We start from the raw sequence: 115343 nt of genomic DNA on the forward strand, positions 1-115343 counted from the left end.
AGTCGGCTGCTCCAGCTGCTGAACACATTCGGGAAATCCTGCTCGTCTTTAAACCCTAATTCTTTACGGAACTGGGGTGACCACCAAAATTCGTTATTTGGATTAACCACATCTCCAGCCACAACGGTCATATCCCACGGTGCCTCCACCAAGGCGCGGTTAACCAGATCATATCGGGTGACGAGTGCTTCTAACTCATCAGACTTGCTCTTCTCCTCATGAATATCAAACATGATGCCCAGAAGTTTGACTGGAACTCCAGCCTGATTTCGGATGACTTGTCCAAGGCATCGGAACCAGCGAATTTCTCCACTTTTTGTAATCATACGGCTGATGACGTTATAGGCAGTTGTTGCTTTTGTGTCATTCACATGTTTCATAATCTCCTGCACCAGGTGGGGTCTGTCATCCGGATATATCGATTTCGCCCAGCTTGCAAATGAATCGGGATAATCCTTGGCATTATGGAATCCTAACATTTGGCGGAATTCATTCGAAAATGCGACGATATTATTGTTATCCAGTGGATCACCAGCAACAATTTCAGATTCCCATAATCCCACATTCATCGCCTGATTCAGCATTCTAAGGCGCATTTCCACGGCTTCGTTTTGTGCTTTCATCATATGTACTGCTTTTTTGATATTACTAGCTATTTCATCGGTATCCTGAAACTCAATGCCATCTTCGATCCATGCGTCATAGTCGCCCTTTTCTGCGTTTGCTACCAGTTTACGACTATACTCCAGTAAATTCTGATGCGCATCTATACGAAGGTGTTTGGTCGAGTCAGTACGTTTACGAAACATGCTCATTTCTCCTCTTAGCTCATATGATATATATTTCGACATTATCAGACATTAAGTGTAGAGCAATGGTCTTAATTTTGTATAAAAACAAGAACCAGCGCTGAATCAGCACTGGTTCTTATATTAATTGCCTTTATTTTTATGGAAATAAATCTTAAATGACTGCCTCTTACCAGCTACCAGCCAAAATTCAGTGTTTTCCCCGTCTCCACCCAAGTTTTGATGCTGCTTAGAATCATCCACCAGCTACTCTGTGCATTCGCAATGGAAGGATGGTTATCTGTAAATTGATCATTGATCAGCGTCAGCTTCGTACACTCACCTACAGTTTCCAACTGGAAGACCACTCTGGATTGAAGCTCGGCATGATTCGCATGGTACGACGGTCCAGGATGCTCCTGATAACTAAGTCTGGATAACGGTTCAAATTCTAATATATCTCCATACACATGGACAGTCTCTGCACCATCATTACCTGGCCCTACATAAGCAAACGGCTGGCCTGGTTGGAAATTGGTACGAAGTTCGCTGCCGAAAAAGCTGTTCCGTGTGCCGTCTGGTGATATTAGAGCATTCCATACCTCCTCCAGTCCTGCATTGATATAGAATTCATATTTCAGTTCCATGGACTCACTCCCTTTATGTATTGGATACGCGATCTGCCAAGCTCGCACTCCTATCCTATCGTTATACCCCAAAGGCCGTATTGTAAAAACGCGACAACAGGTAAAATATAAGCTCTTTATGTTTTCGGGAATGTTATACCATGATCCAAACGGATTGCGCCCATATAGTGCTTTCCCAGAAGATCAGATATACTAAACTGGAATGAAATAACAGGACTGTTCAAGGTAATGCGACTAATTTAGAAAGGAAATGAGATATGAGCCAATCAACAAATATTATGGGTATCCCTTTTCCCAATGTAACGATGAATCAAACGGTTGCAATCCTTGGTGAAGTTGTAGATCAGGAAAGCAATGAACTGTTCCATGTCATTACAGGTAACCCCGAGATTGTTATGTCCTGTCAAAAGAATGCCTCTCTTCGCAAAGTCGTCGATCAAGCCGGGTTGGTCACGGCTGACGGTGCTGGCATTGTGATGGTATCCCGTTTTCGGGGCGGACAATTAACTGAACGGGTAACGGGTTGTGATCTGCTGTTTCGTTTATTAGAGGAAGGCGATCAAAAACACTGGTCATTCTACATGCTGGGAGCAGAGGAAATCGTAAGTGAACAGGCCGTGAAAGTTATTGCGCAACGTTATCCGGGAGTTGTTGTAAAAGGCAGACACCATGGTTATTTCCAGGTAGATGAGGAACAACAGATTGTGGAAAAAATTTGTACTGCTCAACCAGACTTTCTTATCGTGGCTCTTGGCGCACCCCATGCGGAACACTGGATTAACAAGTATCGTCACCAGTTGAACGCTCGTGTAGCCATAGGTGTTGGAGGCAGTCTCGATATCGTGGCTGGCAAAACCAAACGTGCCCCTGCGATATGGCAGAAGCTTAACCTGGAATGGCTCTATCGCCTCCTCAGTCAACCTTCGAGATGGCGCAGGCAACTCATTTTACCCCGTTTTGCTGTGCGGGCATTGTTGTTCAGAGAACCTAAATAATGTGAGATGAGCAGGAGGGATGATTCGGATGAAACAGGTAGAACAAGGAGACAGACCAAGTATGGGCCTGTTGAATCTGAATGAAGGTGACCATAAATATCAACTGACACGCCATGCTCCTTCCGAAGCACTTCGGCCTTTTGTTAAACATTACTGGATCGTATCGTGGGATCTGACTGGACTTGAACCGTATCCCCAACATGTCGTGCCTAACCCTTGTGTCAATCTGATTGTGGAACGGAACAATACGTTTTTCTTCGGACCATCGGGACGTAAATTCTCCTATCTTGTGAGCGGGAAAGGTCGTGTATTTGGCGTGAAGTTCAACCCAGGAGGGTTTTATCCCTTCCTTCGGGTTCCTGTCTCTTCATTGTACGGACAACCGATGAATGTATCCAATATTCTTGACGTCACAGCGGAGTCCTTGGAAGATCGGCTTCTTGGGGCGGGGGATGATGCGGATAAAACCAGTTACATCGACCAGCTATTGTGTGCACACCTTCCTGCTGAAGATGCTCAAGCGAGAATGGTTAATGATATTGTGCAACAGATTGAACAGAACCGAGAGATGCTGAGAGTGGATGATCTGTCTTCTTATTGGAATATGCATACCCGAAAGCTTCAACGCCTGTTCAATCAGTATGTGGGCATCGGACCCAAGACGGTAATCAAGTTGTATCGTCTGCAAAATGCTGCAGAATGGATGGACCGCGGTCTTCACTGTGACCTGATTAAGCTATCTCAGGAGCTTGGATATCATGATCAATCCCATTTCATCCGAGATTTCAAGTCCATTATTGGCAGTACACCAGAGGAGTACTTACACTCTAGACATCCGCATGGTGAGCGCCGAGGGCTGATCAATTAGAAACCTGTCCTGAAAATCAGGACAGGTGAATGACTTCTATGGTATCCCCCGTATGGATTACACCCTCCCGTTCAACCGAGCACACAATCCCACGTTTTTTGCGCGCCGCAGGCACGAATTTTTTGCGCAAACCGTCCTGTTCGTAGAATTGCTCAATCATTTTCCCCGGATGTACACAGGGAAGGTTCTCCCCTTCGCATATTAACCCTGTCCCGTTTGGAAATAGGAGCCGCGTTCCAGCAGGCAGTTCCGTCAATCGATCAATGCCACGGACCAGTATATTGGCACCAAGCCACTCTGGACGCACTTCAGGAATGTTCATTTTCTCAGCAATAAGAGTACATTCTTCCTCAGAAACAATACTGATCTGGCGGCGATTCGCAATCGGTGTGCCACGCTTGTAGATTTTCTGACGTGAGTCCGCCGGACGAAGCAGACCATAATGACGGTCACCCGGAATTCCTGCAAGCTCAATGTCGATAAAAGGTACAACTCGGGTCACAAATGTGGATGGATCATCAGCCATCATGACGAATTGAACTGTTCCCATAATAATCTCCTCCCTTTCCTGAGCAATATTACTTCTTTATTGTTCATTATTACCCAATGAATGGATTGTCGACAATCGGCGTATGCTTACCTTTGTATCCATTTTTTAAGTTCAACATCATAACTCAACTGGAAAACGATAAATAATTTTAATAATACGCAATTAAATTGTTACAAATTAAATTTGCTCTTTCCGTTCTTGTTGCAAACATTTATACTAGGATGGACAAGTAAATAAATTACATATCAGAAAGCAAGGTGTTTCCTTTGATTAGTATCATTTTTGTAGCTCTTGTAGCTGTCGAACACTTCTATATCATGGTGATGGAGATGTTTATGTGGACTCGTCCACGCACAATGAAAACCTTTAATCTCACGCCGGAATTCGCCAAATCCACCAAATCTCTCGCGGCCAATCAAGGTCTTTACAATGGATTCCTTGCGGCAGGTCTGATCTGGGGACTCGTATATCCGGATGCTGCCGTTGGACAGCATATTCAGATTTTCTTCCTGGCGTGTGTGATTATTGCGGCTCTTTATGGAGGAGCAACTTCTTCACGGTCGATCATTATCAAACAAGGTTTGCCTGCGATCATTGCGTTGTTGCTAGTTCTGTTCCTGTAATTTCTGTCGAATGGTGCATGCTTCGATTCATGTTAACTCCTTTATGGTAAGGTAGTGAATAGATAGCAGTGTACAATGACCAGAATCGTTCTGGAATTGGAAGGAGAACATGTCATGGGATTGTTTGACAAGCTTCGGCGGCGCAAAAAGGAGAAAGTACCTGCAGGTGGTGCTGTCGAATCGACGAATTACAGTGAAACCATCGTGGGTTTTGTCCTGCTGGAGCGTGACGATTGTGATTTTGACCTCTTCATCAGGAACATGAAGAACGAATGGGATATCGAGAATGAAGAACGCCCGGAGGAGGGCAATCTCTTTTTCGAAGTGAATGGAATGCAGGTGGTATGTGCCCACATTGCCGCGCCTGTACCCGACCGTGAAGTTGAGGAGAATGCCAAACTCAACATCCTTTGGCGAGAAGCGGAGCAAGTTACCTCACGGCACCAGTCTCAGATTATTGTCTCTGTTCTGAACGCAACAAATGCTATTGATGGACATGTTCTGTTCACTCAAACAGCAAGTGCCTTATTACAGTTGGATCACGCGCTGGCCATATACATGGCTCCGCTTGTCGTTGAAGCCAGTCAATATCTCGAAACCAGCCGTGGGATCAAACATGATGAGTTGCCAGTCTCGCTCTGGATTTTCATCGGACTATTCCAAAATGCCGAAGGCGCTTCAGCTTACACTTACGGACTACGTAACTTTGGTAAAGAAGAGATGGAGATTATGCAATCGTCTGAATCCTTAAGCGATGTATTTGAGATGATGTTCATGACTACAACGTATGTGGTTGAAAACGACGTCACACTGCATGATGGGGAAACACTTGGTTTCTCGGCAGAACAAAAGCTGAGCATTTCCCTTTCCAAAGGTGTAGCAACGGAAGGTAACAGTTTGAAGATTGGCTTCTAACTTACGTAGGATTTTTACTTTATCGTGTCACCGTTGTAGAAGCCGTCTGGAGTTCATACTCTGGGCGGCTTTTAGCTATTTAACCTTCCTCCCAATGACGATATGATAACAATCCCTGAATTTAACTCCCCTAGGAAAAAGTAGTCCATAAGAACCACTATATTGTGAATTCAGTTTTCATTCTCGCTATAAAAAGGTATAATTAATAGGCTTATAGTCTCATATATTACATATTATTTTATTATCGAGGAGTTGCCTACATGTCTGTTAGACGTTTGGATTCAACTAAACCTATTATTGAAATTATCTGGGAAGGTATTGTTTCTCCTGAACATGTCGAACAAACGAATACAGAAATCCAGAGAATAGCTGAACAATTGGGAAATTCGTTTGATGTGCTAGTAGATATGCGGAACATGAAGGCTTTCCCTCAGGACACCAAAGAAAAAATTGTGGAACACCAGAAACTACTGACACAGTGGGGGATGAAGCGAGCTAGTGTAGCCGTAGGTGGTGCGATCGCCAAAATGCAATTGAATCGGATCTCCAAAGAATCGGCGCACCAGACTGAATTCCAATGGGAAACGTATGATGAGGCTTTGGCATTTTTGTTGAAATAAAATTGAAGTGATACGGAGTAAGTATAAGAGAGCTACCTATGCTGTACCTTGCACGCAGAAAGAGGCGTTCCCCATGAGGAAGCGCCTTTTCTTTTGCAGTTCCACTTTGCTTACTCAGTTTTGCCAGTGATCCGACCGCTCATCATTTAAGATTCAAGTTTACTTACACGCACCATCGTTACCGATGTACCATTTAGGCACTCCTCCACAAATCCTAACCGCCTATATAAGCGAATCGCTTGGTTATCCGGGTCAACACTGAGCGAGACTGCTTCAATTCCCCGCCGTTCAACCTCATCTAATGCGGTCTGAAGCAGTAAAGTACCTACTCCTTTTCCACGTGCATCTTCCGTTACAGCCATCCCCATCTCTGGCGTAGCTGCATTCACATAACCGTATCCCGCATTCTGATCCGTATAGAATCTTAATGTTATTGAACCTAATCTCTTGCCTTGCTGGTCAACTGCAACATACCCGAAGTCCCCTTCTCTTCCCCAATCTTCAACGTATTTGGACAGTCCGGGAGTATGAATACTTTCGATTGGAAAAGGTTCATCGCCTTCTCTTCTATGCAGGGATGCGTATAACATCTCCCACAGGAAAGGAATATCCTGTTCTTCAATAGGGCGTACATAATAGTTGGATATTATGGTCATGTTTGCTCCTCCTTCAGCTTTTCAAAAAGGCGGTCCATCTCATTCAGATTAAACTCATTGGTAATCTCGTAGTCTTCAAGTTCGTCTCTCGTTTTCGCCTCATTGTAGATGGAGATGGACTTTTCATTATAAAACGTCAGTCCAAATCCATCGGTAAAGCGACCTTCTTTATTAATAGTAAGTCGCCACTCATAGTAATGCGGATTCCTTTCAGAAACGTCGAATTCCCGTACTCTTTTGAGATCAACATCCTTTAATAACTTCAGCATGTCTCTAATCTCTTTGGGATCTGTAATCGTTATTTCATCATCTTCATTATACGGTTCATTGTCGGAAATTTTCCTAATCGTCAGTCGATCCAATGTATCCAGCATCGTCATATGATCGGTAACCTCTGCTCGAAACGTCGTATGTTTGCTGGGGATATACATAGTATATTGACCAGAGGTATACATACGCACTGCAATAGCTAAAAAAACAATAATCATGGCGATACCCATAATCATCTTGATTCGTTTAATCATCCCAATCCCCTCTCTATATCTACATAAAACATATAAATTGGTAATTATTGATATATTCCAGTATAACATCTCACTCCTTCTGTTCCAATGTCATTTCTTATCTCTGGTCTCTCAATTACGATGACGTTTTGGGCTACACTAAATTAAAGATTTAAACAAACAAGCCGCGTTCTCCCATAGGGTGAGCGCGGCTTGTTTGTTTACTTTGTTATATTGTTTTATTAGCTATTCAGAACGTGGTAAGACACTAACCCTTATCCCGAGCATGAATATACACACGTAGACTTGGCCTCACGTCTGTTCAGCGTACGCCGAAAACTATTTGTTTTCAGCCCAATACACGGCCTGCTGATTCTCGGATAACCAGCTCGGGCTTCAGGACAATCTTCTGCGGTTCTTTTCGCTTATCCTTTAACTCTTCAATCAACAGATCTACAGCACGATGTCCCAGTTCTTCAATTGGCTGGGCAACGGTCGTAAGCGGTGGACTGGTCACCGAAGCCAGAATGGTGTTATCAAACCCTATGATGGACACATCCTCTGGAACGCGTAGCCCCAGCTCCTTGGCTGCCTGAAGAGCACCGATGGCCTGAATGTCATTACAACAGAACAAACCTGTCGGGTGATCCTTCTCACCGAGCAGCAGTAAGGCCTCTTTTTTGGCCGAGCTCAGATCAGCTGCCGATTCTCGGATCTGATTCGGTTCCAGCGTATGACCTGCCTTAATCAGTGTTTCACGGAATCCACGTACACGTTCCTGACTGCTGCTGACTTTGGACGGTTCCGACAGAACCGCTACACGGGTGTGCCCAAGTTCAAGCAGATGATCTGCTGCGAGTGCTCCGCCAAGTATGTCGTCAATAGTGACCGTATGTACCGACAGGGATGGCATATGACGGGCAATCAGAGCAACAGGGATGGACTGCTGCAAGAGGGGTGACAAAATTTCGGCATTATCGATCCCGGTTCCGATCATCATGCCATCTACCCTTTTTTGCTGGAGCAAATTCAGGTAACGCTCTACCCGCTCGTCCTTATTATCCGTACTGCAGATGACCACGCTATAACCCAATTGACGGCTACGATCCTCGACAGCTCTGGCGAGTTCTGCGAAATACGGGTTTGAGATGTCCGGTACGAGCAGCCCCAATGTATACGTCTGCTTCCCTGTAAGTGCAGCTGCGATCGCACTGGGTTGATAATGAAGGCGTTCCATGATCTCCATAATCTCAGCGCGCCGCTTCTCGCTGATCTTGCCTTTGCCATTAATGACCTGCGAGACGGTTGCAATGGATACACCCGCCTCGCGTGCTATATCGTATATGGTTGCTTTCATTGTTTTTTTCCCCATTTGTGCTATATATAAATTTCGTTATACATAGATAATTGTTCTCTTCTTCTCATTATGCAGGGGGAAGTCTGCATACGCAACTTGAAGCCAACACAATGTGCGTAGCATGAACTGTTTTACTTTTTCATTAACCACTCATGGTCAGGATCGTTATGGAATTTCCAAGTCCGAGTAGGCCCGGCCATCACGTTCAGATAGTAGACCTCATACCCCGGAGGAGCGCCTACCGGATGATATCCGTCCGGAACAAGCACCACTTCACCGTTTTTCACTGCTAGCGTCTCGTCCACAGAACGATCATCCGAGTATATGCGCTGAATGGCAAATCCCTGCTCAGGCTGCACACGGAAATAATACGTTTCTTCCAGCAAAGATTCATCCGGGAGTGCGTCCCGATCATGCTTATGTGGCGGGTAACTGGACCAATGCCCATCTGGTGTGAATACCTCAACAACGAGCAAACTGTCCGCTTCCTTTTGTTCCGGCAAAATGTTGTGAATCTGGCGTTCCAGATTACCATACCCTCGCGCCTCTACCCCTACATCTTCGGGTGTAATGAGACGAGCCGGGTACGTGCCTTTACCGGGTGCAACACATATAGCGATTTCCAGTTCGGTACGTGCTGTGATCTGTACTTGATCGGAAGTTGAGACGTAGACCGAATACGGCGGAATTTTCTCGAACACACTCATTCTTTTTCCGATATTATCCCATGTGTGCTCCCGGGTACTTACATTGGCGAAACCACTGAGAAGCACCACACAGAGTTCCTGATCACCGCTCTCACGGGTTAGCGTCTCCCCCTCCGCCAGCTTCGCTACCTGAAAGCCAACATATTCCCACCCTGCCGACTCCGGTGTTACGTTTATAAGTGTACCGTCTCCCTCCGGGTTGACCACGGGTTTCACAATACGTTCTGACATCTTGCCATCCACTCCTTTCTGTAGTCGTCCACAACAACCTGATACTTATAAAAACAAAAACCTGGACTATTCATGCCCTCTATTAGAAAAAAGTGACTTTAGTCATCCACTATGGCGTTGCCGTTTGCGATTCCAGTGACATCCCAGGAACTTCACTCAGCTTCACAGGTCTTCCCCGCTCCATGGACAGTTTTGCTGCCAGCGCAATTCGTTCTGCCTGTACTGCATCGTGGCCATCTACGATAACCGGTGTATCATGGATGATTGCATCGATAAAGAGGACTGTCTCCTGTACATATGCTTCATTGTAGCGTTCCAGGAAAAAGTGTAACGGTTTGTCGCGCATGAGCCCGGCCGCTGTACTGATCTCAGCCGTATTCGGATGATCATTCGCCGCTGCGGCGCTGCCCATTGAGCCAAATACTTCAACACGCTGGTCATACCCGTATACAGCCTGACGGCTGTTATCAATAACACCAATCGCCCCGTTGGCAAACGTCATCGTTACAATCGCTGTATCCACGTCGCCATGTTCCGCAAAGACCGGATTGATCAGCACGTTGCCCTGAGCGTACACTTCTTCCACTTCACTCCCGGAGAGATACCGGGCCATGTCAAAATCGTGGATCATCATGTCCATGAAAATCCCGCCAGACACCCGGATATACTCCGCAGGCGGTGGACTCGGGTCGCGAGAAGTAATTTTGATAATATGCGGATCACCAATCGTACCATCCTGCACATGCGCACGTATCCGTCTGAAGTTGTGATCGAAGCGGCGGTTAAATCCGATTTGCAGCTTCACGCCAGCCTTCTGAACTGCCGCTACAGCTGCTTGAGTCTGTGCCAGATCCATGCTGACCGGCTTCTCGCAGAAGATATGTTTGCCCGCCTGAGCGGCCTGTTCGATCAGCGGCACATGTGTATCGGTTGAAGAACAGATCAGCACCGCGTCTACATTAGGCATCGAGATCAACTGGCTGCTATCCGTTGTTACAACAGGGATGCCACGACTGGAGGCCCAAGCCTCCAATTCAGGACCTGCAAACAAGTCACTGATTCCCACAATCTCGGCATGCGGGTTGCGCAGGAGATTGTCTGCATGAATTTTGCCGATCCGTCCAGCACCGATGATGCCAATTCTCACTTTGTCCTTGCCCATTCCGTTATCCTCCCTATGTGCGTCCATATGGGCTAGGCGTTCCCTTAGCCCGAGTGATGCTCTGGTTGTTACCAGCGCGCCGTTACCATCTTCTTGCGAGTGTAGAATTCAACACCATCCGTGCCATTAGCGTGCAGATCACCATAGAAGGACTTTTTCCAACCGGAAAACGGGAAAAATGCCATTGGTGCAGGTACGCCCAGGTTAATACCCAACATGCCCGCATCAATCGTTTCACGGAATTGACGCATACTCGCTCCGCTGCGGGTGAACAGACACGCCCCGTTGGCAAAGTCGGAACGGTTCGCCAGCTCAACAGCTTCCTCCAGCGTAGACACTCTTGCCACCGAGAGTACTGGAGCAAAGATCTCATCCTGCCAAATTTTCATATTGCTATCAACTTGGTCAAATACCGTAGGCCCTACAAAATAACCGGATTCACCTGTCGCCTGATCCTTACGCCCATCCCGAATCAATGCCGCGCCTTCCTGCTCTCCGGCTTCAATGTAACTAAGTGTACGCTCTTTATGTGGTCCACGGATGACAGGACCGAGGAACACGCCCTCATCCATACCGTTACCAATGGTAATGCGGTCTGCCGCTTCCACCAGCTTTTGTACCAGTTCGTCAGCCACATCACCCACAGCCACAACAACCGCACATGCCATGCAACGCTCCCCTGCTGAACCAAAAGCTGCACTGGTAATCTCTTTCACGGTTAGATCCAGATCGGCGTCCGGCATAACGATGGAGTGGTTTTTGGCACCAGCCAGTGCCTGTACCCGTTTGCCATGCTTGGATGCAGTGGTGTAGACGTATTCAGCTACAGGTTGTGATCCGACAAAGGAGATCGCTTGAACATCCTTATGTTCCAGCAACCCGTTCACGACATCATGCGCACCGTGAACGATGTTGAGCACGCCGTCCGGAAGCCCTGCTTCCTTGAACAGCTCTGCCAGGCGGCCTGCCAGTAGCGGTGTGCGCTCGGACGGCTTCAGGACAAAGGTGTTACCGCACGCAATAGCCAGCGGGAACATCCAGCACGGTACCATCATCGGGAAATTGAATGGGGTAATTCCCCCAATAACACCGATCGGGTAGCGGTACATGCCCGACTCCAGTCCTGTCGCGATGTCAGGCAGTTGTTTGCCCATCATCAAATTCGGGGCACCTGCCGCGAACTCGACGCATTCAATGCCACGCAATACCTCGCCGTACGCTTCGGCATAACTTTTACCGTTCTCCAGCGTCACCAGGCGAGCCAGCTCTTCCCAATGTTCAACCAGCAGTTGCTGGTAGCGGAACAGAATACGTGCACGGCGCGGAACCGGTGTGCTGCTCCAGGATTTGAACGCTTCTCGTGCTGTCTGAACCGCCAGATCCACGTCCGCTTGTTCAGACAGTGGCACATGTGCAATAACTTCTTCCGTGGCCGGATTCACAACCGGCTCCGTACGAGTTGACGCCGGGGTTACCCAGGCACCTCCGATCCAGTTTTGTACCATTGTCGCTGTTGCAGACGCTTCAGAAATTCCTTTTCCCATAGCCCTGTCTCCCTTCGCTTATGTGTGAACCCTTATGTTCAACATGTTCATTGTTATAGATCTGTATGAGTACGTTGTTCAAAGTATTGCAACGTGCTTCAGGACACGGTGATCTCGCCCCGATTGCAACGTTCGATGTAATCATTCACCTGTTCCACCGTTGGCATCGCATTCGAACAGCTGTGGCTTGAAATGACGATACTTGCTGCGCCACTGCCATATGCCATGCTGCGCTCAATCGTCCAACCCTGCATCAATCCATACAGGAACCCGGCTGCGTAGGAGTCGCCTGCCCCGAACGTTTTGACCACTTTTGCCGGATAGCTGTCAGCACGGTGAGAAAGCCCTTCACGCGTATAAGCAATGGACCCTTCCTTGCCGTGTTTGATTACTACAATATTCGCTGAGAAATCAAACCATTTCTGTGCAGTTACCTGATCGCTATGATCCGGATTGTGGTCGAATGTCTCCATCATGTCGAACTCTTCACGTGTGCCGAGGATGATATCGCATTTCTCGGCTGCGAGGTTATAATAGACCGCTGTCTCTTCGTTCGATGTCCATGTGTATGGGCGATAGTCCAGATCAAACACAATAACTGTGCCATGTTTTTTCGCATACGTTAGTGCCTGTAATACGGCTTCACGGGATGGGCTCTGCGCGAGGGCTGTGCCTGAGATTAGCAGCACTTTGGAGTCAGCAATCAACTGCTCCTGCACCTCTTGCGCTTGTAATAACAGATCAGCCACATTGTCCCGGTACATCAGGATACTGCAATTGGTTGGGCTTTTGATTTCGGTAAAAGCAAGCCCTGTCACTGCTCCGGTGTCATCTGTAACTACATTTGATGTGTCGATGCCGTTCTTCTCCAAATAACTCTGGATGAATCTGCCCATCTGGTCACCCGCGATTTTACCGATAAAAGCCGTCTCCATACCCAGTCTGGACATGCCAATCGTAATATTGGCCGGAGAGCCGCCAACATACTTCGTAAACGTCATCGTCTCTTCCATCGGGCGATTGATCTCATTGGCGTTCAAGTCGATGCACAAGCGGCCAATCGCGGTGAAATCCTTCTTCCTGGATACCGGAAAGGATACGTAAGTCATTGCATGTGAGCCCCTTTCTGTAGTGGGATTTTCCATGTTGTATATCGATATCTAGACTAGTTACTCATTCCATCGTGAGGACTCGTAAACGGCTAGAGTAGGTCAATTTTATTTTCCAATCGTAATTGCAATGCTGAACGATTCAGCTATGTTGGTATAACGACTCCATATAGTTCAAAGATCGCTTCGCATACTCATACGGGTTATGAATTGCTGGGTCCTGTTCTCCTTCAAGCATCGCCCAACCATCGTACCCTCGTGTAATCAGTTCCTGAAGAATGGGAGCAAAATCAATGCATCCATCTCCTGGTACGGTGAACACTCCTCTACGAATACAGCCGACAAAATCAGACTGCTCCGCGCGTGCTTCATCCAGCACATGCGGGCGGATATCTTTCAGATGAATATAGGCGATCCGATCATAATGTTTGCGCAGCAGTTCAAGCGGATCGGCTCCGCCATAGTAGGCATGACCTGTGTCATAGAGCAGATACACGAGAGAAGGGTCCGTCAACTCCATCAGTCGATCAATCTCATCCGGTTGCTCTACCACTGTGCCTCCATGATGATGGTACGTAAGCTTCAACCCATGTTCGCGGGCAATAGCTCCTGCTTCGTTCAACCCTTCAGCGAGGATATGCCATTCAGATTGGTTGAGTCTGAGCACTTCTTTTTCATTCGGTGTCCGTCTTGGATCAAAATGAAGTGACCCACCTACCTCCGCCGTACTGATCACCTTACTGCCCATGGATTGCAGAAATTCCGCATGTCTCCGATAACTGTCCAGCTCCGACTGACGATACGCCGGATCAGAGAACAGTACCGATTTCCACTGGGAGACCAGATTGATATTTCTCTTACTCAGTTCTTCACGCAATATAGCAGGGTCGGTCGGATATTTACGTCCCATCTCTGTACCTGTCAGCCCAAGACGCTGAATGTCATCCAGAATCTGTGCACACGTTGTCGCATCACCATGCTCCTTCACATCTTCACCGACCCAATTGATCGGATGAATCCCAAGCTGGAATGGCAGCTTGCTCATTGCTCCACGTCTCCTTTGTCGTTCAACATTATGGTTCACTATATTTACACTGCACAATCCGATGACAGAACAACCTTCCGATACAGCTTCCTTTCAGAAAGCTTTTAGCTCCGCTTCTTCAGGCTCCTTTTTTAGAAGGAATATCGGATTAAAAAGGTCTTGCTTTGGCACGGTTGGCTTGCATGGTGTGATGTGCATGAACTACCTTTTCCTCGGCAGATACTTCTGGCACACCTACATTCCACCACGACTCGTATCCACCTGCGTTGGTTCCAGGCACGACCGGGATCTCAATCAACGTACTCACCGTTTCGTTCTTCGCATCTCGGATTGCTTGTTCCAGCTGTTCTGCCGTTTCCGCTCTATAGGATTTGGCTCCCATGCTTCGGGCGTGAGCTGCGAAGTCCATTGGCATGTAGTCCCCGGTCAATCGTCCGCTTTCTGACTCCCGATAACGGAACTCATTGCCGAACCCGTCACTACCGTGTTCCCGCTGCAAATTATGAATACACTGGAATCCATTGTTGTTGAATAAGAGGACAGTCATCTTCTTCTGTTCCTGCAAACTGGTCACAAACTCCGAATGCAGCATCAGATAACTGCCATCACCGACCATGGCGTACACTTCACGATCCGGCTCCGCAAGTGCTGCTCCGAACGCTCCACTTACCTCGTACCCCATACAGGAGAATCCATACTCCATGTGGTATGTCTTTGGTTCAGACGCACGCCACAGACGATGCAGATCGCCTGGCAGACTGCCTGCCGCACACACAATGACGGAGGATGGATCAATGGTCCGATTAACTATGCCGACTGCTGTAGTCTGCGCGAGTCCTGCTTCGTGTTGTGCTCCATACAGCCGATCCACTTCTGCATTCCACTCAGCGCGGAGATCAGCGATTTCGGATGCACCATATGCACTGCGGTATTGTCTTTCCTGCAATTCCTTTTGCAAAGCCTGCAGTCCTTCGCGTGCATCTGCCAGAATGGCTTCCCCGCCTAACTTGGCAGCATCCATGCCGTTCAGGTTAATGTTGATGAATGAAGCTTCCGGATGTTGAAAAGCAGAGCGGGATGCCGTCGTAAAATCGGAGAAACGAGTACCGACGCCGATCACCACATCCGCTTCTCTCGCCAGCCTGTTGGCTGCTAGAGAACCTGTAACCCCGATGGCCCCCACATTCAGTGGGTGGTCCCAAGAGACTGCGCTCTTGCCCGCCTGCGTCTCGGCGATCGGAATACCAAATGCCTCGGCGAATTCCACGAGCTGGACGGATGCCTCAGAGTACAACACACCGCCACCTGCAACGAGCAGCGGCTTTCTGCCTCGGGCAATCTGCTCCGTTGCCCGCTCAATGGCTGCCTGTACCGGGGGGCGACGATCCAGATAATGTACTTTGCGGGCAAAGAACGATTCTGGATAATCGTATGCCTCTGCCTGTACATCCTGCGGCAGTGCGAGCGTTACTGCTCCTGTCTCTGCTGGATCGGTTAGCACACGCATCGCCTGTGTAACAGCAATCATCAACTGTTCGGGACGAACAATGCGATCCCAGTACTTGCTGACGGCTTTGAATGGATCAGTGGCTGAGATCGTATAGTCACTGCTCACTTCTAACTGCTGAAGTACCGGGTCCGGTTCCCGTGTAGCAAAGTTATCTCCTGGAAGCAATAAAACCGGAATCCGGTTCACCGTTGCAGTAGCTGCCGCTGTAATCATATTCAAAGCACCAGGTCCAATGGATGTAGTACATGCATAGATCTGTCTACGGTTCTTCTGCTTGGCATAAGCCGCTGCCGTATGCACCATGCCTTGTTCGTTCTTGCCTTGCATATACGTCAGGCTTCCCGGACTGCGCTCCAGCGCTTCTCCAATGCCTGTTACATTGCCATGTCCAAAAATACCGATGATTCCCTTCACAAACTTGGTTTCCACCCCGTCAACCGAGATATATTGCTGATCCAGGTATCGAAGCAGTGCCTGAGCCATCGTTAGTCGAATTGTTTTCATGAATTGATCGCCGTCCTTTCCTTTACGAGTTAAGCGCTTAATCTACGTTAAGTTTAAGCGCCTTACCCCTAAAGGTTAAGCGCTTAATTGATATGGTATTACAGGTTAATGATTTACGCAAGCTATTTTTGTAAGCGTTTTTATGAAATGTGGTAAAGAAAAGATATTCTTGTGTTCGAACATGTGTTAGACCTTCTCTATTTGAACACTTCCACAATGACTAAGAACAGACTTAAATGAGGGGGAATTCATGGTGAGGATGGGATACATGCTAAAGCCAAATAATCCGTAATCTTCGTATACTACAATCGCCCATATACCTATGAAAGCAAAAAAAGAAAGAGACGGTGAGTACCGTCTCTTTCTTTTGCAATATATAAGCGGGTGATGGGAATCGAACCCACGCTATTAGCTTGGAAGGCTAAAGTTCTACCATTGAACTACACCCGCATAACAACAATCGGGATGACACGATTTGAACATGCGACCCCCTGGTCCCAAACCAGGTGCTCTACCAAGCTGAGCTACATCCCGTTATCTATACCGGCGAGAGGACTCGAACCTCCACGGTTTCCCACTCGATTTTGAGTCGAGCGCGTCTGCCATTCCGCCACGCCGGCAAAATATGAAGTTATAATGGCGCGCCCTGAGAGATTCGAACTCCCGGCCTTTTGATTCGTAGTCAAACGCTCTATCCAGCTGAGCTAAGGGCGCAAATATTGGAGCGGAAGACGGGAATCGAACCCGCGACCCTCGCCTTGGCAAGGCGATGCTCTACCGCTGAGCCACTTCCGCAAATAAAGAATGCGCGTGGAGGGACTTGAACCCCCACGTCAAAGACGCTAGATCCTAAGTCTAGTGCGTCTGCCAATTCCGCCACACGCGCATATAATGGTGAGTCATGAAGGGCTCGAACCTTCGACACCCTGATTAAAAGTCAGGTGCTCTACCAACTGAGCTAATGACTCATAGAAAAACTGGTGGAGGATGATGGATTCGAACCACCGAACCCGTACGGGAGCAGATTTACAGTCTGATGCGTTTGGCCGCTTCGCTAATCCTCCAGGATTACATGGTGCCGGCGAGAGGACTTGAACCCCCAACCTACTGATTACAAGTCAGTTGCTCTACCAGTTGAGCTACACCGGCGTATTACATGGTGTTATAAATGGTGGCTCGGGACGGAATCGAACCGCCGACACGAGGATTTTCAGTCCTCTGCTCTACCGACTGAGCTACCGAGCCTTACTACATTAAAAAAAATGGCGGAACCGACGGGATTCGAACCCGCGATCTCCTGCGTGACAGGCAGGCATGTTAGGCCAACTACACCACGGTTCCAGATCACTTTCTCAAGGAAAGTATAATTGCGGGGGCAGGATTTGAACCTGCGGCCTTCGGGTTATGAGCCCGACGAGCTACCGGGCTGCTCCACCCCGCGTCGTTATAAAGTTATATGGTGGAGGCTGAGGGGATCGAACCCCCGACCCTCTGCTTGTAAGGCAGATGCTCTCCCAGCTGAGCTAAGCCTCCATATTATGACCCGTAGGGGATTCGAACCCCTGTTACCTCCGTGAAAGGGAGGTGTCTTAACCCCTTGACCAACGGGCCTTACTGGCTCCCCGAACAGGGCTCGAACCTGTGACAACTCGATTAACAGTCGAGTGCTCTACCAACTGAGCTATCAGGGAATGGTGGAGCCAAGCGGGATCGAACCGCTGACCTCCTGCTTGCAAGGCAGGCGCTCTCCCAGCTGAGCTATGGCCCCATACTCTGGTGTATTTCATTGTTGTGGTCTTGCTATGGGCCCTGGTGGACTCGAACCACCGGCCTCACCCTTATCAGAGGTGCGCTCTAACCAACTGAGCTAAGGGCCCTTATCAATTTTCGAAAAAAAATACCCCAATGGGGTTTCGCTTGGCGGCGTCCTACTCTCCCAGGACCCTGCGGTCCAAGTACCATCGGCGCTAGAGGGCTTAACGGTCGTGTTCGGGATGGGTACGTGTGGAACCCCTCCGCCATCGCCACCAAACGCATAGCTTACATTTCAGAGTTGTTGTTCTCTGAAAACTAGATTCGAAACGAAACATGCGAATTACAACTTGCTATTGGATAAGCCCTCGACCGATTAGTACTGGTCAGCTCCATGCATTGCTGCACTTCCACCCCCAGCCTATCTACCTCGTCGTCTTCAAGGGGTCTTACATACTGGGAAATCTCATCTTGAGGGGGGCTTCACGCTTAGATGCTTTCAGCGTTTATCCCGTCCGTACATAGCTACCCAGCGGTGCTCCTGGCGGAACAACTGGTACACCAGCGGTACGTCCATCCCGGTCCTCTCGTACTAAGGACAGCTCCTCTCAAATTTCCTACGCCCACGACAGATAGGGACCGAACTGTCTCACGACGTTCTGAACCCAGCTCGCGTACCGCTTTAATGGGCGAACAGCCCAACCCTTGGGACCTACTTCAGCCCCAGGATGCGATGAGCCGACATCGAGGTGCCAAACCTCCCCGTCGATGTGGACTCTTGGGGGAGATAAGCCTGTTATCCCCAGGGTAGCTTTTATCCGTTGAGCGATGGCCCTTCCATGCGGTACCACCGGATCACTAAGCCCGACTTTCGTCCCTGCTCGACTTGTAGGTCTCGCAGTCAAGCTCCCTTATGCCTTTGCACTCTTCGAATGATTTCCAACCATTCTGAGGGAACCTTTGGGCGCCTCCGTTACTCTTTAGGAGGCGACCGCCCCAGTCAAACTGCCCACCTGACACTGTCCCCGCACCGGATTACGGTACCAGGTTAGAACCTAGATACGATCAGGGTGGTATCCCAACGTTGCCTCCACACAAGCTGGCGCTCATGCTTCAAAGGCTCCCACCTATCCTGTACAGATCGTACCCAAATTCAATATCAAGCTGCAGTAAAGCTCCATGGGGTCTTTCCGTCTTGTCGCGGGTAACCTGCATCTTCACAGGTATTAAAATTTCACCGGATCTCTCGTTGAGACAGCGCCCAAGTCGTTACGCCATTCGTGCGGGTCAGAATTTACCTGACAAGGAATTTCGCTACCTTAGGACCGTTATAGTTACGGCCGCCGTTTACTGGGGCTTCGGTTCACAGCTTCGGGATTGCTCCCTAACCACTCCCCTTAACCTTCCAGCACCGGGCAGGCGTCAGCCCGTATACTTCGCCTTACGGCTTCGCACAGACCTGTGTTTTTGCTAAACAGTCGCTTGGGCCTTTTCACTGCGGCCCCCTCGTGCTATTCACACTACCGGGGCACCCCTTCTCCCGAAGTTACGGGGTCATTTTGCCGAGTTCCTTAACGAGAGTTCTTCCGCGCGCCTTAGAATACTCTTCTCGCCTACCTGTGTCGGTTTGCGGTACGGGCACCATCACCTGGCTAGAGGCTTTTCTTGGCAGTGTGAGATCATGACCTTCGCTACTATAATTTTCGCTCCCCATCACAGCTTAGCCTTACAATGTGCGGATTTGCCTACACATCAGCCTCACTGCTTAGACGGACATCCATCAGTCCGCGTCACTACCCTACTGCGTCCCCCCATTGCTCATAACGGCTTACGGTGGTACAGGAATTTCGACCTGTTGTCCTTCGACTACGCCTTTCGGCCTCGCCTTAGGTCCCGACTTACCCTGAGCGGACGAGCCTTCCTCAGGAACCCTTAGGCTTTCGGCGGATCAGATTCTCACTGATCTTTTCGTTACTCATACCGGCATTCTCACTTGTATAATGTCCAGCGCTCCTTACGGTACACCTTCAACCCTTATACAACGCTCCCCTACCCCTGATGCAAAGCATCAAGCCATAGCTTCGGTGGTGTGTTTAGCCCCGTTACATTTTCGGCGCAGAGTCACTCGACCAGTGAGCTATTACGCACTCTTTCAATGGTGGCTGCTTCTAAGCCAACATCCTGGTTGTCTGTGCAACTCCACATCCTTTCCCACTTAACACACACTTGGGGACCTTAGCTGATGGTCTGGGCTGTTTCCCTTTTGACAATGGATCTTAGCACTCACTGTCTGACTCCCGGAAGTAAGTCTATGGCATTCGGAGTTTGACTGAGCTTGGTAACCCTTGCGGGCCCCGCACCCAATCAGTGCTCTACCTCCACGACTCTGTTTTCCGAGGCTAGCCCTAAAGCTATTTCGGGGAGAACCAGCTATCTCCGAGTTCGATTGGAATTTCTCCGCTACCCCCACCTCATCCCCGCATTTTTCAACATGCGTGGGTTCGGGCCTCCAGTGCGTGTTACCGCACCTTCACCCTGGACAGGGGTAGATCACCCGGTTTCGGGTCTACGTCCACGTACTAAGTCGCCCTATTCAGACTCGCTTTCGCTGCGGCTCCGGCTCTTCACCTTAACCTTGCACGGGAACGTAACTCGCCGGTTCATTCTACAAAAGGCACGCCATCACCCCTAAAACGGGCTCTGACTTTTTGTAAGCACACGGTTTCAGGTTCTATTTCACTCCCCTTCCGGGGTGCTTTTCACCTTTCCCTCACGGTACTGCTTCACTATCGGTCGCTAGGAAGTATTTAGCCTTGGCAGATGGTCCTGCCGGATTCATACGGGGTTTCACGTGCCCCGCACTACTCGGGATCCGTCTCGGAGGGAACAGACTTTCAATTACAGGGCTTTTACCTTCTTTGGCGGGCCTTTCCAGACCTCTTCGTTTAACCGGTTCCTTTGTAACTCCATGTGAGACGTCCCACAACCCCAAAGAGCAAGCTCTCTGGTTTGGGCTTCTCCGCGTTCGCTCGCCGCTACTGACGGAATCACTATTGTTTTCTCTTCCTCAGGGTACTTAGATGTTTCAGTTCCCCTGGTATGCCTCTGCACAACCTATGTATTCAGTTATGAGTAACTGGAAATTACCCCAGCTGGGTTTCCCCATTCGGACACCCCCGGATCAAAGCTTGCTTACAGCTCCCCGAGGCAGTTTCGTTGTTCGCCACGTCCTTCATCGGCTCCTAGCGCCTAGGCATCCTCCGTGTGCTCTTAGTAGCTTAACCATATCGCTCGTGTTCGAGCTGTCACTCCGCTTGGTTTGCTTGCGCAAATCCAAAAGTTGTTCCATTTCGATCACTCGCTCATGCAATCTACCGTTTTTATTGAAACTTGTTTAACACAAGTTCAGCTAAAAAGGAATGTTCTAATTCGCGTTTGTTTCGTTTCGATATCTAGTTTTCAAAGAACAAGCTCCATGCAAAAGCAAGCTGTTTGAGAGTTTGAGCTCTCAAAACTGAGCAACGAGTGAGTGTTTTGCAGCTAAGCTGCATATTTGAATGTTTCCGTTGCAGGAAACGATTCTCCATAGAAAGGAGGTGATCCAGCCGCACCTTCCGATACGGCTACCTTGTTACGACTTCACCCCAATCATCTATCCCACCTTCGGCGGCTGGCTCCTTGCGGTTACCCCACCGACTTCGGGTGTTATAAACTCTCGTGGTGTGACGGGCGGTGTGTACAAGACCCGGGAACGTATTCACCGCGGCATGCTGATCCGCGATTACTAGCAATTCCGACTTCATGCAGGCGAGTTGCAGCCTGCAATCCGAACTGAGACCGGCTTTGTTGGGATTGGCTCCATCTCGCGATTTCGCAGCCCGTTGTACCGGCCATTGTAGTACGTGTGTAGCCCAGGTCATAAGGGGCATGATGATTTGACGTCATCCCCACCTTCCTCCGGTTTGTCACCGGCAGTCTATCTAGAGTGCCCACCCGAAGTGCTGGCAACTAAATATAAGGGTTGCGCTCGTTGCGGGACTTAACCCAACATCTCACGACACGAGCTGACGACAACCATGCACCACCTGTCTCCTCTGTCCCGAAGGAAAGGTACATCTCTGTACCGGTCAGAGGGATGTCAAGACCTGGTAAGGTTCTTCGCGTTGCTTCGAATTAAACCACATACTCCACTGCTTGTGCGGGTCCCCGTCAATTCCTTTGAGTTTCAGTCTTGCGACCGTACTCCCCAGGCGGAGTGCTTAATGTGTTAACTTCGGCACCAAGGGTATCGAAACCCCTAACACCTAGCACTCATCGTTTACGGCGTGGACTACCAGGGTATCTAATCCTGTTTGCTCCCCACGCTTTCGCGCCTCAGCGTCAGTTACAGCCCAGAGAGTCGCCTTCGCCACTGGTGTTCCTCCACATATCTACGCATTTCACCGCTACACGTGGAATTCCACTCTCCTCTTCTGCACTCAAGTCACCCAGTTTCCAGTGCGATCCGGGGTTGAGCCCCGGGATTAAACACCAGACTTAAATGACCGCCTGCGCGCGCTTTACGCCCAATAATTCCGGACAACGCTTGCCCCCTACGTATTACCGCGGCTGCTGGCACGTAGTTAGCCGGGGCTTTCTTCTCAGGTACCGTCACCTTGAGAGCAGTTACTCTCTCAAGCGTTCTTCCCTGGCAACAGAGCTTTACGATCCGAAAACCTTCATCACTCACGCGGCATTGCTCCGTCAGGCTTTCGCCCATTGCGGAAGATTCCCTACTGCTGCCTCCCGTAGGAGTCTGGGCCGTGTCTCAGTCCCAGTGTGGCCGATCACCCTCTCAGGTCGGCTACGCATCGTCGCCTTGGTGAGCCGTTACCTCACCAACTAGCTAATGCGCCGCAGGCCCATCCCCAAGTGACAGATTGCTCCGTCTTTCCAGTTTCCTTCAGGCGAAGAAAACAATTATTCGGTATTAGCTACCGTTTCCGGTAGTTGTCCCAAACTTGAGGGCAGGTTGCCTACGTGTTACTCACCCGTCCGCCGCTAAGTATCAAGGAAGCAAGCTTCCTATCAACTCCGCTCGACTTGCATGTATTAGGCATGCCGCCAGCGTTCGTCCTGAGCCAGGATCAAACTCTCCAATAAAGTATTGAAAAGAGCGATAAGCTCATTTTGAATCTGACGAGATTAAAAATCTCATTTGTGCTCCAGCCGATTCAAGCCAAGGCTTGTCTCAAACTTTCGCGTTTCATTCTGCAAGCAGAATGTTTACTCACTCGTTGTTCAGTTTTCAAAGATCAAACTTATTTTGCTACCGAGCATTGTTCTCCTCAGCAACTTTTATATCATAACACTTCCGAACCAACTTAGCAAGCTCTTTTTTTTAAGTTTCTTTCGAAGCTTATTTGTTTTGCCTGCGGCACTTTGTTTCTCGTGTTTTTTTTGGCCGGAAATAGAATATATCATATACACAACACAATTACTACTTGTAAAATATCCCATCTGAAAACTTATTATATATTTGATTCAATCTCTTCATAATCTCTTTTTCCAATGGCAATATCCTCTTACTATATCCTATATACACTCACCGGTCTAATCTATCTCAATATAGGTTGTGAACAGACCCATTCAATATCATTACATTCGTTCTATAAAATAAGAAACATAATACCTCTACTCAATAACGCTGCTATCTGTTATGTGGATTTCGAATCTAATAACTGAACTCCATAAGCTGTGGGCTTATATAGATTGTGCTTTTCACTTTTTATACTATTAGTTTCTGAACCTGCCCATCACTATCGTGTCGTGATACTGTCCATCCGTGTGTCGCCGATCCTTTTTCAAAATACCTTCGATCTCGAAGCCAATCTTTTGGTATAACTCGATTGCCTTTTCATTGGATGCCAACACGTTCAACGTCATCTTCTCTACACCACTCTGGTCTGCCCATTCTATCGACTTCTCTAACAAGTTCTTGCCAATCCCATGCCCCCAGAACTCTCTGGCTACACACACGCCGAACTCAACTTTATGGCAAAAGCGCTTCAGCTCTGTACCTTCACATCGGGAGTATCCCACAATCTCCCCTGCCACTACAGCAACAAGGAATAGATTCCGTGACTTCTCAGTGTCTAAATTGATGATCCGCCTAAACCCGGCTGCGTCGATATACGCCTCTCCCTCTTCACGATCCATGTTCTCGGTTTCCCCATCGATTTGTACACGTAGTGAAGACAAGGCCTCAGCATCCTTTTCCTCTGCCGATCTAATGGAGTAAGATAAGCCTTTAATGTAATATTCCTGCTGATCGATCATCATAAGAACCATACCTCCTCTTCCACTTTATTTAATTACTGTACCTGTATCGTTCTACCCCACCTCAGACGGACTCTTGCCCGTAAGCATTTTGAACACCTGGCTAAAATACGTTGCATTACGGAACCCCGTCATCTCGCTCACCTCATATACCATGTAATGTCCCGACTGCAACAGTTCCAACGCCCTCTGAATCCGGTACCCGTTCAAATAACTCACGAAATTCTCACCGGTCACCCTTTTGAACAGTTGACTCAGATACTTCGGATGTACGAACAGCCCCTTGGCTATCGCTTCAAAACTAATCTCTTCGGCGTAATGAAGCTCTACATACTGTTTCACCTGCTCGATAAGTTTATTGCTTTTCTTCTCGCCCATTTCCTTACGTATCTGTTCCAGCCAGTCGCAGATAATACGATCCATCCAGTTTACCAGATCATGCAAAGCATATTTCGATTGAATTTCACGCAAAAAATCACTCATCGCCAGCGGCGGCGTTAACATAGGATGAAGTCGGTTCCAGCTATGCATCAACGTGTCAAACAGACTGACGGCCACAACCTGTACATCCTGTATCCCAACACATTTCCCCTCTTTCAGCAAAAGGCAAATATGATGCCATACCTCTTCCGCCAGGTCAGGTCGAATATCCGCCCAAGCCTCGTTCCATTGACGAAGCAATAATGAATAATCGGTCACACTTGGTTCTGTTTCCTCTGATATTTCATAGTGGTAGATACGACTTCCACCTTGAAACTCTGCTTTTTCCACCGCTTCCCTGCTCTCGAGATAGGAATCTATCACCTCACATGGGTGACTCTTGGATCTTCCGATTCCAGCACTCACTTCAATTTTCAGATACGTAAAGATCTGATCGATCATCCTCTCCACGAATGGCAGGCATTCTTCCAGATGATCTTTATCTCCTAATAGAAGCAACACAAATACCTGTTCCGAATAATCAACAATCTCTACCTGACCATTCATGCGCGCCGCTTGCTCCTTCACCGTCTCCTGAATAATATCGGCTGCCCCATAGCGGAGAAGCTGCCAATCCCGTTCTTTCATTCGTGTCAAAAATACGGGGCGATTCAGTTGCAGACTAATGGCGCGTGTCTGGGAGGACATATGAATGCCTATATAGTCCATGCGTTCTTTGGGCAGCTCGTCTGCCCGATATCGCGTAGTCAGCAGTTCGTGAAGAAATTGTTTGCGCAAATACGGAAGTACCCGTCCAACCTCCTGCTTGTACGTCTGCTCCAGCCGCTCATGCCGCTCTCGCACATCTTGTTCCAGTAGCACCTCCCGCAGCACAGACTCAATCTCCTCAACCTCTGCCGGCTTCAGCAAAAAGTGATTCACCCCCCAGCGCATGGCTGCCCGGGCGTTCTCGAATTCGTCATATCCACTAAGGATGATAATCGGCAGATGGGGATGATCACGCCGCAGCGCCTGTGTAATCTCAAGCCCCGTCATCCCCGGTAGATAGACGTCGGTCATGACGAGATCTGGATGCATGTGGTGGAACAACTCCAGCGCATCCAAGCCATTGGAAGCTGTACCTGCAATGCTTAGGCCCAGGGAAGGCCAATCGATATGATCTGTTAATGCCTTTACAATATGAGGATCGTCATCAACAAGCATAATGGTCTTCATCATTTTTCACCGTCCAGCCAAAGATTTAATTTCTCGTCGGTCTCAATACGCGGCAGCGTAATGGTCACTTCTACGCCACCTGACTCTCTATCGCTCAGTTGAACGCCATACCTCTTCCCACAATAAAGCTGGATGCGCTGATGTACATTCCGTACACCGATGCCACACGTCTCTTCGAGTCTCCACCCCTCCGGCAAACCCCGCCCATTATCCGTGATACGAATGACGATATCCTGATGCGGGCCAACCTCTTCGTGCATATGCACCTGAATTCGAAGTGTGCCTTCTTCAGGGTGCCCGTGCATAACGGCATTTTCGATAAAGGGCTGCAAAATGATCTTGGGAATGTAACAACCGCGAATATGCGGATCGATCTGCTCCTGATATTGAATGGAGAACGGCAGCCGCTCTGACTGGATGTTAACGTAGCAACGGGCATGTTCCAACTCATCACGAACCCGTATAAACAATCTCCCTCCACTCAGTCCGATCCGTAACAGCTTACTGAGTTGTACAATCATGCGACTGATATCCTTGGCTTCATAATCAAGTGCGCGCCAGTGGATCATGTCGAGGGTGTTGTATAGAAAATGGGGTTTGATCTGGGCCTCAAGCAAGCCCGTCTGGGCTTCACGCTTAGCCCGGCTCTCATCCTTCACCTGTTCCATCAGCATCGTGAGCTGTGAAGCCATGTGATTGAAGCCATAAGCCAAGTGGGCATATTCCTCCGTAAACGAAAGTTGGACCCTGGTATCGAAGTCCCCTTTCTCCAGTTGTCTCATTCGCTTGATCAATTGTCGCAAAGGCCGGATGATCTGCATTACAAACAGGTACGCCAGCACAGCAGAGCATAATAGTCCCAGCACGGCGATTCCGAGGATCTGCCAGCCCGCTTGTCTGAGCGGAGATAACAGTGTATATACCGGAATAGTCTGTACGAGGCGCCACTGAAGCATCGCTGGCCTGGAGTACAGCACCAATTGAGCACCTCCGGGTTGGCCCGAAACTACTTCGTACCCGTCTGCACCTGGTTGGACATGTTCCTGAATCCATGCACTATCTATAATAGAAGAAGATGAATTTACAGCTTCACCCGTTTCTTGAATTGTACTTGCTTCATTTCTTCTATCCACTCGTTCCTTCTCCCCTGCTGGATCAACTCTCCCCATCTGCATTACGACATTACCAGCCGTATCTACCAACAGGACTTTTCCATCAAGCACCATGGGTACATCAGCAAACCTGCGTACGATGTCCGCTCTACTCAATCGAATGAGCACATAGGCAACCGTTCCGCCACGACTGTCGAAAATCCGTTGGGCGTATCCGACCAGGGATTGGCCCGATTCGTTCTCACGCAGCGGAACCCAAGCAGCATCAGCCTTTTCCAGCGTAGCAAACCAAGAGTCATGTGCGATGGTGTCCACCGGAAATATGCGATCAGCCATAGTCACTGTCACTTCATTGAAGACATCCGTATACAGTTCTATGGAAGTGATGCCTTCACTCACGACCATGGTATGATCCAGGATTCGAGAGACCTCTCTCCGCTGGTGAATCTGTGCAAGCCTGCCCGTATCAGCCGTTTCGAGCAGAGTGGACAGTTCCCGATTGCTTGCCAAAGCATAGGCGGTTCCTGTTACCCCTGTGATGAAATCAAATCCCCGACGTGTGCTTTCGTTCAGAAGAGCCAGACGTGCTTTGCTAATCTCGGCAAATGTGACCGCAGAGAAAGACTGATATGCCAACCAGACAACAACCGAGACAAGCAACAGGTTAAACGCAATAAAGCAAGTCACCATCAACGTGGAGAGCTTGCTTTGTTGCAGCTTTTGATTAATGAATGAAGACCATCTTCCTTTCCCCATGGAAAAATCAACTCGTTTCGTCTTGGAATTACCCTTTGAGCCCAGAAGTCGCGATTCCTTCCACGAAGTACTTTTGACACACGATAAATACAATAAAACATGGCACCAGCGACAATACCGACATGGCAAACATCGGACCCCAATCGGATTGAGAGCTGGAATCAAGGAACAGACGCAGACCCAGCGGCACGGTGTATTTGCTCACGTCACTCAGGTAGATCAACTGACTGAAGAAGTCATCCCATGTCCACAAGAACGTAAAGATCATCGTGGTCACCAATGCTGGGAAAGCCAGTGGAATGATGATTTTGGTGTATATTTTCACAGGACCGCATCCATCGATGGTGGCTGCCTCATCCAACTCTTTAGGCAATCCCCGGAAGAACTGCACCATAAGAAAAATGAAGAATGCGTCAGTCGCCAGCCATTTTGGCACCACAAGCGGCAGATACGTATTCACCCACTCCAGGTGGTTGAAGAGAATATACTGCGGGATCAGCGTCACATGATGGGGCAGCATGATCGTCATAAGCATCAGGCCAAAGCAGATGGCTTTGAAACGAAAATTCAGTCGGGCGAAGGCATATGCCGCCATAGAGCAGGAGATGACATTGCCCAGCACGGCGCCAAGCGATAGGATGACAGAGTTGGTCAGAAAGCGGGAGAACGGATTGCCCTGAATTCCCGACCAGCCATTCATGTAATTTTGCCAGTTCCATTCCTGTGGCCAAAACCAGGTCTCTGTAAAGATCATATGTCCCGGTTTGAACGAGCTGCCCAGCATCCAGAGAATTGGATAGAGCATGACAAAGGCGATGCCTGAGATCAACACATGTTTGCTGACGACCCATGCTGTAGAGTTCCGTTGTCCAATCATGATTTCCCACCATCCTCATAGTGCACCCACAGCTTGCTGCTGCGGAATACGAGCAATGTAAATACGCCAATCAGGATGACCAGCACCCAGGCCATCGCAGAAGCATAGCCCATCTGAAAGAATGAGAATCCTTTTTTGTACAGATACAGCGAATACATTAAGGTTGAGTTCACTGGCCCTCCGCTACCATTACTGATTACAAAAGCCTGCGTGAACGATTGAAAGGACGTAATCAGTTGCATCACGAGATTGAAGAAGATAACGGGTGACAGAATCGGCAACGTTATATAGAAGAATCTCCGCAGAGGACCTGCACCATCTACCGCTGAGGCTTCATCATACTCGGGTGGAATCTGCTTCAGGCCTGCCAGGAAAATAATCATCGACGATCCGAACTGCCACACGGATAACAGGACGATGGAGTACAGAGCATATTTCGGATTCGCTACCCAATCGGGCGCTTTAATGCCTACCATGGCAAGAACACTATTGAGTAGCCCGTCCCCACCCAGCATTTTACGCCACAACATTGCAATCGCCACGCTACCTCCAAGCAATGTCGGGATGTAATACACTGTCCGATAAATACCTAGTCCTCGAATCCCTTTGTTGAGCAACATCGCTACAAGCAACGCGAAAATCAATTTGACCGGTACGGATACAGCGACATACGTGAAGGTGACTTTGAGCGACTGGGTGAACAGTTTATCCGATGTAAACATCGTTGTGTAGTTATCCAGACCGACCCAGGAAGGGGCGGCCAGGATACTGTAATCGGTGAACGAAATGTATAACGATACCAACATTGGACCCAGGGTTAGAAATAACAATCCGACAAGCCATGGGGCGAGAAACAGAAGTGCGGCTCCATTATGCGCATATCTCCGTTTGACCCGCCGGGTAGTTACACGCTCGATTCGGGCTTGACTGACCTGTGATGTCGTCATCTTCGCAACCTCCCCGCAGAATTAGAAGTCTGAGACAGTTTCAATTATTATTGACTCGATCCAAGCGTAGCCTTAGCTCCTTCAATAAACTGGGCAATGACATCTGGGGTATTGCCTTGACCGAAGGCGATCTGCTCGCTTGCGCTCTTGAAACTTGTGTCCACTTCAGCAAATCCTTGCGGATATGGCGGGTCAATCTCGCTGGAGTTCTTCGATACCGTATCGATAAATTGGAAAATGACTTGCTCCGCTTCCGGCAGCGTTGGCTGCATCTGCTCACGAATGCTTGAGTTAACCGGCACACCACGTTCAGAACCAAGAATAGCGGTTGCTTCTGGATCATTGACCATGAAATCAATGAACATGGCAACTTCCTTTGGATGTTTGGTTTTGCCATAACCGGAGAGGAACTGGCCTGGTTTCAGATATTCACCGATTTGCTTTTCACCTACACCATGTGGAAGCACTTGTATGCCAAGCTTATGATCCTGGTTTTTGTTCACCTGCTGGAATGTCAGCAATTGATTGGACCATGCAAAGTCCATGGCGGCTGTGCCCAGTGAGATCGGACGTGTCTCCAGCGCATTGGTTGTGGATGCCGTTATCTCCGCTGTGGTCACTCCACCATTCTCGCGTAGTGCGCTCCACATATCGAACCATTGCTGAAGCTCCTCGCTGGTAGCTGTCATTGTGCCACCATCAAACAATCCTTTCCCGGATTGCCGAATAAACACTTCAAACATGTTCGTTGTACCGGAAATGTCTGCTGATCCATAGAACCCCTCACCTTTGGCTGCGGCAATCTTGGTTGCCATATCCCCAAAATCCTTCCATGTCCAGCTCTCTTGTGGTTCTTCGATACCTAATTCCTGAAATACGGTGGCGTCATAGATGACACCTGGTGCGTTTACTCCGAGGGTAATCGCATATAATTTATCGTCAATCGAACCGGCTGTAATCATGCTCTGATCATGATCCTCTGTCCGCAGCTCTTTGCTCTCTGCAAACGGAGTCAAGTCAAGCAAGGCACCACGCCGGGCAAAGTCAGTCAAAAAGGCGTAATCCATCTGGATGATATCTGGTGCATTTGAACCGGCTACCTGTGTGGTCAACTTGTCAAAGTAACCGTCCCAACCGGAATATTCAGGTTTAATGGTGATTCCCGGATGTTTCTCTTCAAACAATTGGATCACTTTGGTCGTCAGATCATGTCTGGTCTGTGATCCCCACCAGGTCATGCGCAGTTCAATCTTGCCTGATGAATCTCCTTCACTTCCACTTGCTTCCCCAGAAGAAGAAGATGTATCGGTGGCCCCTCCAGAACAGGCTGTAGCGAACAATAACAGGGACAGACAGAACAGGGTTACCCACTTTTTTGTAATCATCATAAATGAATTTCCTCCCCTTCTTGCATTTATGGAATCGCTTACAAAACCTATTGTATCGGTCTATTACTGTACATGACATAAACAAAAGTAAGCTTTCCTGTCAAAAAAGTAAGGAGTTACAGGAATCAAAAACCACCAGGAATGATATTCCCGGCGGTGATGATCCCTTATCGGTATGATTACGGGTATACATGCATGATACGTTGAGAAGAAGATAGCGGGTTGATATCGAACGAAAGTATGAACATCAAATCACGGCATTTCTTTCTACGGGCTATTGAATTGTTCGAAAAGCTCGATGTTCAGCTATAAAAATGTGTTTCCTGCGAGTCTGTCAGGAATGTGAGACGGCAGGTGAAGACACCCTGTGCTCAGCCAGATGTTTCTTCATTTTTGCCACTTCGGTTCCTGCCAGCATCATAATGCCTATTCCGTGATTGTCATTGGTGACGGTACGCAAGTCCTGATCATAATACTCTGCCGTAAACGCATATCTCGAACCGCTGCACACACCATGCACATTCCCTTGACGATCGATTGCTTTGCAGATGAGTCCCTTCCAAGCCCGCTCGGCAGCTGTGACGTAAACTTCAGGGTCTTTGAACCAGCCAAAACGCACACCTCTAGCAAAACCATAGGCAAACATCGCCGTGCAGGAGGCTTCTTCATACGTCTGCGGAACATTCAACACCTGATGCCACAAGCCGCTTTCCCCTTGAAGCGCTGCGTACCCTTCACACAGCTCATTGAAGAAATCAATTAAGGCTGGGCGCTCGGGATGCTCTGCCGGCAAAGCTTCCAATACCTCCGTCAAGGAAAACAGTGTCCAGCCATTTCCCCGTCCCCATGGAATCTGCGTTGCCTGTCCGTATTTGAAATCATACACATGGGACATGATCTTGAACTCAGGCATAAACAGATACTTCCGATACAGTGAAAATTGTCTGGCGGCTTCATCCAATGCGGCCGAGTTGCCTGTCACCCGTGCATAACGAACGAGAAACGGCGTGCTCATGTAGAGATCATCTGCCCACATGGTATTCTCTGCATACTCCCCTACGCATGTGCGATAAAATGCCCCATCCTCCTGTCGTTCCAAACGGGAAAGCATGAAATCCGCAATCCGTTCAGCAATCGGAAGAAACGTTGGTTCATGGCACTCGGAGTACGCTTCCAGCATGGCTGAACCAAAAGAACCGCAGTTATCCAGCATTTTTAGCATGACCAATTGTTGATTGACTGCCGGGAAACCATACTGCTCCCGATCCCATAAAGAGTACTCATACATCTGGGTACATGCCTGCACATGCTCAGCCGCATAACGTGTAATGTCTGGTCTCTGCAAATAACGCCCAGTTCGTAATAGACCATATACAGTGACACCCAATGGATAATCCCAGCGACCATAATTAGTCACACTGCCCACTGTCCATTTGTTGCTTAACATGGCATTTTCATAATAGGGTCTGATCCAGGCATCCGGTCGATCCAAGCGCCAATATGTCTGTTCTAATCCTGTTTGGTACACTCGATCCGTTCGGGTCAGATCCTGCAAATCCGGTTCAACCCCCGATTCAAAAGGGCCGACATACAACCAAGACTCTCCAGTAGCACCGTGCACACGCTGAGGAAGTTCCAGTGAAAGTGGCTTACCCGAAACGGATGCGTTCAAATTAAAATGCCACGGTCCCGCCGTATCGTTGCATTCACTTCGGACAATCAGGTCACTCCGTCCAAAGGAGACTGGTATATCCACTTCGAACGAACCCGGCTCCTTCACTTGCGCCACAAGCTTGCCGCTAATCCAAATACTCAGAGAACCCGAAGATTGTCCTGACAATCGCACTGGACTCCCGGTTGAATCATTATTGTTCAAATGGGACCAGGCATAAGCATGCTTTCCAGGAAGATTTCCGTATATTCTTTCGAAAGCTGGCTTGGTTTTATCTTCATCAGACCAGTCTGTCTCAGGCAGCCAGTTCAAGCTATAGTCGGATTCTTTTCCAAGCAGGTCCAGTTGCTTACTCGCAGCCCGGTTCGGTTGGGAGAACACCCACCCCGCTTGCCCCTGTCTCTCCTGGAATGGAGCAAATACATTCAAAATGCGCACTTTTCCTTCATCTGACCCAAATTGGCAGCCAAATCCTGCAGGAGTGTTTTTCATTTCCAGCCAAATGGTGTTCCAACCAGGCTTGATATCGATGCTGAGCTTCACCATTGCGTCTGGACTAATCTCATCCATTACGGTAGAGCGATAGACCAACTGCTCATTGAAATAGAAACGAACAGGTCCATAACAGCGGACCAATACGTCCAGATTCCGGTCCTCGTCCCCCCATACCAGTGCAGCTGCGTAGGATATATGGTCTTTCGGTGCATCAGGAAAGCGTTTACCTAAATTCAGATCATAAAGCCCTTTTTCATTTTGCAAAATACCAGACTTCTGGAATACCCGATATACAAAATCAGCCTGCGCATTGGCTCCAATATACCTCTCGGCCAGTACTTTCAACACCTGATCCTGATCTTCTCCAAATCGGTAATACATGCTCTGTGGTTCACTGAAATAGGTCGTCATCGATGGCACACATCCTTCTCCCGTTGAAATAAAGTCTTATATCATAGCATTCATACCATCCACACTGGAGCACCAAACTAATATGCAGTAATAAAGTATAGCGCTTAACCTAGGTGGGTAATCCCCTTACCGGGAAATAGGTATGTCCCTTGGTTATCTTCTGAATAGCCGAATAATAATCCCAGTATAACTGACATGTTCGGTGGTGGCTACAGATTTTTGATTACGCTTACAAAAAAATCAGAAAATTTAGTTTTTCCTTCGTCAATTACAACCTTCATTGGAACATTAATTCAAAAAAACGGAAAATGTTACCGATATAGAGACTATATAAGTTGAACTAACATTTACACAGAAACGTAGAGGACAGAAAAAACCTGAAAAAGCGAAGCGTTCGCCTTTATCACCGGATTTTTTCCTTGAGAAAAGGGAATCAAAAAAATCTGGAGATAACAGCGATTGGAAGGTTATTCTGTCATCGGAGTGTACGTGTGAATATATCCTTAGTTCAACTTATATAGATTGAAAAATTCCACTTTTTGTATCGGGAAGGAAAGATGCACATTGAATACTCTTGAATCTCTGGTAAATGCTATGCCTTTTGTTAGCCAAATGTTCCGTGATGACATATCCATATCCATTAATGATCATGAGAAAGTATTGTATTTTTCCGAAGCAAAAAGTCTGGAGATTGGCGTGAAGGTTGGGGATGAGCTGCATGATGATTATAAACATTTCAAAATGCTGACTAACAGAGATTCCCGTACCGTGGCACGCATGCCTGGTGATCTCCAGGGCAGACCTTTTGATGCCATTCTAATCCCTATTAAAGAGAACGATCAGGTCGTGGGTATATTGGGTGTGAACTACGCACTGGATAGTCACATGACACTGGAAACGCTGATCCGTGAAAATGAAACAACCATTAATGCGCTCGTCGGCGGCATTCAGCAGATTGCTGCACATTCCGAGGAACTCTCCGCGACATCGGAAGAGATTCTGCGCAACTCCAAAAAAGCTTCAGAGAACTCGGTCAGTGTAAGTAAAGTAACAAACGTCATTCGTGAAGTATCGGAACAAACCAACCTGCTTGGACTCAACGCCATGATTGAGGCAGCTCGTGTTGGCGATCAGGGGGCCGGATTCGGTGTGGTTGCCAGTGAAGTACGTAAGCTGTCAGATCATACGAAGCAAGCAGCAGCTGATATCGAATCATCCCTAGGCAGCGTGCAAGATTCCATGAAACATATGGAGCAGGAGATCGGTCAGATTACAACCGCAACAGTGGATCAGGCCAAGCTTGTTACCGAGTTCATGGAAAGTATCGAACAGCTTAGCGAGACAAGCGCGAATCTGAAAAAGTTTGTACATCAGATGCTGGCGCTCGAGTAACAGTCCAGTTCCACAGCAGAAAGAAAGAATGATATGAAATGTACATAGACATAGAAAATGATTTAGAATGTGAAAAGCCTCCAGCAACTTCCCTTAACAGGAAGTCAGCGGAGGCTTTGTTTCGTATATGCGGTGATGTCACCTTTATGGTTTGTGGTCACAAGGCTGTTATATCTCTACAGCGACGCCAAAATGGTCAGACACGACCGGCCCGTTTTTACCGTTCAAGACCACGGTGGAAGATTTAGCCTGAATCGGACGATTGGAGAAAATATAGTCGATCCGCAGATCGCGTTTGTTATCTGCCCAGCCGGCAATGGCCTTGACCACGGTTGCTCCTTCATCCTTTTGCAATGCTGTGGTGTACAGGTCATTCCATCCTTTGCTCATCATATAATCGTAGCCTTCATCACGCACTTCCGCGACATTATTGAAATCACCCATTAGATATAACGGCTGGTCCATGTAGGGGGCAAGCTTGCTCTCCGTCAACTCCCACTGTCCCTTGAAAGGTTCCTGCGCATCATCCCACCAGTTATAGTGTCCGTTCACAAACCAGGTTACTTCACCTTGGACGACTGTCTGGATTCCCACAATTTTGCGTGTACGATAGTTGTTATAATCCCGCATGTGGGACACGTATTCCCCAAAAGCCTGCTTAATCGGCGTCCGGCTAAGGATCGCCAGTCCTTCATCGTATTTTTGAAACCCGACATGCGCGGGAATCCACGTCCAGTAATATTGCTCTGTCAGCTGCTGAAGCAGGACGTAGGCATAGTTGTCTTTTTTAATCACAGCGTCGGATTCAGTAGCATAATACATCTTCAGCTCTTCTTCAGAAAGCGCCGCTTCCTGCATGGATTGGTTGACCTCCTGCATGGAGATCACATCAAATTGATGTGTATTAATAAAATCAGCCAGTTGACTGATCTTGTTCAGTTGATCCTCTTCGGCCCAAGCGTGTGTGTTTAACGTAAGTATTTTCATATGCTCTCTCCTGTTGTGTGTAATATGGCCGTTTCCCCGGCCTGCATCGATCCTGATAGGAATACATACCATAAGCATACACAATATGGTGCATTCTTGCATGTCGGCCGCCAGCAGAACCGACGTGTTCATCCTGATTCCTGTTGGTCTAAAATAACTTCAAATTCTTCATAACCCATGCACGGATTGGCTCATAACTGATATGATGGATACAACAAATTTACAACATCACGTTATAGACGTGGTGATTACTGAACCTATGTTTACCCCAGGAGATGGAATGATGAACATACCAAATAACATGAGGATGGATGATGCGCAGTGGCAACAATTAATTCGGGAAGTTGCAGAGCATTTTAACAACCTGACGATCATGCGCGGATTCCAATATTATAAACAGAAACGTGTCGGACCATTAACCTATTCCGAACAACAAGGGATTTCGGCCGTTGTACAAGGATCGGAAGAGTACGAGGTCACACTAAGCTTGCAGTCCCTGACTACAAGTCATTGTACCTGCCCGGTGAGTTCCGTATGCAAACATATGACGGCTGTATTAATGAGTTATGCCGAGCAACTGGAGCGACCTGTGCATGCGGTTGTAAATGCACACTCCAGTACTGCGCTCAAACAAACGACCAAACCTGTCGGGGCCATGTCCGCAGGACTATCCAGCTACACAGAAGCCGATGAACAGCAGGATATGGATATTCCAGACAACCAATACAGCCAGATCAAGGAGCGTGCAACAGAACTTGCCGATCTCGAAATCTCGGAATGGCACGAACTATTCCACTCCTGTCTGAGACGGCTGGGTACTGGCACAGCAAGCACATCCTACGTACAGGAAGCAACGGACGAGCTGTATGCCATTAAGCCAAGGCTGACCGCTGCGATGGACCAACTTTTTGAACTACATGTGCAGCTGCACCTCATCCGATTCTGTGTGCCTCCGGCCCGTAACTCCATCACGCATACCCCCGTATACTTGAGCTACCCTGCCCAGCTCGCGGTGGATGCACTTCAGAAAGACATTGAACGGATCTTTAACCATCCGCTAGACCTGTCAGGTCTAAAGGGAAACAAGCTTGAACAACTTTGGAGCAGACTGGCCGAAAGCTCAGCTTATTTACGTAAACAGATGATGCCTGAGACAGCCAGCATGATGTTCTTCACTCCGATCTATCGACAACTGTGGTTGAACTGGATTGTACCTGAGCTGCAAGGGTCGCGGGACATGTTAGTGTCGGAACAGGCCATCTTAGATGATATAGAACGCAATATAACCGCCGCTGCGCCACCTTCCCAGTCAGGTGGGAGTGTCTTGGGTAGCGCTCAGAGTAATGAAAGTGGTATTGATAGACCAAGCAAAGCAGTGACACTGCCCTTACCACTCGTACTCGCGCAGAGCTGGATGTACTTCCATGTAGGGCAAGATGATCAGGCATGGCAGCGACTCATCCATGGAAGCTCAGCCTACGGTTTCCCGCCAGAACATCTGTTGCATTTTCTCCATGTACTCGCAGATTCGGCTGAATGGAAGCGGCTTGGGGATTGGTTGGTACAACTTGGTCCCTTGCTGTCGAATCGGCGTAATACGCCTTTGAATGATTACATGCATCTGTGGGAAACGGCCATTCAACATCTGCCCGATACAGAGAACCGCATGTGGGACACGCTTGTCAGTATGCTTCCCCACTCCCGCCCCGCCTACGAGGATGCTATGCATTCGCGTGGACAGTGGCGCAGGTGGATTGATTTTCAGCTGAGTACAGGGACGGAGCCTCTCGAATTTCGCGTAGCGGTGCTGCAACCGATTGAAAAAGATGCACCTGAACTGCTGCTCCCCTTCTATCATCAGGCGGTGGAGCGTTATATCGGACACAAAAACAGAGACGGATACAAAGCGGCGGTGAAGCTGCTGAAACGTCTGTCCAAAATCTATAAAAAGTTGAAGCAAGAAGCGTACTGGGAGCAATTCATCACCACACTTGCCGTTCGTAACAGTCGGCTGCGCGCCCTGCAGGAAGAGCTTCGGAAAGGTAAACTGATCTCATGAGCTTAATTCATCCTTACACTGAAACGATTGAGGTTCACGTCGCTTTAACCGGATATGGCGATGCTTTGTTTTACGGAGCACTCAACACACACCACTTTGTATCAGGACAGTCGCTGAAGCAGCGATTGTTCGCTTGGCATGCGCCTTCCTTCTACGGTACCGAACTGGAAGTTCGGCAGATTGAGGAGATTGAGCTGGTTGTTCTGCCTGCGGAAGAAGTGATTCCCTTCTTTGCCGAGATGCATACCCTGCTTCATATTGAATGGAAGTGGGACGAGCAAGCGGAACATCTGATTCGACTAGCTCCCGCACTCGCAGCATCTATCGAAAAACGCAAATACGTACCTAGCTTCGAGGCCTACCGTGCAGGACAGCTTCAGTGGACCTGGGACCCGGATAGCTTGAAAAAGCAGGATCGAGCATCGCTTACCAAGGCGATTCAACAGACCGACGAGAGTTATGCCGAGGGACTTGGGGCGGCCTATTCCGCCTTCGTATTCCAGCGCTGGTACAGTTCGGAGGAAGCCGCAACCGATCTGCGGCGTGAATTCCCGCAGTTGTTCCCAGAGCGCGGCACTCTACCCAAGACAGCCGGGATGGATGCTCAGTCCTGGCTCGTATCCATCGGCTGGAAAGCAGATGCCGCACCATTCAGACCCATGCTGCAATTGCAGGAGCCGGACGAGGATGAGCCATCTTGGCGGCTGCGACTGGTATTGCAGAATAAGCTGGATGCAGCCGTATTGGTGCCCGTCATGCTGGATTCACGGGGCCGGCTTGAAGGGGAATGGCCAGAGGTATGGACACCATTCATTCTGGATCGCTCCGCCGGATGGCTGGATCAGCTGCGTGCCCATCTGCCGCGTCTCGGAAGCTCCATTAGCGGTAGACGCGATGTGCTGAGTGATCCTTTGGGAGATCAGGAAGCCTGGCAGTTCCTCACACAGGATAGCGGCAGGTTGCTCGCAGCGGGCTGGCAAGTTCTGCTGCCTGGTTGGTGGGAAGCAGCCCGTAAGAAGAAGCCAAAGCTGCGTGCTAAGGTGCAGCCGGAGGAAGGCAGTGAGCGGGGACAATCGTTCTTTGGACTGGACTCGATTATTCATTTTGACTGGCGCATTGCGATTGGTGACACGGATCTTAGCGAAGATGAATTCGCCGACCTTGTTGCCCGTAATGAACGATTGGTCCGCTTCCGCGGAGAATGGGTTCCACTCGACCCCGACCTGCTGGAACAGATACGTCGTGCCATGGGCGGTGTAGATCGGGAACAGGGACTCTCATTCCAGGATATTCTGCACCTGCATCTGCTGCACAATGAGCAACGGGAATATCGCAACCAGAAATGGAAGGAAGGACAACAAACCGAGGAAGAGCAGCAACCACAGGATGATCAGAACATTCGGCTGGAAGTAGAACTGAATGAGCACCTGAACCGGGTTATTGCACAACTCGGGGGCGGACAAGGCGGCGCACCTTCCCTGCCCATTCCGACAGGGCTTCATGCCGAGCTGCGATCGTATCAGAAGGAAGGTTTTGCATGGCTTGGTTTCCTGCGCAGATTCGGACTTGGGGCATGTCTTGCCGATGATATGGGTCTCGGGAAAACCATTCAGTTCATCACATATCTGTTACACATCAAGGATCATGAACCACGTAAGCCGGGACAAGCCCCGGTACTTCTGATCTGCCCAACCTCCGTACTGGGCAACTGGCAAAAGGAAATTAGCCGCTTCGCGCCCTCCATTCATGTCAGTCTGCATTATGGCGCACGCCGATTAAGTGGAGAAGAATTCCGGGAGCAGACCGAGCAGGTGGATATTATTATCACGTCCTTTGCTACGGCTACACTGGATCAGGAGATGTTACAAACCTATACCTGGGCATGCATCTGTCTCGATGAAGCACAGAATATCAAAAATGCCCAGACTAAACAGTCTCTGGCTGTCCGCAGTTTCCCGGCGAAACACCGCATCGCCATGACGGGTACGCCGATCGAGAATCGGTTGTCCGAGCTGTGGTCGATCTATGACTTTATCAATCCAGGATATCTGGGCAACGCCCGGGCATTCCAGACTCGCTTCATCAGTGCCATAGAGAAAGACAAGGACGAGCAACGGATGCAGGATCTGCAGCAATTGGTGAAACCATTCATGCTGCGCCGTAAGAAAAAAGATCCCAATATCCAGCTTGATCTGCCGGACAAAAACGAGATGAAAACCTATATTCACCTCACGGGCGAACAAAGTGCATTGTATGACCAATCCGTGCAGGCCCTGATGGATAAAATGAAAGAACTGGAAGGCATCAAGCGCAAAGGTGCAATTCTATCGGCGTTAACCCAGCTCAAGCAGCTGTGTGACCACCCTCTGCTGTTGACCAAAGAGGCTTTGCCTGAGGAACTGCCTGAAGACGGCGCATTAACATCTGCTTATGACGTGTACAGTCCGCAAGATATGGCGATGCTGATTAGTCGCTCCGCGAAGCTGGAACGACTGATGGAGCTTGTCCGCGAATTAAGGGACGAGGGCGAGCGATGCCTGATTTTCACCCAATACATCGGTATGGGACAGATGCTGCAACAGGTACTACGTCAGGAGTTGCAGGAGCCTGTGCTATACCTGCACGGGGGTACGTCCAAAACGGCAAGGGATCGTATGATTGAGGAATTCCAATCCCGTACATTGCCTGAGGACAAGCAACCGTCCGTCTTTATTCTGTCCATCAAGGCTGGCGGTGTGGGATTGAATCTGACCGCAGCCAATCATGTCTTCCATTTTGACCGCTGGTGGAACCCGGCTGTTGAGAATCAAGCTACCGACCGGGCTTATCGGATGGGTCAGACCAAGGATGTTCAGGTGCATAAGTTCATCTCTCTTGGCACATTGGAGGAGCGAATCGACGAGATGTTGGAGAGCAAACAGCAGCTCAGCGATAACATCATCACAAGCTCTGAGAACTGGATTACCGAATTGTCGACGGATGAGTTGCAGGATCTGTTCACTCGGCGTCGTGACTGGTCGGGCTAACTTGAATTGAAGAGAAATACAAAAGAGCGAAGTTTCGGAATTTGAATTCCGGCTTCGCTCATTTTGTATTGTTGCAGTTAATCATCCGTTCTTAACGCATGTTACCGATGATGGATGATCTTGAATCCTGCATTTTTTTGATAAAGTTTGTCATGACATCAAACGCTTCATTGCGCTTGTTGGACATGGATTGCAGACGAAGCATGTCCATCTGTTGGGAATTGCTTGCAGCATCAATTTGGCCTTTCAGCTTTTGAATAGCTGCTTCATCCCCGTTTTGCTGGGCTATCTGCAATTGAGAGTTCAAATCCGCGATCTGTTGATTACGGTTCTGTACCTCCTGAATTTGCGTTTGCAATTGCGCATCCAGCAATTTGACGCGTTCGCTCTGAACCATCATCAAAGCCGTTTCCATATCCATACTGCTAATGTTGACAGGTGTTACGCCAGAGATGTTGGAGAATGAAACTGTGCTCGCTGAAGCTGAAGAGACGATGGATACTGCAGCAACAGCAGCAACTACTGTTGAAGCGAAAAATTTGCCAGAACGTTTCATGAATGTTCCTCCAAGTATATATGTAATTTGTACCAGTTTCTCGTTGGCATCTTCCGCCATTCTAAATCAAAAGAACTAGTTGTTCAATCAAATTAACTTCAAATTTGAATTAATCTCGATTCCCCTTACACACGCCTACCTCCGCTTACAATTTGAGTAAATTAAGCAGGGCATAATAAGTAAAAGTGCATTCTTACGGGCATATTTACTACGACTGGATTGTTCTTTACTCCAACGCTTGAAAGTCACATTGGAGATCGACGATACGTTCATGATTTTACTTTAGAAAATGGTTATGTTATATTTAATAATATATTTTACACAATTTAATTTTGTATTATTTAATATAAATTGATGTTATATATTTTACGGGAGGTTTTTATATGAAAAAGATACTGGTTGTTCTAACAAATGTAGATAAGTACGCAACGAAGGATGAGCCTACCGGCTTGTGGCTGAGCGAAGCAACTCACTTTATTGAAGAGTTTGACCATAATGACAATGTTCAGATCGATCTGGTTAGCCCTAAAGGTGGGAACGTACCTCTTGATCCGAAAAGTCTTGGCGACTCTCTGGATGAAAGCACCAAAGCCTATTTCGAGAACGAAATGTTCATGAACCAATTGAAAAATACGTTGAAACCTAGCGAAGTAAACGCGAGTGACTACGATGCAATCTACTTCACAGGAGGTCACGGTACAATGTGGGATTTCCCGGACAATGCCGAACTTCAAGAGCTTTCTCGTGATATCTATGAAAAAGGTGGCGTTGTATCCGGCGTGTGCCACGGGGTTACAGCACTGTTGAATGTGAAGCTGTCCAACGGCCTGCTTTTGATCAACGACAAAACCGTTTCCGGCTTCACGAATGAAGAAGAAACATTGGCTCAACAAACCGAGTATGTTCCTTTCCTGTTGGAAGATGCATTGAGAGAACGCGCTGCACAATACGATAAAGCTGCTGCATTCAGCTCCTATGTCACAACAGACGGCCGCGTGGTCACAGGACAGAATCCGCAATCCAGCAAAGCTGTAGCTGAAAGTGTTAAACAACTGCTGGGTCTGTAAAATAAACCGATCGAGCCCTCTCCTCCCCCAGGAGATCATATAGATGTACAAAGCAAAACAGCACGTGATCCGTCATAATATGACAGAACACGCGCTGTTTTTTTCTAGTGATTTGTCGAAGCAGAAGCTTCCGTCGCTGTTCCTCCAGCCAAACACTTCACGATATAAGGCACGGTCACCGACGTCAGGATCACGGCAAACGCAATCTGAGCGATAGCTGTATCCACATAAGGCGCATACGCCGGATTGAATTCGGCAGCCATCGATGGCACCACCATGGACAGTCCAGCAACCGAGCATGTCGCAGCCGCTGCGTAACCGGGACGTCTTAGTATCGTGCGATCGATTCCAATGAGCGGCATCATGCAGATCAGCAAAAATAATACCGTGACCAGCAAACCGGACAGACTGGACTGAAATGCTATACGCAGATCAATATTGGACCCAAAGCTTGTGCCCAGGAAAGGCAGCAGAATCAGTGTCCCCGGAGCGAACATCTTCTGTATATTACTGTCCAGATTACCAAGCAGTATGCCGATGAAGAAAGGCACCAGCGTAGCAATTACACTGAGGTAATCGATACCGACGCCGCTTGCCGAATTCAATATCATGACCGGAATAACCGGTACAGCGATCAGATTCAGAATGCCAAACGCAGCACGATCCACATCATCTCCATACGTGTTCATCAAGGCCAGATATAATCCCGGATTACAACTGGTCAGAACGGCAATGAAAGCTACCGCTGACACTCCTCCAACCCCACTGATACCGAAAAAGTGTACAAACGCCCAGCCGAACAGGCAGCTGATGAGGATGCGTGAAATACAGAGCACTCCTGCTCTCTTCAATGTCACCAGAAGCTGTGACAAGTTAAGCTGTGTTCCTGATATCAGTAAAATCATACCGATCAGCACCATGGTACCTTTCGATGTGAACAGCGCTGTCGTTGGATCTCCGATCTGAAAAAACGATGGAAACACCGTGTTGATGACCGCGGCGGCCAGCATAGGAACAATCAGCAAGCCGCCGGGTATTTTTTTGATACGACCCAAAATGTTCATGGTGCGTTACAGTTCTGCTCCGTTGGTACGGATCACATTCTGATACCAGAAGAAGGAATCCTTACGATATCTTTCGAGCGTACCATTGCCATAGTCGTCCTGATCGACGTAGATAAATCCGTACCGTTTGCTCATCTCGGAGGTCCCTGAACTGATCATGTCGATTGGTCCCCACATCGTGTATCCCAACACCTCGACCCCATCCGCAATGGCGAGTCCCATCTGTTCGATATGTTTGCTCAGGAAATCAATCCGGTAAGGATCGTTGATCGTTCCATCTTCATTCAGTTTATCGTAGAAACCTGAGCTGTTCTCCAGAATGAAAACTGGTTTTTGATACCGATCATAGACGAGATTAAGCGTATACCGCAGGCCAATCGGATCAATCTGCCAACCCCACTCGTTAGCGGGCAGATGCGGGTTTTTATATACACTGTGTACATTACCTGCCGTTAGTTCGAGCTGCTCCGTATCACTGCTGGAAATCATGGAGTTGTAATACGACATTCCTACGAAGTCAGCCGTATGTGCTTGAATGCTATCTAGATCGCCGTCCTCGATGTTCAACTGGATTTCCTTGTTTTTGAAATACGTTTTACTATAGTAAGGGTACTCGCCTTTATTGAGCACATCGAGATAAAATTGGTTTTTCATCTGATCATCCTGCTGCATCTGAAGTGCGTCCTCCGGCTTGCAAGTGTAAGGATACGTTGTAAAATAAGCCACCATACTTCCGATCTGGTTATTCGGATCAATCTCATGGGCCATCTTGGTTGCTCTGGACGCAGCTACAAATTGATGATGCAACCCCTGAAACAGCATTTCTTCATAATTTGGAGCATCATAATCAATAATTCCCAGTGTCTTGGCCGATGCTTTCACGCTCATATTGATTTCGTTGAACGTCACCCAATATTTCACTTTGCCCTTGTAGCGATTAAACAACACATCACAATAGTTCACATATAGATCGATCAGCTTGCGGTTATACCATCCTCCGAACTTGTCCATCAGTACAATTGGTGTATCAAAGTGACTGATGGTGATCAGGGGCTCCATACCCTGTTTAAGACATTCATCAATAACCTGATCATAGAACTCTAGTGCCTTTTCGTTCGGAGCGGCATCGTCGCCACCTGGAAATACTCTGGCCCATGAAATGGAATAACGGAATACTTTGAAGCCCATTTCAGCAAACAAGGCGATATCCTCACGGAAGTTATGATAAAAATCGATCCCCCGGCGCTTCGGATACTTCACGGTATCCGGGTCATTCCTGGCCTCTTCAATCATCTCCCAATTAACCCTGATCTGCTTGGTCACTTTGCGGTCGTTCTTCTCGTTAAATTTCATCACTTCTGGGATGGTCAGACTCTTGCCGTCCACATTATAAGCTCCCTCGGCCTGACAGGCAGACAGTGCACCGCCCCACAAAAAATCTTTTGGAAAATTGGAATTTGTCATTTTAGTTTCCTCCTGTTATTACGTGTTATTAGAGTCTTATTACAAGTTTTATGGGATCAGCTTCATTAGCGCTTCGCTCTCCCGGATTGGGCCGCTCGTCGCTGTAGTCAGCACATCTCCGTACTGTTGCATGTTGGTAACGACAATGGACGTAATCGTGTTATAGCCTGCTGACGTAATGCCTTCTGGATCAAACTCCACTAATAAATCGCCAGCCTTGATTGTCTGTCCCTGTTCGATATGGGCGTTAAAATATTTCCCTTTCAGACTAACGGTATCCACCCCGATATGAATCAGGATCTCGACACCATTCGCAGCTTTCAATCCGATGGCATGCTTGGTGCGATAAAGTGCTTCGACTACTCCGTCAAATGGAGCATATACCTTGCCATCTGTCGGAACGATTGCAATGCCTTTACCCATCAACTCTTGGGCAAATGCCTGATCTTCTACCTCAGAGATCGGTTTGATCTCCCCTGTCATTGGACTAACGATAAGCATGTCAGAAGATGTGGATGTCTGTGATGATACGGACGCTGGAGTTACCTCTGTGGCAACGACTGTCTGATTGCTATTTACTTTATTCGTAGCTTGCTGCTTCGATTTATTTCCATCTATCTCTTCCTTGATGCCAGCCAACAGCGTGAAGACAAACCCGAGTACAACTGCGGCAATACAACCAATAACGACATACATGTAACGATCAGATGTATACGTGCCAATGGCCAATACACCTGGAAGTGAAATTGCATTCGCTGTTGTATGCACCAAGCTGTAGAATCCACCGACTAATCCACCTGCCAGGCAACCTGCGAAAAAGGGACGTTTGTATTTTAGCGTTACACCATAGATCGCCGGCTCGGTAATCCCGAACAACGCGGTGAATCCACTCGAAGCTGCCGCTGATTTCATCGTTTTACTCTTCGTTAGGACAAACACACCGAAGGCTGCTCCAGCCTGAGCCAAATTAGCCGCCAGTGCCGTTGGTAACAGTACGGTTGCACCCAATGTAGCCACTTGTTGAACCTGAATCGGCATGATCGCATAGTGCATACCAAACATGACCATAATCGGTTTAAAAAATCCAAGAATCGCACCAGCAAGAACACCTGCGGTTGAGAACAATGAGTTAATGCCATTGGTCAACCAGTCACCGATATATGAACCTACTGGACCAAGCACGATTAATTCCACTGGAATCATAATGAACAAAACAATCATTGGGGTAAGCAGGACCTGCAGAAACTTGGGAATCACTCGATTGACGATTGGATACACATAACTCATGATCCATACCGCCAGAATGATAGGAATGACGGAAGATGAATATTTCATCAACAGGATCGGCATGCCGAGAAAATCAATACTATTTACACCCGTCTCAGCAATCTGAGCCGCAGCGTTTAAAATAGTTGGATGCATTAATCCCGCAGCAAGAGCTACCGCCAAGTAGGGATTGGTTTTGAAACGGTTTGCTGCACTAACAGCCAGGAAGAATGGCATGAAGTAGAAAATACAGTCCCCGATCATGTTAATGATCGTCAGAAAGCCTGAACCCTCCAGATAGCCCATTGCAGCTATAACGGTGGCCAAACATTTGATCATCCCGCAACCAACAAGTGCTGGCAGAACAGGCGTAAATATACCTGCAATGGTTTCAAGTACTACATTGACAGGGTTGCGTCTCTTTTTCGGTCCACGATCTGTGGACTCCGCAAGTTCGCCAATCTTGTCAGAAGTTAGATTCTTCACTTCACTGTATACCGCGTCCACTTTGGCACCGATAACAACTTGAATCTGTCCTCCGGAATTTTGTGCCTTAAGCACGCCTTCGAGCTGATCCAGTGCCTTGAGGTCTGCTTTGTTATCATCCTTCAATACGAATCTCAAACGGGTTGCACAGTGTGTCAGACCCGATATATTTTGCTCGCCGCCAACAAGCTCAAGTACGTTTTTAGCCAAGTCTTTGTTGTTCATGACCTTTCTCCTCTACATCAACTGAAATGGTTATATAAAAAATGACCAAGCCGGGGAATCGTCATTCCCTACGCTTGGTCATGCCTGATCGAATCAGTAACAGTCCATAATGGTTATGCAATTGGTTAGTTCGAGATTAATCGTTGGATATGCAGAATCAGATATAACTTTTCATCATCAGAACAGGTCCAGCCGTAATTATTTTTCAGAAAATCAGCAATCTTCTCCACACAAGCCAGTTCCTTCGGAAACTTCTCTTTAACCATCAGGAAAAGCGATTCATTCTCATCCTTGAGCGATGTACCGCTCATCTGTCGCATGATGAAATATCTGATATGTGTCGCAAATCGCATAAAGTGAATGGAGTCTTCCTGAAAATCAATTTTGAGAGCATATTTGATCACGGATAGGATCTCGCCCGTAACTGTGGTTACCTTAGTGGTATCCGTCATCTCTCCCGAGCCAACCTGCGCATTAACAAAATGCAGAGCAATCAGTGTTGTTTCGGCTGTCGGCAGAGCAATATCCATTTTTTCCTGAATCAGCTTCAGCGCAGCCTCCCCCACCCGGGTCTCGTCCGGATAGAGTGTCCGCACTTCCCATTCCAGCGGATTATTGATACGGATGCCTTCTCTGGTTCGGGTTAATGCAAAACTGATATGGTCAGACAGGGTGAGAAGCAGATTCGGGTTAAATGTTTTATTCAGGATCTGACTGCCCAGCTTGATGACTTCCTCCGCAAGATAAATATCCTCAATTGGAATACTGTTCAGCAGGTCATACATCCGGATGTTCTTTGGTGCCACAAAAATTTTCTCCACCAAGTCCGTCTCCGTCAGCTCATAAGGCGTTTTCAGAAATCCTACACCCTTGCCTACGACAAAAACCTCTTCGTTATGTTCATTAATAGCGATGGCTACGTTATTGTTTACTTTCTTGATAACCTTCAATGTTCTCACCCCCCAACAAAAATAAAAAAAGACCGAAAGCGATTACAGTAAAGCAATCGAATTCGGTCATGCCTGGTTTCCCCAGTAACAGTCCGTGTTATGAATATAAGTTTATTATAGTGCTGTTTTTGAAAAAGTCAATCATCCAATCTTAGGGAAAAATCAGCCTCTCTTATCATTGAAGGGAACGTAGAGACCCGATACGTCATATATAACAACGCCCTTTTTTATAACTATAAAAAGAAAATGTGACCAGATGCCCTACCCGCCAGTCTAATTCATATAAAAACCAGCCAAGTGCTGGCTTCATCCCTCCAATACGAAAGGAGCTGTTATCCATGGGTTCAACCGATCTCGTTAACCAGGCCATCCAAGGAGATCGTGAAGCCTTTATCCGGCTTATTCGAGACATTGAAAACTCTTTGTACAATACGGCAAAATCCATGCTGCGAAAAGAGGAGGACGTGGCCGATGCCATTCAGGAGACAATCCTGAACGCATATAAATCGGTGCACACGCTCCGGGAACCCCGGTATTTCAAAACTTGGCTGTTTCGCATCCTCATCAATGAATGCAACACGATGCTGTCCCGCCGCTCTCTCTCCACCGCTTATGCGGAAGTACCTTCAGAAAAGCGGGAGCATTCCAGTCCCTATGATGAGGTCGATATGCGAGAAGCGGTAGACCGTCTAGAGGAATCGAAACGAATTGTTGTCGTTTTGCATTATTTTGAAGACCTATCCCTCCGTCAAGTCGCCGATGCCCTCAATATTTCCGAAAGTGCAGTGAAAATGAGACTTACTCGGGCAAGGCAGGAGTTATATCAGAAATTCAAAAATTTTCGGGAGGTAACCTTACATGTCAAACCCGTTTAATATCGATCAGGAATTAAAGAACCAAGCGAAGGAGCGTCCCCTGATGTCTGAACTCGTTCGTAACCGGATTGATGCCACACTGGAATCTCTGCCGGTGTCGCCAGACACATTGAAAACTGAACAGACTTTGCGCTCCAGTCGCCAAAACAAGCGATGGCACAGGGCTGCAGCTGCGACGATCGCAGCCGGAGTATTGGGCGTGACCGTATTTGCATCCGGCTTTGTATCACCGGCCATGGCTGCCTCCTTGCGCAATATCCCACTCGTAGGCAGCCTCTTCAGCTCGATAGAAGCTGATATGGGTCTGCGAACGGCGGGCAACGAAGGCTTGACTACCCCTGTTAACAGCAAGGTCGCTTACCAGGATGTGAAGCTCGAAGTGCTTGAAGCGGTATATGATGGTACCCGTGCTGCATTTCTGGTTCATTTCACTGCACCTAATCTGAATCAAGGCGAATATGACAATGGCAAGGACATCGTGAAACTGAGCAGCGGAATTGAGGATGTCTTTTTCAAAGTCGACGGGACCCGTCCGAATAGCGGACTGTTCTATAGTTCGGTAGGAGAAACGCAGCCAGATACACTGCTCTTTGAGCAGGTCATTTCCTCCGATCAGGGAACGGCACATTGGCCGGATCAGTTTGACGCCAAAGTTCAATTGACATTGCAGGGTATTGATCATGAGTTCGAGCTGACGGTTCCATTTACCAAATCAACAGAAAACATTCATCAGGTTCTGCCTAACACAGCCATGACCAACGATCTGTATACGGCCGCTGTTACGGAAGCTGAGGTTACCCCTGTCACCACTCGCCTAACTACTGTTATCAGTTTGAATGATAAGCATACTCTTACGGCAAAAGAGCAGGAACAGCTGAGTCACATCGGATTTGCCGTCTATGATGATCAAGGGCGGCAACTGACCTCACTTAGCGGCGAGGGCATCTATGAGGGAAACCAAATAACATCCGAGCGCATGTATGCTACGACTTCCAAAGATGTGAAGTACCTTATTGTGAAACCTTTTGAGATCAAGGATGACTTCGCTGAAGAGGTTAAAGACACACAATTCATCAAGGGAATGGAAATGAAGATTCAGCTTCAATAGCTGATCTCATTTCCTTATGAAGGAGCCATTCCATGTCCATCCAATATTCAATCTCATCTCCCATCGTACTTGGTCCGTTATTCGTTCTGGTCCTGCTCGCCCTCATGCTCCATGCCAGGGTGAGCAAAACCAGGTACACGGTTAGGCAGTATGTGTCGATGCTCGCATTTGCCATATATATGTTGGGCGTTATGCATTTTGTATTTTTCCCTATCGACGTGAACATCGGAATCTATGCCAATCAGACCCCATGGTATCAAAGCATTCAATGGATTCCGCTTCTGACCGCGGATGCACCAAGCTTCCTCCTCAACATTGTGCTGTTTATGCCACTGGGGTTCATGCTTCCTTTCATAAAGCCTTGGATTCATTCGATGCAAACAGCAGCATTAGCGGGATTGGCTCTAAGTTTCCTCATTGAAATAACACAGCTCATGCTTCGAGTAACCCTCGGCAACGGTCGCAGTACCGATCTGAACGATATAATAGCCAATACAACGGGAAGTGTACTTGGTTTTATCACCTTGAATCTGTTCACCAAAAGTTCCATCGGACAGCGCCTAATGGCCCTATGGGAGTCACCACGAAGAGTATCATCCAAAGATATGCAGTAAAATGAATATGAGCAAGCATAACGCCACCGAAGGCAAAACATGGTCCATACACCAAGATGAAAAAAGTCGTCTGCTATGGTACAATGAAAGAATTGTGTATTCAGAGACAGACATGTGGATAAAGGTGCTGAACGAAGGATTTCTGATGCGCTTTTATCCATTCATCATGCTGCCATTCTAGGGAGGCTTATGGAACAACCATGCTCATTATTGGTATCGCCGGAGGAACCGGCTCCGGTAAAACGACGGTAGCTCGCTCCGTCATAGACCGTCTGGGATCAGGTAAGGTTACGTTTATATCCCAAGACAATTATTACAAAGACCAGTCGCAGCTCACACCTGAGCAACGCCGACTCACCAATTACGATCACCCGTTTGCATTCGATAATGATCTGTTGATTGAGCATCTCACCCTGTTGAAAAAAGGCCAAGCGGCGTATGCTCCCGTATATGACTTCACCATAGATAACCGTGCTGCCAATGAGACGGTTGAACTGGCACCGAACCATATTGTCATTGTAGAAGGATTGCATGTGCTGATCGACGAACATCTTCGCAGTCTGATGGACATCAAGGTATTTGTTGATACCGATTCCGATGTGCGGATTTTGCGGAGAGTACTGCGGGACATTGAAGAACGCGGACGCACGATCCAATCCGTGTACAAACAATATCTCGAAACGGTAAAACCAATGCACGATGCTTTTATCGAGCCATCCAAAAAGTATGCCGATATCATTATTCCAGAAGGCGGACATAATGAAGTAGGTATTCAGATGTTATCCATCCTCACCGAGAAATACCTCACCGGAGAGAATTGGAACGGCGCTTAATTTGTTTCAAAGCAACACAACAGAAATCCAGGTTACGATACAGCGTAATCTGGATTATTTGTTGATTTTTCATTTATAATAGTCCCCAATAGTTGAAAGGAGATCTACCCCTATGGCTACTTTTGAAGAGTTCATGCAGCATGACATCCGGGTTGGTACCGTGGTGGAAGCCGAACCCTTCCCCAAGGCTCGCATACCCGCTATTAAAATGACGATCGACTTCGGACCACTTGGTCTTAAGCGCTCTAGTGCTCAGATTACTCAGCGATACACGCCTGACATGATCATCGGCAAACAGGTTGTTGCTGTAGTTAATTTTCCACCTCGGCGGATTGCCGGTTTTGTCTCTGAAGTACTTGTGCTGGGGGGCGTGCCTGGTGAAGGCGATGTTGTCTTGCTTACACCGGATAGCCCATTGCCTAACGGAACACCGATAGCCTGACTTTATTTTGAGTAAGAATAATATGGGCTTTTCAAATGTTTGGAAATCGAGTATTCTTGATTTATTGATTATTGATGGAACTACATATGTTGGAGACCTTAAAGCATAAGGCTATGAATCTGCGGATTCGTGGCCTTTTTTTGTGTTTTTTGAGGAACTATAGGTCTGGAGCATTAGTGAAAGTTCTATGCAGAGGGGGAATTTTGTTGATAAATCATACCAACAGCCTAGTTATACATGGTAGAATATTGATTATTATCACAAATTTAGTATCTAGTAGCCTGAAAAGTACATATCAAGGAGAGAAATTCACAATTGAGAGGAGTAAAATTCATGAGAAAAATGATGATTTCCGGCGTAACGGCATTGGCTTTATTAACAGGGGGTATCGTAGGTTTTGGAAGCGTTGGGAGTTCTGTAGAAGCCGCACAAGCTACAACTAAATTCAAGGACGTTCCTTCTACACACTGGGCATCTTCAGCAATTAATTCGGCCGTGGAACAAGGGTATTTCAAGGGGTATGCCGACGGGACATTTAAACCAAGTTCACCGGTCACCAAAGCTGAAATGGCAAGTATCCTGGGACGTCTATCCGACCAGCCTAATGCATCAACACAAGAACAAAACAATTTCACGGACATCCCCGAGTGGGCAAAAAGTGGTGTCTCTACTGCTATCGCAAAAGGTTTTATCACCCCTTCTAATTACAAGGGAAAACTGGATGCACAAGGCGCTCTTCAACGAGGCGAAATGGCTACATGGCTGACGCAAGGGCTAACCGTGGTTGATCCTGATTACAAACAAGCACTCTCTGATGTGACCAACACCGTTGTGCCTGCAAAGGAATATTTCACTGGTAAACTCGCAAGCGCTCAAAAAAATGCAGTAGCCGTTGCCCTGGGAACAGGATTAATGAGTGTAGCAAACGATAAAACATTTGGCGTTGATCGTACCACCACTCGGGCGGAAGTAGCTGTATTGATGGCCCGTTATGCAGCAGTTGCCAAGACAAAACCTGCCGATTTTCAGGGTTTAAATGAGCTGCGGGCGGTGGGTATGACGGGGACGAATTTGAATATTATTGCGCCTAAGTATCAGAAAGCAGGACCAGAAAAATTTTCTGAATCGTATGATTACAGCAAAGTAACTGGAGATTTTGCGAAAGTTCGTAATCAAGAATTAGTTACAGTAACGAATTATGCAAATCTGAAGGTCAAGAACTGGATCATCGTCAATCCATATGTAAAAGAAACTGAGAGAAGTATCTATTATCCTGTTTTCGTTGATGAAAAAGATAGATTACTAAGAGGCGCTTATTATTCTTTTACAGAGTTTGATATCAGTATTAAGAACTCTATGAATCAACTGCAAGCCGGTAGTCTTATCCACTCCCCAACTATTAATGCTCTAACTTCACCAAGCACCGAAGCTTTTAGCGAGTATGGACCTAAACATATAAATGATTTACTCGGACCCAAAGGCGTGTTTGTCGTAAAGAATCCTGTTTACTGGGGCCACGGTCTCTTACATTTTGATAAGTCACTAAATCCTGGAGTACGCCTGACGCTCAAAGATGGAACAAACTATACTGTAGTTCCAAATTAAACTATGAAAAGGGTGTTCCAATGTGCATTTCTATAAATTATTAAAAAAATTATTAATAGCATATATAACATTGTGTATATTGTTCCCAGCCCCTTCAGTTGTTTTTGCTGGAGGGGGGCCTGGAACAAAGCCAGTGTTAGAAGCCTCTCATATAGTACCTCCATCACCTGCAAAGTCTCAGAAAAAAGTAAGCCCCGTTGAGGGCAATGGAATGTCTAATATCGGAGTTTATGTTTACCAGCTCGATAATTTAAGATGGCGTGTAGATGGAGAATGCAACGGCCAAACATTAAGCAATAACCCCGATACTAACAAACCAAACTCATCATTAGTTTGCGTAAATCTTTCACTAGATGCACCAAGCTACAAACCCTCTGAGTACTTTGATCGTTCAGGTCAGAGGTATTCTAGAAGTGAATTAACTACAATTTCGTTAAAGCCCATGTACATGGATAACACACAATATTACTTACCAGGAAAACCAATCTTGGTTAGTGTGGAATCATTTGACGGTGATACGGTGAAATTTACAACTCAAATCGGAGGTGCGATTGAACCAACAGCTCACAGACCCTATAATCCACCTAAATACTCTGCTGACTACGTATTTAATACCGATATATATTGGCGGGCCTTTGCCGAAATAACAAAAGAGATCAATCTTACCGCTGGCGGGCAACTTAGCTTGAACCAGTCCAAACAATTGAATGCAACGGTCAAAACCAAAAATGGAGATGGAAACTTTGGAGCAGAGACCAATGTAAACACTGGCAGCGGTGGTACAACTACATGGGAATCATCCAATCCTGGTGTCGCTACCGTTAGTAACTCCGGAGTAGTTCAAGCTGTCAGTAGGGGAACTACAACCATCACCGTATTGTGGGAGAAGGACGATTTTCAGTTAACTACCACAACAAACATTGGTGTTGAAGAGAGCCCCGGTACGGGTGGGGGCGACGGTAACGGAGGCGGTGGTGGAGGTTGCACGCCAACGATTGGACCACCTTCTTCTGGAACCATCATGAGCATGAATGATCTCGATCCAAATACCAACGGTGTTATCAAGTCAGATAACAGAGATAATGAGACATTCAATGTGTTAAGAGGAATCCCTACTTCCGAGTCACTCTACACAAATGCCTTTGCTGACAATTATCTGTTTAAACAAGCTTGGGCGAAAATGAGTGGTAAAGTTACATACAACTGTAATGTCACAATCTCTTACGACAGAGAATGGACAGTACCTGGACCAGAAATATGTGATGATGATGGTTGTACGCCAGGGCCACCTGTACCCGCGAACGACACAGTACCCAAGCCATACAACTTCCAGATCACAAGAGACTACTCCTACTGGAAAATTAACAATCTGGAAGTATACAAGATCGCTAAAGCAACCATGAATAATTACGCTTTGCCCGGTGAGACCGTTACGATGAATCCAACAGGATACACACCACCAACACTGGAGTCTAAAAATGATGAATCCGTAGAAAGCCATGTACGACCAGGACAAACCACTTCAATCTCATATACTCCACCCAAATTAACAGGTGGTTTGAACCAACCTCCCAGTGTGCCTGATGATACATCTCGGTTAAAAGGAATGGCTGAATCCAACACACCTCAAAGTAAAGTGAAGAATGATTTGGTGAAATTCAACAACACAACCATTATGAATGATGTGGAAGCAACCAAAGATGGCCCAACACCATCCAACATTCCTAATCCAACGACGATTGGGCGGGATGTGCTGTACAAACCGGGTAATATGATCAGCAATTCCCTGCTGAATAAAGCAAACACCACAAGCTCTGGTGAGATCTATTATGATTTGCTACCGGGTAACGTGAATGGCGGCACCAATAAAATATTACCGATTAACGGTATCAACACGGTCACGGTACACACCCCTGTCGTCAACTACGCCTGGGTATCGGATGATCAGCCGCATAATCAGAAAACCGTACCGGACCCAACCAGCGCTGCACTCATTCTGGAACGACCATTCATTGTGCGAATTCCCACATCGGGACAGCACTTGGACGCCGCGAGTTATCCCGGTTATGGAAATCGGGACTATGCCAAATATTTTCGAATCAAACAGGTGCAATTCCCGTTTAATGTCTACAACGCAGATCGAAGTCAGTTTATCCCTGCCAAGACATGGGTCGATATTCCGGTTAATCAACTGGACACCACATTCTACCTCCCTGTATGGGTAGACGAAGGCAAATACCATATTCTATTCCGCAATATTGCAGAGAATGCGCCTACAAACTTTACCGAGCAACAGGATGCCAATACCAATCTGGCACATCATGTTGCAGCAGACATCGTGCCGGTAGATGTTATCGGGAGGTTATATGATTTTCACGTCACTGATATCTCTGATTACAACTGGGAAAGTGTCTTTCGCAAGCGGTTGGGTAGTCCTGAACCAACGGGCTATAGCTACTGGACCGGGATGAAGAGCATTGATGGTGATCCACGAGGTAACCTGGCTCCATTTGTATTGCCTATTCGACCTGGAAGCCATCCGGTGCAGGGATTCGGTAACGTAACTGTGAAGACGGGGTACCATTTCAAGTTCGATCTCAAGACCAAGGGCAATATGTTTGGCAAACAGGATGGTATTCGAATTACACCCACTTTTGCTTTTGTGAGTAAAGACGGGTCCTCCCGGCAAGAAGTGGATCTATACTACCATCGAGGTCAGGAACGCCTGATCCGTATCGGATCAACACAGGATCTGGAGAAACGATTTGTTGTCCTGAACTCCCGGCTACGAAATGTACCCGGCACAGAGTTAGGCGATACAGCGCGTTATCAGTATACTTATGAACTGTCAACGGAAGAACGCAACCAGCGTACGTTGGCGGAACATATGGTTCGCCTGGTCGATCAGACTTCTCATCAAAAAACATGGGTAGGTCGTTATGACTGGATGATCCTGTCTGCTCCGATTCGGACACTCATTGGGCCCAAAACGGACATACCTTCCGGAGTCAACGTGGACCGGGCCAACGCAGCAATCCAACGCTGGTACGGGGAGTACAGCTTACCGGCCGATGTATATGCCGTACCAAAAGGTACGGATCTCGAACCCCTCGCCCGACAAAATCAGCTGGATGAGAAATCGAATGTTTTCCTAAAGAATGGTTATATCGTAGTCAACTTCAACATGGAGAGCCTGCGGAATGGAAATACAGAGGCGCCCCATCTGCAATACATTCATGCACCATTGATGAATCAATGGCAGATGGAAGGTTTCAACAAAATGCCAACAGACAGTCAAGGCAGAACCTGGCCGCTGAAGGATGGCGACAGTGTCTTTTACCATGCTGATCAGTCCAGCCGGAATGACTTCCAATCCCAAGTACCACACTAGTTTGAAGCTCTCATGTCAGCACGACTGGCTAAGCATATGTAGCCAACTACATGTGGACAGAAGAGTCTATATGCGGAGTACCTCTCCAAAATAAGACTGAATATCTGTATACCGATAATTACCCAATGAAGCAATCAATAAATATATGATGAAATAGCCATGAAGTGCCAGACTGAGTACTATAATAGCCTGCGCAAAACTATGGTGTGCTTAATGACATAGGTGCACTGAACCACATACGATAAAGCTTTCACAAGTTATTCCAGTGTCACATCCCAACTACACAAAACATGCCTGTTATACAACAAAAGGGTTACTCTGAAAGTCATCTATGGACTTCTGGGGTAACCCTTCTTGCATCATTCTCATTTTATAACCTTACTTAGACTATAAAGAAAACCCGCACATCCGTATTATCCTGACAGACTTTCTCCAGGAGACAGGTAGGTTAGCAGGAACGTTAGGAACATGATGCCGAACAAAACGACTACTAGTTGTAATAATCGTTTAACGATATATCTGCTCAAGTGCTCTAACGTCCTTCCCCACAACTTTATGTATGTGCCATGATGTTCTCCGTCCACAGCTCCGCTGAAAACTTATAAATTCTATCAAAAAATGCGTCCCTCTCCGTGTTACTGGATGAGGACGCCTTAAATAAACAGATTTTCAGAAAAAAATCATGCTCTCTAAACACCTTCCTATCTCCCGTAGGGTACTACTGTGTTTGTTAAACCTGGCAGGTCTCCTGGCTCCAGAATCATGGTCATTGCAGCTCCTTCCCGGTCTAAACCAGTGGATTATCGCTACTGGACTCCTCTGTTACAGTGGCGGGACCGCGCCGGTATTACACCGAACTTCCCTATTAAGCTTCCACCCTGACGGGCAAAGCACCAAGTTCCACATATTCAATTACACTTCTGTATCAGTTTAGCGGGACGACGAATAATGATCAAAACTTTTCTTTTAAATTTGAAACACTAGATGCGTCTAATCTCGAATTCTCGAACCCTTCGGAGACACACCCATAACACGCTTAAACATCTTTGAAAATAATAATGGGTCCGTATAACCCACCGAATGGGCTACTTCACTAACGGAAAGTCCGGGGTTCTGAAGAAGATCGGCAGCACGATTCATACGGTACTCCAGAAAAAATGACTGTAGCGACTTGCCGTATCGTTCCTTGAACAATCCCGACAGATATGTGCGGTCCAGCCCCACGGCGTGGGCAATATCCAGAATGGAGGTCCGCTGGCTGTACCTGTTCTCCATAAACTGAACTGCCTGCCTGATGTACTCTTCTTTGTTCGAAAGAAGCTGTCCCTCCTCTTCCTCTACCGGTGACGATGAGATCAACTCCGCTATCAGGCGGTACAAGAGACTCTGGTTCATCACATCCCCTCCCGAATACGTGGAGGCCTGAACCATTTCTGAGTACAGGCGCTCCATTGTATTCGTATCACGGGCATCATACACTGGATGCTCCAGGCTCAATCGGGCACGTTGCATGAATGCCTTGGCTTGCACACCTTTGAATCCAAACCACGAATACGTCCAGGGATCCTTTGGATCTGCCTCATAATGAATAAGCGTGTCCGGAAGTATGACAAAGCCCTGTCCCTCGCTAAGTTGGTATTCCTGATCCCCCATGTACACGGTGCCCCGTCCTTCATGGATGTAGTGCACAATGTAAGAATCACGTACACCCGGTCCCCAATAATGCGCAGGGTCACATGCCTCCCACCCAAAAAACAACAACATCAGCTCCATCTGTGTCCAGCCTGCGGGAACCACATTCATCTCAATGCGACTCATTTTTCTCCCTCCATCCTGACTTCGTTCCGCTTACCTCTTCATTTAATCTAATTTATATTATAACAGCTAAAATACTTCTATATTAGTTGAAAGCGGGAACAAAAATGGGATTATGACATGTTTGAAAGGGGTTGAGCCATAGTTATATGCGCCGAATCGGCCTATAGTTGGGTTACAACATTTTTCAGGGAGGCTAAACTTAAATGAATAAAATTACGTTTCTCGGTGCAGGCAGCACCGTCTTTGTTAAAAATGTGTTGGGTGATGTCATGATGACCGAAGCACTGCAGGATTTTGAGCTGGCATTGTTTGATATCGATGCTGAACGTCTGAGCGATTCAGAGCGTTTGCTGACCAGTCTGGCCCGTTCACTCGGAAGTCGTTGCGTTGTGAACGTATATCATGATCGCAAAGAAGCGCTGCGCGGGGCCAAATATGTCATCAACGCCATCCAGGTCGGTGGATATGATCCATGTACCATTACGGACTTTGAGATTCCGAAGAAATACGGACTGCGTCAAACAATTGCTGATACACTCGGTATCGGCGGAATTTTCCGTAATCTGCGGACGATTCCGGTTATGCTGGATTTTGCCCGAGATATGCAGGAAGTATGTCCGGATGCATGGTTCCTGAACTATACCAACCCAATGGCCGTGCTTACCAACGTCATGAACGTACATGGTGGGATCAAAACCGTAGGATTGTGTCATAGTGTGCAGGTATGTGTACCACATCTGTTTGATGCACTGGGGATCGATCAGACGGGTGTCGTAGCCAAAATTGCAGGCATCAACCACATGGCATGGCTGCTCGAAGTTACCAAAGACGGGCAGGATCTGTACCCCGAGATTAAACGTCTGGCGAAAGAAAAACAGAAGGAACAGCATGACGACATGGTTCGTTATGAACTGATGCAGCGTTTTGGCTATTATGTAACGGAATCCTCCGAGCACAATGCTGAGTACCACCCTTACTTCATCAAAACGGAATTACCCGGAGTTGATTGAACGCTTCAACATTCCATTGGATGAGTATCCACGCCGCTGTGTGAACCAGATTGAAGGCTGGAAAGAAATGCGTACCAAGCTTTTTGCCAGCGAAAATATTGAACATACCCGCAGCCGTGAATACGCATCGCATATTATCGAAGCGATGGAGACGAATAACCCGTACAAGATTGGCGGAAACGTTATGAACAACGGACTGATCACCAACCTGCCTCGCGAGGCTTGTGTTGAGGTACCTTGTTTGGTGGATGGATCAGGAATCAGCCCTACGTACATTGGGGATCTGCCTCCACAACTCGCGGCATTGAACCGGACAAACATCAACACACAACTGCTAACAATTGAAGCGGCAATCACTGGCAAAAAAGAACATATCTATCATGCCGCCATGCTTGATCCACACACGGCTGCCGAGCTGTCTATCGATGACATCGTAGCGATGTGTGATGAGTTGATTGAGGCTCACGGTGACTGGTTGCCAAAATACACGTCATAATATAAAAGCACCGTTTCCTTTGCAGCTAAAAGGGGACGGTGCTTTTATTCATTTCATAGCGCTCATCTGCTGAGTCGTGCATCGCATCTCTTATAATAAACGCCACGCACACTTAAACCTTATTCGGCAGGGAGCAAAAAGCGATAACCAATGCCCGGCTCCGTCTGAATATATCGGGGATTCGCCGGATCTTCCTTTAATTTTTTACGCAGATGTCCCACATATACCCGGAGGTAATGACTGTCAGACTCATGATGATGCCCTCCCCATACTTGCTGCAAAAGCTGACGCTGGGTGATGATCTTTCCCGCATTGGAAGCGAGCACCTTCAGCATCTCATATTCCGTTGGGGTTAATTTGACCAAAGTTCCCTCCAGTTCGACCTGCCTTTGGGCCAGATCAATCGTAAGTGATCCGAAGCGCAATATGGGCTCATCTGTCGTTTTGGCTACATGACGCAGCGCAACCCGAATACGAGCGATCAACTCACCCATCCCGAAGGGTTTCGTCACATAATCATCTGCACCACCATCCAGCGCAGAAATTTTATCTCCCTCCTGATCCTTCGCTGTCAACACGATAATCGGCACCTGTGACCATTCACGAATCCGGCGAAGCACCTCCATACCGGACATGCCCGGCAAACCGAGATCAAGGATGATCAGATCCGGATGTACAATGCTGGCCTGAATGACACCCTCTTCGCCATCCCCGCACTCGTGGAGTTCGAATTGGTGTGCCTGAAGGGTGACCTTGAGCAATTTGCGAATCTGCGGCTCATCATCGATCACCAGTATGCGAGCCCCTAGCGGTGCATTCATGTTATTCTTCAACCTCTCCTTGTTCTGAATAGGGAAACCGTGATCCGTGAGCCTCCATGGGAATATCTATGCGCATTCTCGTTCCCCCGCCCGGATTCGGCTCTGCCACAATGGTACCTCCGTGGACTTCCACAATGCCTTTGCAGATCGCCAGACCAAGCCCCGTTCCTGTGACATGCTGAGTCGACTCCGAGCGATAGAACTTATCAAATATACGTATTCTTTCCGCTTCCGGTATACCGATGCCTTGATCAGCTACCCAGATCGTCAATTGACTCGGACTTCTATCACTCGCCACAATGATGACAATCAGGCTCTCATCGGGTGAGTATTTGATGGCGTTGCTGACGATGTTGACCAGTACCTGCTCCAGCAATACTTCATCTCCGTAAATGAACACCGGATCATCAGGAAGCTCAACTTGAATGTTGCGATGCGGACTGAATTCCCGAACCTGTGTCAGTACAACGCTGATCATGTCCCCCACGTCACACCATTTCCGATTCAGTTGCAACATGCCGCTCTCCAGCCGAACCATGCCCAGCAGATTTGTGACGAGACGATTCATACGCATGGCCCCATCCCGAATGTTGCCTGTTAATTCTCTCCGATCCTCGGGTGTAAAAAGAGTATCATTCTCCAACAATCCCGTAGCCGAGCCGATAATGGCGGTTAGGGGAGTACGCAATTCATGAGAAACAGAGTCCAGCAGCGCTGTACGTATGCGCTCCGATTCGGCAGTGATCTGTGCCAATCGGGCCTCTTCCGCCAACTTCACTCGGGCAATAGCACCTGCGGCCAGTCCACCGCATGCCTCCAACAGACGAAGCTGTTCTTGCTGCTCATGAACCTCACCAGCGTCCATGCTCACAGCGAGCACGCCATGGATCTGCTCCTCTGTGCGTAGCGGCACGTAAAGTCCGGGAGATTCCCGTAAAGCGGATGATCCCTTACCAGCAATCTGTCCGTGATGATACACCCATTTGGCAATGGCAATCTCTGACTCTCCATCCCCCCACCCATCCTTCTCCCCTTCTGATGCGGATGCGGAAGAGTTTGTAACCATCAGATCACCCTGTTTATCCGGAAGATACACAGCCGTCGGCTTACCCAGGGTAAGCGATACTTGGGTTGCAATGTTAACCAGCAACGTATTCAGATCTGTAATGGCTGTCATCTGACGACTCAATGCGTACAGGGAGTTAGTCGTGGCCTCACGTGATTTTACCATCTCCAGTTGTTGTCTCAATCGACCCGCAAGACTCGCCGTCAGGATCGCCACCGCAAGATACACGACAAAGGAGATGAGATATCTCAGATCTTCAACCGTAAAGCTCAGATATGGTGGTACAAAAAAGAAGTCAAACATAATGACGCTAAAACTCGCGGCATATATAGCTGGTCCCATTCCCCAATACACGGCACTCACCAGTACGGGAAATAGGTATATCAGCGCTACATTAACCAAATCACCACTCATGCCGATGGGATGAAGCAGCAAGGTTAGCAGCGTCACCCCGAGGGTCACCCATACATATGCCGGAACCCGTTTCCCATGGGATGCCCGCGTTTCTTTTTTTATTCGTTCAGACAACATCCATTCACATCCCGCTCAGTTCATAATCGTAATCTGCAACGATCAATATATCCAGATGCCGCGACAAGCGTACAAGTCGGTTGACCACCGAGCCTGAGCCGCGGTAGCCATTCAGCCACCATACCCGTCTTGCCTGCCCGACCACCAACTGGGTTGCTCGCGCCTCCGATGCCTTTCTTGCCAAAATCCCAGGTACATCCCGCAGCTTTGGACTGTGGTGGATGTGAAATTGACCGCCAAGCCGAATCGTCAGCTGTTCCAAGGCTTCCAGATGGCATTTCACTTCGTCACTCATGGACTCACCGATGTGGATATGATGTACATGCCAGATGGCTTTTAGACGATAAGCCATACGGAATCCACGTCGGATCAGCCGCTCGGCATGACGATCACTGCTTACACATACAAAGACTGCTTCCTGTCTGCGCCAAGGTCCTCGAAGTGCGATTTTGGCCTGCTGTGCTTCAAGCCGTTCATCCACATCGTCCGCCAGTTCTCGCAGGGCAAGTTCTCGCAAGGCAATCAGATTACCGATTTTGAAGAAATTCGCAAGGGCTTGCTCGACCTTGGCAGTTGCATAGATTTTACCCTCCCTCATGCGCTGCCGCAAGGCCTGAGGCGCCACATCAATCAACTGCACCTCATCCGCCATCTGAATGATCCGATCGGGTACGGTCTCGCGGACACGAACACCTGTAATATGTTCAACGGCATCATTCAGACTTTCTAGATGCTGTACGTTCATTGTGGTAATCACCGAGATGCCTGCATTCAGCAGGAGCAGGACATCTTCATAACGCTTTTGCCGGACACTCCCGGGTACATTCGTATGTGCCAGTTCATCCACAAGCACCACTTCCGGACAAAGACGCAGAATGGCCTCTGTGTCCATCTCTTCCAGACGAGCTTCCTGATACACCCGCCGCACGCGAGGGATCACAGACAGGTGACCCATCTGCTCCACGGTTTCCGCCCGCCCATGTGTCTCCAGCAAGCCGATCTGCACATCGATGCCCTTGCGGAGCAAATCATTGCCTTCCCGCAGCATCATGTAGGTTTTGCCTACACCTGGTGCAGCTCCGATATATATTTTGAATGTGCCACGCTGAATCTGACCAATCTGTTCCTTCATTTCCTGCTCGCTTAGTCTGCGGTATGTCAGCGACTCCACATCGTTAACTTTAGCCGGAACCACACGTTCACCCTCCAGGGCCGCTCGATCAGCAACCAGAAACAAATCAACACCACGTAACCTGCGCAGCAACGAGTTAACAACGGGCCCTTGCCAGAGTTCCTGCCAGCGCGTACGCCGGGAGTGTCCCATCACAATCCGGGTAATCTGGTGCTCCATGGCGTAACGCGCCAGCGTAGACGGGATGTTGCGACGGTGTAATATAGATAGCTCCTCCATATGGCCGCCAAACTTCTCCACCAGCTTGATCATATTGCGTCGAAATAAGGTTGCCTCCTTGGTTAATGGCTGCTTCATATTCCGAAAAACCACGGCGCACAGATCACCATTCAATCTTTTGGCAATCTGTTGTCCACGCCGTATATAGATGGAGCCGTTCCAATGATATTGGGTGGATACCAGAATCCGCTCCATGATGCCTGTCGTGACGGTAATTCCCATCTCCTCCCGATGCTCACGCAGGGATTCATTCACCCCTTCTGCCACCAATCTCAGGGCCAGTTCGCGCAGAATACCCAGATTGCCTTGACGAAAAACAGCTTCTCCCTCATGCCCCTGCAAATGACCCTCTGCAAGACGGTTCAGTATCGTTTCCGGCGTGACGTCTATCAGCTTCACTTCATCCGCAAGCTCCAATGTATCGGCAGGCACCGTATATTCTGCTGCGATCCCCGTAAGTTGTCGTGCCAGCTCGGTATACCCTTCCAGCTCATACACATTCACCGTTGTCATGACACTGATGTTGTTTCGGAGCAAGAACTGAATGTCCTCCAGCCGGGTAGCATAGCGAGCGCCTTCTCTGTTGCGATGTGCCAAACCATCCACCAGCACAACCTCCGGATTACGCGCCATTAGTGCATCCAAGTTCAGATCCTTCATCTCTACATCATCACTCTGGCGCACCCAGTGAATGCTTGGAATCCTTTCGAGTGCGCCAAGTTGCTCCACCGTTTCCGGTCTGCGCATCGTGGACACGGCACAGATGACCACATCAATGCCCTGTTGGCGCGACGTGTTCCCTTCCCGCAGCATGTGATACGTTTTGCCCGATCCGCTGACTGGGCCGATGTAGATTTTGAGCGTACCCTGCTGCAGCTTCGTAATCATCTTCAGCATCTCTTCCGGTGACTTGCGCTTGAAGCTGTCTTCCATCCGTCCTCTCCCCCTTTCTTATTAAAATATGAAGAAAAAATAGAGAAAGCCCCTCCCGATATATCGTGAGCAGGCTAATATGTTCGTTCGTTAGTTCAGAGTTCTGCTGTCAGCGCCATATTCAGAGCCGTTACATTTACACGCGGCTCCCCGAATATACCCATTTGCCGGCCTTCCGTATGCTCATTTACAAGTTGCATAAGCTGCTGTTCACTAATTCCCGTAGCTTCGCTAATGCGCGGGATCTGTGCCTCAGCGGCTTCGGGAGAGAGATCCGGGTCAAGTCCAGAGCCTGAACCCGTCACGAGATCAGCAGGGATCTGCTGCAGTCCCGGGTTTCCCTGCTGGAGCTGAGCCATCTTTTCCTTCATCTCGCTGATATACTCCTCTGAAGCTACGGCGCGATTTGAACCGGCTGAAGCCGTTGGGTCATAACTGGCATTCGATGCCCGGGGCTGGAACAGCCCCGGCGATTGGATTTCCTGCGCCAGCAGTGACGATCCGATGATTTCCTCATCTTGCGTAATCAGACTGCCGTTCGCCTGCGCAGGAAAGAGAAGTTGGGCTACTCCAGTTGTTACAAGCGGGTAGATTAGGCCGCATATCAGCATAAGCACAACGGATAACCGTACGGCGGGCAAGAACATGTTCATACAGATCACTTCCTGAATTCATTAGGATAAAAGAACAATTTTGATAAGCGTTGTTATCTCTTTAAAGAATCCCCGAAAGTACCATGTCAATCAGCTTAATGCCGATGAAAGGTACAATCACACCGCCTACGCCATAGATGAACACATTGCGACCAAGCAGTCGTTCGGCTGACATCGCCCGGTACTTAACCCCTTTCATCGCGATGGGAATAAGCAGTGGAATAATAATGGCGTTGAAGATCAGCGCCGACAGGATCGCGGACTGCGGCGAAGCCAGATTCATAATATTCAGCGCCTGAAGCTGCGGCATGGCGAGAATAAACATGGCTGGAATGATGGCAAAATATTTCGCGATATCATTGGATATCGAAAAGGTTGTGAGTGCGCCGCGTGTAATCAGCAGCTGCTTGCCAATGGAGACTACTGACAATAATTTGGTCGGGTCAGAGTCCAAATCAATCATGTTGGCCGCTTCTTTGGCCGCCATGGTGCCCGAATTCATCGCCAGGCCCACATCGGCCTGCGCCAGAGCAGGAGCATCGTTGGTACCGTCGCCCGTCATGGCGACGAGTTTGCCCTCCTGCTGCTCTTTTTTGATCGCCGCAATCTTGTCCTCGGGCTTCGCTTCGGCAATAAAATCATCCACGCCTGCTTCCAGCGCTATGGTCGCTGCGGTTAACGGATTATCGCCTGTACACATAATGGTCTTGATGCCCATGGCGCGCATCTCAGCGAACTTCTCTTTTAGCCCTGGCTTCACAGTGTCTTTCAGATAGATCACACCGTAGATTCGTTGATCGATGGCCACAGCTAGCGGTGTACCTCCGGCCTTCGCGATACGGTTGGCGATCTCATCCAGATCACCCGGTATACGGCCTCCTTCAGAAGCAATATATCTTTTGATCGCATCCACCGCACCTTTACGAATCTTCATTCCGCTACTCAGATTCAGACCGGACATCCGGGTCTCTGCCGTGAACTCCACATTTTCCGCATTTGCATACTCCGTCTCAGACCAGCTCTGACCTTGTTTGCCTGCCAGTTCCACAACAGAACGTCCTTCCGGGGTCTCATCTCGCACAGAAGCCTGTAAAGCAGCTTGCGTCATCTCTGATGAAGTAATGCCCTGAACGGGAATAAACTCAGATGCCATGCGGTTTCCGTATGTGATCGTTCCTGTTTTGTCCAGAATCAACGTATCGATATCCCCGGCCGCTTCCACCGCTTTACCTGACATGGCGAGCACATTAAACTGCGTAACACGGTCCATCCCGGCAATACCAATGGCAGACAGTAATCCACCAATTGTGGTTGGGATCAAGCAAACGAGCAGTGCGATCAGGGTTGCCAGATCCAGTCGAATGCCCAGGTAATTCGCCATTGGAACCATTGTCAGGATGACAATTAGAAAGATCAGAGTTAATACGGCGAGCAGGGTTGTCAGCGCAATTTCATTTGGTGTTTTCTGGCGCTGAGCACCCTCAACCAGAGAGATCATCCGGTCAAGGAATGACTCACCCGGATCGGTCTGAACACGCATGACGATATAATCGGACACGACACGTGTACCTCCGGTAACGGAGGAGAAATCGCCTCCTGCTTCCTTGATAACCGGTGCGGATTCTCCCGTAATGGCCGATTCATCAATGGAGGCCAAGCCTTCCATAATTTCACCGTCTGTCGGAATCAGTTCACCGACTTCCACACGGACCATATCGCCTTTTTTCAAATGGGTCGAAGACACTTGCCGGATTCTTCCATCCTTCTGTACCAGATTGGCCAGGGTGTCTGACTTCGTCTTGCGTAACGTATCGGCCTGCGCCTTGCCTCTACCTTCTGCAAGTGCCTCCGCGAAATTAGCGAACAGCAGTGTGAACAGCAAAATGAAAAACACGGCGATGTTGTACCCGCGCCCAGCCTCGGATGCGGTGAAGAGATCGGGATTAATGCATAATAAGAGCGTAATGAATGTACCAATCTCGACAATAAACATGACCGGATTTTTAATCATGACCACCGGATTTAGCTTTTTGAACGCATCGAGTGAAGCCTGAAGTATCATATCCTTGCTTAACGACCGTTTCGATCCGGGATCACGTTGAATATTACCTCGGTTGTTATCCGGCTCATTGCCCTTCGTTCTAAACATTTCTGTATCCATGTGTTGCATCGTCTGCTCCTTCTTTCGTTCGACTGCATTCATCGTGCACTGCCACCTCCGTACGTTACGTCCTTATACCAATTCCTCTGTTGCTCCCCTGTTATATCCCTCATTGAATCATCGCCAGATGCTCTGCAATCGGTCCAAGCGCAAGCGACGGGAAGAACGTAAGCGCGCCGACAACAACGATCATCATGACCAAGATGCCAGCAAATAAAGGCGTGTGTGTACGCAGCGTACCTGTAGTTACCGGTACAACCCGTTTCGTAGCGAGTGAACCCGCTATGGCCAGCATGGCGATCATCGAAACGTACCTTCCCAGCAGCATAACGATACCAATCGCAATGTTGTAAAAGTCTGTATTGGCATTTAGTCCGGCAAAAGCCGATCCATTATTGGCCGCACCTGAGGCAAAAGCATAGAGAACCTCAGTCAGACCATGCATGCCCCCATTCGAGATGGACGCAACGGTTTCAGGCCGCATAAGCGCGAGTGCCGTTGGCGCAAGAATAATCAAAGGATGAATGAGCAACGCAATGGAAGCGAGCTTCACCTCTTTGCCCTCAATTTTTTTGCCCAGAAACTCAGGTGTGCGTCCCACCATCAATCCACAGATAAACACAGCCAAAATCACATACAACAGTCCGTTGATCAGCCCTACCCCTTTGCCACCAAACACGTTATTGAGCATCATCTGAGCCAGTGATACCATGCCTCCAAGTGGAGTGAGCGACTCGTGCATATTATTGACCGAACCTGTTGTAGCCGCTGTCGTGACCGCCGTGAATAAAGCCGATTCGGATATGCCGAACCTGACCTCTTTCCCCTCCATATTGCCCTGAAGGCCTGCTGCATCCAACGCGGGTACACCGCGATATTCGGAGACAAAGACTGTGGTCAACATCACAAGGAAAAGAAAACTCATCGCTGCGAACAATGCCCAACCCTGCTTCCGGTTATTGACCATCAAGCCGAAGGCGTATACCAGTGCCGTTGGCAGCAGCATCATGCAGACGATATGCACCAGATTGCTCAGGGCCGTCGGATTCTCGAATGGATGTGCAGCATTGGTTCCAAACCAGCCACCACCGTTGGTGCCAATGTGTTTGATCGACTCCAGAGAGGCGACCAGTCCACGTGAGATGGTCTGCTGCGCGCCTTCCAGCGTGGTTGCGTTCACCGCTCCCTCAAGCGTCTGAGGCACACCCTGGAACACGAGGAACAGAGCCACGATGAAACTCAGCGGTAAAAAAATACGTGTAATCGACCGTACAAGGTCGACGTAAAAGTTCCCCAGTTCATCCCGGCGGCCTACCAGCCCGCGAATGAACGCAATGGCTACTGCGAATCCCGTCGCTGCCGACGTAAACATCGGAAACGTCACGGCCAGCATCTGTGACAGATACGACAGGGCATTCTCGCCCGTATACGACTGCCAGTTCGTATTGGTCATGAAAGATACGGCCGTATTAAATGCCTGCGCCGCTGGCATATTGCCGATTCCATCCGGGTTAAGTGGCAAATACTTTTGCAGCCGCAGCACCAGAAACATCAATACCAACATTACAAAGTTGGAGAGGAGAACGGCCGTGAGGTACTTTTTCCACCCCATGGATTCGTTCTCTCGTACTCCCATCACTCGAAAGAGCAGTCGCTCTGATCCACCAAAAACGCGATCCAGCCCCGTTCGCTGTCCATCAAACACGTTCACTACATATTTTCCCACCGGTTTCACCAGCAGCAGGATGATCAGCAGCGTCACTGCTACTTGCACTACACCGATACCCATATCCGCATTTCCTCCCTATTCGACGTTCCCTCGTTCCCGTATTACGCACATCGTCAGCATCAGAATTTCTCCGGCTTCACCAGCACATAACCGAGATAAATCACCAGTGCGAGCACAATCATGCCGATGACGATCATCTGGCTTCCCCCTCTCTACCCTCAAGCCTTTTCGCAGAATTTCACAAATCCCCAAAACACCGCAAACAGCAGCACCACCAATCCAATCATCGTGGCATCATTCACCATGCGCCCTTCCTCCCTCTCTCTACCGTTCTCTGCACCTTGCTACATGTAAAATCGTAATACGAAACGCTGTAAAAAAGGGGTAAAGAAATGCCTCTACAGGTGTAAAAAAAGCGTAAAAAAGACCCGCTCTCCTCAGCTAGGGGCTGAAAAGAACGGGTCTATGATCTTTTTATACGGAGCAATCCATTACGTACCAATCTATTACCTACCAGTCATTTCAAGAGCTACGTGTAGGCATTTCCCTAACATTTTTAATACTAGTTTGTGGCTTGTTCGTCATGTACTTGTTAAAAAAGTCGGTGTTTATTCCTGTCATATGATGAAAGAAGGAAGTTTCCACTTTCCAATCCTCCTCAATCATATAACGGATATCCACAAGACCTTTATTGGAAAGCAGGTCAATAATGGTTTTAATTCGCATCGGCTTTTGAAGTGGAATCTCCCTGTCGAAAGGCTCCTTTTCCAGATATCCTCTTCGGTGCATCGCCGCATAGAAATTACGATGATCCTTAGCTTCCATCATTCCTAGATGTGCTGCTCTGTATCCCAGCACTTGTAGGGAAGTCTTCCATTTATTTTTCAAATCAAGATATTGATCGGGATTCGTCTTATAAGTGATTTCATTCATGTCCGATGAAAACTCTTCTTCGGGCAATAAAAATGCACCCGCAAACAGATTAGCTTCATTTTCAATCAATTTGTGTTCTTTTCGATCCAGATTGACAAATTCAAGACGATAATGAAGCAACAAATGACCAAGCTCATGTGCAATATCGAAATTCCTGCGAACCGCAGAACGTTTGATGTTGCCCAGTATGATAAACGGACGATCATTTCGTGTCCAAAGGCTGTACGCATCAATTTCTTCACCAATCGCTTTTTCAAAAACATATACACCACTTTTTTCGATCCGGAACATCAGGTTCTCATTCGTGGATGGCTCCATATTCAGCCGTTGTCTCGCAAGATGGGCAACATAATGGATCTGAGTCGTACGATCATCGTCTGTATGGTTCATATACTCAATTGCCTCTTCCCGCAATTGGATAATATTCAGTGTGGGAAGGCTGATCTGAGCAGTAATATAATTAATGAACGTGTCCAGATATTCTACATGCTTTGCTTCTGTCTGTGTCTTGGATATCACATTCATCACTTTCGAACGATAGGCAATGTTCATAACATCAATGTTGGCTGCGTTATTACGCTGTGTAAGCATATCTTTCGTATAAAAATACTTGCTTTTCACACTGAAAATGCGTTTCAACTCATTCACAATTGGCACCTTCGGAGAGGTATACGCATTTTCATATTGCCAGACTGCTTGTTCTGTCACACCTAATTGTTCGGAGAGCTGTTTTCTCGAATACCCATGCATGATCCGCAAATTGGTCAAATTTTCACCAACGAACATGCTGCTCCCTCCTTACTGAACGACACAGGGAATCACCCCCGCTGTTCTCCTTCCAAAATTTCAATATCATAAGCTGCCGGATCAACGATATCTTCCACATCAGGCGTAAGCGCCTCCCGTTCACTATCATCCAGTTCAGCACCAGAGATGAGGTCTGATAAATCTTCTATAAAATAAGCGATATTATCATGCGGATTAGGCAGATAATGCTGAACCTTCGAAATTTGGTATGCATCATCAATAGCATAAGTGAGTATATGAAACTCATTATATGTAGATGCAAGATGTTCAAGTTCTTCTTTCACACGGCTGACCTGACTCTCTGAGATTGGAAAAGAAAGTTGCTCAACCCTCTCCAACTCACCATGTTCATTACGGCGTTGTTGAATCAACGAAAATTCCAGATCGTTATTAATCTTGGAGAGATCGTGTAAATAGGTACGGAAAGCACCTTTGTTGTCAACGCCCGTAGGTAGCTTGGCACTGGAAAAACTATTCTCATTAAAGTAGGCTGCGTTTTTTATCAGAAATAGAACTTTTGATTCTTCATGTGTGAACTGGAGATAATCCCATGTTAAACCTGCTTTGGATTTCTTGTGAGTGAATCCTTGTTCACTGCAATAATCTGCGATTTTGCTCTCAATAAAATTCCCCTTTGTCCAGGCAAAGGCTGAACTAATCTTCATGTTTCTCTTCCGATCTTTACGGTGATCAATATATTCGCGGTATCCTTCAACAATAGCATCAACAAGCATCTGACTATGTTCCGACTTGAACTTATATTGTTCCATATAGATCACTCCGATTCATAAATATGAAGACAAGTTATATTTTAATCGAAGTTCGTGTGCAAAGATATGATTTTTTTTAATATTTTTAAAGTAAACCTATCTCATACACTTCATCCAAATGGATTTTGTGCCCACTGCAATAATCTCTTTTTTGTTATTTTGCCATGGGAGGTATGATTGACAACTTGCCCCTGATCGAGCAGAAGCACCTGTGGTGACTCATGATGAACCTCTGTCTCTTCCGCAATATGGCGGGACAACGAACGATTTTCAATCACTTTGACGATGCGGTAATCCATGGGTTGTTTGGGATCTGATGCATGGGTGCCTACAAACGCCATAAACTCTCTGTACGCTCTCGCACTGGTTGGACAAGTTGTGCTGTGTTTCAGGATAAGCACCGGATGATCCTGCGAGCGATGAAGCGCGTCTTCCCAGTCATCTGGTTTGTGCAATTCACGGACATATTCGCTGAGCATATGTTCCGAGTCTGACCCTGCACGTTTGCTAACCACCGAACCGATCACAATGCCAAGCGCCACGCCAAAAGCAATCCCGAGTCCAAGTTGCTTTGTAGCCGTACCAATACTGACTCCCATGGCAACACCTATAGCAAGCCATACGGCTTGATGATTCACCTTTTTATCCATGCAGATCTTCCCTTCACGAAATATGTATATCAAGGCTTTATAAGTTGAACTAACTATTTACATGATAACGGAGAGGACAGAAAAAACCTGAAAAAGCGAAGCGTTCGCGTTTATCACCGGATTTTCCCTTAGGAAAAGGGAATCAGAAAAATCTGGGGATAACAGCGGTTGGAAGGTTGTTCTGTCATCGTAGTATCTGTGTAAATAATCTTTAGTTCAATATATATAGTAACAACTTCCCACCGTATATTCTGATGAAATTATAGCATAGCCTTCTGCGAGCAGGCTTTGATAATCTTCATCTCCGAGTACAGATTTCAGCGTTTCGATTTATGCAAAATGCTCATTTGTGATACACTGGTTGTAATTTGGAAACGATGAACATGAAGAATGGATTGGAAGGGCGGAAATTCCATATGACATACGCATTTATGATTGAACCGCAGGATTTTATTGCGCTGGATAACGAAGACGAGCTGATTGAGAAATGTCAGGAGTGGGGCCTGCTTTCGGGTAAAGCGACCAAACTCAAAACGTTCTATTATAAAGGAAACGGATTAAACATGCCGTGCACCATCATTGGATATGTGGATCACATGGCAGCCGTTATTCAACTGGATAATGGACAAAAGCATTGTATTCACCCGTCTTATCTGAAGGAAATGCAAGCGTCCAGTTACAGTGCCAGAAGCATAAGTAATGCCGGTTCAGATCGAAGCACAGAACCCTCAATTTCGGATACAGTTGCACCAGTTACCCCTGCTGATGTTGCGCCAACTCCTGATGCCCTGGCTAACCCGGATAAAATTCCGGCGGATCTGGATGATTCGGACGATACGGACACAGATGAATTCTCCTCGGGGCTGAAGGGTGATCCGGACGGGCTGGTGGAAGAGTATGTTGGACCTCAGACCGGGGCAGCCAATGAAGCCAAACCCAAAGCCAAAACAGCGAGCAAAGCCGAATCCGTCAAGATTGATCTGCCAGAAGGCAAAGTGAAGATGAGTGCTGTTGTCAAAGAATTCACCACCGTACCGAATCACTTCTCGGACAATGACGATGAAGTCATTATCTATGAAGCAGTTACCATCACGGAGCCAGACGTCATCGATGTTGGGGAAGCCTGGTCAAGCCACAGTGCTACGGTTAAGAAACAAGAACTGGAAGTGGGAGATGTTATCACGTTTGAAGCAAAAATTATCAAGAAGAAGCTGACACGTAACCCGGTTCCCTATAAAATCAACAATCCTTCCAAGATTCAAAAGGAAGGTTAATCTCACAATCACCGCAAAAAACCTCCAAGACTGCCTGAAGCAGATCGCGGAGGTTTTTCCATTTGAAGGCTACATTTAGTGAAGAGTACGCTCTTAAGCTTGTTCCGGTGTAGCACTGATCTGAAACTGTACACCGAACTTGTCAACAACCGAACCGTAGGCTGGACTCCAGAACGTCTCTTGTATCGGCATTTTCACTTCGCCGCCATCTTGCAGTTGGTTGAAAATCGCTTTGGCTTCTTCCGCCGTATCCGTGTTCACTGTAACCGTAATATGATTACCTACAGTGTGCGGCATGCCTGGAAACGTATCAGACAACATTAATACCGAGCTGCCAATCTGCAAAGAAGCATGCATAATACGGTCTTTCGCTTCTGGCGGGATCGGGTGATTCGGGTCAGATGGACCGTCGCCAAATGTTTGAAGCGCCAGCACTTCGGCTCCAAATGCCTTTTGATAAAATTCTACCGCTTCACGTCCATTACCGTCTGTTACCAGATACACATTCAAGCTGATCGACATGCGTTCTTCATCTCCTTGGGCTCATGTAATTATACGATTCACGCCACTTGCGACATGAGTATATATGAACAGGTTGTCCTTTGACAAGCGTATATTTTCTCACTACTTCTGTTGGACCATTACACGATTAGGGTTACCAAATAATTTTTAATCCATCCCTCTCCACTACTTCTTGCGCTTGCGTATATAATAGAGAACCGTGATCAGAACACCCGGAACCAGTGCTGCAAAACTGGCATAGATCAGGCACCATTTCAACAGGGTAAATATCGGAGTGAGTTCAGCAAGCACAGGCGTACGTTCAGGATAACGATACATGATCAGGGATGCACCTATATTTTCAAGCATGTCCATAGCCCAACCTAAGACCGGAATCAGATTCACCCAACGCCAGCGACTCTTTACCGGAAGCACGCGATAGAGTATCGATAACAGAACAACCAAGAGGGACAGATAGGCCAAGGGCCATATGAGGTCAAATGTGAATCGTGCCTGAATATAGGCGCTTCGCCCTGCTTCACCATACTGCTCAGCCATCTGATAAAGATCATTTGCAGTGTACAAAAAAGAGGTATCCGGGGACTGCCCACCACCTGTGGCTTCCTCCGACTTTGCCGCCTGCCAGGGCAGAATGAATGCAATAAAACAGGCAAAAACAACAATCGCAGCTACAACCCATTTCCAATTCACCCGCTGATAGAACCAACCTGACACTTTATTCAGCACGTTCTGTCCCCTTTCCGATAAAAAAAAGACCACTCTCCCGAATCCTGTCGGTAAAATGGTTGTGTTCAATCCTATGAAGTTATCGAGCTTGAACGATGTTATCTATTTCACTTTTCAATAAGAGGTATCGGTGAACACTTCTCATGATCGGGACCTTCGTTAGTTTGTTCTTGTCCACGTACAGTTTCATCTGGTCTTTGGTCAAACCAAGCAAACTTCCAGCTTCCGATACCGTCAACACTACCTCTGGGTTCGTAGCATTAAACGTCCTCTTTACTTTCTGATTCCAGTCCTCGAATACCTGCATAGATCAGTGACATCTCCTATCCATAGCCAGTTATTATCAGGCTGAATATATCCAGTATACCACACTTGTGCTGCTCGTAACTTAATCCTTGCGCAGAACCATATTCTGATAGGCATATTTCCTGCTTGACCCTGACGTTAACTCGAGGGTTTATACTGACTACAGGAGGGGATTAGCATGAGTATGTCACCTGAACATGTAACCAAGAAACGACGCAGCAGTGGAATTTCCATTATTGGAATGAGTTGGTTAACGATGACATTGGGTTTGTTTTTTGCTACACTCGCAGGGGAGCTTGTCGGCACTATTGGTGCTGCTGATTGGATGGTTCATCTCACCCAAGCTGTTGTCATTATTAGTATCGTCTTACCCGTATTATTCGTCATTCGAAGACACTTCCATATGAAGTCCGTTCTTCTTCCTCTGACAGGAAAAAGCATAATTCACTTGCTCTCTGGCGCATTATTTGCCACTTCTCTGGCCTTCATCGGGTTAGCGATAGCTAGTATGAACAACTGGATTACGATTACGGAGTGGCACTTCTCAGCCGAGTTCTTGCTTGCTGTCGTACTTAATAGTTGTATTGCTTTCTTGTATGAAGCTTTGCCAGAGGAACTATCCATGCGAGGCATGGTCTATGATGGATTACGCTTCAGACTGCGACTTCCTGTTTTTTTCGCTTATGTAACTCAAATCATACTCTTTCTGCTGGTTCCGATGAGTGTCAGCCTATTGCAAGAGCTCGTCGGTATGGATGCCGGAAACCGGATAACCTTGGATTATATGATCCTGCTCTTGACCTATGGTATTACGTTACAGCTTCTGCGGAGTTTGACCGGATCTTTATGGGCCTCCATCGGATTTCATATCGCTTACCTGGAAGTAGCCCGATTCGTTGTTGTGCCAGGTGATAGACCGGCATTGTTAAACTATACCGCGCAAGATAACGGGTTGGCCGAAATATTTATTTTGTATATGATGATAATCTTCGTCGGTGGGATCATTCTGGCGGCGCTCAATGCATGGCGCTGGTGGAGAATACATAAATCATGAGGGAGGGATCTGCCTGTTGTATACCGTTGGACAACTATCCAAACATACCGGAGTATCCATCCGAACACTTCATTATTATGAAAAGCTGGGTTTACTGCGACCGGCCCGTAATGAGAACAATCAGTATCGCTTATATGGTGAAAAGGATATTTTACGGCTTCAGCAGATTACCATTCTGAAGAAAATGCATTTTAAATTGAATGAGATTGGAGAATTCCTCGATCAGGATGCTGCTCGCTCTGAACCAGAGAGTACCCTCACTTTATGGAATAATACGTTGGAACAACAACTGGCCGTCGTTAAGGAACAGCAGGAGAAATTAAGCAAGGTCGAGCATCTTCTTTTTTCAACCCTATATGCCATCAGAGCCTCCGGTACAATCAGTCTGGATGAGATGTTGGGTTTCATCCGTGAACTGGATCAACCTCCGGGCAGGTTCCGTCAAGATGTTTTTACACCTGAAGAAATGGAATCGTTACCTCTGAATAATCAGAGCGATTCATTATCAATGGAATGGGCTGATATTCTTAAAGATATTCATACATGCAAGATGGAACCTCCGGATTCCGAAGCCTCACGTTTACTGGCCCTCCGAATCTCTGATTATGCTGAAAGGACTTTTCAAGGGAATGCAGAATTGGCAGAAAAATATTGGGATTATATCACCCCAGCGGATGATCAGTCAGCTCGTGTATATGGTATGACAACGGATACCATGCGTTACATCGAAATGATCCTGGACCGATGGACAGTCCAGAATCCTGATGATCAACAATAAGAGCCACTTCGAAAAGTGGCCCTTGATCCATTCCCTCGTTATGCTTCGTTGTGTTTCGTTACGCCTCTTCCCAGAAGCGGCGCAGGTTGTCCATGGCGATTTTGGATGCGGATTTACACTCCTCCATGCCTTCGAACTCCACCGTAATGTTGCCATCATAGCCGGAGTCTTTGATCAACTTTACAATTTTGCGGATCGGAATGTCCCCTTGTCCAACGATCGCTCCTCGCAGGAAGTTACCGTAGGCTGTCGTAAACCATTCACCCTCACCCGGATGCTCATCATAAGGACGGAAGTAGAAATCTTTGAAGTGGACCAGAGAAGCGTACGGCAGATTTTTCATGACGCCGATGATCGGATTCTCATCCACACACATGAAGTTGCCAATATCGAGTGTTGTTTTGAAGTTCGGACGATCTACAGCATGCAGGACACGCTGCACCCGGTCACTCGCCTGCACGCTGAAGCCGTGATTCTCAATGGTTGTCGTGATGCCAAACTGTGCGGCATAGTCCGCAATAATCTGGCTTCCCCGCACCATCAGCGGCAGATGTTCCTCGAACCAGGTGATGGTCATCTTCTCCTTTGGCAGGGTAAACGCCGTGACGTCATGACGCATATGTTTTACACCCATCCGGTGTACGACATCCACATGTCCTTTGACCCGAGCCATCTCTTCTGCAAACGCCTCTTCCGTCTCCTGCACGAAATTCGCTGGCATCGAGTAGTTGGACAGTTCAATACCCGCAGTCGCTGCCCGTTCCCGAATCGCATCCGCCAGATCGTGATTATCCTCCACGGTATAACCGTAAGGCACCATCTCCATATGCTCGCCGCCGTTCGCCGCAATCCAGTCGATCACATCCAGCACCGTCATCTCACCCGAATTCAAATCGTTCAACAAACTATACGTGCTCAGGCCCACTTTCATCTGCTCAGCTCCCTATCGATATTGTTGAATAAATTGAACTGCCTTGCGAATGTCCTGCTCCGGCTGATGCCCAACCTCACGTTCAATCGTCAGATAACCGGTGTAACCAATCTCCTGAAGCGCTGCAAAGTATCCGTCAAAATCAACGCCACCCTCGCCCAGCGGCACCTCACGGAAGAAAGTCCCGGAAGAGACCATCTCGGCAATCTTATCGTGATCCATAGGGGCATAACCGACCGCTCCGTATACGTCTCGTGGGTCAACTTCCTTCAGCCGCACACCATCCTTCACATGGGTATGTACGATGTAATCCTTGAGCAGATGAACGCCCCGCGCCGGATCATCTCCGGTCACCATTACCATATTCGCCGGGTCAAAATTCACCGATACTCCGTTGGTGGACAGTGTATCCAGGAATCCTTTCAAATCAGCAGCCGTTTCCGGTCCTGTCTCAATGGCAAAGTATGCACCAACACTTTTCGCGTATTGACCCAGTTCCTCACAAGCAGCGTGCAGCGTAGCGTAGACCTCCGATGAAGGGTCATGTGGAACAATGCCGATATGTGTGGTGACGATGTTGGTACCCAGATCGAGGGCCAGATCCACGATCCGCTTCGACTTCTCCACTTTCCACGGATTATCTTCCTTGACCTGAAACCCATGTCCGCCCAGGTCACCGACCAATGCTGAAATGTCGAGACCTAGCGAATCGATGTAACTCTTCAACTCCTTACGCGCCGCAGGCGACAAATTTTCAGGGTCCATCTCTCCCTTGACGGCATAGATCTGCACACCTTCTGCACCTACGTCTTTGGCTTTGTTCAACCCTTCCCGTACGCCTACACCAAAGCTATCCACGATGACACCGATCTTATTCGTTAATTTCATCTCATACCTCCTGAAAATTTACGTATTTGGATTCACTGGAACAAGCTTCACCGATTTAATCTCATAAGGCTTGAATGTCAGTTCGAATGCCCCGTTTGGACAAACAAACGGATGGATCTCATCCTCCAGCAGATTAATGATGGACGCTTTGATTTCCTTTTCAGCCCACTGAACCTGCACCGTTTCCCGACCCCCTGATGATTCGTAGAAACGCAGCACCGTTCCCGAGCCATCTTCCGCAGCCTTAATGGCATCCAGAATGACATGCTCACTGTGGAACCGAACCCAAGCATGTTCAGCTGGCAAGTGACCCGAAGATGGACTCGCAGCAACAACCTCCACCGGATGATTCAGCTCCATCGCCCGGCGAACGACGGCAGCTTGTCGCCAATCGCCCTGGTGGGGCAGGATCGAATACGTGAATTCATGATCGCCCTGATCGGCATGTTCATCTGGCCATTTTGGGGCACGAAGCAGGGACAGGCGGATCGTCCGATCCTTGATGTCATACCCGTACTTGCAATCATTCAGTAAACTCACACCGCTGTTTCCCTCCGAGATATCCGCCCAACGATGCCCGCAGACCTCGAACTGCGCCTGCTCCCAACTGGTGTTGTTATGGGTTGGACGCTCCAACGCTCCAAACGGGATTTCATAGGCTGCTTTGGCTGCCACCAGATCCACCGGAAATGCCACCTTGAGCAGCTTATGACTCTCATTCCATTTCACTTTTGTATGGAAATCAACACGCCGCTGGTAACGATGCAAAATGATATCCTGACTGATCTCCGATTGATTCAGCTTCCAGACAAAACGCAGTACATCTCGCGTAGCCCCGTGCTGTACAACCTCTCTGGAGATCAGCTGCACCGCACCTGCCCGCTGGGATTCAAATCGTGGATCGATATCCCAAGCATCCCAGTACGTCGGTTTGTCGTGGAAAAACTGCCACTCATTCGCCCGATCACCGGGCTTCAGCCAGTCGCGTCCTACCGTTTTGTCATACCATCGAGTGATCTCCCCCAAATCATTGAACTCAAGCGTGTAAAATTCGGTTTCCCACGTGGAAGGGAAGGATTTTTCTTCCCTTACTGGAAGGATAACATCCGATGCGTCGCGCAGCCATATGGTTGTATACCCAAAAGCAGGAATCGATGGAACATGCACAAGCAACGTATACTTGTCTTCCTTTTGTTCGAGATCACAGATCAGTCGGTTCCCTTGACGATCGAATGCTGCCATTCTGGCGAGGTGAGCATCCCCTGTAATGGTGATATTTTCCCCACGTTCCCAGCCGAGGCTGTTAAATATAATGTAGGGGAGACCATCCACTTCACCTGTTGCAATGTTCTCCGCAAGGTTAGTCAGCGTTTCCCGCAGTGCGGATGTACCTAATGCAAATACCTTCGTGTACTCCTCGGTAGACGTTACGTATACTTCAGGAATCGACGTTCCCGGAATAATGTCATGGAATTGGTTGAGCATGATCAGCTTCCAGCCTTCATCCAGGTCATTCTTCGTGTGCGCGCCGTAAGAAGCCCCGGCAAATTGCCCCCAGATTTCCGCTTCCCGATATAATACCTCTGCCTTACGGTTGCTACGTTTGTTCCTTGCATGGGTCGTATAGGTTCCGCGATGCAGTTCCAGGTACAGGTCCCCGTGCCACTTTGGCAACGTCGGCTTATTTAATGATATATCTTCAAAAAAAGCTCCTGCTGTGCTGAATTTGCTGATCGGCTGTCCCACCATCAAGTGGGATCGCTCCGCAAACTCCACCATCTCATTCGTCACGCCGCCACCACCATCGCCATGTCCGTAAAGCAACATTTGCTCAGGGTGCACATCCTTTTGTTTATATGATTGCCAATGTTCATCCACATCTTTGGGCCGTGTATGCTCATTCACCCCATGATTCAGATAAGCGAGTACGGAAGTACCATCAATGCCTACCCAGTCAAAGAGGTCATACGGAAACGCATTGGTATCATTCCAATTCAGCTTCGTGGTCATAAAATAAGGAATATCCGCAAGCTTCAGCATCTGCGGCAAGGAAGCACAGTAGCCAAAGGTATCCGGCAGCCACTCGATGTTGGAGCGTTTGCCAAACTCGGCCTGATAGAAGTTCTGTCCATACAGAATCTGCCGAACTAACGACTCGCCACTCGGAATATTCAGATCCGGCTCGACCCACATGCCTCCAACCAATTCCCAGCGTCCTTCAGCAATGCGGGCTTTAACTCGCTCGTACAACTCCGGGTAATGATCCTTCACGAAGGCATACAACTGCGGCTGGCTCTGGGAATACACAAAATCCGGGTACGTGTCCATCAAGGTACACATGGTCGAGAACGTGCGACTGGACTTGCGAATCGTCTCACGTACAGGCCACAGCCAGGCTATATCAATGTGGGATTGTCCAACCAGATGCATGAAGCCACTTCGATATTCCTCCGGGTCTTCCTGCTGTACCGACTGTGCTAATGCATATTCGAAGTTCTGTATCCAGGCTGCATCACTCCAGCGTTCCGGGTCATTGTACATGTTATCCATCACCTGATGAATAGCCTGAACAATTGCCATCCGCTTGGGCTCCTTCTCGTTATATGCCCGGAGCGACTCAGCGAGTACCGTAACGCTGTACATCAGGCTCTGGAGTGGCTGGTTAACATGAACCAATGCTGCTCGAATGCCCCGAATGGGCGGCTGAATAACAGCTTGTCGGTTGAGTGGATCATGCGGCTCTGGAATCGGATCGTAGAGTTCAATCTCCAACTGCGGCGTATTCCCTACCCGACTCCTCGGAAGGGGTACGAACCCGTGATTCCGATCCAGTCCATGATAAGGCATGTCGTTCACCTTCAGCAGCCCTTCTCCTCCAGCCTCGAAGATCAGCCCAACAGCCTGATCTTGCCATTCCGCCGGAATTTCCACACGTTTGCTCAGAAAATATGTCGTGCCGTGTACGCTGTTCAGCGGATTCAAGCTTTGCATGGCCTTGTTTGCCTGCTCATCTTCATTTTCATGTGCGTGCTCATACTCGTATTCCCCTGGCCGAATGTATCTGGCTCTCTGCATCTCCCACGCTGGAAGCTCGATCGTATCCAGCCATTGCTGCTGTTTCAGATCTTCGATGAATCGCTGAATTCGAATCATACCTCCACCCCCACCTTCTGGATGTGCAGACTGCAGGCGGTCCAATCTTTGGAACTACGGCCAACCATGAGCCTGAATTCACCCGCTTCTACGACAGACTGGAGACGAGAGTCGATCAGTGCGAGATGTTCTTTTTGCACAGGGAATGTAACGGTCTGGGTCTGTCCTGGCTCCAGATGAATTTTACGAAAACCCTTAAGTGACATTTCAGCCCGCGTAACCGAAGCCGACACATCCGTGATGTACAACTGCACAACCTCGCTTCCCGATACCGCTCCGGTATTCGTGACTTCAACCATCACCTGTGCTTCATCGTCCGGGCCGATGACTTCTGGCATTACTCTTACATTCTCGTATTTGAATTCGGTATAACTCAGTCCGTGTCCAAACGGATACTGCGGCGCCAGATCCATCTCCAGATACCGCTTGCCACGAGTGCGTTTGGCATGATAGTAGACCGGAAGTTGCCCAACATGCTTGGGAATGGAGACGGTAAGGCGCCCCGATGGATTCACATCGCCAAACAGAATATCTGCAATGGCGTTACCACCTTCCTGTCCGGGGTACCACGCTTCCACAATGGCATGGACATGCTCATCAATCCAAGGTTCAGCAATGGGTCGGCCGTTAATATAAACCACGATAACAGGTTTCCCCAGCTTATGTACCTCCTGCACCAGCTCCAATTGAACACCCATGAGATTCAGGGAAGCCCGGTCAATGCCCTCGCCACACTCCATGTCGTTCCATGGATCATCGGTCACCACTGAAGCACCTGTCCGCAAATCGATCGTACCTTCACCAAAATCGCGAGCGCTGGAACCACCCATCACCATCACGATGACATCCGCCTGTTCCGCACAGGCGAGCGCTTGCGCAAAACCTTTCTCTGGAATCGCCTTTAATCCGGCAGCCAGGTGCGTACAACACCTGACCCGAATCCGCGCCAAGCTTGCGTGTAATGCCATCCAGTACCGTGACGATCTGTTCTCTCGGCTGTGGCGAGGTATAGTCCCCAAGTTGGTTATAGATATGGTTCGCGTTCGGACCAATGACAGCTAGCTTTGTACCTGTTTTGGCAAGCGGAAGAGTATTTCCCTCATTTTTCAGTAAAACAATCCCCTCTTGTGCAACTTCCCTCGCCAGCTGAGTATGGTCTTCACATCCGATAACCCGCTCTGCAAACTCTGGATCAACGAAAGGCTGTTCGAATAACCCAAGTCTGAATTTCATCTCCAGCACCCGCCGCACAGCCAAGTCCAGATCCTTCTCTTCGATTAATCCCTGCTCCAACGCCTGACCGAGATGTTTGCGGTACATGTACCCGGACATCTCCATGTCTACCCCTGCCTGAAGGGACTGTGCTACAGCCTGCTCCCCGTTCTCAGCGGTGTTATGTCCATGGACCAGCATCTGAATGGCGCCAAAATCAGTAATCACAAACCCATCAAAACCCCACTGCTCACGCAGAAGGTCATTCAGCAGATACGTACTGGACGTGCAAGGTACCCCATCAATTTCGTTATATGCGGTCATCACGGAGCAAGCCCCGGCTTCCACTGCTTTTTTGAACGGCAACAGATCTATTTCATGCAATTCACGTAATCCCATATGCACCGGAGCAGCATTACGTCCACCCTCTGAGCTGCCATAAGCCGCAAAATGCTTGAGTGTCGCCACAATTGTCTGGTTGGAATCAAGGCGGTCACCCTGCAGTCCCTTCATCGCTTCTACTGCAAATTCACCGATTAAGTATGGATCTTCGGCAAAACATTCCTCCGTCCGTCCCCACCTCGGGTCACGCACGACATCAAGCACCGGGGAATACGTTGCCGCTCCCCCCTGACTCCGGGTCTCCACAGCGATGGCTTCACACATCTTGCGGTATAACTCCATATTCCATGTGCTGCCCACCATTATCGGTACCGGAAAAACTGTTGCCCCGATCGCCATATGCCCGTGGGAACACTCTTCTCCGAACAAAATGGGTATGCCCAGCCGAGAATGCTCCATGGCATACTGCTGAATGACATTTGTGGCAACGGCTCCCTGCCGTGGAGTAAGCCCCGTTTCCAGCGTCACTTCAGTCCATGGATCGGCCCGAAGCACACCATACAGAGAACCGACACCGCCCTGTTCCATGTCCGCTTTGAACTCTTCCGTCACCTGTACTGTACCATCAGCTGCTTTATCATACGTCTTCCATCCCATGGGCTGAATGAGTTGTCCAATCTTCTCTGCCGTTGTCATCCGTCCGATCAGATCCTGAACCCGCTCCTGAATGGGAAGCGAAGCATCTTTATAGTCCATATGCACATTCTCCTTATGCGTTCGGAATTAGTTAGGTGCAAGCACTCACATGGCTTTGCGGTAGTCACTTGGTGCCACACCCACCACGTTCTTGAAAGCCCGGTTGAAGGAATTATAGTTTGTGTATCCCACTTCCTCACTGATCTCCTGAATAGCCTTATCCGTCTCCTGCATGAGCAGCTTGGCTTTTTCGATGCGATGGCTAATGAGCAGATCCACAAACTTCTCCCCAATCTCATCCTTGAAAAGCTTGCTCAGATACTTCGGATTAATATCGAATAGATCACTAAGGTAGTTCAGTGAAAGATCTGGATTGTTGTAATGCTCTTCGATGTATTTGCGAATCTCCAAAATATGTGATCTGTGTTTTCGGGAACAATGCAGCGTCTGCATCTGCAGCGCCAGTTCCCTGAACCCTTCCCAACACAGCTCACGCAGATCGTCTAACGTCTCCCAGCCCTCAAGCCTTGGAAGAAGCGGGGTGAATATAGCAGCCCATGACTCCTGATATTCCCGTGGAAGTTCGGCGAATTCCCGATTGTAATGTTGAAATAACAATTGGATTGTATTCATAATCTCCTGACGGGACAGAACGGACTCACTAATTTGTTCAAACAGTCTTTCAAAATGCTTTTCCCACACATCGTCCGATAAACGCATCGCCTGTACCAGCAGTGAGATGGTCTTCAGGAACTCATATACATCATTGGTCGAATTCGGCACATCACTACACGGAATGATGCGATTTATCCCCAGTACAGCCTTGTACTCCAGCGCGTGCACAGCTTCTTTCAATGAAGCTCTCAACCCCCGAATATCGACAGCAACCCGACCAACACCAATGGTCACGGTGAAGTTCAGATACTGATCGATTCTGTCTAAATAACCAGTGAGCAATCGATGCTCGGTCTCCTCAGCTTGATCCATTTCTGGAATCCAGAGGATGGCGTACAGACGCTGATCGGAGATCCATTCAGCCCATACTTCTGTTCCTTCATGGCGGGCACTCTCCTGCAGAATACTGGATAACACAAATTTCAGGAGGGATTGGTCCTGATCATGATACTCCTTCACAAATGCATCATACCGATCCATCTCAACTACCATGACGGCCCAACGATGCTCCAGCTCAGGCAGTTTGAACTTCTTCATCTCCGCTGTCAGCTCCGTGCTTGTAAAGTCTCGTGTGCCCTCCAGCAACTCCTGAAAGAACATTTTTTTCTGCAAAATCAGATTCTCTTCATGCTCCTCCTGATATTGCCTCGTCTGATCAATCATGCGTTCCAGTGTTGTATGGATGAATCGGAACTCATTCTCCTTGCCATAGTTCAGTCCAGATTGCTTCTGCGAAGAGACGGTCTGAATTAATGTGACAATCTGCTGAATCGGCTTGTAGTTTCTGCGGGTCACATAGATCACCCATACCACACCAATCAACACAACCACTACAGCAAAAGCAAACCAGATATTATAAAATTGCAGAGTCCATTTGACGATTTTTCCATTATTGAGACCTGTCTGCACCTTCCAACCGCTATAACTCGACGTAAATTCGGAGAAGACTTCTCCCGACGCGGTTTTAGTAGAAGCTGCAGCCCCTCCTGGCATGCTGCTATCCCACAGATTGCCGCCCGAACGGTTGAAGATGTTCACAAACGTAAATTCCGGATCATACATCTGCATAATGGATTTTCTCAGGGTACTCAGGTCCACGTTTGTGACCACAAGTCCTTTGCCGTTTCCTACACTGCGCACAATCGTAATCACTTGCTCAGTCGCTTGCGATGGAAAAGCCCGGAACGCTCGTGCTCCTGCCCATTTCTGTTCATCCCTCGTCCGGCTGTCTGCAATAAAGTCTGCATCCGGGAACTCTTCAATCGGAACAGCCTTCCCGTTACTGAAGACCGTGCCATCCCCGTATCGAACGAGATAAATCGAATCAATCAGCGGATACTCTATTTTCAATTCATCAACCACCTGGACCGCCTGAATGCCGGCATACACATCATCGCTGCCAGATACCGAGAAATAATTCTTCAAGTTAGGGTTGGTCAAAATCTCACGCAGTACCTTGAAGTCGATGGAACGCAGGGAGTTGTCCAGATATTGCGTGACCTGAGAGGCCAGAAATTCATTGGCCTTGAGCGCTTCTCTACGGTTCTGTTCATTGAATACTTGAAAGAAAATAAAGAATAGAATGGTCGTCACAATAAAGAAAACAGGCAGATACGATAACAGCAAACGTCTAAACCAATTGTTGTTCATCTCCGAGATCCCCCCACCGTTACTGTTCATGCTGAATGACGACAAACATCTGTGCTGATCGCTAATTTTCCATAAATATTCAGTACATTATATCGGATGACGTGGGGTTGTCATAGGAGAAGACCGTCCCGGTCACGGGTGACAGACGGGACAGCCTCTATATTGAATCCTCCAATTATTGATTCTTCTCAATGGCACGCTGGTAGATCTCAAGGTAATTACTCAGTCCGAGACCATCGAAGCCTTTGACATACGAATCCCATTCCTTTTCAATGCTCTTGCTGCCAATAATGAACTGTGCCATATTCGTCTGCACATAATCCTTGATGGCCGTAGTCAGTTGTGCAGCTGATTCCGTATCCTCTGGACGAATAAATACGTTCGCAGGGTATACTTCTTTGGGTGCATAAGGTTCATACACATTGGTTGCTTGAGCCAGACGTGTACCATAACCCTCTGCTTCTAAAGGATTCTGTCCTTCCGCAAACAGATTACGGAACGTGTTGGACAAGTCATGTGCTCCGATCTGTGACCAACTCTCGTTCACAACAACGTTTGGATCACGCTCAGGCAGGTTGTAGTAGCTGTATTTGGCCGGCTCGCCATTGATGTTTTTCTCATCGGCATCTGCCTTCTTCCAGCCCTTGCCTTCAGTTGGTCCATACTCCGCGTACAGCGCACCTTCTTCACTGAACATGTAGTCTACGATTTTGATGGCGGCAATCTGCTGTGCTTCTGTCGCTTTGTTCGTGATGGCAAACTCAAACTCACCTACGCTCTGCGTGGCGCCTGTCGTCTGCACTCCATCCGGTCCTTTCAATGGAGGAACGATCTCCCAGTGCTGGTGACGGGTGATATCTTTGTCATAAGTATTCACGAGATAACTGACCAGCGCCGTTGTAATGGAGCCGACCACTTCATCGCCTTCCTTGTTGCCCAGCTGTCCAATCGCCTGATCGTTCTGTGTAAAAGAAGCCGGATCAATCAGGCCATCTGCATAGAGCTTGTTCATGTACTCCAGCCCTTTCTTCCAGCCTTCCTGATTGGCGGCAAAACTCACCTTGCCATCGTTCACGATCAGGTATTTGTCGTTATCATTGTATATAAAGCTATTCATCAGGTAGGCATCAATGTTGCCATTCCATACATACTTGTTCGGTGCGCCCGTGAGTGGAATCTCGTCCGCTTTCCCGTTACCGTTTGGATCTTGTGTCTTAAACGCCTTCAGAACGGTATAAAGTTCATCAGTTGTGGTTGGCATTTTCAGACCCAGATTATCGAGCCATTCCGTGTTGATCCAGTATTTCTGTGCATACGTACAGTGGTAACATTCATTGAAGATCGGCAGCGCATAGATGTTGCCGTCCGGTGCCGTGATGGCTTCTTTGAAGTATGGCTTCTCTTCCATAATCTTGGTCAGATTCGGACCATACTCCTTAATCAGATCCTGTAGCGGAAGGAACACGCCCTGTTTTCCATAGGTTTGAAGGTCTGAGGTGGTGAACTTGCCGTGAAGAAACACTTCCGGATAATCACCACTAGCCAGCAGCAATTGTCTGCGATCCTGCAAAGCATCCGTTGGGGCCAGATCCCATTTTAGGGTAACGTCGAACTTGTCTTCGATAAATTGGGTAAATTCATTCTCTTCCATGGACGCTTTGCCTTGCGGAGCAAAGAGAGTCATGGTTACAGGACCGCCGCTCTCCCCGCTACCGTCGCTACTTCCACCCGATTCCTCGGATGAACTGCACGCGGACAACAAAGCCATCGAAGCAAAGACCAGAAACAACATCGAAATCCAAGATTTTCTCAATCTGACTCCTCCTTTTTGTTCATAACGGCAAATTATTGACTTGTAGTGCACGTGTATAAAATCGATCCCGGAAGCCGGCGTGTTCCTTCCACCTCCTTTCAAGAGGCAACCGGGCTTAACTCACTAGGATTAACCTTTGAGGGAACCAACCATGACCCCTTTGACAAAATGCTTCTGTACAAATGGATACATGATCAGAATTGGAATACTCGCCACAACGATCAGTGCATATTTCAACACCTGCTCGAAGCCTTGGTCCCGCATCTGTTGGCTGGTATTGGCGAGCATCGCCGGATCAGCCGCGTTCAGGATAAGCAGATTGCGAAGCACGTATTGTAGAGGGAACAATTTCTCGGAACGCAGGTAGATCAATGCATCAAAGTACGCATTCCAGTGACCTACGGCATACATGAGTGTCATGACTGCCAGAATGGGCTTTGATAAGGGAAGAACTACGCTGATCAGATACCGGATATCCCGGCAACCGTCCATTTCCGCGGCCTCCCCGAGTTCTTCCGGGATGGAAGATTGGAAGAAAGTCCTTGCCACGATGACCTGGAACACCGCGAGCGCCCCGGGCAACCACATCGCCCAGCGTGTATCCAGCAGGTGCAAATCCTTCATCAACAAGTAGGTGGGAATCAGACCACCATCAAAGAACATCGTGATCATCATGAAAATAATGATGGCCCCTCGTCCATAGAACGATTTGCGTGACAAAGGATATGCCAGCATGACGGTCAGCACTACGTTAATGAACGTACCCACCACGGTGTAAATGATCGTGTTATAGAAACCGAGCATAAGCTGTTGGCTTTTGAAAATGGAGATGTACGCCTTGAAGTTAAAGTCTACCGGGAACAGCCACACCTGACCGGATGTCACGGCTCGTGAAGAGCTAAACGAAGAACTGATGATATACAAGAGCGGGTAAAACACCGTTAGCAGTATGGCAAACAGAAAGATGTAGTTAAGTATCATGAAAATGCGGTCACCAAGCGGGTCCTTGATCCGGTTACGATTAATCAGGTTGAACATGGATAAGCTCCTCCTTTACCACAAGCTGTTCTGGGATACTTTGCGCGATATGCCGTTGACGATAACCAGCAGGATCAGGTTGATAATGGAGTTGAAGAACCCAACTGCCGAGGAGAAGCTGAAATTGGCTCCGATCAGACCCACCTTGTACACATACGTGGAGATGACCTCCGAAGCGCTTGTGTTGAGTGGATTCTGCATCAGGTATATTTTCTCAAAGCCCACGCCCATAATGCTGCCCAGACTCAGAATCAGCATGATAACGGTGACTGGAACGAGCGATGGGAGGTCGATGTGCCATATTTTTCGAAGCCTTGATGCACCGTCCATCTTTGCTGCTTCATAGAGAGATGGATCAACACCGGCAAGAGCTGCGATATATATAATTGATGAATATCCCATGCCCTGCCATACTCCGGACCAGACATAGATCGATTTGAAGTATTCCGGGATGCCCATGAAGTTGGTCATCGGGAAGCCGAGCAGTGTGAACAGCTTGTCTACCACGCCGACATGCGGGGAAAGCATCAGAATGATAATGGATACCATAACAACCGTTGAGATAAAATGCGGAGCGTAGGTAACCATCTGCACGGTCTTTTTGAAGTAACCCGTTCGAATCTCATTCAGCGCCAGCGCCAGAAGGATCGGAATGGGGAAACCAGCAATTAAGGAATAAAAGCTGATGCCTATCGTGTTTTTGATTAACAGCCAAAAGTTTGGAGATTGGAAGAAGGCTTCAAAGTGTTTCAATCCGACCCACGGGCTTCCCCAGATTCCTTTGACTACATTGAAGTCCTTGAAGGCGATCTGGACACCCACCATAGGAATGTACTTGAAGATCAACAGATACAATACCGGGGGCAGCACGAGCAGGTAGAGCTCCCAGTGTTTCTTGAGGCTTTTGATGAATGGATGCTGCCGCTTGGGCTCCACATGTTTCCTCTGTTGGAGTTCCATCTTGGCGGGTATGCTTTCCGTAGCTCGACTCATTTGCGTCACTCCTTCTACACCTCAAGTGTAATAATACATTACATTTACATCCCTTAAACATCCTTTTTTCTGTTCCAAGTTCCTTGTTTAACAAAGATGATGTAAACATTCATATCAGGTAGCGCTTTCTTGATTTGATAGTACCTCGTACAGTAATCTTTTATCAATTTGCAATTTTCTCCGACTTCTCTTTATTCTAAAAACCCTTATGTTTCAAGCGATTTCGGGCCATTTCTATTGGGAATTATGTCCCTTATGTATGAATATAAAAATCCCGGAGGCTGTTATATCTCCCCCGGAATTGACATGGTATTCTATGCGCTTGTGATCAATCTGAACGTATGTGTGATCGGCGCTTCACTCGTTGCAGCGGATTGGGGCAGATCCACAAGAAGTCCATCTTCCGTCTGCTGATACGAAAGTACGTCATCGCTACCGACGAGTTCGATCCGCTCTACCTTTTCCAGATAAGGAATGATTAACTGTGGTTGTACGGTCTCATTCTCGTTTCGGTATATCCGGAAGGCATATACGGTGTTGATCTCTTCTTTCTGTGTGAAAGCCCAATCTTTCGTGAAATATGGCCCGCAGATCCGGGTTCCATAGACGCCTTCTCCATGAGTACCCAACCATTCTCCGAGGCCCTTGATGCCTCGAATTGCCCCTTTTGGCAGACGCCCATCGGGCTGTGGTCCTACATTCAGCGCCAGGTTACCGCCCTTGGACACGACTTCAAGCAGAATATGTGCCAGCTGTCTTCCCGTTTTATATTGATCATCGAATCCAAAAGCAAAGGAGTTACCCACGGTAATACAGCTTTCCCATGGAATGTTCATCGGATGTTCCGGTATGGTCTGCTCGGGGGTAACGATATTCTCATACGGCCCACCCACGGTGCGATCTGCGGACAGGAGCCAAGGCTGGGTGGTCTGACGCGCCTGTTCCACGACTTCACCAAGCCTGATATCCTGACCGTGGCGACCTTCGCGCACCCAGCCGGCATCCAGCCACAGACATTCGATCCGTCCGTAATTCGTCAGCAGCTCCATGATCTGCTCATGTGTGAACTCCACGAATTTCTCCCACAGCCACGGATACTTATGGGGATCATACGAGGGCCCGCGCCACATATGACGACCACGTTCCATGCCCGGTGCCCAGTAATACGGGGTATGCCAGTCCGCTTTGGAGAAGTACGCTGAGATGCCGAGTCCTTTGGCCCGGAAAGCGTCAAATAGCGCTCGACAGATGTCTGCATACTTATGGGTATGAAAAGGCGTGTCCTTCCCCGTAATCCGGTAATCCGTCGTCTTGGTATCCCACATGCAGAAACCGTCATGGTGCTTGGTGGTGAACAGGAAGTATTTGAACCCGTTATCTGCCGCCATCTGTGCCCATTGCTCGGGCTGGAAGCGAATCGGATTGAAGGTTTTGTTCAGATCGAAATATTCCCGTTTGAAGTCTTCCATGTCATCCGTCCAGTCGATGTCGTCGCGCGACCAATCGCCATCCTCGTCGCTTAGCGCCCAGGATTCCACGAGACCAAGCTGGGAATACGGCCCCCAGTGCATCATCAGCCCCAGCTTCTGGTCCTTGAACCACTCCAGCCGCTCATTCAGCAGTGGATCTTCCGGTTTGATCCACTCTTCCTCTTTGCTAAAATTATGCACGCCGGCTTCGACAATCTGCTCTTCCTTCTCCAGTACGGTTTCTTTGGTTTCGCTCATCCTGTTTCATCTCCTTTGGATTAGATAAAAGATAAACCATGCATGTTACGCCTGGTCACTCCGATTGCAGTACCATCTTTCGATCGCTGTTATCCCCGGATTTCTTTTATTTCACTTTATAATTGTTGGAAATCCGGTGATAAAGGCGAGCGCTTTGCTTCTTCAGATTGGTTCTGCACTCTCCGTTTTGGCGTAAACGCTAGTTTAACTATTAAAGGGCGTAGTAACTTTGTTATTTCGATTGCGGTACCCTCTCCAATTGCTGTGGATCCCTTATTTCCCTCGTTTCTATAGGGAAATCCGAGGGCAGAGAGAGTGCGCTTTGTTGTATTGAATTGGTTTTGTGTTCTCCGTTTTAGTGTAAACGGTTCGCTTAACCTATACAGGGCGTAGTAACCCGTTATTTCGAGTGCGCTGCCCTCTCCAGTCACTATGGAACCCCTTATTCCCCTTGTTTATATAGGAAAATACAAGCTGGCTGATCTTGGCGAATGAGTAAAGTTTTTTCTAAGGAACTCAGGGCGTCTTATTTAGCCTTTTGGTCCTCTTTTTAAATTGTAAGGAACATCAGACACGTTATTTCACGAAATTAGCTAGTAAAAACGCTGTAATCTGCTGTTTATTCTCATATAGCGTGTCTCAGGTTCCTTAGCTTTCTGAAGAGGCTTCAAATCCTTAAATAAGACGCCTCAGATTCGTTAGCGCTCGCTCCATGCTCTGCTCCACCCATGAGCGGAGAGGACGAATCCATACCCGCCCGGAGCGGAGCTTTTCATTGAAAGGGAGCGAAATGCTCATAACTTTTAATGCCACGGGAGTAGTAAAGTATCAACGTAGAATATTCCCTTATTGCAACGCCCCTTTTACAGTGTGATTTCGCGGCCCTGACGGGCTGATTCGTAGATGGCGCAGAGCATCTTCATGACCTCGACGCCGTCTTCTACTGGGCTAAGTGTTTCTTTGCGGCCCTGTGTGCTATCGATAAAATGGTTGATTTCATTGCGGAACGATCCCATAAAGTCGAATGATTTGAAATCCACCTGTGGCGTCATGTTCAAAATGGTGTTGAATTTCTCGCTAATGATCGAAATTTCCGGCTCCAGCTCGGCACCGCCTTTATCGCCATATAGCTTTACCGAAGTCTCATCCGCTTTAGCATGGAGCGTGAAGCTGACATCCACGAGTAGGCTCGCACCGTTCTCGAAACGAATCAGGGCATTCGCCATGTCCTCAACGGTGTTCTGCCCCGCGTCATAGTCCGCTGCCTTGTAGAACGACAGATTGTTAATATTCGAGCGGTTTCCCAATCGATTGGACACGTTGGCGGAGACGGATTTCACCTTTGGTCTGCCCATGAGATACCAGCAAATGTCGATTACATGCACCCCGATATCGATCAGCGGACCACCACCAGAACGGTTGATATCCGAGAACCAGCCACCCGGATTGCCCAGACGACGAAGACTGGAGGCTTTGGCATAATAGATCTCGCCCAGCTCACCCTCGTCGATAAACTTCTTCAGAATTTGTGCATTGTCGCTATATCGGCGAACAAAACCGACTTGCAGCAGCTTTCCACTGCGATGAACCGCCTTCTCTACTTCGAGGGCATCCTCCACCGTTTGGCAGAGTGGTTTCTCACATAACACATTTTTGCCCGCGTCCAGGGCAGCAATACTAATCTCCGCATGGGAGTCGTTCCATGTACAGATGCTGACGGAATGGATCTCAGGCAGTGCGAGCAATTCTTTGTAATCGGTAAACACATGAGGTGCATTATATTGCTTCGCCACTTCTGTGGCACGTTCTGCATTCAGGTCGCAGATAGCGTATATTTCAACGTCCAGGTTACTGGCGTAGGCTTGCAAATGGCAATCGGATATGGATCCGGCACCGATAACGGCGACTTTCAATTTGGACATAGTGCTGATTCCTCCATAAATAAAATTTAAAGTTCTGCGGAGTAGACGTTCCGGTTGCGAATCGTTCTTCCGATCGCTCTTATCCCCAGATTTCTTTAATCCCCTTATTGCAAAGGGGAAATCCGGTGATAAAGGCGAACACTTCGTTTCTTCAGAATCGATTTCGCCCCCTCCACTACTTTTCCTGACTGAACTAACTTTCTGTTTGAACCATACGTAACAAGTCATATTTCATTTAAAACAAGTACTCAGCCCTATGCCTCTTCCCATAGGCGGCGAACGTTATCCATGGCAATGCGTGAGGCGGTTTTACAATCTTCCATGCCTTCAAATTCTACCGAGATATATCCGTCATACCCGGATTGTTTCAACACACGGAACACCTCAGGCATGTCGATATCGCCATGGCCCACAATGGCGCCGCGCAGGTAATTGCCATGCGAGGTTTGGAACCAGCCTTCACCGGGATTTCGGTAGGAAGGTCTCCAGTAGAAGTCTTTGGCGTGCACGATCGACGCGTACGGAATGTTATTTTTTACGGCACTCACCGGGTCTTCGTCCACACAGAGGAAATTGCCGACATCCAGCGTGGTCTTAAAGTTATTCCGCGCCGTTTCGTGTAACAAACGCTGAATTCGCTCACTCGACTGCACATAGTACCCATGGTTCTCAACGCTTGTTGTAATTCCAAAATCTGCTGCATAATCGGCTATCCGCTGACAAGCCTTCACCAGTACCGGCAGGTCAATCTCCAACTGTGCTACAGTCCCTTCTGATGCAGGGCGGAAAGCCACATCATGACGCATTATCTTCACACCGAGCGCAGCAGCCACATCCACATGTCGCATCACATTCTGGATCTCTTGCTCCAACGCTTTGGCGTCTTCCTGCACAGCAAAGTTAGCGCCGATGGCATAATTGGAAATATCGATCCCGACCTCTTTTGCCACAGCTTTGATCTCATCAATCAACTCCGGGTTATCGATCAGACTGAACCCCATCGGCACAATCTCCACATGTTCTCCGCCCTGATCGGCGATCCAGCGAATGGCATCTGGCACGGTTAATTCTTTGCGATCCAGTGCTTGTTGCAGACTGTAGGTGCTGAGTCCAACTTTCATTTTCCCTCATCCTCTCCTGTAGTCGATGTCCATACCCAACGTATACCTTTTTCCGGTGGACACGACAATTCTCAATAATCGTTTGGCTCTACTATTTTCCTTTTCCTAGCCCAAATCCGGTGTATCCACGAACTTTACGGCCAGTTCAGACGTCTGATGTAGTTCGAATACAATGATTTCATTCTCACCTTCGTGAAGGAGCGGAGCAGGTACATACAATGTTTTTTGCGGTCCTTTATTCCAGTAGCGCCCCAGATTGAATCCGTTTACAAATACAACTCCCTTGGTCCATTTATCCAGACGCAGAAAAGTATCTCTTACATCCGTGATATGAAACTCTCCTCGATAAAATGCTGGTCCCTGTACTTCATTAACTGTTTCGTTAATTGCTTCGTCAATCACATTACTAAATTGCAAATCCGACAGATCAGTTAATGGCAGACAATGAATCGTCCAATCATATAAAAATTGAAAGCCATGTCGCACCCCCTCCGTAATCCCCTTCGGATCTCTCAGGTACGGACCATAATTGATTCGCCCCATATTTTCAACAAGGATCAATAGTTCTGCGCCCTCTGGCGGCACTTCAAAGGATACCGATAATTCCGTATTGCCCCGTTCGAGCACACCTTGAAATTGCCCATCAACAAACACAAGCGCACGGTCACGAACCTCCTGAACCACCAGTTCCTGTCGCTCCCTTGGCCCGGATATTCGGGTTTGATAACAAATAAAGCCATAATCCTGACCCAGCTTCTCCATTAGTTCCGGATTCGTACGCTGCACCGGGGCTGATATCCGGTCCAACTGCGCCAGTAATGGCGCCTGCTGGTTCAACTCCACTCGCCCATAGGCGATAGTCCCCTTCGATTTTGGCAGCACAAGCTCACCCAGATCTTCGCCGCTATACTGAGCAATAAGGTCCCTCACCGCATGGAACTTCGCTGTCGGCTCCCCGGATTCACTGAGCAGTGAATCATAGTCGTAACTTGTAATCGTTGGTTCGTATTGATCCTTCTGCTGACAGTTCGCCCCGTTGTAAAATGCAAAGTTTGTTCCACCGTGGAACATATAAAAGTTAACGGAAGCTCCTGCTCGAAGCATCTCCTCAAACACACCAGCCACATCTGCGGCTTCTCGGGTATGATGCGACTCACCCCAGTGATCGAACCAGCCGTTCCAATACTCCATGCACATTAAAGGTTCGTCCGCCTGATATTCACGCAGCTTGGCGAACGCTCCTTCCGTTCCTGATCCAAAATTAACCGTAGCCAGATGTCCTGGCACCGATCCCGCTTGCAGCATGTGGTCTGTCGGTCCGTCCGAGGTAAATAACAACACATCTATACCGCGCTCCACCATGCCATCACGTAAATATTGCAGGTAACTAGCGTCGTTCCCGAAGCTGCCGTACTCATTTTCAATCTGCATTGCGATGATCGGCCCGCCATGGGTGCTAAGAAGAGGTTTCAATTTGGGCAAAAGCACATCATAATAGCGATCCACATTCGCCAGAAATTTTGCATCATTACACCGAAGACGGATGTCATCATCCGCGAGCAGCCAGGCAGGTAATCCGCCAAACTCCCACTCGGCACATATATAAGGACTTGGGCGAACAATCACATGCAGACCCACATCTCCCGCAATGCGAATAAAACGTTCCAGATCAGCCATGCCTTCAAAACAATACTGCCCCGGCTGCGGCTCATGAACATTCCACGGCACATACGTTTCCACTGTATTGAAACCGCAGGCTTTCAGCTTGAGTAACCGATCCTCCCAATAGTCGGGGACCACTCTGAAATAATGGATGGCACCCGACAAAATCCGAATGGGCTCACCATCATACATAAATTGTGAACCTTTATACGTCAGCACCGCCATTTTACAACCCTCCCCGCTCGCTCAGATATACGCCTAACCTAGACAACGTTGGGCACCATCTGGATTCATGAATGCTTAATCGCATCTTTCTCGATGTGACCTGTGGGAAACAGCAAATTCGCTTATGCCCCACCACCGTCCCCTTGTAAAACTCTTCCCAACCACCATCTGCCCTCTGCGACTCCAGTGTAAAACGCTCAATCCGTTGGCCTGTCTGGATATGTTCCATCAGTACCACCCGGTCAAACGATCGTTCTTCCTGCAAATCCAGCTCGATCCAAGCCTGCTCCGTTCCTTCATGCGGACACCAATACGTATCCCTGTGTTCCGTCAGCACTTCCGATACGGCATGTTGTTCATCCATCGTCTCCGATGCTTTTACCAGCGCCTGCAAGGCCAAATTTTCCTGAAAAATGGTACGCAGTGAATCTCCCAATTCCTGTAGTCGCTCCACATCCCGTTCGTGAATGAGACCACGCGTATCCGGTGGCAGATTGAGTAAAAAGGTGGCGTTGCCCCCCACTGCGCCGTAATAGACGGCGAGTAGTTCTTCCAGTGTTTTGACCTGATCATCTTCACTGGCATGATAGAACCATCCCGGGCGAATTGAGGTATTCACCTCGGCAGGGTACCAGATCAGTGGGTCACCTTGGGAACGAATGATCTCTCGGCTCCCCAAATCACTGTCCTGCGTATTTATCCTTCTGGCAAACTCGCCATCATCCACCTGCTGCGATTGCTCCTGAATCTTCTCATTATCCTGCATATGCGCTGGCACAACGCTCCATTCCGATTCCCGTGTGTGTCCCGCCTCATTGCCACACCAGCGAACATCCGGACCACATACCGAGATGACAGCTTCGGGCTGAAGTTCACGAATAAGTGCGTAGTATGCATCCCAATCGTAGACCTGCCTTTTGCCATTTGGACCTTCTCCGCACGCGCCATCAAACCATACACAGAAGATGTCGCCATAATTCGTGAGCAGCTCGCGCAACTGATGGAGGAAAAACTCGTTATACCTCTCGGAATCTCCATAAGTGGCTTCATGCCGATCCCAAGGAGACAGGTACACGCCAAACTTCAATCCGCCCTCACGGCAGGCATCGGCGACTTCCCGAACCAAATCCCCCGTACCGTTCCTCCACGGACTAGCCGCGACCGTATGCGCTGTAAACTGACTTGGCCACAAACAAAATCCATCATGATGCTTACACGTCAAAATCAGCCCCTTCATCCCGGCAGCCTTGCACGCCTGCACCCATTGCGCTGCGCTCAGTTCAGAAGGATTGAAGATCAACGGGTCTTCCTCCCCAGTGCCCCATTCCCGATCCGTGAATGTATTTACCGTAAAATGAATAAACCCGTAAAACTCCATCTCCTGCCATCTCAACTGGCGTTCGGATGGGCGGATCTGCGCTGCGGTTGTAATCCATTCGGCTGATTGCAGTTCATGATTCATGGTGTTATCCCTCCTTTTATTTCGTGCATTCCTATGTCACTGGACCATCCTTGCTTTTTGGACCGTTACGGATTGCACTACTGTCCATGAATGGCTGTGATGCATGCAATAACTGCTGCTTGGCTTGAGCGATAAGCTGCGAATCTGCGGGATGGTCAAAGCTTCCTTCACGGCGTACACCTGATCCCATATGGATCTCCGTGATGCCCGTCTGACTCACTAGCGTTTCAATTCCCTCTATGGTGACCCCAGACCCTGCCATGACAGCGATGTTCAAGGTTTGCCCCAGTTCCTGAATCTGTTTCAGTTCCAGTATGGCTTCAGGCGCTGTCCGTTTCCCTCCCGATGTAAGCACACGCTCCACGTTGCCCAATGTGTTAATGGCCTTGAGTGCCTCAGTCAGGCTTGCGCTCACATCAATTGCACGATGAAACGTAACGCCCAAACCCTGAGCTTCCGCCATACATGATTGCAAGGATAGAAGGTCCACTTCACCCTCTCCCGTGAGGGCTCCGATCACGATGCCAGCGGCTCCAAGTTCCTTCGCCACGCGAATATCACGGGTCATGGCGTGGATGTCATCTGCGCTATAGCGGAACGAGCGGCTGTGGGGACGGATCATGACATACACCGGAATGAATACCTGGGAGACCACATGCTCCATGACACCATAACTGGGGGTAAGTCCTCCTTCAGACATCGCAGACACCAGCTCAATCCGATCGGCCCCTCCCTCTTCAGCTGCCTTGGCATCTTCCACATTCACAGCAATGACTTCCAATACAGGCTGTCTTTCCATAAGGTCGCTCCCTTCATCAATATTAATCATAAGACGCGCTCACATCAGAAATGCTTAACCCGCTTTCTCATCCGATCGTTCCAGCATTCATGAACATCATCGTACTTGTACACTACACTGCTCCATGACATAAAGGACCGACAAAGCGCATCATCAGTGCTCCTGCGGTCCTTCTTCATTATTATGGACGACGGTCAGCTTCCAGATTGCAATTTGCAAAGGCTGACCTTCCTGAACGATATATGGTTTATCGGCAATGATCTTCATGATTGGATTCTCCTTTGGGGACCGGAATGGGCTAGCAAATAGAGAGTGCAACGGACATCATATACTTTGTTTGATGAGTTTTGTTATTTTTGTTATTTATAATGTTATTATCAATTAGCAATAGTCTAAAACGTTAGGATCAGAACGTCAATACAAAAAAAGACACCCGGAGGGTGTCTTCGTGTCTTGGATAACCTTCTGGTTATCCGAGCTTTTTCTATTTTTTACGCCGAGCCTTCGTCATTCGATTAAACATGATCAGTGCAGCAATGATCATGGCTATCATGGCAATATTACTCGCCACTTCTTGTGATAATCCGAAAAGAACTCCCAGGTTAGTCACCAGGCCTCTCACAATCAGCGCCACCACGACCAGCAGGATTGGACTCAAAAAATTATAATTTCTCATTCCTCGCAACACCCCTGACCCCATTGTTCAGAACTACGAATCTCATAACACTATCATAACAGTAGCTATTCTGTGTTACAACAAAGGACACCCGCGTACAGTGTCCTTTGTCATATACCAACGTATTCTGCTTTGGATGACAGAACAACCTTTCGATTGCTCTTATCTCCTGATATTCCGATTATCTTCTACACCTGTTTGAATTCGATCCAGTCAATCTGGAGGCCTGGTTTCGTGAAGTCCAGTTTCAATTCATACAGTCCTGCTTCAAGATCTACTTTGACAAGTTTCTGTCTGATCCATTTACCTTCCGTACCATTTGTTTGAATGGTAGTTACCAACTGGTCATTCAGGAGCAGGTTACATGCACTTTGAGCGAGTTCCGGCTCAGGGGACATGATCTGTACGATAATCCGATAATGGCCGGCCTCGTCCACTTTCATGTAGACGGGTTCAGCTACTTCAGGTTTCACCTGTGCGTTCTCAACCAGTGCCTGAGCTTGTGCAACAGATAGGGATGCATTCGCTTGGAATGAAGCGACGTTCTCCACGATCTCGTGCTTTCTGCCGGACACCGGTGCATTCATGATGAACTTGCAGATGTTAATCGCGGAACGTTGCAGTTCTCCGCGCGTAAGTGTTCCATTTTCCAAGGATTCAATCGTGTTATCGTCCCAGCCATTAATCTCTGCGCCGTAGTTCGGCACAACCATGTAGAGATCATTCTGCGCACGAATCATCCAGTTCGTGTATTTGCGATCAGCCTCTCCACCTTCGGTCACATCGTTCATAATCGCCCACCAGTCGGTCATTACGATACCCTCGAAATTCCATTCGCCGCGCAGGATCGTCGTATTCAGGTCGTAATTGGATGCCGCCCAGTGCCCGTTAACCGGGTTGTAGGAAGTCATGATGGAGTTCGCTCCGCCTTCTTTTACAGCGATTTCGAACCCTTTCAGGTAAATTTCACGCAGTGCACGTTCGGAGACAACAGCATCTACTTTACTGCGGTGTTTCTCCTGATTGTTGCAGGCAAAGTGTTTCAGTGTGGCATTGGAACCACCCTTCATGATACCTTTCGTACATGCTGCGGCAAATACACCCGAGATCAGTGGATCTTCGGAGAAGTACTCAAAGTTCCGGCCATTAAGCGGGCTCCGGCGGATATTGAGTCCAGGTCCGAGCAGGGTATCCACCTGATTTCTCAGCAATTCCTGTCCTTCCATCACATACAACTCTTCAACAAGATCCTTGTTCCATGTCGCCGCAAGCAACGTACCAATGGATACCTGTGTCGCCTTCTCGCCACTATCCATACGAATACCGGACGGGCCATCTGCCGTACATGCTACCGGAATACCGTAGTTAAACAGGCTGTCGCTGACACCACCAAATGCAGATGCCGTCCCCGAAGTAACGAGCGGACTGCTCATGCCTTCACCACGGACAATCGCCGCCAGATCCTGATCACTCAGTTGAGCGATGAAGGTTTCCAGACTCACTTTGCCAGCCTTAACGTCACTCAGCTTGTGGCCCTGATTACCCGTCTGCTCCAGCGTTTGTGGGAGATTCTGCTCAATCCGGTTCGCCATGGATATCTTACGTTTCGGTACTTCTGCATAAGTCAGTTCATAAGATCCATCTTCCTTGCGCGAACCTGGTTTCATCCGTGTAAAATCTTCAGTTGGGGCCATCGCTTCTTGCAGTTGCTCCACCACTTGAAGAGATTCAATAATATAGCCATCCTGGCCATCAATGCTGATATGCTGCACTTGTTTCACACTGGTTCCTACATGCAGTCGGTATGTGCCTTCTTCCAATACGTACGCGGAAGCAAAACCTGTAACACCCGCATCATCATAGGATGCCATGGCATGGATCGGGAAGCTGATCGTCAGAAGTTCTGACTCGCCCGGCTGCAACAATCCTGTTTTGCCAAAAGCCACCAAAGCCTTCACCGGTTGTCCCAGTTTGCCTTGTGGTGCTTCATAGTAGACCTGCACAACCTCTTTGCCCGCATATGTTGTGCCTGAGTTGGTCACATTTACACGAACTTCAATGTAGGTTTCACCGTCTTTGGACACTGATTTTGCTTCTTCGTGCTGGGCCAAAAACGTCGTATAAGACAGGCCGTAACCGAATTCAAACTGAACGCGCTCAGGTCGAAACGTTTCGAAATAACGATAACCTACATAGATATCTTCCTGATACAGGTTCTTGAACTCATTACCGTAGTTGCTTGTCGAAGGGTAATCTTCAATGGAATATGCAATCGTATCTGTCAGTTTACCGCTTGGTGTAACGTCCCCCGCCAGCACATCGGCAATCGCATTACCACCCTCCATACCGCCATGCCAGGAGTAAATTACGCTTTGGATCGGATGTAGATACGTTTCGTTTAACCAGCTCATGTCGATGATATTTGAGACATTCAACACAACAATTGTGTGTTCGAACTGCGAAGTAACTTGCTTCAACATCGCTTTCTCATCTTCTGTCAGTTGGTAACTTCCTGGCGCATCCGCATTATCCTGGTCTTCTCCTGCTGTACGTCCAATAACGATAATGGCTTTGCTAGACTTGCTTCTGGCCTGTGCAACCAGTTCATCCGTCAAAGGCATTTCTTTCTGATTCCATGGCTCAGCCGCCCATACTTTTCCGCCATCATCAAATGGATTTTCCTCAATCCACTTCTCATAGACAGCTGCCAGCTCTTCATTCACCGTAATATTCTTTTTGCTGCGCAGACCATCCAATAGATTCGTTGTGTAGGCCACATGAACACTACCGCCTGAACCTGTGCCGCTGCGATAATAATTGACTTGAATCCGTCCGAAAACTGAAACGTTTTCGTTTTCACGAAGTGGAAGCACTTGGCCTTCATTTCTGAGTAAAACGGCTCCTTCTGCGGCAACCGTACGACTAAACTCTGCAAACCCTTCCAATGGAACCCCGATTTGATGTGTGCTCAATGATTTCCCTCCTGATTGTCATCCCCATATCTACGAATCGCTATATATAAAATGAACTAACAAAACGTACGCTCATTTGATATAAAAGATATTCTATGATCTGGTAGATTCACTTGTACATAGTCTCATATTAACAGATTCTATAGAAGAAATTAAATTAGATTTGTGCTTTATTTATATTATTAAAAAATGTCCAGGATTAGCGGCATAATAAAAAGCCACGGACGCCTGTTGTCCGTGACTTTTCTTGATTTTAGATCACTATTTCAAGTTGTAAGTTTCGCATACACCAGGAAGAATAACATCTCTTCGCCCATGATGACATAACCCGGAACCCGATAGATCAGATCAACAAGGACAAATGCCACCAGCAACCCTACCATCACTGCCAGATGACGTGGCCGGAGTCGTAGATGTGCGTGTCTGTAACGGTGGAACACAAGTGAGGTCGACAAGAAATATAGCAGCGTTGATCCAAACACAAACCCTAGCATGAACACATAGTTTAACTGATTCTGATATAACAGCTGAATTGAAGCAGCGATCATGCTCATGGAGATGTAGATGAACAGATGGCCGTATATGATCGCTTGCCCGGCAGTCTGAATCTCTTTGCTGACCTTTTTCTCCACGTTGTCGAAGTACTGCCACCACATCGCAATGACAAAGATGGACGTAAAGGCGGCAAACAGGATGGATTTCATATCCCAATGATCGGCTTGCAGCACAGCGATAATGCTTACCACCGATTCACCAAGCAGGATAAGTGTAAAGAGTGCGAAACGTTCCAACAAGTGATGGGTCTGAACGGGCACTTTCACCAAGTTTTTACGTCCAATCAACGGAAGTACAATATCCACGGCAATCCCCACATACAAAATCAAGTAGCGTAACCAGGAATCGAAGAACAATGAACCTGATGAGATCAAGATCCCAATGAGGAAACAGATACCCAAGTAACGAGCGGCTTGCTGTTGATGCTCGCTTTTCGACTTGTGAACCGTCAGATACTGAATCGCCGTAAATGCCCGTGAACCGATATATCCAACGAAGAAGGACAGGTAGTATTGGTCAAAATGAGTAGAAAGGCTCGCCGTCATGACCATAACGGACAGAAGCTGAAGGATGAGGAATATTCGATGGATCAGGATGTCTTGACCATAGCGGTTAATAAACAAGGTCTGACCAACCCATGCCCACCAAACAGGGATAAAAATAAGCACAAACTTCATTAGATATTCAAACGTAATTACTCCGTGTTCGGCATGCAATAAGACATGACCCGCTTTGGCGACCGCTGCTACAAAGAGCAGATCGTAAAACAGCTCCAGCCAGGTAACCTTTTTCTCCATCATCCTTCAATGCTCCTTTGGTTTTAATTTACACATACACTTCGATGACAGAATAACCCTCCAATCGCTGTTATCCCCAGATTTTTTTCTATTTCCTTTTCCCAAGGGAAAATCCGGGGATAAATGCAAACGCTTCGCTTTTTCAGGTTTTTTCTGTCCTCTCCGTTATTGTGTAAATGGATAGTTCAACCTATATAGTAATAGAACTATTATTAATTCGCAGCTGTAGCAGGTACGAGCGTTCTGACTTCGATCGGTTGCAGATTGTCCTCAATTTGAGGACGATATTTCTCGAACCACTCAGGCAGCATCAATTTTTGTCCAAGCGAATCAGCAGGTTCATCTTTGGCAAAGCCCGGAGGATCTGTAGCAATTTCAAACAGAATGCCGCCAGCTTCTCTGAAGTAGATTGCATTAAAGTACTGACGATCCCGAACTGGAGTCGGTTGGTAGCCATACTCGCGTACAGCTTCACTCCACTGTGCATGCTCCTCATCATCTTTGGCGCGCCATGCAATATGGTGCACGGTTCCTGCGCCGCCCATACCCAGAGCCATACGGGTCACTGGAACATCTACGACATTACCGATATCCCCGCTGGACCGGAAACGAGCATACTCTTCATTTTCACTCACTCTGACAAATCCCAAAATTTTCTCAAGAGCATCCATCGTTCTTTGCGGGTTAACACTGAACAGGACAGCACCGCCGAAGCCTTTGATTGCTTTATCTGTTGGAATGCCTTCGTGCGCCCAAGTGCTGGTTGCTCCCTCTTCCCGTTCAACAAGCTCAAGCCGCAGGCCTTCGCCATCTTCGAATTGAAGCAGGTCTTCATTGAAGCGACTTGTTTTGGTTACCTCAATGTTATACTGTTCCAGCCGATTCTGCCAGAAGCCAATCGACCCAGGAGGAATGACATAGGAAGTGATGCCGACCTGACCTCCGCCAATTTTGCCCCGTGGTGATCCAGCGGATGGGAAGAAGGTAATGATGGTACCTGGGCTTCCGTGTTCATCGCCAAAATACAGATGATATACATCAGGTGCATCGAAGTTGATTGTTTTTTTCACCAGACGAAGTCCCAGAACTCCGGCATAAAAATCTACGTTAGCCTGTGGATCTCCTGCGAAAGCTGTAATATGGTGAATACCTGCTGTTTGAATAGTCATGATTAATTCCTCCTTGGTTTGGTAAGCATGTTTTGAATTGAGTAGGTGTGATAGATATTTGAGTTAGTTAATTGATTTATAGTAATTTGTATTATCTTTAAATTAAGATATATGATCTAGCGAATTGTATTCTAGCCGTTATTTTGATTGGCCTGTTCTTGTTTCAATTTATCAGGAGTCACGTCATCGCCGTTTGGATCATAGATGGTTGCATTCAGCAGAATGTCGTTGACCGAACCGCGAAAAGTTTGCAGATATTCCTGGCGAAGACGAACCTGTTCCTCTTTCTCCATCTCCGTCAATCCGCCCTCTTTGGCTTTTCTTGAAAGTTCATTTATTCTGGTCAATGTTGGGATAATCATCTTGATCTCTCCTTGTGTAATGGATTAAAGATATTTGCTTTGGTTGTTATTTATATTTAAATTAAATATCTTAAGTTAAAGATAAATGATTTGTGATCGGTTGTCAACTCTTTTATCAAAATTAAAATAATTGATCCTGCTCCTCTAATCTACGCCATGTTGCTTTAACTATAAAACAAAAAAGGGCTAGCTCCGCAATATCTCAACCACTGCTGGACTAGCCCTTCACGTATTTATTTGATTAGCCCAGCTTTTGACCACAATTCGGACAGAAGTTGGCACCTTCATTTTTGGCTCCACAGTTCGGGCAGAAGTTTGGCTTCTTGTTGCCTTCTGTAGATGAAGAGTTACCTGAATCACCGTTGCTATTTCCCGCTGGCTTCTGGTCGTTATTTTGATTCTGAGACGAATTGGAATTATTGTTCTGGTTTTGGCCTTGGTTCTGGTTCATGTTTTTCATCATTTCATTGGCCATGTTCATACCCATCATCATGCCCGCCATATCCGAAGCTGCGCCGCCGCCCTGTACTTTACCGGATGAGATGCCGTCTGTCATGCTGACCTGTTGATACTTTTGCAGATTACCAATCATCTCATGCGAAGCGGTCTTTGTAATCATATCCTGAATCTCTTTCGGATAGTTGAAGCTCATCACTTGGAAACCGGTAATCCCAATCCCGATGTCCATCATCTGCATATCCAGATCTTCCTGAATACCTTTGGCAATATCCGATGCATTGGCCTGCAGGTTGAACATATCCTTCCCTTCGCGGCTAATCCACTTCATTAGAAGCTGATCCAGCACGGAAGTGATTCGGATTTTGACATCCTCGACCAGATAACTCTGCTTGATGCCTGCAATCTTATCAATCAGGGTCACATAGTCACTTACTTTAAAATTAAATGTACCGTTGGCCCGAATCGGCATCCCGCCCGGGAGTTGTGGTGTTGGAATCAACACCGGACTTTGCGTGCCCCACCGCACGGTGAACTCTTTTGTATTTACAAACAACACTTCGACCCGCATGCCGCTGTTAAATCCGAATTTGAACCCTTTTAATGTAGAAAGAAACGGAATGATCTCTGAATCAATATTGAACGATCCTTCGTCCTCGAAAATGCCTTCCACTTTACCGTTATTCAGGAAAATCGCGTCCTGACCCGAACGGATGATGAGTTTACTCCCCTTCTTGATCTCCCGGTTACTCCATTTCCAAAATATCATGTCATCTCTAAATTCTTCCCATTCCACCACATTCGAAAACTGATTTCTGAAAAATCCCATACTAATTCCCATCCCTTCTATTTAACGTAATCCGATTACTCAGTTACTAAAACGACCCTCTACTTCCACTGTGTGAATGACCGCCTCGGGAGGTACCCCCGCCTCCTCCTCCGCCACCGTTGTTGTTGTTCTTCTCGATTTTGCGCTTGGTTACGGTTGTACGGATATAACGATCCTGACGATCAATTACACTGGAATTGCTTGAATCCTCATAAGTCGCACGATTGACCGTGACACGTCCCCCGGAACGATAGGTCATCATACCAACAACAATACCGCCAAGAACTACAGATACTCCCAACTGAAACCAACCGTTGAACAAAATATTGTTTGGATTCACATCAGGTTCATACCCCATATATTTGTAAGAGAGCTCAATATATTTCTCAAATGCGAGTTTATAATTCCCATTGGACAATTCAGAGGTAATTCGGGTACGGATAGCATCAAGCCGCTGATCGTCCAGATACTCTTTTGCCTTATAAAACCCAGCCAAATATACTTCACGATTATTCATGTCCATCGTCAATATGACAGCATTACCATGTTCTTTATCGTATCCTAGCCTCTGCTCATCATAAAAATCTTCAGTTAAGAGTATAACATCCTGATTCTCAACATTATTTGTTGTCAAAATAACAAAGTCTGTCTGCCGTTCCGCGCCATACTGATTCGCAAGTAGATTCAGTTCACTTATCTCCTGCTCACTCAGCAGGTCGGCCTCGTCGTAGATGAGATTTTTGCTCTCCGCTGCGGATGCCGATGACATGGGAATCAACGGAGCGACAAGGGTTATCATAAGTAAAATGAGCGTAGCCATCACGGCCAGAGAGGTTCTTTTTCTCATAAGAATCCACCTCCCATCATCCAGGAAACCAGCTTCAGTGACAACAACGAGACCGCAGAGACTCCTGCGAACCATCCTGCCACTTTGGCTTTGCTGATCGGTGGTTTGCCGACCACTTTACCTGTCTGACCATTCATGGCAAAGGTATACTGTGCCCGATTGTAGTCATAGTTGACCATCCACACCGGGAGCAGCACATAGTCTGCATTTTTGAGCGTAGTATCAATCTGTTTGTCCGTGTAGCTCACGCTGCTATAACCGGACACGGTTGAAGCAATATAAGAATCAATGTACGATCTCGTTTTATCCTTGGCCCGTGGAAAAAGTTCCTCGTCCGTATAACTGTATTTTTCCGCAATGTACCCCGCCAGATACGGGGTCTTGAACAATTTCAGCTGATTATATGGAAATGGCTCCAGCTTATCCATCAGTTCATCCTTCATTTTCTCCGATGCATCGATGGGCAGGTTCACGTAATTCAGCCGAATCCGGCGGTATATATCGAAATGCTGTGTTTCCGTGTAATGGTAGTCGCCCTGGGTGTAGGATCTGACCTTGGTGCCACGACCATGCACTTCGATTTTGTTATGTAACTCGTACAACCAGAACGGCACGTACATGCCGGTAATGCTCTGAATCCGATCGGCGGACATGAAGCCACTTGGCGTTAACAGGCCGTTTTTGCACCACTTTTTGAAAGCCTGCTTGGCTTGATCCTTGTTGATCGAAAAGGGAATCACCATCGCAGGGGCCAGATTGCCCGTCAGCCGATCACTGAGTACAACCGCTGCACCGCAGAAACTGCAGGTCGTCGCACTGGTCTCCGGTTCTGTCACGATGTCAGCTCCGCAGCTGTTACAGTGGTATTCCTTGACCTCATTTTCGGTGAATACTTGTCTCTTCAAGGGATCGGGGATCTGCTCTATGTTGTCCTGGCGGCCGCAGCTGGGACAGGATAATGCACCTGACACACTGTCAAAGATCATACCACTGCCGCAGTTTGGACATTTATATTCAATAACCGGCATCTGCTCACCTCAATGTTAACGAAATGGTGTAACGTACTACTTATTCTTCAGCTTTTCCTGAATCGCTGCGAGTTCTTCCTCTGCACTTGGCGATGCATTCTCATTATTACCCGCATCTGCGTTCATGTCTCTCTCCAACTGGGCAATTAATTCGTCCAAATCATCTTCCTGTGCGCCAGCACGAAGTTCTGCCAAAGCCTCTGCTTCGTTCAGCGCCTGATTCGCCTTGTCTTCCATGGCCTTCAATGCAGCATCAGCTCTGCCCGTAGATGCATTCCGTTCGTTGGCCTGTTGCTGCGCCTTTGCATCTGCCATGCGACCTTTCAGTTCTGCATGCCGCGCCTCCAATTGCCCCAGATCTGCAACCAATTTATCATTCATATGCTTCATCATCTTGGCTTTGGCGGAAGCACGTTCATAGGCGGCTTGTAATTCGTTCAATTTGTCAGCTAACTTCACTTTCTTCTCCAGAAAACCACGCGCCTTGTCTTCGTCTCCCGACTCCGCCGATTTTTCCGCATACCGCTGTAACTTCTTGACCTCGGCGTTACACTCATCCAATGCTCGCTTCGCCCGGCTCTCATCCGACAACACCGCCGTTGTCTCAGCCTTCACCTGACCCAGATCACTGCTCAGGCTTCGCATATATTCATTCACACTCTTCTCCGGGTCTTCCGCCCGCGACAACATGTGGTTAATATTCGCCTTCATCACGTCTCTAAACCTCGATAAGATTCCCATTACTTGTTCCTCCTCCGAAAAGTTCATATGTATACTATAATACATGAATACGCCCACATACGTTTCACATTTCACGATGACAAGTGGAGTTACTACGATTCAAAGTCGGGTAATGATGGAGTAATAAAAGAAAAGACGAACACCTATAGTGTCGCCTTATGACCTTGTATAAACACACAATAACTCAAGTACTAATCCTTTCTCGCAATCCACAAATCCCTACCTAATCTATGGCTCAACCGGAAGGCTCTCCACCGCTGTGAAAAACACATCCAATAATTCAACGTTATACGTTTTATGGACGTATTCGGTTATTAACGCCATATCCTCTTCTCTTTGATACTCCAGACATGGACGGCCTTCACTCCACAGCACCCTGCACGGGAACTTCCCAACAACATCCTTAATGATGTGATCCGGCTCAGCTACTTTATGAATGTCTCCCATATGAAATCTCCTCGCTTCTCCACACTTATCATGTGCAATTATCTATTAATTTTGAAATAGATAACAATTCTATTCAGTGTACTTCATCACATTCCACTCGGAGAGTTATGAAGGCATATCACACGGGCATTTTGCAGACACAACAGGGCTGCTTCCCCCATAGGTGCCATTCCTTCGTAAGTTGGCTATAATAAGGGGATCAAAGTTTTCTATAAAGGCAGGAAAATTATGCGTACACGAGTTCACTTTATTGCTCCCTACGAATCGATGATTCCTATTATACAAGAGTGCATTCCTCGCTTTCCCCAGTTAACCATTCAGACGGACGTGGGCGACTTGGCGAACGGTGTGGAATTAGCAACTCAAGCTGAGAAAAATGGTGCAGAGATTATCATCAGCCGCGGCGGAACCGCCCAACTCATTAAAAAAGCAGTGACCATTCCCGTCATTGATGTGCAGTTATCGGGCTATGATATGATTCGTTCACTTACACTAGCAAGCCAGTTTAACGGCAAGACAGCCATCGTTGGCTTCTCCAACATCACCTCTGGTGCACAATCGATTATTGATCTGATGGATCTGCCCCTCAAGGTCTATACCATACATAGCTCGGAAGATGTGGCACGATTACTCCTGGAGTTGAAGGCTTCCGGGTACCGACAGATTGTCGGAGATGTGATTACCGTCAACACCGCGAAGACCTATGGTCTGGAGGGATTGTTAATCCAATCTGGCCAGGAATCCATCCTTAGAGCGATGGAGGATGCACAGCTGGTCTACCGTTATTTGAGCAAAAATCATGCGATATCGATCATCCTGAATGACCTGGTTACACGGGAACATCCCAATTTACTTATTTTAAATGAACGGAATGAAGTGGTATTCGAGAATCTGACTGATTTTGAGAAGAATCCGCTGACCGATAATCACATATATCTGACCAACACCAGCCTGGATTTCCATCAATCCCAGATCCAAAATGTGTTCATGGTAGACGATTATCAACTTACGGTTAACGCCTATGAAACGACCCTGGACAACAAGAACTACAAGGTATATATGCTGGAAAAAGGACAACCCTATGCCTTTGCACAATTCGGCATCACAACGTTTACGGACGCATCGATGGAGCCTATCGTTGCCGAATCCCCTGCCATGCAGGCGGTATTACAGAACATTCGAGCACTTTACGAGAATCATGAACCGATCTATCTGCGGGGTGAAGCGGATTCCGGTAAATCTTTTCTGGTCAAACATATTCATCAGATGTACTCCGGTGGCGGACTGTTATTACAGATGGATCTCACGCAAGTTCCGCCCGGCCATTTGCACAAGATACCACTCGCCAAGGTTAGAAATGTAGAGATTAACCACATGGAAACACGTATGGAAGATCCGGAGTTGCTCTCCTTTATCAAGAGTTGCCTTCAAAACAAGATTGGGGTGTTTATACTCGGGGAACAGATATTAAACCCGCAGTGGTCACTCGATCTGGAGCTTAATACAATCATGATGCCAAATCTTGCGGATAGACCAGAGGATCTGGCTCCACTGATGCAGCATTTCCTGACGGATTACTACCACAAATACGGAACTACTGCGGTGAGAATCAAAGAAGATACTCTACAGCTGATCCAAGATCAGATCACACATATGAACGTCAACCAGCTGAAACACCTGATCAAGCAGGCTGCACTCAACGAACAAGATTATGTAATCACCACGGCTACCTTGTCCCGGTTGCTGGATCAGCAACCTTCTTCAAGCCCAATGAAGTTGAACGGTACGTTGAAGGAGATTGAGAAGGAAATTATTCAGATCGTGCTTCAGGAGGAAAATAACAATCAATCAAAGGCCGCAGAGCGTCTGGGGATTAACCGGGCCACATTATGGCGTAAACTTAAAGATTAACTTTAAGTTTGCGTCTTTTTTATCGCTTTTATGTGTTGCATTTTTAAACAGTTAACCAAGTATTTAAAATTTACAATAATTTATTGTTGCTATATTAAACGATATGGGATAACATAATCCCTGCAAGCGCTTCATAAAAACGATTACTTCATAAGGAGCTACTACTATGAACATTAAAGCAACTTTAGATCGCATCCCTGGCGGTATGATGGTCGTTCCCCTGTTACTCGGTGCAACCATTAATACATTCTTCCCGAATGCCCTGCGCATTGGCGGATTCACGGAAGCCCTTTTTGTTAACAGTGCCAGTACTTTGATTGCCCTGTTCCTGTTCATTGCGGGTACACAGATTACGTTTAAAACAGCAGGTTCCTCTGTCGGCAAAGGCTTGACCTTGCTTACATTCAAATGGGTGATTGGTGCAGCCCTTGGTTTTATCGCTATTTTGTTCGCGGATTCAAACGGGTTATTTCTCGGCCTGGCCCCGCTTGCCATTATTGCTGCGATGACTAACTCCAACGGCGGTTTGTACATTGCTCTGGCCGGCCAATACGGGAAAGAAGATGACAAAGCAGCCTACCCTTTCCTGGCACTCAGTGATGGTCCTTTCCTGACCATGGTAGCGCTCTCCGTCTTTGGTGCGATGGGTTTTGCGAACGGTATGTTTTCCCCTATGGCCTTTGTCGCAGTATTGCTTCCGCTCATCGTTGGTGTCATTATTGGTAATCTGGACCGCAATCTGGCGGAATGGCTGCATAAAGGCAGCGACAAACTTGTTCCGTTCTTTGCATTTGCTCTCGGTATGAACATTAGCTTCTCCTCCATCATTCAAGGTGGTCTTAGCGGAATTTTACTGGGTGTGTTAACCGTGTTATTAACGGGCGGAATCGGTTTCCTGCTCTTTAAAGCCATCGGCTGGAACCCCATCGTGGGTGCTTCCGAAGGTTCAACTGCCGGGAATGCTGTAGGTACACCTGCTGCCATCGTTGCTGCTAATGCTTCATTTGGCCCGATTGCCGAGATTGCTACGGTGCAAATTGCAGCGAGCGTTGTAACAACAGCCATCCTGTTGCCGATCTTCATCGGGTTCCTCTCCAAACGACTGGAGAAATCAGGTGGAGTCGAGAAATACAATCAACGACCAACCACATAAATGGGTTTCACCTGATTTAATGTGCTTAATCTGTGCTTAATGGATGATCTGAACGGACTTTTTATTAAATTGTGCTTACAAGGAGGGATGACTGCATGAAATTAGCCATTATTGCAGATGATTTGACCGGTGCCAATGACAGCGGGGTGCAGCTTGCCCGTCATGGCTTGAAGACCAGTGTTCTTTTTAATATGGATGAAGGCCCTCTTACACGTTACGATGCCGTCGTCTTTGATACAGATAGTCGTTCCATATCCCCGCAGGAAGCGTATGACCGTGTATATCGGGCTGCTGAATTGCTGACGAACAACGGATTTGAGACGATTTTCAAAAAAATGGACTCCACCATGCGCGGTAATATCGGCATCGAGATTGATGCTGTATATGATGTCGTAAAGCCGGACTTTATGATGATTGCCCCGGGATATCCAAAAAATAACCGGACGATATTGGAAGGAATTCATTACCTGAACGGCGTTCCGCTGGCAGATACTGAAATTGCCCATGATCCGAAGACACCTGTAACGATTTCCTACCTTCCCGACTTGTTGAAACAACAGACCAAGTACGAAGTTGGCGAGATCACCGTCGCCGATCTGGAAGCCGGGCAGAATCATATTCGCACCAAGCTAGAGCAGTTGAAAACAAATAACATTCCTTATGTAATGGTGGACTCCACCGAAGAAAGACATCTGGAACTGATTCTGCAGATGACTCGCGAGTTGGATTATACCTTTACTTGGGCAGGTTCGGCGGGTATTGCCAATTACCTCCCCGCGCATTACGAGTTGGAATCCAGGGCTGCGTCACTTGAGATCCCGGAGAATTCTGGTCCAATCTTAACGGTGGTCGGCAGCGTGAACAAAAATTCTCGCGAGCAGCTGCATCGATTGATGCGTAACTCCCGCGTAGCTTCAGTCTCTTTCCATTCCTTCAAAGCGGTATCCGCAACCGCAGACCGCGCGGAAGAGATGGAACGTGTCTATAACGAGGTCCGAGACAAAGCGCTGGAAGGACAAGATGTTGTCCTCTACTCCACCGCTGAACAGGTGGATATCGAACTGGCACGGGCAACGGGCGAAATTCGTGGTCTCAATCACACGGAAGTCAGCAATGAAATTGTACTCGCGATGGGTGAAATCTGTGCCAGACTGCTGGAAGAGGGACTATTCAAAGGGGTATCCATGACTGGTGGCGATACGGCTAAGCAAATCTGTCTGAAATGGAATATTAGCGGCTTCGAGCTGCTGGATGAGCTTGAAATCGGTGTACCGATCTCCAAGTTTATAGGGATTGATGATCTGCATGTGATTACCAAAGCTGGCGGATTCGGTAAACCCGATGTCTTTATCCATGCGATTCAAAAATTAAAAGGGGGTATTCTCGTATGAAACCTACAATTGGAATTACGATGGGCGACGCAGCAGGTATTGGACCGGAGATTATTATGAAAGCACTGGGTCATCAAGAAATGTACGATCAGTGCAATCCACTCGTTATCGGTGATGCGAAGA

Annotated in this window: 86 protein-coding genes, 17 tRNA genes, 3 rRNA genes, 2 pseudogenes and 1 riboswitch (2 of these 109 running past the window's edge); of the genes and pseudogenes, 25 read left to right on the forward strand and 83 right to left on the reverse strand. The window is 47.8% G+C overall.

The window, feature by feature from the left end; all coding sequences use genetic code 11:
- Positions 1-809: the 5' portion of a methyl-accepting chemotaxis protein gene (locus QF041_RS19100; protein ID WP_307415334.1), read on the reverse strand. Its footprint begins 721 nt before the window's first position; 809 of the gene's 1530 nt are visible here — the first part of the coding sequence; its start codon is at positions 807-809; its stop codon lies off the left edge, out of view.
- Between the two features lie 176 nt (positions 810-985).
- Positions 986-1435 (reverse strand): SRPBCC family protein, encoded by a 450-nt coding sequence (locus QF041_RS19105; protein ID WP_017691129.1) that lies wholly within the window; start codon positions 1433-1435, stop codon positions 986-988.
- Positions 1436-1692: 257 nt separating this feature from the next.
- Here QF041_RS19105 and QF041_RS19110 point away from each other — a divergent pair, with 257 nt between their 5' ends.
- Both QF041_RS19110 and QF041_RS19115 read left to right on the forward strand, forming a co-directional pair.
- The gene (locus QF041_RS19110; RefSeq protein ID WP_307415335.1) at positions 1693-2430 is read left to right on the forward strand and encodes a WecB/TagA/CpsF family glycosyltransferase; all 738 of its coding nucleotides are present in this window, start codon (positions 1693-1695) and stop codon (positions 2428-2430) included.
- Positions 2431-2458: 28 nt separating this feature from the next.
- Positions 2459-3298 carry a helix-turn-helix transcriptional regulator gene (locus QF041_RS19115; protein ID WP_307415336.1) on the forward strand — a complete coding sequence of 280 codons (840 nt, stop codon included), beginning with the start codon at positions 2459-2461 and terminating at the stop codon, positions 3296-3298.
- Between the two features lie 16 nt (positions 3299-3314).
- Here the strand turns inward: QF041_RS19115 and QF041_RS19120 are convergent, their stop codons facing one another.
- Positions 3315-3848, reverse strand: coding sequence for an MOSC domain-containing protein (locus QF041_RS19120; RefSeq protein ID WP_307415337.1), 534 nt, complete (start codon positions 3846-3848; stop codon positions 3315-3317).
- A 266-nt stretch (positions 3849-4114) separates the two neighbouring features.
- On the opposite strand from QF041_RS19120, the gene QF041_RS19125 reads away from it, so the two are divergent.
- From QF041_RS19125 to QF041_RS19135, 3 genes are all read left to right on the forward strand, one after another.
- The gene (locus QF041_RS19125) at positions 4115-4471 is read left to right on the forward strand and encodes a DUF1304 domain-containing protein (RefSeq protein ID WP_036608019.1); all 357 of its coding nucleotides are present in this window, start codon (positions 4115-4117) and stop codon (positions 4469-4471) included.
- Between the two features lie 75 nt (positions 4472-4546).
- Entirely contained in the window at positions 4547-5386 is an 840-nt protein-coding gene (locus tag QF041_RS19130) for a DUF4261 domain-containing protein (RefSeq protein ID WP_307415338.1), read from the forward strand.
- Positions 5387-5646: 260 nt separating this feature from the next.
- On the forward strand, positions 5647-6006 hold the full coding sequence (locus tag QF041_RS19135) for a hypothetical protein (protein ID WP_036607981.1): 360 nt from the start codon (positions 5647-5649) through the stop codon (positions 6004-6006).
- A 146-nt stretch (positions 6007-6152) separates the two neighbouring features.
- Here QF041_RS19135 and QF041_RS19140 read toward each other — a convergent pair whose 3' ends face one another.
- From QF041_RS19140 to QF041_RS19315, 36 genes are all read right to left on the reverse strand, one after another.
- The gene (locus QF041_RS19140) at positions 6153-6662 is read right to left on the reverse strand and encodes a GNAT family N-acetyltransferase (protein WP_307415339.1); all 510 of its coding nucleotides are present in this window, start codon (positions 6660-6662) and stop codon (positions 6153-6155) included.
- Positions 6659-7186, reverse strand: coding sequence for a hypothetical protein (locus QF041_RS19145; RefSeq protein WP_307415340.1), 528 nt, complete (start codon positions 7184-7186; stop codon positions 6659-6661). The genes QF041_RS19140 and QF041_RS19145 overlap by 4 nt, the downstream gene beginning before the upstream one ends.
- Before the next feature lie 328 nt (positions 7187-7514).
- A complete protein-coding gene (locus QF041_RS19150) occupies positions 7515-8522 on the reverse strand; it encodes a LacI family DNA-binding transcriptional regulator (RefSeq protein WP_307415341.1) in 1008 nt (335 codons plus the stop codon).
- 131 nt (positions 8523-8653) lie between these two features.
- Positions 8654-9460, reverse strand: a complete 807-nt coding sequence (gene iolB / locus QF041_RS19155) for a 5-deoxy-glucuronate isomerase (RefSeq protein WP_307415342.1) — start codon at positions 9458-9460, stop codon at positions 8654-8656.
- Between the two features lie 109 nt (positions 9461-9569).
- Positions 9570-10622, reverse strand: a complete 1053-nt coding sequence (gene iolG / locus QF041_RS19160) for an inositol 2-dehydrogenase (RefSeq protein WP_307415343.1) — start codon at positions 10620-10622, stop codon at positions 9570-9572.
- 68 nt (positions 10623-10690) lie between these two features.
- Positions 10691-12166, reverse strand: a complete 1476-nt coding sequence (locus QF041_RS19165) for a CoA-acylating methylmalonate-semialdehyde dehydrogenase (RefSeq protein WP_244661184.1) — start codon at positions 12164-12166, stop codon at positions 10691-10693.
- Between the two features lie 98 nt (positions 12167-12264).
- A complete protein-coding gene (gene iolC / locus QF041_RS19170; RefSeq protein ID WP_307415344.1) occupies positions 12265-13275 on the reverse strand; it encodes a 5-dehydro-2-deoxygluconokinase in 1011 nt (336 codons plus the stop codon).
- Positions 13276-13417: 142 nt separating this feature from the next.
- Positions 13418-14320 carry a myo-inosose-2 dehydratase gene (gene iolE, locus QF041_RS19175; RefSeq protein WP_307415345.1) on the reverse strand — a complete coding sequence of 301 codons (903 nt, stop codon included), beginning with the start codon at positions 14318-14320 and terminating at the stop codon, positions 13418-13420.
- A gap of 148 nt (positions 14321-14468) precedes the next feature.
- Positions 14469-16334, reverse strand: a complete 1866-nt coding sequence (gene iolD / locus QF041_RS19180) for a 3D-(3,5/4)-trihydroxycyclohexane-1,2-dione acylhydrolase (decyclizing) (RefSeq protein ID WP_307415346.1) — start codon at positions 16332-16334, stop codon at positions 14469-14471.
- Positions 16335-16713: 379 nt separating this feature from the next.
- A tRNA-Gly gene (locus QF041_RS19185) sits at positions 16714-16784 on the reverse strand.
- A gap of 10 nt (positions 16785-16794) precedes the next feature.
- Positions 16795-16868, reverse strand: a tRNA-Pro gene (locus QF041_RS19190).
- A gap of 7 nt (positions 16869-16875) precedes the next feature.
- Positions 16876-16954, reverse strand: a tRNA-Leu gene (locus QF041_RS19195).
- A gap of 17 nt (positions 16955-16971) precedes the next feature.
- A tRNA-Arg gene (locus QF041_RS19200) sits at positions 16972-17048 on the reverse strand.
- 6 nt (positions 17049-17054) lie between these two features.
- Positions 17055-17129, reverse strand: a tRNA-Gly gene (locus QF041_RS19205).
- Positions 17130-17139: 10 nt separating this feature from the next.
- Positions 17140-17220 (reverse strand) — tRNA-Leu (locus QF041_RS19210).
- A gap of 6 nt (positions 17221-17226) precedes the next feature.
- Positions 17227-17302: transfer RNA gene (locus tag QF041_RS19215), tRNA-Lys, on the reverse strand.
- A 10-nt stretch (positions 17303-17312) separates the two neighbouring features.
- Positions 17313-17398: transfer RNA gene (locus QF041_RS19220), tRNA-Tyr, on the reverse strand.
- Positions 17399-17407: 9 nt separating this feature from the next.
- A tRNA-Thr gene (locus QF041_RS19225) sits at positions 17408-17483 on the reverse strand.
- Between the two features lie 20 nt (positions 17484-17503).
- Positions 17504-17579: transfer RNA gene (locus QF041_RS19230), tRNA-Phe, on the reverse strand.
- A gap of 18 nt (positions 17580-17597) precedes the next feature.
- A tRNA-Asp gene (locus QF041_RS19235) sits at positions 17598-17675 on the reverse strand.
- Between the two features lie 26 nt (positions 17676-17701).
- A tRNA-Met gene (locus tag QF041_RS19240) sits at positions 17702-17775 on the reverse strand.
- A gap of 16 nt (positions 17776-17791) precedes the next feature.
- Positions 17792-17867: transfer RNA gene (locus QF041_RS19245), tRNA-Val, on the reverse strand.
- A 6-nt stretch (positions 17868-17873) separates the two neighbouring features.
- Positions 17874-17945: transfer RNA gene (locus tag QF041_RS19250), tRNA-Glu, on the reverse strand.
- 4 nt (positions 17946-17949) lie between these two features.
- Positions 17950-18025 (reverse strand) — tRNA-Asn (locus tag QF041_RS19255).
- Between the two features lies 1 nt (position 18026).
- A tRNA-Ala gene (locus QF041_RS19260) sits at positions 18027-18102 on the reverse strand.
- Positions 18103-18137: 35 nt separating this feature from the next.
- Positions 18138-18211, reverse strand: a tRNA-Ile gene (locus tag QF041_RS19265).
- A gap of 38 nt (positions 18212-18249) precedes the next feature.
- Positions 18250-18366, reverse strand: a 5S ribosomal RNA gene (gene rrf, locus QF041_RS19270).
- Between the two features lie 76 nt (positions 18367-18442).
- Positions 18443-21370 (reverse strand): 23S ribosomal RNA (locus QF041_RS19275).
- 305 nt (positions 21371-21675) lie between these two features.
- Positions 21676-23228 (reverse strand): 16S ribosomal RNA (locus tag QF041_RS19280).
- The 16S, 23S and 5S rRNA genes sit together here with 17 tRNA genes alongside, the layout of an rRNA operon.
- Before the next feature lie 633 nt (positions 23229-23861).
- Complete coding sequence (locus tag QF041_RS19285; protein ID WP_307415348.1) at positions 23862-24407, reverse strand: GNAT family N-acetyltransferase; 546 nt, start codon at positions 24405-24407, stop codon at positions 23862-23864.
- A gap of 51 nt (positions 24408-24458) precedes the next feature.
- The gene (locus QF041_RS19290) at positions 24459-26063 is read right to left on the reverse strand and encodes a response regulator (protein ID WP_307415349.1); all 1605 of its coding nucleotides are present in this window, start codon (positions 26061-26063) and stop codon (positions 24459-24461) included.
- A complete protein-coding gene (locus tag QF041_RS19295) occupies positions 26060-27928 on the reverse strand; it encodes a cache domain-containing sensor histidine kinase (RefSeq protein WP_307415350.1) in 1869 nt (622 codons plus the stop codon). Before QF041_RS19295 ends, QF041_RS19290 begins: the two co-directional genes overlap by 4 nt.
- Before the next feature lie 28 nt (positions 27929-27956).
- Positions 27957-28805, reverse strand: a complete 849-nt coding sequence (locus QF041_RS19300; protein ID WP_036616400.1) for a carbohydrate ABC transporter permease — start codon at positions 28803-28805, stop codon at positions 27957-27959.
- Complete coding sequence (locus QF041_RS19305; protein WP_036616398.1) at positions 28802-29752, reverse strand: carbohydrate ABC transporter permease; 951 nt, start codon at positions 29750-29752, stop codon at positions 28802-28804. Before QF041_RS19305 ends, QF041_RS19300 begins: the two co-directional genes overlap by 4 nt.
- Before the next feature lie 47 nt (positions 29753-29799).
- Positions 29800-31140, reverse strand: a complete 1341-nt coding sequence (locus tag QF041_RS19310) for an ABC transporter substrate-binding protein (protein ID WP_307415351.1) — start codon at positions 31138-31140, stop codon at positions 29800-29802.
- 334 nt (positions 31141-31474) lie between these two features.
- On the reverse strand, positions 31475-33718 hold the full coding sequence (locus tag QF041_RS19315) for a glycoside hydrolase family 88/105 protein (protein WP_307417010.1): 2244 nt from the start codon (positions 33716-33718) through the stop codon (positions 31475-31477).
- Positions 33719-34282: 564 nt separating this feature from the next.
- Between QF041_RS19315 and QF041_RS19320 the strand changes: the two genes are divergently transcribed.
- Positions 34283-35110, forward strand: coding sequence for a methyl-accepting chemotaxis protein (locus tag QF041_RS19320; protein WP_017691152.1), 828 nt, complete (start codon positions 34283-34285; stop codon positions 35108-35110).
- Positions 35111-35278: 168 nt separating this feature from the next.
- On the opposite strand, the gene QF041_RS19325 is transcribed toward QF041_RS19320, so the two are convergent.
- The gene (locus tag QF041_RS19325; protein WP_307415352.1) at positions 35279-36097 is read right to left on the reverse strand and encodes an endonuclease/exonuclease/phosphatase family protein; all 819 of its coding nucleotides are present in this window, start codon (positions 36095-36097) and stop codon (positions 35279-35281) included.
- A gap of 280 nt (positions 36098-36377) precedes the next feature.
- On the opposite strand from QF041_RS19325, the gene QF041_RS19330 reads away from it, so the two are divergent.
- Positions 36378-38156 carry an SWIM zinc finger family protein gene (locus tag QF041_RS19330; protein WP_307415353.1) on the forward strand — a complete coding sequence of 593 codons (1779 nt, stop codon included), beginning with the start codon at positions 36378-36380 and terminating at the stop codon, positions 38154-38156.
- A 5-nt stretch (positions 38157-38161) separates the two neighbouring features.
- Positions 38162-41182 (forward strand): DEAD/DEAH box helicase, encoded by a 3021-nt coding sequence (locus QF041_RS19335; RefSeq protein ID WP_307417011.1) that lies wholly within the window; start codon positions 38162-38164, stop codon positions 41180-41182.
- A 91-nt stretch (positions 41183-41273) separates the two neighbouring features.
- Here the strand turns inward: QF041_RS19335 and QF041_RS19340 are convergent, their stop codons facing one another.
- Entirely contained in the window at positions 41274-41738 is a 465-nt protein-coding gene (locus tag QF041_RS19340; RefSeq protein WP_307415354.1) for a hypothetical protein, read from the reverse strand.
- A 383-nt stretch (positions 41739-42121) separates the two neighbouring features.
- Between QF041_RS19340 and QF041_RS19345 the strand changes: the two genes are divergently transcribed.
- A complete protein-coding gene (locus QF041_RS19345; protein WP_127546516.1) occupies positions 42122-42805 on the forward strand; it encodes a type 1 glutamine amidotransferase domain-containing protein in 684 nt (227 codons plus the stop codon).
- Between the two features lie 104 nt (positions 42806-42909).
- Here QF041_RS19345 and QF041_RS19350 read toward each other — a convergent pair whose 3' ends face one another.
- From QF041_RS19350 to QF041_RS19365, 4 genes are all read right to left on the reverse strand, one after another.
- Positions 42910-43869 carry a 2-keto-3-deoxygluconate permease gene (locus QF041_RS19350; protein WP_307415355.1) on the reverse strand — a complete coding sequence of 320 codons (960 nt, stop codon included), beginning with the start codon at positions 43867-43869 and terminating at the stop codon, positions 42910-42912.
- A gap of 6 nt (positions 43870-43875) precedes the next feature.
- The gene (locus QF041_RS19355; RefSeq protein ID WP_307415356.1) at positions 43876-45333 is read right to left on the reverse strand and encodes a glycoside hydrolase family 1 protein; all 1458 of its coding nucleotides are present in this window, start codon (positions 45331-45333) and stop codon (positions 43876-43878) included.
- A gap of 48 nt (positions 45334-45381) precedes the next feature.
- Entirely contained in the window at positions 45382-47310 is a 1929-nt protein-coding gene (locus QF041_RS19360) for a beta-glucoside-specific PTS transporter subunit IIABC (RefSeq protein WP_307415357.1), read from the reverse strand.
- Positions 47311-47435: 125 nt separating this feature from the next.
- On the reverse strand, positions 47436-48269 hold the full coding sequence (locus QF041_RS19365; RefSeq protein WP_307415358.1) for a PRD domain-containing protein: 834 nt from the start codon (positions 48267-48269) through the stop codon (positions 47436-47438).
- Between the two features lie 329 nt (positions 48270-48598).
- Here QF041_RS19365 and QF041_RS19370 point away from each other — a divergent pair, with 329 nt between their 5' ends.
- From QF041_RS19370 to QF041_RS19405, 8 genes are all read left to right on the forward strand, one after another.
- The gene (locus tag QF041_RS19370) at positions 48599-49135 is read left to right on the forward strand and encodes a sigma-70 family RNA polymerase sigma factor (protein WP_307415359.1); all 537 of its coding nucleotides are present in this window, start codon (positions 48599-48601) and stop codon (positions 49133-49135) included.
- Positions 49119-50243 (forward strand): DUF4179 domain-containing protein, encoded by a 1125-nt coding sequence (locus tag QF041_RS19375; RefSeq protein WP_307415360.1) that lies wholly within the window; start codon positions 49119-49121, stop codon positions 50241-50243. The genes QF041_RS19370 and QF041_RS19375 overlap by 17 nt, the downstream gene beginning before the upstream one ends.
- A gap of 32 nt (positions 50244-50275) precedes the next feature.
- The gene (locus QF041_RS19380; protein ID WP_307415361.1) at positions 50276-50857 is read left to right on the forward strand and encodes a VanZ family protein; all 582 of its coding nucleotides are present in this window, start codon (positions 50276-50278) and stop codon (positions 50855-50857) included.
- Between the two features lie 7 nt (positions 50858-50864).
- On the forward strand, positions 50865-51038 hold the full coding sequence (locus QF041_RS19385) for a hypothetical protein (protein WP_307415362.1): 174 nt from the start codon (positions 50865-50867) through the stop codon (positions 51036-51038).
- A 19-nt stretch (positions 51039-51057) separates the two neighbouring features.
- Positions 51058-51690 (forward strand): uridine kinase, encoded by a 633-nt coding sequence (gene udk, locus QF041_RS19390; protein ID WP_017691162.1) that lies wholly within the window; start codon positions 51058-51060, stop codon positions 51688-51690.
- Positions 51691-51802: 112 nt separating this feature from the next.
- Positions 51803-52132, forward strand: a complete 330-nt coding sequence (csaA, locus tag QF041_RS19395; RefSeq protein WP_062837691.1) for a chaperone CsaA — start codon at positions 51803-51805, stop codon at positions 52130-52132.
- A 333-nt stretch (positions 52133-52465) separates the two neighbouring features.
- The gene (locus QF041_RS19400; RefSeq protein ID WP_307415363.1) at positions 52466-53737 is read left to right on the forward strand and encodes an S-layer homology domain-containing protein; all 1272 of its coding nucleotides are present in this window, start codon (positions 52466-52468) and stop codon (positions 53735-53737) included.
- Positions 53738-54233: 496 nt separating this feature from the next.
- Positions 54234-57128, forward strand: a complete 2895-nt coding sequence (locus QF041_RS19405; RefSeq protein ID WP_307417012.1) for a DUF5704 domain-containing protein — start codon at positions 54234-54236, stop codon at positions 57126-57128.
- Between the two features lie 721 nt (positions 57129-57849).
- Positions 57850-58041, reverse strand: a riboswitch (cobalamin riboswitch).
- Between the two features lie 77 nt (positions 58042-58118).
- Here QF041_RS19405 and QF041_RS19410 read toward each other — a convergent pair.
- A complete protein-coding gene (locus QF041_RS19410) occupies positions 58119-58946 on the reverse strand; it encodes an AraC family transcriptional regulator (RefSeq protein ID WP_307415364.1) in 828 nt (275 codons plus the stop codon).
- A gap of 203 nt (positions 58947-59149) precedes the next feature.
- On the opposite strand from QF041_RS19410, the pseudogene melA reads away from it, so the two are divergent.
- Positions 59150-60452, forward strand: a pseudogene (gene melA / locus QF041_RS19415) (alpha-galactosidase).
- Between the two features lie 119 nt (positions 60453-60571).
- Here the strand turns inward: melA and QF041_RS19420 are convergent.
- The 10 genes from QF041_RS19420 to ytxJ all read right to left on the reverse strand — a co-directional run bounded on the left by QF041_RS19420 (position 60572) and on the right by ytxJ (position 72917).
- Positions 60572-61273: a response regulator gene (locus tag QF041_RS19420; protein ID WP_145326342.1), complete on the reverse strand. Its 702-nt coding sequence runs from the start codon at positions 61271-61273 to the stop codon at positions 60572-60574.
- 1 nt (position 61274) lies between these two features.
- Positions 61275-62870, reverse strand: coding sequence for a DUF4118 domain-containing protein (locus QF041_RS19425; protein WP_307415365.1), 1596 nt, complete (start codon positions 62868-62870; stop codon positions 61275-61277).
- Positions 62871-62874: 4 nt separating this feature from the next.
- A complete protein-coding gene (locus tag QF041_RS19430; RefSeq protein ID WP_307415366.1) occupies positions 62875-65214 on the reverse strand; it encodes a histidine kinase in 2340 nt (779 codons plus the stop codon).
- A 95-nt stretch (positions 65215-65309) separates the two neighbouring features.
- On the reverse strand, positions 65310-65867 hold the full coding sequence (kdpC, locus tag QF041_RS19435) for a potassium-transporting ATPase subunit KdpC (RefSeq protein ID WP_307415367.1): 558 nt from the start codon (positions 65865-65867) through the stop codon (positions 65310-65312).
- Positions 65868-65928: 61 nt separating this feature from the next.
- Positions 65929-67929, reverse strand: coding sequence for a potassium-transporting ATPase subunit KdpB (kdpB, locus tag QF041_RS19440; RefSeq protein ID WP_307417013.1), 2001 nt, complete (start codon positions 67927-67929; stop codon positions 65929-65931).
- A 208-nt stretch (positions 67930-68137) separates the two neighbouring features.
- Positions 68138-69817, reverse strand: a complete 1680-nt coding sequence (kdpA, locus tag QF041_RS19445; RefSeq protein ID WP_373461349.1) for a potassium-transporting ATPase subunit KdpA — start codon at positions 69815-69817, stop codon at positions 68138-68140.
- Positions 69818-69876: 59 nt separating this feature from the next.
- The gene (locus QF041_RS31280) at positions 69877-69954 is read right to left on the reverse strand and encodes a potassium-transporting ATPase subunit F (RefSeq protein WP_074096687.1); all 78 of its coding nucleotides are present in this window, start codon (positions 69952-69954) and stop codon (positions 69877-69879) included.
- A gap of 325 nt (positions 69955-70279) precedes the next feature.
- Positions 70280-71476, reverse strand: coding sequence for a spr1629 family repressor/antitoxin (locus tag QF041_RS19450; RefSeq protein ID WP_017691174.1), 1197 nt, complete (start codon positions 71474-71476; stop codon positions 70280-70282).
- A 32-nt stretch (positions 71477-71508) separates the two neighbouring features.
- On the reverse strand, positions 71509-72267 hold the full coding sequence (locus tag QF041_RS19455) for a spr1630 family ClpXP-sensitive toxin (RefSeq protein WP_307415368.1): 759 nt from the start codon (positions 72265-72267) through the stop codon (positions 71509-71511).
- Positions 72268-72377: 110 nt separating this feature from the next.
- Positions 72378-72917, reverse strand: a complete 540-nt coding sequence (gene ytxJ, locus QF041_RS19460; RefSeq protein WP_307415369.1) for a bacillithiol system redox-active protein YtxJ — start codon at positions 72915-72917, stop codon at positions 72378-72380.
- Positions 72918-73333: 416 nt separating this feature from the next.
- On the opposite strand from ytxJ, the gene QF041_RS19465 reads away from it, so the two are divergent.
- Positions 73334-74191: a hypothetical protein gene (locus QF041_RS19465; RefSeq protein WP_307415370.1), complete on the forward strand. Its 858-nt coding sequence runs from the start codon at positions 73334-73336 to the stop codon at positions 74189-74191.
- A 93-nt stretch (positions 74192-74284) separates the two neighbouring features.
- Here the strand turns inward: QF041_RS19465 and QF041_RS19470 are convergent, their stop codons facing one another.
- From QF041_RS19470 to QF041_RS19480, 3 genes are all read right to left on the reverse strand, one after another.
- On the reverse strand, positions 74285-74713 hold the full coding sequence (locus tag QF041_RS19470; protein ID WP_145326348.1) for a VOC family protein: 429 nt from the start codon (positions 74711-74713) through the stop codon (positions 74285-74287).
- 165 nt (positions 74714-74878) lie between these two features.
- Positions 74879-75439, reverse strand: coding sequence for a hypothetical protein (locus tag QF041_RS19475; RefSeq protein ID WP_307415371.1), 561 nt, complete (start codon positions 75437-75439; stop codon positions 74879-74881).
- 79 nt (positions 75440-75518) lie between these two features.
- Positions 75519-75746, reverse strand: coding sequence for a hypothetical protein (locus tag QF041_RS19480; RefSeq protein WP_017691180.1), 228 nt, complete (start codon positions 75744-75746; stop codon positions 75519-75521).
- Positions 75747-75923: 177 nt separating this feature from the next.
- On the opposite strand from QF041_RS19480, the gene QF041_RS19485 reads away from it, so the two are divergent.
- Together QF041_RS19485 and QF041_RS19490 are read left to right on the forward strand one after the other, a co-directional pair.
- The gene (locus QF041_RS19485) at positions 75924-76799 is read left to right on the forward strand and encodes a CPBP family glutamic-type intramembrane protease (RefSeq protein ID WP_307415372.1); all 876 of its coding nucleotides are present in this window, start codon (positions 75924-75926) and stop codon (positions 76797-76799) included.
- A 16-nt stretch (positions 76800-76815) separates the two neighbouring features.
- Positions 76816-77577 (forward strand): MerR family transcriptional regulator, encoded by a 762-nt coding sequence (locus QF041_RS19490; RefSeq protein WP_307415373.1) that lies wholly within the window; start codon positions 76816-76818, stop codon positions 77575-77577.
- A 58-nt stretch (positions 77578-77635) separates the two neighbouring features.
- Here the strand turns inward: QF041_RS19490 and QF041_RS19495 are convergent, their stop codons facing one another.
- From QF041_RS19495 to QF041_RS19610, 24 genes and pseudogenes are all read right to left on the reverse strand, one after another.
- Positions 77636-78508 (reverse strand): sugar phosphate isomerase/epimerase family protein, encoded by an 873-nt coding sequence (locus QF041_RS19495; RefSeq protein WP_307415374.1) that lies wholly within the window; start codon positions 78506-78508, stop codon positions 77636-77638.
- Between the two features lie 12 nt (positions 78509-78520).
- Entirely contained in the window at positions 78521-79396 is an 876-nt protein-coding gene (locus tag QF041_RS19500) for a sugar phosphate isomerase/epimerase family protein (RefSeq protein WP_036674684.1), read from the reverse strand.
- An 18-nt stretch (positions 79397-79414) separates the two neighbouring features.
- The gene (locus QF041_RS19505) at positions 79415-82549 is read right to left on the reverse strand and encodes an alpha-mannosidase (RefSeq protein WP_307415375.1); all 3135 of its coding nucleotides are present in this window, start codon (positions 82547-82549) and stop codon (positions 79415-79417) included.
- Positions 82546-84859 (reverse strand): annotated as a pseudogene (locus tag QF041_RS19510) (glycoside hydrolase family 3 N-terminal domain-containing protein). Before QF041_RS19510 ends, QF041_RS19505 begins: the two are co-directional and overlap by 4 nt.
- 45 nt (positions 84860-84904) lie before the next feature.
- On the reverse strand, positions 84905-87124 hold the full coding sequence (locus QF041_RS19515; RefSeq protein WP_307415376.1) for a helix-turn-helix domain-containing protein: 2220 nt from the start codon (positions 87122-87124) through the stop codon (positions 84905-84907).
- A gap of 175 nt (positions 87125-87299) precedes the next feature.
- Positions 87300-88937 carry a type 2 periplasmic-binding domain-containing protein gene (locus QF041_RS19520; RefSeq protein ID WP_307415377.1) on the reverse strand — a complete coding sequence of 546 codons (1638 nt, stop codon included), beginning with the start codon at positions 88935-88937 and terminating at the stop codon, positions 87300-87302.
- A 129-nt stretch (positions 88938-89066) separates the two neighbouring features.
- Positions 89067-89975 carry a carbohydrate ABC transporter permease gene (locus tag QF041_RS19525; RefSeq protein ID WP_307415378.1) on the reverse strand — a complete coding sequence of 303 codons (909 nt, stop codon included), beginning with the start codon at positions 89973-89975 and terminating at the stop codon, positions 89067-89069.
- A gap of 15 nt (positions 89976-89990) precedes the next feature.
- Positions 89991-90968 carry an ABC transporter permease gene (locus QF041_RS19530; RefSeq protein ID WP_373461350.1) on the reverse strand — a complete coding sequence of 326 codons (978 nt, stop codon included), beginning with the start codon at positions 90966-90968 and terminating at the stop codon, positions 89991-89993.
- 314 nt (positions 90969-91282) lie between these two features.
- Complete coding sequence (locus tag QF041_RS19535; protein WP_307415379.1) at positions 91283-92695, reverse strand: alpha-L-fucosidase; 1413 nt, start codon at positions 92693-92695, stop codon at positions 91283-91285.
- An 863-nt stretch (positions 92696-93558) separates the two neighbouring features.
- The gene (locus QF041_RS19540) at positions 93559-94617 is read right to left on the reverse strand and encodes a Gfo/Idh/MocA family protein (RefSeq protein WP_307415380.1); all 1059 of its coding nucleotides are present in this window, start codon (positions 94615-94617) and stop codon (positions 93559-93561) included.
- A 254-nt stretch (positions 94618-94871) separates the two neighbouring features.
- On the reverse strand, positions 94872-95738 hold the full coding sequence (locus QF041_RS19545; RefSeq protein WP_307415381.1) for a sugar phosphate isomerase/epimerase family protein: 867 nt from the start codon (positions 95736-95738) through the stop codon (positions 94872-94874).
- Between the two features lie 105 nt (positions 95739-95843).
- On the reverse strand, positions 95844-97625 hold the full coding sequence (locus QF041_RS19550; protein ID WP_307415382.1) for a glycoside hydrolase family 35 protein: 1782 nt from the start codon (positions 97623-97625) through the stop codon (positions 95844-95846).
- A 1-nt stretch (position 97626) separates the two neighbouring features.
- Positions 97627-99087 (reverse strand): alpha-L-fucosidase, encoded by a 1461-nt coding sequence (locus tag QF041_RS19555; RefSeq protein ID WP_307415383.1) that lies wholly within the window; start codon positions 99085-99087, stop codon positions 97627-97629.
- A gap of 31 nt (positions 99088-99118) precedes the next feature.
- Positions 99119-99886, reverse strand: coding sequence for a copper homeostasis protein CutC (locus QF041_RS19560; protein ID WP_307415384.1), 768 nt, complete (start codon positions 99884-99886; stop codon positions 99119-99121).
- Between the two features lie 484 nt (positions 99887-100370).
- On the reverse strand, positions 100371-100562 hold the full coding sequence (locus tag QF041_RS19565; protein WP_062837718.1) for a hypothetical protein: 192 nt from the start codon (positions 100560-100562) through the stop codon (positions 100371-100373).
- Between the two features lie 188 nt (positions 100563-100750).
- A complete protein-coding gene (locus QF041_RS19570; protein WP_307415385.1) occupies positions 100751-103534 on the reverse strand; it encodes a glycoside hydrolase family 3 C-terminal domain-containing protein in 2784 nt (927 codons plus the stop codon).
- 266 nt (positions 103535-103800) lie between these two features.
- Positions 103801-104889, reverse strand: coding sequence for a low temperature requirement protein A (locus QF041_RS19575; protein ID WP_076210224.1), 1089 nt, complete (start codon positions 104887-104889; stop codon positions 103801-103803).
- A gap of 209 nt (positions 104890-105098) precedes the next feature.
- Positions 105099-106055, reverse strand: a complete 957-nt coding sequence (locus QF041_RS19580) for a ring-cleaving dioxygenase (RefSeq protein ID WP_307415386.1) — start codon at positions 106053-106055, stop codon at positions 105099-105101.
- 131 nt (positions 106056-106186) lie between these two features.
- Positions 106187-106417: a DUF896 domain-containing protein gene (locus QF041_RS19585; RefSeq protein ID WP_307415387.1), complete on the reverse strand. Its 231-nt coding sequence runs from the start codon at positions 106415-106417 to the stop codon at positions 106187-106189.
- 241 nt (positions 106418-106658) lie between these two features.
- On the reverse strand, positions 106659-107702 hold the full coding sequence (locus QF041_RS19590) for an SPFH domain-containing protein (protein WP_036674710.1): 1044 nt from the start codon (positions 107700-107702) through the stop codon (positions 106659-106661).
- A gap of 46 nt (positions 107703-107748) precedes the next feature.
- Positions 107749-108549, reverse strand: coding sequence for a TPM domain-containing protein (locus QF041_RS19595; protein ID WP_307415388.1), 801 nt, complete (start codon positions 108547-108549; stop codon positions 107749-107751).
- A complete protein-coding gene (locus QF041_RS19600) occupies positions 108546-109577 on the reverse strand; it encodes a TFIIB-type zinc ribbon-containing protein (protein WP_047841485.1) in 1032 nt (343 codons plus the stop codon). The genes QF041_RS19595 and QF041_RS19600 overlap by 4 nt, the downstream gene beginning before the upstream one ends.
- A 36-nt stretch (positions 109578-109613) precedes the next feature.
- Complete coding sequence (locus tag QF041_RS19605) at positions 109614-110318, reverse strand: PspA/IM30 family protein (RefSeq protein ID WP_307415389.1); 705 nt, start codon at positions 110316-110318, stop codon at positions 109614-109616.
- Between the two features lie 228 nt (positions 110319-110546).
- Positions 110547-110765, reverse strand: a complete 219-nt coding sequence (locus QF041_RS19610) for a hypothetical protein (protein ID WP_133387261.1) — start codon at positions 110763-110765, stop codon at positions 110547-110549.
- A gap of 228 nt (positions 110766-110993) precedes the next feature.
- Here QF041_RS19610 and QF041_RS19615 point away from each other — a divergent pair, with 228 nt between their 5' ends.
- The 4 genes from QF041_RS19615 to pdxA all read left to right on the forward strand — a co-directional run.
- Positions 110994-112676: a sigma-54-dependent transcriptional regulator gene (locus tag QF041_RS19615; protein ID WP_307415390.1), complete on the forward strand. Its 1683-nt coding sequence runs from the start codon at positions 110994-110996 to the stop codon at positions 112674-112676.
- A 166-nt stretch (positions 112677-112842) separates the two neighbouring features.
- Positions 112843-113829: a 2-keto-3-deoxygluconate permease gene (locus tag QF041_RS19620; RefSeq protein ID WP_091038675.1), complete on the forward strand. Its 987-nt coding sequence runs from the start codon at positions 112843-112845 to the stop codon at positions 113827-113829.
- Between the two features lie 95 nt (positions 113830-113924).
- A complete protein-coding gene (locus QF041_RS19625) occupies positions 113925-115220 on the forward strand; it encodes a four-carbon acid sugar kinase family protein (RefSeq protein WP_307415391.1) in 1296 nt (431 codons plus the stop codon).
- Positions 115217-115343, forward strand: partial view of a 4-hydroxythreonine-4-phosphate dehydrogenase PdxA gene (pdxA, locus tag QF041_RS19630; RefSeq protein WP_076329622.1) — the start only. 875 nt of this gene lie beyond the right edge of the window; only the first 127 of its 1002 coding nucleotides appear in the window; its start codon is at positions 115217-115219; the stop codon falls past the right edge of the window. The genes QF041_RS19625 and pdxA overlap by 4 nt, the downstream gene beginning before the upstream one ends.

It is taken from the genome of Paenibacillus sp. W2I17 (genome assembly GCF_030815985.1).
Lineage (GTDB): Bacteria > Bacillota > Bacilli > Paenibacillales > Paenibacillaceae > Paenibacillus.

What these genes read in the sequence shown, in the direction of transcription:
- ytxJ (WP_307415369.1), bottom strand. Translation starts at nt 72,917, where the DNA reads ATGGATAAAAAGGTGAATCATCAAGCCGTATGGCTTGCTATAGGTGTT.
- QF041_RS19535 (WP_307415379.1), bottom strand. Translation starts at nt 92,695, where the DNA reads ATGAGCGAAACCAAAGAAACCGTACTGGAGAAGGAAGAGCAGATTGTC.
- QF041_RS19130 (WP_307415338.1), top strand. Translation starts at nt 4,547, where the DNA reads ATGACCAGAATCGTTCTGGAATTGGAAGGAGAACATGTCATGGGATTG.
- QF041_RS19355 (WP_307415356.1), bottom strand. Translation starts at nt 45,333, where the DNA reads ATGACAAATTCCAATTTTCCAAAAGATTTTTTGTGGGGCGGTGCACTG.
- QF041_RS19345 (WP_127546516.1), top strand. Translation starts at nt 42,122, where the DNA reads ATGAAAAAGATACTGGTTGTTCTAACAAATGTAGATAAGTACGCAACG.
- QF041_RS19615 (WP_307415390.1), top strand. Translation starts at nt 110,994, where the DNA reads ATGCGTACACGAGTTCACTTTATTGCTCCCTACGAATCGATGATTCCT.
- QF041_RS19325 (WP_307415352.1), bottom strand. Translation starts at nt 36,097, where the DNA reads ATGAAAATACTTACGTTAAACACACACGCTTGGGCCGAAGAGGATCAA.
- QF041_RS19310 (WP_307415351.1), bottom strand. Translation starts at nt 31,140, where the DNA reads ATGATGATTACAAAAAAGTGGGTAACCCTGTTCTGTCTGTCCCTGTTA.
- QF041_RS19425 (WP_307415365.1), bottom strand. Translation starts at nt 62,870, where the DNA reads ATGTTGTCTGAACGAATAAAAAAAGAAACGCGGGCATCCCATGGGAAA.
- udk (WP_017691162.1), top strand. Translation starts at nt 51,058, where the DNA reads ATGCTCATTATTGGTATCGCCGGAGGAACCGGCTCCGGTAAAACGACG.
- QF041_RS19455 (WP_307415368.1), bottom strand. Translation starts at nt 72,267, where the DNA reads ATGGAACAATATAAGTTCAAGTCGGAACATAGTCAGATGCTTGTTGAT.
- QF041_RS19525 (WP_307415378.1), bottom strand. Translation starts at nt 89,975, where the DNA reads ATGTTCAACCTGATTAATCGTAACCGGATCAAGGACCCGCTTGGTGAC.
- QF041_RS19115 (WP_307415336.1), top strand. Translation starts at nt 2,459, where the DNA reads ATGAAACAGGTAGAACAAGGAGACAGACCAAGTATGGGCCTGTTGAAT.
- QF041_RS19555 (WP_307415383.1), bottom strand. Translation starts at nt 99,087, where the DNA reads ATGAATCATGAACTGCAATCAGCCGAATGGATTACAACCGCAGCGCAG.
- QF041_RS19465 (WP_307415370.1), top strand. Translation starts at nt 73,334, where the DNA reads ATGACATACGCATTTATGATTGAACCGCAGGATTTTATTGCGCTGGAT.
- QF041_RS19375 (WP_307415360.1), top strand. Translation starts at nt 49,119, where the DNA reads ATGTCAAACCCGTTTAATATCGATCAGGAATTAAAGAACCAAGCGAAG.
- QF041_RS19540 (WP_307415380.1), bottom strand. Translation starts at nt 94,617, where the DNA reads ATGTCCAAATTGAAAGTCGCCGTTATCGGTGCCGGATCCATATCCGAT.
- QF041_RS19295 (WP_307415350.1), bottom strand. Translation starts at nt 27,928, where the DNA reads ATGGGGAAAGGAAGATGGTCTTCATTCATTAATCAAAAGCTGCAACAA.
- QF041_RS19500 (WP_036674684.1), bottom strand. Translation starts at nt 79,396, where the DNA reads ATGAAATTAACGAATAAGATCGGTGTCATCGTGGATAGCTTTGGTGTA.
- QF041_RS19350 (WP_307415355.1), bottom strand. Translation starts at nt 43,869, where the DNA reads ATGAACATTTTGGGTCGTATCAAAAAAATACCCGGCGGCTTGCTGATT.
- QF041_RS19600 (WP_047841485.1), bottom strand. Translation starts at nt 109,577, where the DNA reads ATGCCGGTTATTGAATATAAATGTCCAAACTGCGGCAGTGGTATGATC.
- QF041_RS19590 (WP_036674710.1), bottom strand. Translation starts at nt 107,702, where the DNA reads ATGGGATTTTTCAGAAATCAGTTTTCGAATGTGGTGGAATGGGAAGAA.
- kdpA (WP_373461349.1), bottom strand. Translation starts at nt 69,817, where the DNA reads ATGGGTATCGGTGTAGTGCAAGTAGCAGTGACGCTGCTGATCATCCTG.
- QF041_RS19110 (WP_307415335.1), top strand. Translation starts at nt 1,693, where the DNA reads ATGAGCCAATCAACAAATATTATGGGTATCCCTTTTCCCAATGTAACG.
- QF041_RS19560 (WP_307415384.1), bottom strand. Translation starts at nt 99,886, where the DNA reads ATGGAAAGACAGCCTGTATTGGAAGTCATTGCTGTGAATGTGGAAGAT.
- QF041_RS19315 (WP_307417010.1), bottom strand. Translation starts at nt 33,718, where the DNA reads ATGACGACCTATTTCAGTGAACCACAGAGCATGTATTACCGATTTGGA.
- QF041_RS19150 (WP_307415341.1), bottom strand. Translation starts at nt 8,522, where the DNA reads ATGAAAGCAACCATATACGATATAGCACGCGAGGCGGGTGTATCCATT.
- QF041_RS19410 (WP_307415364.1), bottom strand. Translation starts at nt 58,946, where the DNA reads ATGAGTCGCATTGAGATGAATGTGGTTCCCGCAGGCTGGACACAGATG.
- kdpB (WP_307417013.1), bottom strand. Translation starts at nt 67,929, where the DNA reads ATGATACTTCAGGCTTCACTCGATGCGTTCAAAAAGCTAAATCCGGTG.
- QF041_RS19495 (WP_307415374.1), bottom strand. Translation starts at nt 78,508, where the DNA reads ATGAAAGTGGGCCTGAGCACGTATAGTTTGTTGAACGATTTGAATTCG.
- QF041_RS19530 (WP_373461350.1), bottom strand. Translation starts at nt 90,968, where the DNA reads ATGAGTCGAGCTACGGAAAGCATACCCGCCAAGATGGAACTCCAACAG.
- csaA (WP_062837691.1), top strand. Translation starts at nt 51,803, where the DNA reads ATGGCTACTTTTGAAGAGTTCATGCAGCATGACATCCGGGTTGGTACC.
- iolC (WP_307415344.1), bottom strand. Translation starts at nt 13,275, where the DNA reads ATGACTTACGTATCCTTTCCGGTATCCAGGAAGAAGGATTTCACCGCG.
- QF041_RS19305 (WP_036616398.1), bottom strand. Translation starts at nt 29,752, where the DNA reads ATGACGACATCACAGGTCAGTCAAGCCCGAATCGAGCGTGTAACTACC.
- QF041_RS19450 (WP_017691174.1), bottom strand. Translation starts at nt 71,476, where the DNA reads ATGTTCGTTGGTGAAAATTTGACCAATTTGCGGATCATGCATGGGTAT.
- QF041_RS19470 (WP_145326348.1), bottom strand. Translation starts at nt 74,713, where the DNA reads ATGTCGATCAGCTTGAATGTGTATCTGGTAACAGACGGTAATGGACGT.
- QF041_RS19360 (WP_307415357.1), bottom strand. Translation starts at nt 47,310, where the DNA reads ATGAACAACAAAGACTTGGCTAAAAACGTACTTGAGCTTGTTGGCGGC.
- QF041_RS19340 (WP_307415354.1), bottom strand. Translation starts at nt 41,738, where the DNA reads ATGAAACGTTCTGGCAAATTTTTCGCTTCAACAGTAGTTGCTGCTGTT.
- QF041_RS19145 (WP_307415340.1), bottom strand. Translation starts at nt 7,186, where the DNA reads ATGATTAAACGAATCAAGATGATTATGGGTATCGCCATGATTATTGTT.
- QF041_RS19480 (WP_017691180.1), bottom strand. Translation starts at nt 75,746, where the DNA reads ATGCAGGTATTCGAGGACTGGAATCAGAAAGTAAAGAGGACGTTTAAT.
- QF041_RS19485 (WP_307415372.1), top strand. Translation starts at nt 75,924, where the DNA reads ATGAGTATGTCACCTGAACATGTAACCAAGAAACGACGCAGCAGTGGA.
- QF041_RS19285 (WP_307415348.1), bottom strand. Translation starts at nt 24,407, where the DNA reads ATGATGATCGATCAGCAGGAATATTACATTAAAGGCTTATCTTACTCC.
- iolB (WP_307415342.1), bottom strand. Translation starts at nt 9,460, where the DNA reads ATGTCAGAACGTATTGTGAAACCCGTGGTCAACCCGGAGGGAGACGGT.
- iolE (WP_307415345.1), bottom strand. Translation starts at nt 14,320, where the DNA reads ATGAGCAAGCTGCCATTCCAGCTTGGGATTCATCCGATCAATTGGGTC.
- QF041_RS19385 (WP_307415362.1), top strand. Translation starts at nt 50,865, where the DNA reads ATGAGCAAGCATAACGCCACCGAAGGCAAAACATGGTCCATACACCAA.
- QF041_RS19430 (WP_307415366.1), bottom strand. Translation starts at nt 65,214, where the DNA reads ATGGAAGACAGCTTCAAGCGCAAGTCACCGGAAGAGATGCTGAAGATG.
- QF041_RS19380 (WP_307415361.1), top strand. Translation starts at nt 50,276, where the DNA reads ATGTCCATCCAATATTCAATCTCATCTCCCATCGTACTTGGTCCGTTA.
- iolG (WP_307415343.1), bottom strand. Translation starts at nt 10,622, where the DNA reads ATGGGCAAGGACAAAGTGAGAATTGGCATCATCGGTGCTGGACGGATC.
- QF041_RS19620 (WP_091038675.1), top strand. Translation starts at nt 112,843, where the DNA reads ATGAACATTAAAGCAACTTTAGATCGCATCCCTGGCGGTATGATGGTC.
- QF041_RS19420 (WP_145326342.1), bottom strand. Translation starts at nt 61,273, where the DNA reads ATGAATGCACCGCTAGGGGCTCGCATACTGGTGATCGATGATGAGCCG.
- QF041_RS19105 (WP_017691129.1), bottom strand. Translation starts at nt 1,435, where the DNA reads ATGGAACTGAAATATGAATTCTATATCAATGCAGGACTGGAGGAGGTA.
- QF041_RS19165 (WP_244661184.1), bottom strand. Translation starts at nt 12,166, where the DNA reads ATGGGAAAAGGAATTTCTGAAGCGTCTGCAACAGCGACAATGGTACAA.
- QF041_RS19120 (WP_307415337.1), bottom strand. Translation starts at nt 3,848, where the DNA reads ATGGGAACAGTTCAATTCGTCATGATGGCTGATGATCCATCCACATTT.
- QF041_RS19625 (WP_307415391.1), top strand. Translation starts at nt 113,925, where the DNA reads ATGAAATTAGCCATTATTGCAGATGATTTGACCGGTGCCAATGACAGC.
- QF041_RS19300 (WP_036616400.1), bottom strand. Translation starts at nt 28,805, where the DNA reads ATGATTGGACAACGGAACTCTACAGCATGGGTCGTCAGCAAACATGTG.
- QF041_RS19565 (WP_062837718.1), bottom strand. Translation starts at nt 100,562, where the DNA reads ATGAGAAATTATAATTTTTTGAGTCCAATCCTGCTGGTCGTGGTGGCG.
- iolD (WP_307415346.1), bottom strand. Translation starts at nt 16,334, where the DNA reads ATGAAAACAATTCGACTAACGATGGCTCAGGCACTGCTTCGATACCTG.
- QF041_RS19550 (WP_307415382.1), bottom strand. Translation starts at nt 97,625, where the DNA reads ATGGCGGTGCTGACGTATAAAGGTTCACAATTTATGTATGATGGTGAG.
- QF041_RS19400 (WP_307415363.1), top strand. Translation starts at nt 52,466, where the DNA reads ATGAGAAAAATGATGATTTCCGGCGTAACGGCATTGGCTTTATTAACA.
- QF041_RS19595 (WP_307415388.1), bottom strand. Translation starts at nt 108,549, where the DNA reads ATGAGAAAAAGAACCTCTCTGGCCGTGATGGCTACGCTCATTTTACTT.
- QF041_RS19505 (WP_307415375.1), bottom strand. Translation starts at nt 82,549, where the DNA reads ATGATTCGAATTCAGCGATTCATCGAAGATCTGAAACAGCAGCAATGG.
- QF041_RS19545 (WP_307415381.1), bottom strand. Translation starts at nt 95,738, where the DNA reads ATGAAAGTTGGACTCAGCACCTACAGTCTGCAACAAGCACTGGATCGC.
- QF041_RS19140 (WP_307415339.1), bottom strand. Translation starts at nt 6,662, where the DNA reads ATGACCATAATATCCAACTATTATGTACGCCCTATTGAAGAACAGGAT.
- QF041_RS19135 (WP_036607981.1), top strand. Translation starts at nt 5,647, where the DNA reads ATGTCTGTTAGACGTTTGGATTCAACTAAACCTATTATTGAAATTATC.
- kdpC (WP_307415367.1), bottom strand. Translation starts at nt 65,867, where the DNA reads ATGAACATGTTCTTGCCCGCCGTACGGTTATCCGTTGTGCTTATGCTG.
- QF041_RS19605 (WP_307415389.1), bottom strand. Translation starts at nt 110,318, where the DNA reads ATGGGAATCTTATCGAGGTTTAGAGACGTGATGAAGGCGAATATTAAC.
- QF041_RS19370 (WP_307415359.1), top strand. Translation starts at nt 48,599, where the DNA reads ATGGGTTCAACCGATCTCGTTAACCAGGCCATCCAAGGAGATCGTGAA.
- QF041_RS31280 (WP_074096687.1), bottom strand. Translation starts at nt 69,954, where the DNA reads ATGATCGTCATCGGCATGATTGTGCTCGCACTGGTGATTTATCTCGGT.
- QF041_RS19515 (WP_307415376.1), bottom strand. Translation starts at nt 87,124, where the DNA reads ATGAACAACAATTGGTTTAGACGTTTGCTGTTATCGTATCTGCCTGTT.
- QF041_RS19610 (WP_133387261.1), bottom strand. Translation starts at nt 110,765, where the DNA reads ATGGGAGACATTCATAAAGTAGCTGAGCCGGATCACATCATTAAGGAT.
- QF041_RS19330 (WP_307415353.1), top strand. Translation starts at nt 36,378, where the DNA reads ATGATGAACATACCAAATAACATGAGGATGGATGATGCGCAGTGGCAA.
- QF041_RS19585 (WP_307415387.1), bottom strand. Translation starts at nt 106,417, where the DNA reads ATGATTATCCCAACATTGACCAGAATAAATGAACTTTCAAGAAAAGCC.
- QF041_RS19575 (WP_076210224.1), bottom strand. Translation starts at nt 104,889, where the DNA reads ATGATGGAGAAAAAGGTTACCTGGCTGGAGCTGTTTTACGATCTGCTC.
- QF041_RS19290 (WP_307415349.1), bottom strand. Translation starts at nt 26,063, where the DNA reads ATGATGAAGACCATTATGCTTGTTGATGACGATCCTCATATTGTAAAG.
- QF041_RS19580 (WP_307415386.1), bottom strand. Translation starts at nt 106,055, where the DNA reads ATGACTATTCAAACAGCAGGTATTCACCATATTACAGCTTTCGCAGGA.